General features: G+C 47.3%; 110 protein-coding genes, 3 tRNA genes, 1 other RNA gene and 1 pseudogene (2 of these 115 cut by a window edge). 42 read left to right on the top strand and 73 right to left on the bottom strand.

What is annotated here, in order from left to right:
* The 4 genes in view from scpB to R3E63_05480 are tightly spaced (at most 34 nt apart) and all read right to left on the bottom strand, a layout consistent with a single transcriptional unit that may run on beyond the window.
* A protein-coding gene (gene scpB, locus R3E63_05495) for an SMC-Scp complex subunit ScpB (GenBank protein MEZ5539404.1) crosses the window boundary here: on the bottom strand, positions 1-65 show its 5' end (the start). Its footprint begins 661 nt before the window's first position; the window shows 65 of its 726 coding nt (coding positions 1-65); the start codon lies at positions 63-65; the stop codon falls past the left edge of the window.
* A gap of 29 nt (positions 66-94) precedes the next feature.
* Positions 95-916, bottom strand: a complete 822-nt coding sequence (locus R3E63_05490; GenBank protein MEZ5539403.1) for a ScpA family protein — start codon at positions 914-916, stop codon at positions 95-97.
* A gap of 13 nt (positions 917-929) precedes the next feature.
* Entirely contained in the window at positions 930-2,327 is a 1,398-nt protein-coding gene (gene pyk / locus R3E63_05485) for a pyruvate kinase (protein ID MEZ5539402.1), read from the bottom strand.
* 34 nt (positions 2,328-2,361) lie between these two features.
* Entirely contained in the window at positions 2,362-5,220 is a 2,859-nt protein-coding gene (locus tag R3E63_05480) for an MASE1 domain-containing protein (GenBank protein MEZ5539401.1), read from the bottom strand.
* Positions 5,221-5,367: 147 nt separating this feature from the next.
* Between R3E63_05480 and R3E63_05475 the strand changes: the two genes are divergently transcribed.
* The 8 genes from R3E63_05475 (at position 5,368) to R3E63_05440 (ending at position 11,509) form a co-directional block, all read left to right on the top strand.
* Positions 5,368-6,174, top strand: coding sequence for an enoyl-CoA hydratase (locus R3E63_05475; protein MEZ5539400.1), 807 nt, complete (start codon positions 5,368-5,370; stop codon positions 6,172-6,174).
* A gap of 15 nt (positions 6,175-6,189) precedes the next feature.
* A complete protein-coding gene (ccmA, locus tag R3E63_05470; protein MEZ5539399.1) occupies positions 6,190-6,858 on the top strand; it encodes a cytochrome c biogenesis heme-transporting ATPase CcmA in 669 nt (222 codons plus the stop codon).
* Positions 6,855-7,523 carry a heme exporter protein CcmB gene (gene ccmB / locus R3E63_05465; GenBank protein MEZ5539398.1) on the top strand — a complete coding sequence of 223 codons (669 nt, stop codon included), beginning with the start codon at positions 6,855-6,857 and terminating at the stop codon, positions 7,521-7,523. The genes ccmA and ccmB overlap by 4 nt, the downstream gene beginning before the upstream one ends.
* A gap of 79 nt (positions 7,524-7,602) precedes the next feature.
* Entirely contained in the window at positions 7,603-8,361 is a 759-nt protein-coding gene (locus tag R3E63_05460) for a heme ABC transporter permease (GenBank protein MEZ5539397.1), read from the top strand.
* Complete coding sequence (gene ccmD, locus R3E63_05455; protein MEZ5539396.1) at positions 8,361-8,525, top strand: heme exporter protein CcmD; 165 nt, start codon at positions 8,361-8,363, stop codon at positions 8,523-8,525. The genes R3E63_05460 and ccmD overlap by 1 nt, the downstream gene beginning before the upstream one ends.
* Positions 8,526-8,531: 6 nt before the next feature.
* Positions 8,532-8,978 carry a cytochrome c maturation protein CcmE gene (gene ccmE, locus R3E63_05450; protein MEZ5539395.1) on the top strand — a complete coding sequence of 149 codons (447 nt, stop codon included), beginning with the start codon at positions 8,532-8,534 and terminating at the stop codon, positions 8,976-8,978.
* A 6-nt stretch (positions 8,979-8,984) separates the two neighbouring features.
* A complete protein-coding gene (locus R3E63_05445; protein ID MEZ5539394.1) occupies positions 8,985-10,988 on the top strand; it encodes a heme lyase CcmF/NrfE family subunit in 2,004 nt (667 codons plus the stop codon).
* Positions 10,985-11,509 carry a DsbE family thiol:disulfide interchange protein gene (locus tag R3E63_05440; protein MEZ5539393.1) on the top strand — a complete coding sequence of 175 codons (525 nt, stop codon included), beginning with the start codon at positions 10,985-10,987 and terminating at the stop codon, positions 11,507-11,509. Before R3E63_05445 ends, R3E63_05440 begins: the two co-directional genes overlap by 4 nt.
* Positions 11,510-11,512: 3 nt before the next feature.
* Here R3E63_05440 and R3E63_05435 read toward each other — a convergent pair whose 3' ends face one another.
* The 4 genes from R3E63_05435 to htpG all read right to left on the bottom strand — a co-directional run bounded on the left by R3E63_05435 (position 11,513) and on the right by htpG (position 16,871).
* Positions 11,513-12,955 carry an ATP-binding protein gene (locus R3E63_05435; protein MEZ5539392.1) on the bottom strand — a complete coding sequence of 481 codons (1,443 nt, stop codon included), beginning with the start codon at positions 12,953-12,955 and terminating at the stop codon, positions 11,513-11,515.
* A 44-nt stretch (positions 12,956-12,999) separates the two neighbouring features.
* On the bottom strand, positions 13,000-13,860 hold the full coding sequence (locus R3E63_05430) for an alpha/beta hydrolase (GenBank protein ID MEZ5539391.1): 861 nt from the start codon (positions 13,858-13,860) through the stop codon (positions 13,000-13,002).
* Positions 13,853-14,899 carry an NAD(P)H-dependent glycerol-3-phosphate dehydrogenase gene (locus tag R3E63_05425; GenBank protein ID MEZ5539390.1) on the bottom strand — a complete coding sequence of 349 codons (1,047 nt, stop codon included), beginning with the start codon at positions 14,897-14,899 and terminating at the stop codon, positions 13,853-13,855. Before R3E63_05425 ends, R3E63_05430 begins: the two co-directional genes overlap by 8 nt.
* A gap of 70 nt (positions 14,900-14,969) precedes the next feature.
* Positions 14,970-16,871, bottom strand: coding sequence for a molecular chaperone HtpG (gene htpG, locus R3E63_05420; protein MEZ5539389.1), 1,902 nt, complete (start codon positions 16,869-16,871; stop codon positions 14,970-14,972).
* Positions 16,872-16,930: 59 nt separating this feature from the next.
* Between htpG and R3E63_05415 the strand changes: the two genes are divergently transcribed.
* Complete coding sequence (locus R3E63_05415) at positions 16,931-18,643, top strand: hypothetical protein (GenBank protein MEZ5539388.1); 1,713 nt, start codon at positions 16,931-16,933, stop codon at positions 18,641-18,643.
* 8 nt (positions 18,644-18,651) lie between these two features.
* Here the strand turns inward: R3E63_05415 and murB are convergent, their stop codons facing one another.
* The 14 genes from murB to R3E63_05345 form a co-directional block, all read right to left on the bottom strand.
* Entirely contained in the window at positions 18,652-19,680 is a 1,029-nt protein-coding gene (gene murB / locus R3E63_05410; protein MEZ5539387.1) for a UDP-N-acetylmuramate dehydrogenase, read from the bottom strand.
* Positions 19,681-19,686: 6 nt separating this feature from the next.
* Positions 19,687-20,169 (bottom strand): low molecular weight protein-tyrosine-phosphatase, encoded by a 483-nt coding sequence (locus R3E63_05405; protein MEZ5539386.1) that lies wholly within the window; start codon positions 20,167-20,169, stop codon positions 19,687-19,689.
* Positions 20,170-20,172: 3 nt separating this feature from the next.
* Positions 20,173-20,934 carry a 3-deoxy-manno-octulosonate cytidylyltransferase gene (gene kdsB / locus R3E63_05400; GenBank protein MEZ5539385.1) on the bottom strand — a complete coding sequence of 254 codons (762 nt, stop codon included), beginning with the start codon at positions 20,932-20,934 and terminating at the stop codon, positions 20,173-20,175.
* A 4-nt stretch (positions 20,935-20,938) separates the two neighbouring features.
* On the bottom strand, positions 20,939-21,970 hold the full coding sequence (gene lpxK / locus R3E63_05395) for a tetraacyldisaccharide 4'-kinase (protein MEZ5539384.1): 1,032 nt from the start codon (positions 21,968-21,970) through the stop codon (positions 20,939-20,941).
* On the bottom strand, positions 21,954-22,379 hold the full coding sequence (locus tag R3E63_05390) for a biopolymer transporter ExbD (protein ID MEZ5539383.1): 426 nt from the start codon (positions 22,377-22,379) through the stop codon (positions 21,954-21,956). The genes lpxK and R3E63_05390 overlap by 17 nt, the downstream gene beginning before the upstream one ends.
* A gap of 8 nt (positions 22,380-22,387) precedes the next feature.
* Positions 22,388-23,029, bottom strand: coding sequence for a MotA/TolQ/ExbB proton channel family protein (locus R3E63_05385; protein MEZ5539382.1), 642 nt, complete (start codon positions 23,027-23,029; stop codon positions 22,388-22,390).
* A gap of 60 nt (positions 23,030-23,089) precedes the next feature.
* Positions 23,090-23,806: a DNA polymerase III subunit epsilon gene (gene dnaQ / locus R3E63_05380; protein MEZ5539381.1), complete on the bottom strand. Its 717-nt coding sequence runs from the start codon at positions 23,804-23,806 to the stop codon at positions 23,090-23,092.
* 15 nt (positions 23,807-23,821) lie between these two features.
* A complete protein-coding gene (gene rnhA / locus R3E63_05375; protein ID MEZ5539380.1) occupies positions 23,822-24,259 on the bottom strand; it encodes a ribonuclease HI in 438 nt (145 codons plus the stop codon).
* Positions 24,260-24,266: 7 nt separating this feature from the next.
* The gene (locus tag R3E63_05370; GenBank protein ID MEZ5539379.1) at positions 24,267-25,073 is read right to left on the bottom strand and encodes a methyltransferase domain-containing protein; all 807 of its coding nucleotides are present in this window, start codon (positions 25,071-25,073) and stop codon (positions 24,267-24,269) included.
* 27 nt (positions 25,074-25,100) lie between these two features.
* A complete protein-coding gene (locus R3E63_05365; GenBank protein MEZ5539378.1) occupies positions 25,101-25,736 on the bottom strand; it encodes a DedA family protein in 636 nt (211 codons plus the stop codon).
* Between the two features lie 42 nt (positions 25,737-25,778).
* Positions 25,779-25,855, bottom strand: a tRNA-Arg gene (locus R3E63_05360).
* An 18-nt stretch (positions 25,856-25,873) separates the two neighbouring features.
* Positions 25,874-27,466 (bottom strand): hypothetical protein, encoded by a 1,593-nt coding sequence (locus R3E63_05355; GenBank protein ID MEZ5539377.1) that lies wholly within the window; start codon positions 27,464-27,466, stop codon positions 25,874-25,876.
* Between the two features lie 191 nt (positions 27,467-27,657).
* Positions 27,658-28,104, bottom strand: coding sequence for a hypothetical protein (locus tag R3E63_05350; GenBank protein ID MEZ5539376.1), 447 nt, complete (start codon positions 28,102-28,104; stop codon positions 27,658-27,660).
* Positions 28,105-28,137: 33 nt separating this feature from the next.
* Entirely contained in the window at positions 28,138-28,383 is a 246-nt protein-coding gene (locus tag R3E63_05345) for a glutaredoxin family protein (protein ID MEZ5539375.1), read from the bottom strand.
* A 133-nt stretch (positions 28,384-28,516) separates the two neighbouring features.
* Here R3E63_05345 and R3E63_05340 point away from each other — a divergent pair, with 133 nt between their 5' ends.
* The 6 genes from R3E63_05340 to cobU all read left to right on the top strand — a co-directional run bounded on the left by R3E63_05340 (position 28,517) and on the right by cobU (position 34,130).
* Positions 28,517-29,296 carry a protein phosphatase 2C domain-containing protein gene (locus tag R3E63_05340; protein ID MEZ5539374.1) on the top strand — a complete coding sequence of 260 codons (780 nt, stop codon included), beginning with the start codon at positions 28,517-28,519 and terminating at the stop codon, positions 29,294-29,296.
* Positions 29,275-29,979 (top strand): hypothetical protein, encoded by a 705-nt coding sequence (locus R3E63_05335; GenBank protein ID MEZ5539373.1) that lies wholly within the window; start codon positions 29,275-29,277, stop codon positions 29,977-29,979. The genes R3E63_05340 and R3E63_05335 overlap by 22 nt, the downstream gene beginning before the upstream one ends.
* Positions 29,882-30,829, top strand: a complete 948-nt coding sequence (locus R3E63_05330) for a hypothetical protein (GenBank protein MEZ5539372.1) — start codon at positions 29,882-29,884, stop codon at positions 30,827-30,829. Before R3E63_05335 ends, R3E63_05330 begins: the two co-directional genes overlap by 98 nt.
* A 128-nt stretch (positions 30,830-30,957) precedes the next feature.
* The gene (gene ettA / locus R3E63_05325; GenBank protein ID MEZ5539371.1) at positions 30,958-32,619 is read left to right on the top strand and encodes an energy-dependent translational throttle protein EttA; all 1,662 of its coding nucleotides are present in this window, start codon (positions 30,958-30,960) and stop codon (positions 32,617-32,619) included.
* A complete protein-coding gene (locus R3E63_05320) occupies positions 32,619-33,491 on the top strand; it encodes an SGNH/GDSL hydrolase family protein (protein ID MEZ5539370.1) in 873 nt (290 codons plus the stop codon). The genes ettA and R3E63_05320 overlap by 1 nt, the downstream gene beginning before the upstream one ends.
* A gap of 129 nt (positions 33,492-33,620) precedes the next feature.
* Positions 33,621-34,130, top strand: a complete 510-nt coding sequence (gene cobU, locus R3E63_05315) for a bifunctional adenosylcobinamide kinase/adenosylcobinamide-phosphate guanylyltransferase (GenBank protein MEZ5539369.1) — start codon at positions 33,621-33,623, stop codon at positions 34,128-34,130.
* A gap of 4 nt (positions 34,131-34,134) precedes the next feature.
* Here cobU and R3E63_05310 read toward each other — a convergent pair whose 3' ends face one another.
* Positions 34,135-35,274, bottom strand: coding sequence for a trypsin-like peptidase domain-containing protein (locus tag R3E63_05310; GenBank protein ID MEZ5539368.1), 1,140 nt, complete (start codon positions 35,272-35,274; stop codon positions 34,135-34,137).
* Between the two features lie 100 nt (positions 35,275-35,374).
* Here R3E63_05310 and sat point away from each other — a divergent pair, with 100 nt between their 5' ends.
* Entirely contained in the window at positions 35,375-36,571 is a 1,197-nt protein-coding gene (sat, locus tag R3E63_05305; protein ID MEZ5539367.1) for a sulfate adenylyltransferase, read from the top strand.
* A 60-nt stretch (positions 36,572-36,631) separates the two neighbouring features.
* Positions 36,632-37,396 (top strand): TerC family protein, encoded by a 765-nt coding sequence (locus tag R3E63_05300; GenBank protein ID MEZ5539366.1) that lies wholly within the window; start codon positions 36,632-36,634, stop codon positions 37,394-37,396.
* Positions 37,397-37,477: 81 nt separating this feature from the next.
* On the opposite strand, the gene R3E63_05295 is transcribed toward R3E63_05300, so the two are convergent.
* Together R3E63_05295 and speE are read right to left on the bottom strand one after the other, a co-directional pair.
* On the bottom strand, positions 37,478-38,608 hold the full coding sequence (locus R3E63_05295) for a type III PLP-dependent enzyme (protein MEZ5539365.1): 1,131 nt from the start codon (positions 38,606-38,608) through the stop codon (positions 37,478-37,480).
* A 9-nt stretch (positions 38,609-38,617) separates the two neighbouring features.
* Positions 38,618-39,481: a polyamine aminopropyltransferase gene (gene speE / locus R3E63_05290; protein MEZ5539364.1), complete on the bottom strand. Its 864-nt coding sequence runs from the start codon at positions 39,479-39,481 to the stop codon at positions 38,618-38,620.
* Between the two features lie 197 nt (positions 39,482-39,678).
* On the opposite strand from speE, the gene ffs reads away from it, so the two are divergent.
* From ffs to R3E63_05275, 3 genes are all read left to right on the top strand, one after another.
* Positions 39,679-39,774, top strand: an RNA gene (ffs, locus tag R3E63_05285) — signal recognition particle sRNA small type.
* Positions 39,775-39,828: 54 nt separating this feature from the next.
* The gene (gene dnaX, locus R3E63_05280) at positions 39,829-41,544 is read left to right on the top strand and encodes a DNA polymerase III subunit gamma/tau (GenBank protein ID MEZ5539363.1); all 1,716 of its coding nucleotides are present in this window, start codon (positions 39,829-39,831) and stop codon (positions 41,542-41,544) included.
* Positions 41,545-41,574: 30 nt separating this feature from the next.
* Positions 41,575-41,901 carry a YbaB/EbfC family nucleoid-associated protein gene (locus R3E63_05275; GenBank protein ID MEZ5539362.1) on the top strand — a complete coding sequence of 109 codons (327 nt, stop codon included), beginning with the start codon at positions 41,575-41,577 and terminating at the stop codon, positions 41,899-41,901.
* Between the two features lie 7 nt (positions 41,902-41,908).
* On the opposite strand, the gene gorA is transcribed toward R3E63_05275, so the two are convergent.
* From gorA to R3E63_05245, 6 genes and pseudogenes are all read right to left on the bottom strand, one after another.
* A complete protein-coding gene (gorA, locus tag R3E63_05270; GenBank protein ID MEZ5539361.1) occupies positions 41,909-43,279 on the bottom strand; it encodes a glutathione-disulfide reductase in 1,371 nt (456 codons plus the stop codon).
* The gene (locus R3E63_05265; protein MEZ5539360.1) at positions 43,269-44,216 is read right to left on the bottom strand and encodes an NAD(P)-dependent oxidoreductase; all 948 of its coding nucleotides are present in this window, start codon (positions 44,214-44,216) and stop codon (positions 43,269-43,271) included. The genes gorA and R3E63_05265 overlap by 11 nt, the downstream gene beginning before the upstream one ends.
* A 104-nt stretch (positions 44,217-44,320) precedes the next feature.
* Positions 44,321-46,933 (bottom strand): annotated as a pseudogene (gene topA, locus R3E63_05260) (type I DNA topoisomerase).
* 111 nt (positions 46,934-47,044) lie between these two features.
* Positions 47,045-48,343, bottom strand: coding sequence for a HAMP domain-containing sensor histidine kinase (locus tag R3E63_05255; GenBank protein ID MEZ5539359.1), 1,299 nt, complete (start codon positions 48,341-48,343; stop codon positions 47,045-47,047).
* Between the two features lie 29 nt (positions 48,344-48,372).
* Positions 48,373-49,044, bottom strand: coding sequence for a response regulator transcription factor (locus tag R3E63_05250; GenBank protein ID MEZ5539358.1), 672 nt, complete (start codon positions 49,042-49,044; stop codon positions 48,373-48,375).
* Positions 49,045-49,064: 20 nt separating this feature from the next.
* Entirely contained in the window at positions 49,065-49,745 is a 681-nt protein-coding gene (locus R3E63_05245) for a lipopolysaccharide kinase InaA family protein (protein ID MEZ5539357.1), read from the bottom strand.
* A gap of 90 nt (positions 49,746-49,835) precedes the next feature.
* Here R3E63_05245 and R3E63_05240 point away from each other — a divergent pair, with 90 nt between their 5' ends.
* From R3E63_05240 to R3E63_05210, 7 genes are read left to right on the top strand one after another with little or no spacing between them, the layout of a single operon-like run.
* Complete coding sequence (locus R3E63_05240; GenBank protein MEZ5539356.1) at positions 49,836-50,291, top strand: NUDIX hydrolase; 456 nt, start codon at positions 49,836-49,838, stop codon at positions 50,289-50,291.
* A gap of 41 nt (positions 50,292-50,332) precedes the next feature.
* On the top strand, positions 50,333-51,433 hold the full coding sequence (mnmA, locus tag R3E63_05235) for a tRNA 2-thiouridine(34) synthase MnmA (GenBank protein ID MEZ5539355.1): 1,101 nt from the start codon (positions 50,333-50,335) through the stop codon (positions 51,431-51,433).
* A complete protein-coding gene (gene hflD, locus R3E63_05230) occupies positions 51,430-52,053 on the top strand; it encodes a high frequency lysogenization protein HflD (protein ID MEZ5539354.1) in 624 nt (207 codons plus the stop codon). The genes mnmA and hflD overlap by 4 nt, the downstream gene beginning before the upstream one ends.
* A 2-nt stretch (positions 52,054-52,055) precedes the next feature.
* Complete coding sequence (gene tusD, locus R3E63_05225) at positions 52,056-52,445, top strand: sulfurtransferase complex subunit TusD (protein ID MEZ5539353.1); 390 nt, start codon at positions 52,056-52,058, stop codon at positions 52,443-52,445.
* A gap of 4 nt (positions 52,446-52,449) precedes the next feature.
* A complete protein-coding gene (gene tusC / locus R3E63_05220; protein ID MEZ5539352.1) occupies positions 52,450-52,818 on the top strand; it encodes a sulfurtransferase complex subunit TusC in 369 nt (122 codons plus the stop codon).
* Positions 52,815-53,114, top strand: a complete 300-nt coding sequence (gene tusB, locus R3E63_05215) for a sulfurtransferase complex subunit TusB (GenBank protein MEZ5539351.1) — start codon at positions 52,815-52,817, stop codon at positions 53,112-53,114. The genes tusC and tusB overlap by 4 nt, the downstream gene beginning before the upstream one ends.
* Positions 53,111-53,425 (top strand): TusE/DsrC/DsvC family sulfur relay protein, encoded by a 315-nt coding sequence (locus tag R3E63_05210; GenBank protein MEZ5539350.1) that lies wholly within the window; start codon positions 53,111-53,113, stop codon positions 53,423-53,425. Before tusB ends, R3E63_05210 begins: the two co-directional genes overlap by 4 nt.
* 19 nt (positions 53,426-53,444) lie before the next feature.
* On the opposite strand, the gene R3E63_05205 is transcribed toward R3E63_05210, so the two are convergent.
* The 3 genes from R3E63_05205 to fadB are packed head-to-tail and all read right to left on the bottom strand — an operon-like array spanning position 53,445 to position 58,103.
* Positions 53,445-54,728 carry a hypothetical protein gene (locus tag R3E63_05205; protein ID MEZ5539349.1) on the bottom strand — a complete coding sequence of 428 codons (1,284 nt, stop codon included), beginning with the start codon at positions 54,726-54,728 and terminating at the stop codon, positions 53,445-53,447.
* 6 nt (positions 54,729-54,734) lie between these two features.
* Positions 54,735-55,937 (bottom strand): acetyl-CoA C-acyltransferase FadA, encoded by a 1,203-nt coding sequence (fadA, locus tag R3E63_05200; protein ID MEZ5539348.1) that lies wholly within the window; start codon positions 55,935-55,937, stop codon positions 54,735-54,737.
* Between the two features lie 15 nt (positions 55,938-55,952).
* Positions 55,953-58,103, bottom strand: a complete 2,151-nt coding sequence (fadB, locus tag R3E63_05195) for a fatty acid oxidation complex subunit alpha FadB (protein MEZ5539347.1) — start codon at positions 58,101-58,103, stop codon at positions 55,953-55,955.
* A 119-nt stretch (positions 58,104-58,222) separates the two neighbouring features.
* Between fadB and R3E63_05190 the strand changes: the two genes are divergently transcribed.
* A complete protein-coding gene (locus R3E63_05190; protein ID MEZ5539346.1) occupies positions 58,223-59,239 on the top strand; it encodes an SGNH/GDSL hydrolase family protein in 1,017 nt (338 codons plus the stop codon).
* On the opposite strand, the gene miaE is transcribed toward R3E63_05190, so the two are convergent.
* The 8 genes from miaE to alaS are packed head-to-tail and all read right to left on the bottom strand — an operon-like array spanning position 59,229 to position 69,068.
* Entirely contained in the window at positions 59,229-59,846 is a 618-nt protein-coding gene (gene miaE, locus R3E63_05185) for a tRNA isopentenyl-2-thiomethyl-A-37 hydroxylase MiaE (protein ID MEZ5539345.1), read from the bottom strand. The genes R3E63_05190 and miaE overlap by 11 nt on opposite strands.
* An 18-nt stretch (positions 59,847-59,864) precedes the next feature.
* Positions 59,865-60,317 carry a DUF1289 domain-containing protein gene (locus R3E63_05180; GenBank protein ID MEZ5539344.1) on the bottom strand — a complete coding sequence of 151 codons (453 nt, stop codon included), beginning with the start codon at positions 60,315-60,317 and terminating at the stop codon, positions 59,865-59,867.
* Between the two features lie 3 nt (positions 60,318-60,320).
* On the bottom strand, positions 60,321-61,604 hold the full coding sequence (gene serS / locus R3E63_05175; GenBank protein MEZ5539343.1) for a serine--tRNA ligase: 1,284 nt from the start codon (positions 61,602-61,604) through the stop codon (positions 60,321-60,323).
* A gap of 31 nt (positions 61,605-61,635) precedes the next feature.
* Positions 61,636-62,013 (bottom strand): fluoride efflux transporter CrcB, encoded by a 378-nt coding sequence (crcB, locus tag R3E63_05170; protein ID MEZ5539342.1) that lies wholly within the window; start codon positions 62,011-62,013, stop codon positions 61,636-61,638.
* Positions 62,010-63,368, bottom strand: coding sequence for a replication-associated recombination protein A (locus R3E63_05165; GenBank protein MEZ5539341.1), 1,359 nt, complete (start codon positions 63,366-63,368; stop codon positions 62,010-62,012). The genes crcB and R3E63_05165 overlap by 4 nt, the downstream gene beginning before the upstream one ends.
* Positions 63,368-63,994, bottom strand: a complete 627-nt coding sequence (gene lolA, locus R3E63_05160; GenBank protein ID MEZ5539340.1) for an outer membrane lipoprotein chaperone LolA — start codon at positions 63,992-63,994, stop codon at positions 63,368-63,370. Before lolA ends, R3E63_05165 begins: the two co-directional genes overlap by 1 nt.
* A gap of 2 nt (positions 63,995-63,996) precedes the next feature.
* The gene (locus R3E63_05155; protein MEZ5539339.1) at positions 63,997-66,426 is read right to left on the bottom strand and encodes a DNA translocase FtsK 4TM domain-containing protein; all 2,430 of its coding nucleotides are present in this window, start codon (positions 66,424-66,426) and stop codon (positions 63,997-63,999) included.
* A 2-nt stretch (positions 66,427-66,428) separates the two neighbouring features.
* Positions 66,429-69,068, bottom strand: a complete 2,640-nt coding sequence (gene alaS / locus R3E63_05150; GenBank protein ID MEZ5539338.1) for an alanine--tRNA ligase — start codon at positions 69,066-69,068, stop codon at positions 66,429-66,431.
* A gap of 158 nt (positions 69,069-69,226) precedes the next feature.
* Here alaS and R3E63_05145 point away from each other — a divergent pair, with 158 nt between their 5' ends.
* A complete protein-coding gene (locus tag R3E63_05145) occupies positions 69,227-69,754 on the top strand; it encodes a DUF3617 family protein (protein ID MEZ5539337.1) in 528 nt (175 codons plus the stop codon).
* Positions 69,755-69,784: 30 nt separating this feature from the next.
* Here R3E63_05145 and R3E63_05140 read toward each other — a convergent pair whose 3' ends face one another.
* From R3E63_05140 to R3E63_05125, 4 genes are read right to left on the bottom strand one after another with little or no spacing between them, the layout of a single operon-like run.
* Positions 69,785-70,510, bottom strand: coding sequence for a putative DNA-binding domain-containing protein (locus R3E63_05140; GenBank protein MEZ5539336.1), 726 nt, complete (start codon positions 70,508-70,510; stop codon positions 69,785-69,787).
* Positions 70,503-71,333 carry a DUF692 domain-containing protein gene (locus R3E63_05135; GenBank protein ID MEZ5539335.1) on the bottom strand — a complete coding sequence of 277 codons (831 nt, stop codon included), beginning with the start codon at positions 71,331-71,333 and terminating at the stop codon, positions 70,503-70,505. Before R3E63_05135 ends, R3E63_05140 begins: the two co-directional genes overlap by 8 nt.
* Positions 71,334-71,346: 13 nt before the next feature.
* The gene (locus R3E63_05130) at positions 71,347-71,667 is read right to left on the bottom strand and encodes a hypothetical protein (GenBank protein ID MEZ5539334.1); all 321 of its coding nucleotides are present in this window, start codon (positions 71,665-71,667) and stop codon (positions 71,347-71,349) included.
* Between the two features lie 35 nt (positions 71,668-71,702).
* Complete coding sequence (locus tag R3E63_05125) at positions 71,703-72,227, bottom strand: SRPBCC family protein (GenBank protein ID MEZ5539333.1); 525 nt, start codon at positions 72,225-72,227, stop codon at positions 71,703-71,705.
* A gap of 66 nt (positions 72,228-72,293) precedes the next feature.
* Here R3E63_05125 and R3E63_05120 point away from each other — a divergent pair, with 66 nt between their 5' ends.
* The 5 genes from R3E63_05120 (at position 72,294) to R3E63_05100 (ending at position 75,599) form a co-directional block, all read left to right on the top strand.
* On the top strand, positions 72,294-73,163 hold the full coding sequence (locus tag R3E63_05120; protein ID MEZ5539332.1) for an NAD(P)-dependent oxidoreductase: 870 nt from the start codon (positions 72,294-72,296) through the stop codon (positions 73,161-73,163).
* Positions 73,164-73,263: 100 nt separating this feature from the next.
* Entirely contained in the window at positions 73,264-73,743 is a 480-nt protein-coding gene (gene bfr, locus R3E63_05115; GenBank protein ID MEZ5539331.1) for a bacterioferritin, read from the top strand.
* Positions 73,740-74,219, top strand: a complete 480-nt coding sequence (bfr, locus tag R3E63_05110; GenBank protein ID MEZ5539330.1) for a bacterioferritin — start codon at positions 73,740-73,742, stop codon at positions 74,217-74,219. Before bfr (R3E63_05115) ends, bfr (R3E63_05110) begins: the two co-directional genes overlap by 4 nt.
* Entirely contained in the window at positions 74,200-74,487 is a 288-nt protein-coding gene (locus R3E63_05105; protein MEZ5539329.1) for a bacterioferritin-associated ferredoxin, read from the top strand. Before bfr (R3E63_05110) ends, R3E63_05105 begins: the two co-directional genes overlap by 20 nt.
* A gap of 14 nt (positions 74,488-74,501) precedes the next feature.
* On the top strand, positions 74,502-75,599 hold the full coding sequence (locus R3E63_05100) for an SGNH/GDSL hydrolase family protein (protein ID MEZ5539328.1): 1,098 nt from the start codon (positions 74,502-74,504) through the stop codon (positions 75,597-75,599).
* Here the strand turns inward: R3E63_05100 and pgaD are convergent.
* The 21 genes from pgaD to R3E63_04995 form a co-directional block, all read right to left on the bottom strand.
* On the bottom strand, positions 75,586-76,092 hold the full coding sequence (gene pgaD, locus R3E63_05095) for a poly-beta-1,6-N-acetyl-D-glucosamine biosynthesis protein PgaD (protein MEZ5539327.1): 507 nt from the start codon (positions 76,090-76,092) through the stop codon (positions 75,586-75,588). The genes R3E63_05100 and pgaD overlap by 14 nt on opposite strands.
* The gene (gene pgaC, locus R3E63_05090; protein ID MEZ5539326.1) at positions 76,050-77,315 is read right to left on the bottom strand and encodes a poly-beta-1,6-N-acetyl-D-glucosamine synthase; all 1,266 of its coding nucleotides are present in this window, start codon (positions 77,313-77,315) and stop codon (positions 76,050-76,052) included. The genes pgaD and pgaC overlap by 43 nt, the downstream gene beginning before the upstream one ends.
* A gap of 5 nt (positions 77,316-77,320) precedes the next feature.
* Complete coding sequence (pgaB, locus tag R3E63_05085) at positions 77,321-79,303, bottom strand: poly-beta-1,6-N-acetyl-D-glucosamine N-deacetylase PgaB (protein ID MEZ5539325.1); 1,983 nt, start codon at positions 79,301-79,303, stop codon at positions 77,321-77,323.
* Entirely contained in the window at positions 79,288-81,540 is a 2,253-nt protein-coding gene (gene pgaA, locus R3E63_05080; GenBank protein MEZ5539324.1) for a poly-beta-1,6 N-acetyl-D-glucosamine export porin PgaA, read from the bottom strand. Before pgaA ends, pgaB begins: the two co-directional genes overlap by 16 nt.
* Before the next feature lie 83 nt (positions 81,541-81,623).
* A complete protein-coding gene (rmuC, locus tag R3E63_05075; GenBank protein ID MEZ5539323.1) occupies positions 81,624-82,940 on the bottom strand; it encodes a DNA recombination protein RmuC in 1,317 nt (438 codons plus the stop codon).
* A gap of 71 nt (positions 82,941-83,011) precedes the next feature.
* Positions 83,012-83,088, bottom strand: a tRNA-Pro gene (locus tag R3E63_05070).
* Positions 83,089-83,101: 13 nt separating this feature from the next.
* Positions 83,102-83,482 carry a MerR family transcriptional regulator gene (locus tag R3E63_05065; protein MEZ5539322.1) on the bottom strand — a complete coding sequence of 127 codons (381 nt, stop codon included), beginning with the start codon at positions 83,480-83,482 and terminating at the stop codon, positions 83,102-83,104.
* Between the two features lie 43 nt (positions 83,483-83,525).
* Entirely contained in the window at positions 83,526-83,840 is a 315-nt protein-coding gene (gene ihfA / locus R3E63_05060) for an integration host factor subunit alpha (GenBank protein ID MEZ5539321.1), read from the bottom strand.
* Positions 83,841-83,842: 2 nt separating this feature from the next.
* Positions 83,843-86,227, bottom strand: coding sequence for a phenylalanine--tRNA ligase subunit beta (gene pheT, locus R3E63_05055; GenBank protein MEZ5539320.1), 2,385 nt, complete (start codon positions 86,225-86,227; stop codon positions 83,843-83,845).
* Between the two features lie 58 nt (positions 86,228-86,285).
* Positions 86,286-87,317: a phenylalanine--tRNA ligase subunit alpha gene (gene pheS, locus R3E63_05050; GenBank protein ID MEZ5539319.1), complete on the bottom strand. Its 1,032-nt coding sequence runs from the start codon at positions 87,315-87,317 to the stop codon at positions 86,286-86,288.
* An 87-nt stretch (positions 87,318-87,404) separates the two neighbouring features.
* Positions 87,405-87,764, bottom strand: coding sequence for a 50S ribosomal protein L20 (gene rplT / locus R3E63_05045; protein ID MEZ5539318.1), 360 nt, complete (start codon positions 87,762-87,764; stop codon positions 87,405-87,407).
* A gap of 13 nt (positions 87,765-87,777) precedes the next feature.
* Positions 87,778-87,972 carry a 50S ribosomal protein L35 gene (gene rpmI / locus R3E63_05040; protein MEZ5539317.1) on the bottom strand — a complete coding sequence of 65 codons (195 nt, stop codon included), beginning with the start codon at positions 87,970-87,972 and terminating at the stop codon, positions 87,778-87,780.
* A 75-nt stretch (positions 87,973-88,047) separates the two neighbouring features.
* Complete coding sequence (gene infC, locus R3E63_05035) at positions 88,048-88,602, bottom strand: translation initiation factor IF-3 (GenBank protein MEZ5539316.1); 555 nt, start codon at positions 88,600-88,602, stop codon at positions 88,048-88,050.
* 49 nt (positions 88,603-88,651) lie between these two features.
* Positions 88,652-90,568, bottom strand: coding sequence for a threonine--tRNA ligase (thrS, locus tag R3E63_05030; protein MEZ5539315.1), 1,917 nt, complete (start codon positions 90,566-90,568; stop codon positions 88,652-88,654).
* A gap of 107 nt (positions 90,569-90,675) precedes the next feature.
* A complete protein-coding gene (locus R3E63_05025) occupies positions 90,676-91,332 on the bottom strand; it encodes a DUF3617 domain-containing protein (protein ID MEZ5539314.1) in 657 nt (218 codons plus the stop codon).
* Positions 91,333-91,359: 27 nt separating this feature from the next.
* Entirely contained in the window at positions 91,360-92,067 is a 708-nt protein-coding gene (locus R3E63_05020) for a tetratricopeptide repeat protein (GenBank protein MEZ5539313.1), read from the bottom strand.
* The gene (locus R3E63_05015) at positions 92,040-92,765 is read right to left on the bottom strand and encodes a cytochrome c-type biogenesis protein (GenBank protein MEZ5539312.1); all 726 of its coding nucleotides are present in this window, start codon (positions 92,763-92,765) and stop codon (positions 92,040-92,042) included. Before R3E63_05015 ends, R3E63_05020 begins: the two co-directional genes overlap by 28 nt.
* Positions 92,766-92,814: 49 nt before the next feature.
* Complete coding sequence (locus tag R3E63_05010) at positions 92,815-94,359, bottom strand: aldehyde dehydrogenase family protein (protein MEZ5539311.1); 1,545 nt, start codon at positions 94,357-94,359, stop codon at positions 92,815-92,817.
* A 98-nt stretch (positions 94,360-94,457) separates the two neighbouring features.
* A complete protein-coding gene (locus tag R3E63_05005; protein MEZ5539310.1) occupies positions 94,458-95,432 on the bottom strand; it encodes an SGNH/GDSL hydrolase family protein in 975 nt (324 codons plus the stop codon).
* Between the two features lie 84 nt (positions 95,433-95,516).
* Positions 95,517-96,863, bottom strand: coding sequence for a glycosyltransferase family 39 protein (locus tag R3E63_05000; protein MEZ5539309.1), 1,347 nt, complete (start codon positions 96,861-96,863; stop codon positions 95,517-95,519).
* A gap of 215 nt (positions 96,864-97,078) precedes the next feature.
* A tRNA-His gene (locus R3E63_04995) sits at positions 97,079-97,154 on the bottom strand.
* 499 nt (positions 97,155-97,653) lie between these two features.
* Between R3E63_04995 and purB the strand changes: the two genes are divergently transcribed.
* The 3 genes from purB to R3E63_04980 are packed head-to-tail and all read left to right on the top strand — an operon-like array spanning position 97,654 to position 101,436.
* Complete coding sequence (gene purB / locus R3E63_04990; protein ID MEZ5539308.1) at positions 97,654-99,036, top strand: adenylosuccinate lyase; 1,383 nt, start codon at positions 97,654-97,656, stop codon at positions 99,034-99,036.
* A 32-nt stretch (positions 99,037-99,068) separates the two neighbouring features.
* Entirely contained in the window at positions 99,069-99,896 is an 828-nt protein-coding gene (locus R3E63_04985) for a 2OG-Fe(II) oxygenase (GenBank protein MEZ5539307.1), read from the top strand.
* Position 99,897: 1 nt separating this feature from the next.
* Entirely contained in the window at positions 99,898-101,436 is a 1,539-nt protein-coding gene (locus tag R3E63_04980; GenBank protein ID MEZ5539306.1) for a hypothetical protein, read from the top strand.
* A gap of 9 nt (positions 101,437-101,445) precedes the next feature.
* Here the strand turns inward: R3E63_04980 and dcd are convergent, their stop codons facing one another.
* Complete coding sequence (dcd, locus tag R3E63_04975; protein MEZ5539305.1) at positions 101,446-102,015, bottom strand: dCTP deaminase; 570 nt, start codon at positions 102,013-102,015, stop codon at positions 101,446-101,448.
* 116 nt (positions 102,016-102,131) lie between these two features.
* Between dcd and metG the strand changes: the two genes are divergently transcribed.
* Complete coding sequence (metG, locus tag R3E63_04970; protein ID MEZ5539304.1) at positions 102,132-104,165, top strand: methionine--tRNA ligase; 2,034 nt, start codon at positions 102,132-102,134, stop codon at positions 104,163-104,165.
* Positions 104,166-104,171: 6 nt separating this feature from the next.
* Here the strand turns inward: metG and R3E63_04965 are convergent, their stop codons facing one another.
* Positions 104,172-104,972, bottom strand: coding sequence for a hypothetical protein (locus tag R3E63_04965; GenBank protein ID MEZ5539303.1), 801 nt, complete (start codon positions 104,970-104,972; stop codon positions 104,172-104,174).
* Between the two features lie 85 nt (positions 104,973-105,057).
* Here R3E63_04965 and R3E63_04960 point away from each other — a divergent pair, with 85 nt between their 5' ends.
* Positions 105,058-106,431 (top strand): MATE family efflux transporter, encoded by a 1,374-nt coding sequence (locus tag R3E63_04960; GenBank protein ID MEZ5539302.1) that lies wholly within the window; start codon positions 105,058-105,060, stop codon positions 106,429-106,431.
* Between the two features lie 25 nt (positions 106,432-106,456).
* Here R3E63_04960 and R3E63_04955 read toward each other — a convergent pair whose 3' ends face one another.
* The gene (locus tag R3E63_04955) at positions 106,457-106,963 is read right to left on the bottom strand and encodes an N-acetyltransferase (GenBank protein ID MEZ5539301.1); all 507 of its coding nucleotides are present in this window, start codon (positions 106,961-106,963) and stop codon (positions 106,457-106,459) included.
* Between the two features lie 94 nt (positions 106,964-107,057).
* Here R3E63_04955 and mutS point away from each other — a divergent pair, with 94 nt between their 5' ends.
* Together mutS and R3E63_04945 are read left to right on the top strand one after the other, a co-directional pair.
* Positions 107,058-109,646: a DNA mismatch repair protein MutS gene (mutS, locus tag R3E63_04950; GenBank protein ID MEZ5539300.1), complete on the top strand. Its 2,589-nt coding sequence runs from the start codon at positions 107,058-107,060 to the stop codon at positions 109,644-109,646.
* Between the two features lie 105 nt (positions 109,647-109,751).
* Positions 109,752-110,075: a ferredoxin family protein gene (locus R3E63_04945; GenBank protein MEZ5539299.1), complete on the top strand. Its 324-nt coding sequence runs from the start codon at positions 109,752-109,754 to the stop codon at positions 110,073-110,075.
* 18 nt (positions 110,076-110,093) lie between these two features.
* On the opposite strand, the gene R3E63_04940 is transcribed toward R3E63_04945, so the two are convergent.
* Entirely contained in the window at positions 110,094-111,986 is a 1,893-nt protein-coding gene (locus R3E63_04940; GenBank protein ID MEZ5539298.1) for a sulfatase-like hydrolase/transferase, read from the bottom strand.
* Positions 111,987-112,007: 21 nt separating this feature from the next.
* Between R3E63_04940 and R3E63_04935 the strand changes: the two genes are divergently transcribed.
* Positions 112,008-113,753, top strand: a complete 1,746-nt coding sequence (locus R3E63_04935) for a hypothetical protein (protein ID MEZ5539297.1) — start codon at positions 112,008-112,010, stop codon at positions 113,751-113,753.
* Here the strand turns inward: R3E63_04935 and rlmD are convergent.
* Together rlmD and R3E63_04925 are read right to left on the bottom strand one after the other, a co-directional pair.
* A complete protein-coding gene (rlmD, locus tag R3E63_04930) occupies positions 113,750-115,096 on the bottom strand; it encodes a 23S rRNA (uracil(1939)-C(5))-methyltransferase RlmD (protein MEZ5539296.1) in 1,347 nt (448 codons plus the stop codon). The two genes, R3E63_04935 and rlmD, sit on opposite strands and share 4 nt — an antisense overlap.
* Before the next feature lie 75 nt (positions 115,097-115,171).
* Positions 115,172-115,343, bottom strand: partial view of a glyceraldehyde-3-phosphate dehydrogenase gene (locus R3E63_04925; protein ID MEZ5539295.1) — the end only. 1,289 nt of this gene lie beyond the right edge of the window; 172 of the gene's 1,461 nt are visible here — the last part of the coding sequence; its start codon lies beyond the right edge, outside the window; it ends in the stop codon at positions 115,172-115,174.

Raw genomic sequence — 115,343 nt, 5'->3', positions numbered from 1 at the left:
TCATTGCTGGCAAGCAACAAACCTTCCACAATTTTCTTAAGCTGTACTTTATCAAATTGACTCATATTTTTATCACTATTGTGAACAGCTGCTATCAACTCGTTTTTGCACGAACATGAATAGGGCCGTAGGTTTCTGTTTGCAAAAGCTCAATCAGTGATTCTTTGACTAATTCCATGACAGCAAGAAAAGTTACCACCACACCCAACTTGCCCTCTTTGAGAGTAAATAAGGTTACAAAAGGCATGAACTGGCCATCTTTTAATTTTTCTAAAACTTGCGACATTCGTTCACGCGTCGATAAACGCTCTCTCTCAACCTGATGGCTTTCAAACATATCGGCACGACGCAAAACTTCTGCTAAAGCAAGCAGCAGCTCTTTCATATCAACAGCGGGATCTGCACGGCGACTTTCGCGCTCTGGCGGCTCTGCGCCACCAATAAACACTTCGCGCCCCTCTCGCGGCAATGCATCCAAATCTTCAGCTGCTTGTTTGAATCGCTCGTACTCTTGCAAACGACGAATCAATTGCGCACGAGGATCCTCCTCGTCTTCTTCTGCTTCAGAAGAACGCGGCAACAAGACACGAGATTTAATTTCAGCCAACATAGCCGCCATGACCAAATATTCAGCCGCTAATTCAAACTGCATTGCATCCATTAGCTCAATGTACTGCATATACTGTCGAGTAATTTCAGCAACATTGATATCGAGAATATCTAAATTCTGTTTACGAATGAGATACAACAATAAATCTAAAGGTCCTTCAAAAGCCTCAAGAATAACTTCTAGCGCATCAGGCGGTATATAAAGGTCTTTGGGCAGCTCTGTAATACCTTTGCCATGCACAATTGCAAACGGCATCTCCGCTTGCTCTGGCGAAAGCTTCGTACTTACCGCTTCTTCCGTTGTCATAATTTTTTGCTACTCAAGGAACACTGCGAATCTGGATGGCATCCACGCCTAAACCAGAAATCACATCGGAAATAACAACCACTTTATCACCAGATTGAAAAGCATCATCGCGCTTCAAAATTTCAAACGCTGCCAGCAAGGTTTTTTCTGGATCACTTGAAAATGCCAATCGATGTGAAACCAAGGCACGGTTGAGGCTCATTTGTCTTCGTGTACGACTGTCATTGGTGAATGCATAAATTGTCGTTTTTGTTGGGCGACAATTGGTCACTAAATTTGCCATGATGCCGCGTCGAGTTATAACCACGATACCGCGTGCTTCCATATTTTCTGCCAATTGCACAGCAGAATGCGCCAGATGCTGTTTGTCCGTATCTTTTATCAAATTATCGCAAAGCCGCAACCCTGGAACTTTCTCTGTCGTTCGCGCAATGCGATCCATATATTCAACACAGCGAAGTGGATATTTCCCTACCGTCGTTTCGCCTGACAACATGATGCAATCGACTTCTTCCTCAATAGCATTGGCAACATCGGTTACCTCTGCGCGCGTTGGAATCGGATTCTCAATCATCGATTCCAATAAGTGTGTTGCAACAATAACCCGTTTGCCATGCTCCTGACACAAACGCACGATTTGACGCTGCACATTAGGCAAGTCTTCGATATTAATTTCTACACCGAGATCACCACGCGCTACCATCACACCATCAGCAGCAGCAACAATTTCCTCAATATTTTTTACACCTTCTTGATCTTCAATTTTAGCAATAATTTTAATTTTATCGGCTTTGCTACCAAGCAACTTGCGCAATTCGCGAATATCGTTCGCTTCACGCACAAAAGACAGCGCAATAAAGTCCACTTCTTGCTTCATGCCAAACAGAATGTCTTCACGGTCTTTGGTGGTAATCGCTGGCAAATTGACACGAATGCCAGGCAGGTTTACATGGCGACGACTTTTAAGACGACCACCATCCAATACTTTACAGCGCATCACGCGCCCTTGAACTTCTAAAACTTCTAAATTGATGATGCCGTTATCAACGGTAATTTTGTCACCGATTTTTACATCATTGATTAAATCGTGATAATTGATATTCAGCGAGGTAGATTCAACATCATCAGCACGCGCTGATACAGAAATAATATCGCCGCGCTTTAACTCTAGATCATTTTTTAGCGTGCCTGTTCTGATTTCAGGCCCTTGTGTATCTAACAACAATGGAATGGGATGCTGTAACTCTTTATTCAGTGTTTTGACAGCTTTAATGACCTTAGCGTGCGAATGGTGATCACCGTGGGACATATTGAGACGCACAACATTCATGCCCGCCTGTGCCATTTTTTTCAGCATTTCATACGATTCAGTGGCAGGGCCGATCGTGCAAATAATTTTGGTCTTTCTCACAGCAGAGATCTCGCTACATTCTTGGCGAGCTATTTTAGCCTTTCAGCTGCAACTGTTGGGTAATTCTTTCCAAAATTCGACTGAATTGGCGTATGGCAGATATGGCTAGCTGCTGCACCTCTAACTGCTGCGCTCCAATAATAGAGTCACTGATAGTCGTAAAACTTTTAATCCCTATTTTGCGTGCCGAACGCTGCATGGTGGTTACCACTTCCCGTACAGCGTCCACATCCTGCACTTCAACGGCGCGACGCAACTTACCGATTTCGCCCCAAGCATGCCGTACAAAGCGGCCGACTTCATCGATCGCTTTTACCGCATCACCGTCAAATGCATCCATCAGTACAGATATATCAACAGGCTTCTGGAGATTGCACGCCACCCATATTTCTATAGTTCTTATCATGATGTCTGGCTGCACCGGCTTGGCCAGAAAGTCATTCACGCCAGCAACAAAGCAACGCTCCATGCCGTCACCCCAGATATTTGCTGTCATAGCAATGATCAGCGTATCGCGCAGCTCCTCATCTGCACGAATCAGTCGAGTTGCCTCCAAGCCATCCATAACCGGCATCTGCAAATCCATTAGTACGCAATCAAAAGTTTGACCGCTCATTTTCTGGAGTGCTTCTTGGCCATTATTGGCAGTTACTACCTTCGCACCCGACATTTCCAGCAATTCTTGTACAACTTGCTGGTTGAAATGATCGTCTTCTACTAGCAACACACGAGTATCGTGCAGCCGCTGCTCCACAATATTTACCTCGGCCACCTCGCGTATTTCAGCGGTGGCTGGAGCATCTGCACGCGTCAGCCTCACAGTAAACCAAAAAGTACTGCCTTTCCCGCTCTGGCTGTCAAAACCAACATCGCCTCCCATCATGGCAGACAGGCGGCGGTTAATGGCCAAGCCCAACCCTGAGCCACCAAATTTCCTGCGCAACGACATATCCGCTTGTTGAAAAGCCGCGAACAATTTTTTCTGCAAGGCGGGTGTGATACCAATACCCTCGTCACTCACTTCAAAACGCAGCAATACATTAGCCACACTACTCGCCACGACCAATACTCTGATAGTGACATTACCTTTATCCGAGAACTTGATGGCATTGCTCACATAATTGGAAAGAATCTGCTTAATTCGCACAGCATCGCCGAGCAAATCCTTATCCAGTCTTTCATCCACATCTATTCGTATAGCAAGCTTCTTCGCTTCTATTTTTTCTTTGTGCAAATCAACAACAGAAGTAACGATATTTTGAAGATTGATGGGGGCAATATCGAGATGCAGCTTCCCTGATTCAAGTCGGGAAAAATCCAACACATCATCAACCAATTCCAACAACAGCCTACTAGATACTTGAATTTTTTCTAGATAGTCACGCTGCCGAGAATGCAACTCTGTCCCGAGAACCATTTTTGACATATTGATAATATTGCTGATTGGCGTGCGAATTTCATGGCTCATATTGGAGAGAAATTCTGTTTTTACCTGTGTTAATGCTTCCGCTTCTTTTTTTGCATTTTCCAATGCCTCTGTGCGTTCTGCGACACGCTGTTCCAACAAGACATTTGCCTCAAGCAATCTAGCTTCAGCTACCTTTTTGTCACTGATATCACTGTGCGTGCCCACCATCCGCAGAGGCTTTCCTTTTTTGTCATAACGCACAACCATTCCACGATCTAAAATCCATTTATAGTTTCCATCTTTACAGCGCACACGGTGTTCGTTTTCGTAAAAAGGCGTTCTCCCTTCAAGATGCTCATCAAAGTCAAATAACACTTGCCCCATATCATCGGGATGAACGATTTCTGACCAAGCCGCAGGTGTGGCGATAATACTGTCACCGTAGTAGTCATACATACGAATAAAAAATGGGGATAAATGCACTTTTTCTTGTGCCATATCCCAATCCCATACGCCGTTACCAGAGCCTTCCAAGGCAAAATTCCAACGCTCCTCACTCTCGCGCAACGCTTTTTCACTGCCGCGATTGGCGTACATAACCAAAGAAAGGCTCATGCCCACCATGGTGAGAACAACCATGTATACCCAGTAGTGAAGCAATGCCAAGCTTGCGTCTTCAGCAGCAAACACTTTCGAATGATCAAGAATACTGAGAATGCCCTGCACAGCAATCATCAGAATAATTAACAGCACACCGTGCCGACCTAGACGAATGGCGGCCCACATAACAAAAACAAACATCCAAAAAGGTTCTGCGTAACCAGAAAAAAAAGAATCAAACCACCCTAAGAAAATGATTTGTCCACTAAAAAAAGCCAAGACAACACACACGACACTACACAGCAGTGATCTCTTACTCCATTCAACTTCTGGTTTTTCTTTCCACACTAAAATCAAAGGTGCAAAAAGAATCATCCCTAATACATTGCCCTGCCACCAATACATCCATGACATAACCCAATTGCTGTCGGAAACATGGCCAAAAAATATCAAGCCACTCAAACTGATAGAGGCACTCACAGCGGCGGCAATCGCCGCTACTAACACCAAAAGATAGTAATCGCGTGTTTCTCTCAACTCAGATTGAATAGGAAAAACATGCGTCAACAATGCCCATGCGAGCAAAGCTTCCAAAGTATTAGCGCCAGTAATAATTAAAGAGGTGGGAATGTGGTGGCCAACACCATTGGTATAAGCAGCAATAAAAGCACCTAAAAAAATACCAGGCCAGTAATGCCAACCCCAAATCATCAGTGCCGCCAACGCAATACCGCTCGACGGCCAAAACAGCGCAATGATTTTATCGGTGGCAAAAAAATTGAGCACTAAATGCGCTGCTGCCCAGTAGCTCAACACCAAGACAATGGTGCGCAGGGTATAGGTCAACCCTGCAGAATAAACATTCCTGTCTAGCACTCCGTTCATGAGCACCCCAGCTTCCATAAATGGTCGATTAGATGGGTAGACAATACCGCGACGCAGACTTCTCTACAACATTCGTGTGATGCAACGCACACTGTCACGCTGTGGTGCAAACTTTTATCATAGACGCATCTTTTCTAGGAAATCTGTATGTCTGACTTTATTACGATTGAAAAAGACCGCCCCGGCATTGCGGTTATTCGCATGAACCGCCCTGAGCGCATGAATGCCATGGCGTTTGATGTGATGGTGCCACTCAAAGAAGCCTTAGAAGAAGTCAGTTTTGATAACAAAACGCGCGTGGTGATACTCACCGGTGTGGGCAATGGCTTTTGCTCGGGCGCAGACCTCAAAGACCCTGGCTATCTCTCTATCTTTGATGGATTAACCATGCCCGGCATTGCACGCCGCGCGATGAAGGTGTTGGACGATGTGATGCACGCCGTGCAAACCATGCACCAGCCCGTCATTTCTGCCATCAACGGTCCTGCCATTGGCGGTGGTTTTTGCCTGTCGATGATTACGGATATTCGTATTGCATCCAGCACAGCAATTTTCCGCGCAGCGGGTGTTAATAATGGGCTGACTTCTGCCGAATTGGGTTTGAGCTACACCTTGCCGCGCGCCATTGGTTCAACGCGCGCGTTTGAAATTATGTTGACGGGGCGCGATGTCAGCGCAGAAGAAGCAGAACGCATTGGCATTGTGAGCAAAGTGGTTGCACCAGAGCAGTTGATGGAAACCTGCTTTGCGACGGCCGAACAAATTTTGCAACACAGCCACCTCGGCGTGGAATTATCCAAACAAATGTTGTGGGCTGGCATGCAAGCGAGCAATTTGCACACACACATGAATCACGAAGGTCACGCGCAACTTTATGTGCGCATGACAACCAAAAACTTTGAGGAAGCAATCAAAGCGCGCAAAGAAAAACGCAAGCCAGATTTCAAAGATTAAAGCGCGTTTTCTGTCATGCTCGCTATTCAACAACTCTCTGCATCCATCGAACATCATCAATTATTTGATGATTTGCATTGCACGCTGCAAGCCGGTGAGTTGTTGTTAGTCACAGGCGAAAACGGCAGCGGAAAAACCAGCTTATTGCGTGTTTTAGCGGGCTTAAATCGCCAATACAGTGGCCAAGTGAGCTGGCAAGAAAAAGATATTCGCGAACATTGGCACGATTACGCTGCGCAGCTTTTGTATCTCGGTCATCAGCCTGCACTTAAATCGCAATTGTCTGCGCGTGAAAATCTCGCGTGGTATGCCAACTGTGTGCAAGCTGATACAGCACAAATTGAAACCGCGTTGAAAGCGCTGGGCATTGCACACAAAGCGCATCTTCCCTGCCACCGTTTATCTGCCGGTCAACAACGCCGCGTTGCGCTAGCGCGACTTTTTTTCAGCAATCATCCTTTATGGATTTTGGATGAACCTTTCACTGCACTCGACACACGCGGTTTTGCTCTGATTGCAGAACGCTTACAACAACATTGCGCAAACGGTGGCATTGCCGTGCTCACCACGCATCACGGCAGCGAACAATTAGGATTGATGCATCGCACACTCGCGCTCGGTGTTACATCGCAAAAAGCTACCTCACAAAAAATCACCTCGCAGCAAACAGCGGTGACGGCATGAGTGTGTTAATCGCCACAGCCAAACGCGAATGGCAACTCGCTTGGCGCAACTTGGCCGATGCCATCAATCCCGCCGCATTTTTTTTGATGGTGGTTGCGTTGATTCCACTGGGTATTAGTGCGGAATCCGCCAAGCTCGCCGCGATGGCGCCTGGTGTGCTGTGGGTCGCCGCCCTACTCGCTAGTTTGTTGTCTGCCGATATGTTGTTTCGTCGCGATTACGACGACGGCATGCTCGAACAATACTTGTTGCTGCCAGAGCATTTGTACGGCGTGGTATGGATCAAAATACTGGTGCATTGGCTGTTCACGGGCTTGCCCTTGGTCGTGTTGTCGCCTCTACTGGGCGGGATGCTGTCACTGCCTCTACAGGCAATGCCCATCACCATGCTCGCTCTCACGCTCGGCACTCTCAGCCTTTCACTGATTGGCGCCATCGGTGCGTCACTCACGGTGAGCTTACGGCGCGGCGGTTTGCTCATTGCCGTCATCGTGCTGCCGCTTTATATCCCCGTGTTGATTTTTGGCGCCAGCGCAACGGCACAAGCAGCACTCGGCTCAGCCGCTTGGGGACAAGTCGCCATCTTGGGCGCTTTTGCGGTGATGGCTTTAGTGCTGACACCTTTAGTCGTGATGGCGGGTCTGCGGATTGCGGTAGAGAGTTAACCTATACCCCTGTGGTATCCTTGCCGCGCTTTTTTTCACCCTGTTTTATTCATTCATTTGATTTCATTTCACCCAAAACATGCTTAAAACTTGGTTCCACCGCTGGGGATCACCCCCTTGGTTTTATCGCAGAAGTGGCCAACTTCTGCCATGGCTCAGTGCAGCAGCATTTATTTTGCTCGTAGTCGGCTGCGTGTGGGGATTGGCAATCGCGCCAGAAGATGCAAAACAAGGCAACAGCTATCGCATCATCTATATTCATGTGCCAGCAGCTTTTCTCGCATTAGCAGGTTACTACCTGATGGCGATAGCGGGCTGTGTTGGTTTGGTGTGGCGTATGAAGCTAGCGTTTTGGGCGCTGCGTGCCGCCGCACCGATTGGCGCAGCCATGACTTTCATAGCCCTCGTCACTGGCTCCATTTGGGGCAAACCCACATGGGGAACTTGGTGGGAATGGGATGCGCGCATCACCTCCATGCTGATTTTGTTTTTTCTCTATCTCGGCGTGATGGCATTGGCGAATGCGTATCAAAACAGTGAGAACGGTAATCGTGCTGCCAGCATTCTTACGCTCGTCGGCACTGTCAACATTCCTATTATTTATATGTCGGTGAAATGGTGGAACACGCTACATCAAGGTGCTTCGCTCAAATTAACTTCAGCGTCAACAATTGATCCTTCCATGCTGCAACCGTTGTGGGTGATGATTATTGGTTTTTACATGCTCTACGCTGTTCTGTTATTACTGAACTTACGCTGCGAAATTTTGTCGAACGAACGCAATAGCCGCTGGCTCGCTGATTTATTCAGCAAATCACCCATCACGGAAACACGCTAATGTATTTCGCAAGCATTCACGATTTGCTCACCATGCACGGTCACGGTTTTTATGTGTGGAGCGCTTATGGCATCAGCTTCTTTACTGTATTGGCTATGGTGTGGCATCCCATCAGCCGTCACGCACAATTGCGCAAGGAGATCGCGCAACAAATTTCGGAGTAATGCACCATGCATCCTGTGCGCAAACAACGCTTACTGATTGTGCTGGCCATTGTCATTGCTTCCTCTGTTGCTATCGGTCTGATTACTTTCGCGCTGCGCGAAAATATGAATTTATTTTTTACGCCTGCCGACATTGCTGCAGGTAAAGCGCCACTGGATCGCACCATTCGCCTTGGCGGTTTTGTCAATAAAGGCAGTGTGAAGCGCGATAGCAACAGCCTAGCTGTGCAGTTTGCTATTGGCGATGGCAATCACAGTATTCCTGTTATCTATACAGGCATCCTCCCTGATTTATTTGCCGAGGAACAAGCAGCTATTGCCAAAGGAAAATGGGATGGCACTACTTTCCATTCGACGGAAGTGCTCGCCAAACACGATGAAAATTACACACCACCAGAAATTCGCGACAGCATGAAAAAAATGGGCCCGAAACCCACTACGCACCCACAGTAGATCAATATGATTCCTGAACTCGGACTTTACTGCCTCATCCTCGCCTTCTCTATTAGCATCGTACAAGGCATTCTGCCGATGGCAGGCACCTACTTACGAGCGCAACACTGGATGCGCATGGCGGCGCCGTTAGCTATCACAAATTTTGTTTTACTCTCTGGCAGTTTTGCCGCCTTAACTTACTGCTTTATTACCGATGATTTTTCAGTGCAGTATGTTGCCAACAACTCCAATACGCTGCTGCCTGCGCATTACAAAATCAGTGCTGTATGGGGCGCGCACGAGGGCTCGCTACTACTTTGGTTGTTGATTCTCTGTTTTTGGTCCGCCATTTTTGCTCTATTTTCACGCCAACTACCTGTCGTACTTCGCGCTCGTATCATTAGTATATTAGGAATGATTACAACAGGATTTAGCGCTTTTACTTTATTTACTTCAAATCCATTTTCACGCAGCTTGCCTTTTATTCCCGCTGAAGGCAGCGACCTCAATCCATTACTGCAAGACTTTGGATTGGTTATTCATCCGCCCATGTTGTATTTCGGTTATGTTGGCTTTGCTATTCCATTTGCCTTTGCCATTGCCGCTTTATTAGAAAAAGGTGCCGCACAAAGTAGCTGCGTCAGTAATGAATGGACGCGCTGGGTAAGACCTTGGGCCAATACTGCGTGGGCTTTTCTTACCGTTGGTATTGCGCTCGGTAGTTGGTGGGCTTATTACGAATTGGGCTGGGGCGGCTGGTGGTTCTGGGATCCTGTTGAAAATGCTTCCTTTATGCCTTGGCTAGCAGGCACAGCTTTACTCCACTCATTGGCCGCCAGTGATAAACGACAATTATTTTCCAGCTGGACTTTGTTGCTCGCTATTTTTGCTTTTTCCTTGAGTTTGCTCGGTACTTTTTTAGTGCGCTCTGGCGTTCTCACCTCTGTACACGCCTTTGCCAGCGATCCTTCTCGCGGTTATTTTATTTTGGTGTTTTTAGCCATCGTCATTGGCTGCTCACTCACGCTGTTTGCGCTACGCGCTCCGACAACACCTTCATCCGGTTATCAGTTTTTTTCACGCGAAATGTTTGTACTGCTCAACAGCTGTTTAATGGCCATCATTCTGGCAACCGTTTGTTTAGGTACGCTATATCCGTTGATTGCTGACGCGATGGGATGGGGAAAGATTTCTGTCGGCCCACCTTACTTCGATAGTTTTTTTGTTCCTTTAATGTTTTGTGTATTGCTGCTGCTACCCGTAGGCGTGCAATTGCAGTGGCATGACAAATTTTCATTGACGCAATTGTTTATTTTATGGGCGAAAAAACCGCTGATTGCTTCGCTGGCTTTCACGCCCTTATTGGTGCTCGCCCTATCACTGCCTTTTTCAATTCAAACACTCCTGGCTACATGGCTTGGTTTATGGGTCATCATCAGCACACTGATGGATATTCGCCACAAGTTGCGCAACGCTCGTTCTCCATGGCAAGGCCTGCAATCGTTACGCGCCAGTTATTGGGGTATGTGCATTGCACATATCGGACTTGCAGTTAGCGTCATGGGAATTGCTTTCACTTCGCTGGCTAGCGAGCAAAAAGATCTCCGCTTGGCTCCAGGCCAATCTACCAATATGGCCGGATACCAATTCAATTTTGAATCAGTGGAACAAGCACAAGGCCCCAACTACACGGCAGAACATGCTGTGTTTCGGGTACTCGCTCCCAATGCGGAGCTGTACATCATGCGCCCTGAAAAACGCACTTATCTGGCATCCAATCAAGTGATGACAGAAGCAGCTATATGGCCTGGTTTCACGCGTGATATTTATGTTTCTATGGGCGAAGCGCTACAACCTGAATTGGGTAACGCCAGCGCATGGTCACTGCGTCTGCATGTAAAACCTGCTGTCCGATGGATTTGGCTTGGCGCTCTATTAATGGCACTCGGCGCAATTATCGCCGTACTCGATAAACGCTATAGTCACCGCAGCATCAGCAAATATTCCACAGAGAAAGCCTCCGCATGAACAAACGACTTGCGCTGTTTATTCCATTGCTCGGCTTTATTGTGCTGGGTATTTTTTTAATGCGCGGTTTAACGCTAGATCCAACTGAGATGCCTAGCGCGCTGATCAATAAGCCCTTCCCTACTTTTACGCTGCCATCTCTCAACACAGCTACTTCGCTGACTGAAAAAAATCTGCACGGACAAAAAAGCCTCGTTAATGTTTGGGCAACTTGGTGTGTCACTTGTCGTGTTGAGCATCCTTTTTTGATGAAGTTAGCCAAAGACAATATCGCTATTTATGGCATTAATTATAAAGACAGCAATGCTGCAGCGAAAGTTTGGCTAAATGAAAAAGGCAACCCGTACCGTGAAGTTATTGTGGATGCCGATGGGAAATTAGGCATTGATCTCGGTGTTTTTGGTGCGCCAGAAACTTATTTTGTCGATTCTAACGGAGTGATTCGCTATAAGCATGTTGGTGATTTAAACACCCAGAATTGGCAAGAAGAACTGCAAGCCGTTTGGGATAAATTGCCATAAAAATTACAAATCATTAACCGATGGCGCTAAGGTGAAATAAAAAGTAGCGCCTTGATCCACTTGCGCCTCTGCCCAAATTTCGCCATCGTGACGATGCACAATACGCGCAACCGTCGCCAAACCAACGCCTAACCCATGAAATTCATGATCACTGTGCAACCGCTGAAACGCACCAAATAACTTATCCACATAAGCCATATCAAAGCCTGCACCGTTGTCGCGTACAAAATACACCGTGTCACCACTTCGATCATGCACACCCAACTCCACCAAAGGCTTTTCCACCTTCCCTGTATACTTCCAAGCATTATTGAGCAGATTTTCCAATACAACCGTTAGAAGGTCGTTATCCCCACGCGCCAATAAATTATTGGGGCGGATAAATTTCACTTCTCTATTTGGATTGTTTGCACGCAAATCATCAACAATTTTATCGGCCAATTCCGTTAAATTGACCGTGGCATAGCGCATATCTTGTCGTGAAACACGCGAGAGATGCAGCAAACTATCAATCAATGTCCCCATACGCTGACTCGCGGCACGAATCCTCGCAATATAATTTTTAGCTGTTGTATCTAAGCGGTCATCACAATCTTCAAGCAATGCGGCACTAAAACCATCGACTGATCGCAACGGTGAACGCAAATCATGCGAAACAGAATAAGTAAAGGCTTCTAACTCTGTATTGATTGCGCGCAACTCACTGGTACGCTGCTGTACTTTTTCCTCCAAGTGTTCATTGGCGTGCAGCAAAGCACGGTTCTGCAATTCAATGGTATCCAACATGCCATTAAAAGCTTGAACCAACTGTCCCAACTCATCATGACGATCTGTGCGCGCGCGCAATGAATAATCTTTGAAGCGGTTGATGGTGTTAGCAATCTGCGCAAGCATCAAAAGTGGTGCAGAAATAAATGACTGTACTTTGCTTGATAGAACGATTGATATCATGCCAACGAGCATAACAATGAGTAACATCACTACACTGAATGCGATGAAACGATCATCCAGCGCCTCAAGCGATACGCGCAAATGTAACTGCCCTATTTTTTGAGAATCATCCCAAAGAACTGGCTGTATTAAATCCAAATAGCCATTCTGAAAACGAGAAATAAAATTTCCATCAGCTAAACATTCAACACCAGTAATAACGCTATCCATGTCCTCAGGTGGCTGATAGTAACCACGCAAATACATCGCAATAACTTGGCCGGATTCGTTTTTTATGCAAGCTGAATATAAAGAAGGGTCAATACCAAAACTTTGTAGATTTTTTCTTGCATCATAGACATCACCATACGCCACTGCATTAGCGCTGTGACTAGCAACCACACGCGCCAACAATGTCGCTTGATGAACCAAATTATCGCGATAGGCATAGCGGTCATACATAACAAAAGCAGAGCCAGCCATTAACAGCCCCAAAAAACTGATGGCACAAATCATCAGAATCAGCTGTTGTTTAACCGGTATGCTTTTGAGGCGTGAAATCACAGGCGTTGAAAGAATATGTTAAAGGTTTGCCCAAGTATGCTTTGCACCCCTTCCATGTGCAAATGATGGCCAGCCTCATGCACGGACCAATTGATTTGCGGCAGCGCGAGCAAGCTCTCTGCATAATCAGGGTATGCCTGCACCAAACCCTGCTGCGCCAGATGCAGTTCAGTTGGCACGGCAATCGCACGATGGCAGGCGCGCATCTGCTCTGGCGTTAGCATCATCATGGAAGGATGGCGCAGCCGTGCATCCATCCGCCACAGCCACTGCTCCTCTTCGTTTTGCACCGCATTGCGGCGCACCAAAACCTGCGCCGTCTCCTCGGATACAGGAAATCCATGACGCAATCGCTGCTGAGCCATAACATCCAAAGAAGGATACGCTCGTGACGATGGCTGCTTTTGCTGCGCGCGCAAGCTATGGGCAATTTGCGTGGGGGTTTGCGCAGCCTCACAGGTCTGTGGCCACAAGCCATCAATCAAACCAAGCGCCGTTACACGCTCAGGCATAGCAGAGGTCAACAGTGCGGCAATAATCCCACCGCGAGAATGCCCCAACAAACCAAAACGCTGCCAGCCTAATTGATCGGCAACCGAGAGAATTTCACGAAAATCATCCCAAATTAAATAACTGGCGTGCGCAGCGCGATGATCACTCCAACCATGCCCTGCCATATCCAATGCCACCAAATCGACATCAGGCATTTCAGGCGCGATAAGAGAAAAGCTGTCGCTGTTATCTAACCAGCCATGCAAAGCAAGAACAGGCATTGCGCCCTGATGCCAACGCTGTGCCGCTAGCTTCAATCCTAGTACGGAAAAAGAAATTTGCTCAGGGATTTCTGAGTTATGCATTATTTGATGCGGTGATATTGGCGCGATACTCCACATCACTGTTGTTATCGCTACCCATCAATGCGGCGCTGGCATCAGCGATACTTCTACCATTGAACAAAATATCATTCAACGCGCTAACTAAAGGCATATAAACGCCCAATTCATCTGCTTTTAATTTCACTAAGTGAATTGTGTTGATGCCTTCTGCCACTTGCCCTACTTCGGTAATGGCTTCTTGCAAGCTGCGCCCTTGACCAATCGCAAAACCAATACGGTAATTGCGCGAACGCGGTGAAGTACAAGTAACAATTAAATCACCCACACCGGCAAGACCAATAAAAGTCAGCGGGTCAGCACCGAGTTTTGCAGCAAATCGCCCCATTTCTGCCAAGCTGCGCGTGATCAGCATACTGATGGTGTTGTAACCCAAACCCAGTGCCGCCGCCATGCCACAAGCGATGGCATAACTGTTTTTTAATACACCGCCCAATTCAACACCATAAACATCGTTGTTGCTGTAAACACGAAAATACGGGCTACGCAAACAATCTTGCACTTGCTGACAAACGGCTGCATCACTGCTCGCTACCACTGTGCCCGTTAATTGTTTTTCTGCGATTTCTCCCGCCAAGTTTGGACCGCTCAAGACAGCAATGCGGTGCGTTGGAAGTTCTTGTTTCAGCACATCGCTCATCAACCAAAATCCTTGATGATTTTCTCCCGTTTCAATGCCTTTTGCCGTGCTAACCACTATTGCATTCGGCGGTAACAATGGACGCATCTGTTGCACAACAGAACGAAAAACTTTACTCGGCACAGAAACAAAAACAATCTCAGCGTCTTGCAAAGCCAATGTCATGTCGGCTGTTGCTTGCAAACTATTGTGCAAGATTAAGTTAGGAAGATAAGTTTTATTTTCGCGTGTAGTTTGTATAGCAGATGCTTTTTCTGCATCGCGCACCCACAACACGGTTTGAAAATCATTTTCTGCCAAGATATTGGCGATGGCGGTGCCGAAACTGCCACCGCCCATCACCACGATTTTCGATTTAGCCATTCTGTTTCGTCTTTTCTAGCATCAATTCAATCGTGCAAACGATAGCACAAATAACCAACGCCAAGACCTATTAAGCATTCAACAAGCGGTTGACTCGCGCAACAAATCCCGCAGGGTTTTCTAGCGTCAAGCCCGCCGACAACCGCGCTTCATCCAACAACACCAGCGCCAAATCTTCGAACCGTGCAGCATCACTCGTACCCGTCAAACGCTTCACCAACGCGTGCTTTTCGTTGAGTTCAAAAATTGGCTTTGCATCTGGAACAGCTTGCCCCGCCGCTTCCATCATGCGACGCATCTGCATACCCATATCTGCCTGACCCACCACAAGACAGGCAGGCGAATCCACCAAGCGCGTAGAAAAGCGTACCGACTCCACCTGTTCACTCAGCAAAGTTTTGATGCGTTCAAGCAAGGCATTATCCGCTGCCGATTCATCTTCGGCTTTTTTCTCGGGCTGTGGATCCTTCATTAAATGGCTAATATCCAAATCGCCACGCGCAACATCGGCAAACGCTTTGCCTGCGTATTCGCGGAAATAGCCCATCATCCATTCATCCAAACGATCGTGCATTAACAACACTTCCACATCGTTGGCACGGAATATTTCTAAGTGAGGGCTATTTTTGGCCGTGTCGTAATGATCAGAAACAATGTAATAAATCTGCGTCTGCCCTTCTTTCATGCGAGCAATGTAATCATCCAGTGATTGATCCTGCTCTTTTGATGAAGTGCTGCTTGCAAAACGCAGCAGCTTGCCGATGCGCTCGCGATTAGCGACATCTTCCACCATACCTTCTTTCAATACATTGCCAAAAGTTTTCCAGAATGCAGCATATTTTTCTTTGTCTTCTGCTAGCTTCTCCAGCATATCTAACACACGCTTGGTCAACGCTGACTTCATGCTTTCTACCGTGGCATCCTGTTGCAGAATTTCACGCGACACATTGAGAGACAAATCGTTTGAGTCCACTACGCCTTTCACAAAACGCAAATACAACGGTAAAAACTGTTCGGCATCATCCATGATGTAAGTGCGCTGTACATACAACTTCAATCCACGCGCAGCATCACGATGATAAAGATCAAAAGGTGCCTCAGTTGGGATATACAGCAAGCTGGTGTACTCTAACTTGCCTTCCACTTTATTGTGGCTCCACGCCAAAGGTTCAGCGTAATCGTGCGACACATGCTGATAAAAAGATTGGTATTCCTCATCAGAAATTTCATTCTTACTGCGCATCCACAGCGCGGTGGCACTGTTTACATTTTCCCACTCGCCAATTTCTTGCTCTTTGCCTTCTTCCGCTGGCGGCATGTATTGACGCATTTGCACAGGCACAGCAATGTGATCGGAATATTTACGCACGATGCTGCGCAGACGCCAATCATTCGCAAACTCTGCCGCATCTTCTTTGAGATGCAACACAATGCGTGTACCGCGCTCTGGCTTATCAATCGTTTCAACAGAGAAATCCGATTCACCAGATGATACCCAATGCACACCGTCTGCGGCTGATTGCCCTGCGCGGCGACTCAACACTTCCACTTTATCCGCAACGATAAAAGCCGAATAAAAACCGACACCAAACTGACCAATTAAATGCGAATCTTTTTTCTCATCGCCCGATAAATTGCGAATAAATTCTGCTGTGCCTGATTTAGCAATCGTGCCCAAATGCGAAACCGCTTCCTCGCGACTCATGCCAATACCATTATCATCAATGATGATGGTGCGTGCATCTTCATCCACACTGATACGAACCTTCAGCTCACCATCGTTTTCATAAAGGCTGCTATCCGCCAACGCGGCAAAGCGCAATTTGTCACAGGCATCCGACGCATTGGAAACCAACTCGCGCAAGAAAATTTCACGGTTGCTATATAACGAGTGGATCATCAATTGCAGGAGTTGTTTAGCCTCTGTTTGAAAGCCTAGGGTTTCAGCGGTAGGTTTATCAGCAACAGACATCGTAGAAATCTCCATAAAGCAGTTAGAATCGTGGGGAACATCTGCTAAATGGGGGTAAGGTGCTGTATTTCAAGGCGAATCGGGCGGAAGCCCTGATCAATATCATCGCTCTCGTTCTGTTTATTGCCTTTGTTATCGGCCAAGGGATTTTGGCATTTGAGCGCTCACCTTCCAGTGACGACGCGCTTTTTTTATCTGTCCCTAAAAATTGGCTTAACGACTACGGATGGGCCACCAGTTACAGCGAAAAAATCCCCTTCAATCCTGATTTCACCGGTCCCGCAGCCCTACTACTACCAGCAGCCCTCTTGATAAAAATTTTCGGCAATCAATGGTGGATAGGCGGCGTTACGGGCTGGGCAGTCAACCTCGTACTTTCTGCTTTATGTTTATGGCAGATTCGCCGCTATGGCAGAAACCCTGCCTTGATCATGCTCTGCTTGTGCGGCGGTATTGTCGCTGCGTTTGCACAAGATTTTTCATCGTTAATTGGCTATTACACCGGCAGCTTATTGTTTTTATTATCTGCCTGTGTGTCATTCAACAAATCTTACAGCATTAAAAATTGTGCATTGTTTCTAGGAATAGCGACCAGCATTAGTCTACTCATCAAGCCACTTCTATTACCCGCGTTTATCTGGTTGAACCTTGTTTTTTTATTGTCAGTTTTTATACAAGCTAAGAAACTATTGATCCTAATCGTTTTATTAGTCCTTCCGTCAATTTTTATTAGCAGCACATCCTTCTTATTGCAAAAAAATGCACTACAAGATTACTCAACAATCTACCAAGCAAACTATCAACAGTATAAACAAGACTTTATCCACCATCACGGCTCTGGTATTGGGCAATGGCTGCAAGCCGAAGAAAAACTTCCCTATCTGTTTCGCAATGCAAACAAGAATCTCTATTTTGTCGAAGAAGGTTTGGCAGAGTTCGGTATAAAGAATCCTTTTTTAGGCAACGAACCTGCTGACATCTATCATATTGTAGGCATACTTTATGTACTGGGATTGATAGCTATTTCCATCATCACTTTCAAGAAAATAATTCAATGCCGTGATGTATCACCTTTTACATGGCTGATCTTTTCAATCAATACCTGCATATTGATTTATATATTGTGGTTTGTGATATTCGCCATGGCGATGTCACCAGGGCATTTATATTTTCCTATGCAGTGGAGCCTGTGGTTATTGTTTGTATTGGCAGCGCAACTCCTTTCCACGCAATGTGCTTTCAAAAATACAGCGCTTACAAGTCTCGTTGTCTTATTATCCATTGGCGTAATAATGGAGCCAGCCACAAGAAAATCTGTATTTTTGTGGGATAACAACGCCGTACAAAAAACGGCGGGCTTAGATCAAGCTATCCAACACCTAACCAATACCCATGCCAGTCAATTAGCAGGTTGTGGCTACAACGGCTACCCCCGCCATATTGAATACCGCTTGCCAACATCGCAAAACTTTGCTGATTGCTTAGATTTAATAGAAGATCATGTCATTAGGGTTGGGGAACACTACCAATGGAAGTCTCCACTGGCATTTACTTTAGTGCTTTCCTTGCAAACTCTGAGTTTTGATCCAGCCGTTGCACCCATTAGTGCAGCCTGTATGAATAATGTTCTTTATAGAAACCGCGACATTCTTATTTTTCAGTGCAGTTTTGAAGACTTGAAAACCATCAATCTTGACGCACTCATGCCAAAAATTGATGCCACACATCAATGGTATAAGACTCGATTAAGCAACACTGCAACACCCAAGTAACACCCAAGCTATATAACCAGTGGTTCATATTCCAGCGTTATGCCAAAGACTTTCAATACATCAGCAGCAATTGCATCTGCCAACGCCAAAATTTCTTTTCCATTGGCATTGGAACGATTGACCAAAACTAAAGCCTGCTTTTCATGCACACAGGCAGCACCTATGCAACGCCCTTTCCAGCCTAGCTGATCAATCAACCACCCTGCTGCAATTTTGAATTTTCCCTGCTCGCCTGCATAAAAAATCACATGGGGAAATTGCTCTCGCAAACGCACAAAGTGCTCAGGCGATACCTGTGGATTCTTAAAGAAGCTTCCAGCATTAGGAAGGCGCGTTGGATCGGGTAAGCGAGAACGACGGACTTCGCAAACAGCATCTTTAATCATTACAGCACTAAGCAGACCACGCTCCAATTCAACGGGATGATGCTCAGCCAAGTATTCTCGCAATGCCGCATAGTGGCAGTGGATATTCGCTGTTTTATTCAATCGAAATAATACGGATGTAATCACTGTTTTTTGAAATAGCTCGCCTTTAAATACACTATGACGATAAGAAAATTGGCAGGCGGTATTATCCAATTCAAAACTTTCGCCACTATCGATATAAACACCACGCACAGCCTCAATAAAATCAGCCACTTCAATACCGTAGGCGCCAATATTTTGTACGGGAGCCGCACCAACCATACCAGGAATCAACGCCAAATTTTCCAAACCATACCAATATGAGGCAATGGAGCTTTCAACCCAGTCATGCCAACGCATACCAGCACCAACGCTGACATGCACGCACGCTTCATCTTCGTATTCAACTTTGATTGTTTCATCACGAAAACGCAAAACCATACCATCATAATCTTGCGTTAAAACAATATTGCTCCCCTCGCCCAACGGCAATACGGATAATTTCCTTTCTCGCGCCAGCGCTAATGCCGCCTGCAATTCTTCTATGTTTTTAGTTTCGCAGAATAGCGCTGCACGCGCATGCAAAGACAAAGTATTGTACGGCTGTAGTTCAACAGACTCACGCAACACAAGCAATCATCCTTGTAAGCGCGCTGAAACAATATGTTTCAGCAAGCCATCAGCGGCATCTTCAACCAAGTCTAAAACCAGTTCAAAACTTTCCGCGCCATCGTTATAGGGATCAGGCACTTGTGTGTACTGACGCTGCTTGCTGAAATCCATAAACAACCCTAAATGTCCTACAAAATCTTTCGGCTGAATGGCACGCAAGTTGCTCAAATTGATTCTGTCCATCGGCAAAATAAAATCGAAATGTAAAAAATCATTTTTTGTCACTTGGCGAGAAACTTGCGCGCTTAAGTCATAACCACGCGTTGCCGCCGCACGAATAGTTCTTGGATCAGGAGGGTTCCCCACATGAAATGCGGCTGTTGCAGCAGAATCCACCAAAATATTTTTAGTCAAACCCGCTTGCTGTACGCGTTGCTCAAAAACGCCGTGCGCAGTTGGAGAGCGGCATATATTGCCTAAGCAAACGAACAATACTTTAACTGTCATGCATTACCCCTGCGCTGCAATGTATCGACGAACGATATCAAGATCATGCGGCGTATCAACACCCGCAGGAATACTCACACAAGATTCAGCCACTTGAATAATGGAACCTTGATGCAAAGCGCGTAGCTGTTCTAATTTTTCAGTGTTCTCCAACAAGCAGGAATCCCACTGCACATAGCGATGTAAAAAGCCTGCGCGATAAGCATACAAACCAATATGCCGATACCCCCAGACCGTTTTTCCGTCCGCAGAGACTAATGGCTGCCCTTCACGCGGCCATGGAATCGGCGCGCGACTAAAATACAAAGCTTGTTGCGCTGCATTACTCACCACTTTTACAGCATTCGGGTCACGAAATTGCGCTTCGTCGGTAATGGCTTCACACAGAGTTGCCATATCGGCTTGCGTATTTTTTAGCAGTAATGCAGCGACTTGATCAATAACTGCTGACGGAATTAATGGTTCATCGCCTTGCACATTGACCACCACTTGCTCATCGGGCCAGCCGCGCTGTTTTGCCACTTCTTGTAAGCGATCAGTACCCGATGGGTGATCGACGCGCGTCATCACAACTCTGGCTCCAAACTTTTCTGCTGCTTCCGCAATGCGAGAATCATCCGTTGCTATCAACACTTCACTGGCACCGCTTTGTTTGGCGCGTTGCCAAACATGCTCAATCATCGGCTTGCCTGCAATATCTATCAAAGGCTTACCCGGCAAGCGCGTTGAGGCAAATCGCGCAGGAATAACAACCACAAAACTCATTACATCACCCTACATAATTACTGTGTACTTGAGAGGCTTTGTGCCAAACAGTATCAACCCACTCATCTGATAACGACATAGCCACACGCAATGCATACCAATTCTCTTTAGCAAACCCCATACATTTCACTGCGTCTTTTTCTGTCATCAATACTGGAAGATTGTCATCAAACTGAAAATCTCGTTCTGAAAAAATATGATGATCAGAAAAAGCATGCTCGATAACTGAAAACCCTATCGATGTTAAGGTAGAAAAAAATTTTGATGGATTACCTATACCTGCCACTGCATGTACAACTGTATTTTTAGCGAGAAACTCCAAAGGGAAAATATTGCCAGACGCAACCGCTACCCAATGCTGAGGCGTTAAATTGACAGATAAAATATTTTTTGCGTTAGGTAAAGCATTAGAAGAATTTGCCAGACCATTCACAACAACAAAATCAACAGACTGTAGACGCGATGCAGGCTCACGCAACGGCCCTGCTGGCAAAAAAAATCCATTACCCACCCCGCGTTGCGCATCGACCACAACAATTTCAACATCACGCGGCAGTGCGTAATGCTGCAAGCCATCGTCAGACAAAATGACTTCCACTTTATGCGCAGACAATAAGTGCTTTGCGGCTGCAACACGATCACGACCAACAACCACAGGGCATTCTGTCGTGCGTGCAATCAATAAAGGTTCATCACCCACACTAATAGCATCGTCATTAACCGACACAAGCCGTGTGCACTCTGCAAAGTTACCGCCGTACCCACGGCTCACAATACCAACGCGCTTTCCGCGTTTAGTAAATGCTTGCGCCAAAGCACATAACAACGGGGTTTTTCCTGTACCACCGACAGAGATATTACCAACGACAATAATAGGCACTGGTAGATGTGATTGTTTTTTAATAAGTAACTGTTTACGAATAAATGTAACAATAAAAAAAGCTAACGACAGCGGAAGTAATAGAAATATCACCGGCCAGTAATATTTTTTTTGATCGTACCAAATACGATCAAAGAGTTTACTGAGCGTTTTCATCACGCCTAGTCGTAATGCTTAAGCGAGAAAATCCTAATTGCCCAGCCACATCCATTGCCGTCACCACGGCTTGATGTTGCGCTTTTGCATCTGCAGAAAGAATCACGGGGATATCCGTGCGATCTCCCGCCGCCTCGTGCAATGCTTTGCGTAAAGTTTCAGGCTTGTTATCCACCAATGCACGGCCATTGACTGTAAAGTTTCCGTCTTCAGCCACAATCAATTCAACCGTATCAGGTTGACGCTGCTGACCCGATGGGTCTTCCGCAGTTGGCAAATCTAATTTTAATTCAGCGTTGTGAGTAAAACGGCTAGACACCATAAAGAAAATAAGCAACACCAACAGGATATCGATAAACGGCACGACATTAATGTAATCGTCTTGCCTATCTCGTTTGCGAATCTTCACAAAAACTCTCAATGCTCAGCGTTAGATTTTTCGCCTTTGACCTTACGATCAGAATACAAGGCATCGACTAATTTCATGGCGTCTTGCTGAATATTAATCATGTAGCCATCCACTACCCGGTAGAAATAGCGGCTCGCCAATGAAGCAGGAATAGCAACAATCAATCCTGTAGCTGTCGCTATTAGTGCCTCAGAAATACCACCCGCCAACGCACCTGGATTTCCTGTACCACCTTCCAGCATGATTGCAGAAAATATTTTGATCGTACCAATAACTGTACCTAACAGCCCCATTAGCGGCGCAATATTCGCCATGGCACTCAAAGCACTGAGGTAACGTTCTAAATCATGTTGCACGCGACTCGCAGCTACTTCCATGCTTTCAATCATGACTGCGCGGCTATGGCGCGTATTACTCAAACCCGCTGCCAACACTTGGCCCAACGGAGAAGAATCGTGAACCGCTTTAATTTTTTTACTATCAACCTGCCCGTGTTGTAACCAATCCCAAATTTTGGTGAGTAATGCAGCAGGGATAATTTTTTGTGCGTTCAGCGTCCAATAGCGCTCCGCCGTGATAGCAACAACGGCAATCGACATCAGCAGCAAGGGCACCATCATCCAACCGCCCGCCAATACAATCTCGTACACGCCCTACCTCTTTATTTGAACTGTTCAAAACCGCGCAACTTTATCACATAGCCTAGTGGCTCACGCATCCCACAAACTGCTTCCAGCCTTCTTACGCAACACCGTGAGATAAGCTTCATGCTCCTGCAACTCACTCTCCGTTGCAGGCTGCACCATTAGCTGAGCTGCTAGAGCGGCGTCTACTCGGCTGATAGCGATATCTCGCGCTAGTGCAGTCGACAAACCACCCTCACCTTGCGAACTACCGAGTAGGCTCGTCTGCCCACCGGTCATGGCCAAATAAACATCCGCTAGGATTTCTGCGTCCAACAAAGCGCCATGCAGCTCGCGGTGCGAATTGTCTACATCGTAGCGTTTACACAGCGCATCCAAGCTATTGCGCTGCCCTGGGTGGCGCTCTTTTGCCATCGCCAAGGTATCGGTAATTTTGCAGCGCGCAGCAAGAGAAAATTCTGTGCCATAGATTTTCTGCAACTCGCTATTCAAAAATCCCACATCGAATGCTGCGTTGTGAATGACTAACTCCGCACCATCTACATAGCTAAGAAAAGATTCTGCTATTTGATTAAACAACGGCTTATCTGAAAGAAATTCAGTCGTTAATCCGTGGACATTCAATGCTTCAGGCTCACTGTCCCGCTCAGGATTGATGTATTGATGAAAATTGTTGTTCGTGAGCTTTCTGCCAATCACCTCGACACAACCAATCTCAATAACACGATTGCCCTGCGCGGGATCAAGCCCTGTTGTTTCTGTATCCAAAACAATTTGACGCATCATGTTTACACCTCACTACGCCAGCATTTCATCAATGGCTTGATTGGCCAGTGCATCACAGCGTTCATTTTCAGCGTGGCCGCTATGCCCTTTCACCCAGTGCCACGCCACCGTATGTTTGAGCGCAGCCGCATCAAGTCGTTGCCACAAATCTTGGTTTTTTACTAGCTTTCTATCACTGGTGCGCCAGCCATTTTTTTTCCAATTAGCCATCCAACTGCTTACGCCTTGGCGCACATATTGTGAATCAGTTGTTAAATCCACAATACACGAATCCTTTAAGGCCTCTAATGCCGCGATAGCCGCCATCAATTCCATGCGATTATTCGTCGTTAAACTTTCTGCACCATACATTTCTTTTTCATTATCGCCATAACGCAATACTGCACCCCAGCCACCAGGCCCTGGATTTCCGCGACACGCACCATCAGTAAAAATTTCAACTTTTTTCATAAACTCTTCAGACATTATTTTTTGGATTGACCGCAGCCGAAGGAGAAACAGTAGACGGACGAACAGTCGGAGTGACTGGCACTGGCGACAAAGCACTCAAAGGATTCAGCGACCGCTTCTCTTTTTCTAACAGCAACGGTCTAACACCCACCACTGTTTTGCGCGCCAACACACAATAAACACTACCCCACGGCAGCTTGGATTTACTTCCCCAGCGCTCAAGCCACTGCAAATGGCTTCTAGCTGCCTCACCTAATTGCGGCGGCACATAAACCGTATGCGTCGACTCCACAATTTCAAAATTCAACAGCGTTAACCAGTCATGCAGGCGATGCACACTCAAACTATTGTGTGCCGCTACTGTATTGAGAGGGCTCCAGCGCTTTTGTAGTGCATGTTGCACGCCGAGTGTACTGCAACGCTGAAAACCAAAAATCAGCACGCTACCGTAAGGCATTAATACTCGAGCAGTTTCACGCAATAACTGATGCGGTGTATCACTGTAATCCAAGCTGTGGTGTAGCACTGCCACATCCACACTTTCATTCTCGATGGGCAATGCGTATGCGTGGCAACGCGCTGCAATGTTTGGCGAAGCCGAAGCTGCTTCGCTCAGAGAAAAACAATGATGGATGGGGCTCGCTTCTACTAAAGGCAAGGACGGGCAAACCCCTAGCGTCATCAAGTGATAACCGAATAAATGTGGTAGGTGTCGATCCAATAACGCTTTTTCTGCGCGCCAAATATTTTGGCCGACACTACCTGCGTACCACTGCTGTAGCGCAGAAAATTGAGCATCCGCACGGCTTAACATGACAGCCTCAGCGATAAAATCGCACGCTCAATTGGTTTTCCCAAATTTTGCTTTCAATACCTCAACAGCAATAGGAATAAGTGATACAGCGATGACACCGAGTATCACCAGTTCAAAATTCTTTTTAACGATTTCCATATCGCCAAAGAAAACACCAGCACCCACGCAAATTGGTACCCACAACAAAGAACCGATAGAACTAAAAGCGATATAACGCGGATAAGGCATTTTGCCAACGCCAGCTACGAACGGCGCAAAAGTACGAACAATCGGCACAAAGCGCGCAATGATCACCGCACGCGAACCGTATTTGTTATAAAACTGCTCAGTGCGCTCCAAATGTTTGCGATTAAAGAAGATGGAGTCTTCGAAGCGAAAAACACGCGGCCCCAAAGTTCTTCCCACCCAATAATTGACATTATCTCCACAAAACGCGGCGACCATAATGATGGCACCACACAACCACGGATCCAGTTTCCCTGTCGATGCTGCCAAAGCGCCCACTGCAAACAGCAGTGAATCACCAGGTAGAAATGGCGTAACAACTAACCCCGTCTCTGCGAATACAATCAAAAACAAAATGGCGTAAACCCATACGCCGTACAGCTCAATCATCGTCGCCAAGTGATCATTGATATGCAAAATAAAATCTATCGGGTTCATTGCTCTACTCCTTATTGATTCGACTATTTATTCATTGTTATGTGGTCCGCCCGAGACGATTTGAACGTCCGACCTGCCCCTTAGGAGGGGGCCGCTCTATCCAGCTGAGCTACGGGCGGTGAAAACTTTCATTCAAATTAATGGGCAATCTTTTTTTCTCGTTGAAACGCAAACGCCAACAAAACACACAGCAAGCACCATAAGAGCAGCTGGTAATTGGACAACAGAGAATTGGCTATCAAAGGCAGTTGTTCTTGCAGCGTAGGATGCATGGTTATGAAATCTTCACCCTTCAACATCGCCTTCACCTCACCCCACAGACAAGCCAGCGCTGCTGCAGGCAGCAACAATCTTGCATGAATATTCCATGTAAAAACTGCGCTCGCACTTTGCGGAATCGTTGCAATGCAACGACGCGATAACCATAGCCCAACGGCCAGCACCACTGGCAGACAATACAGTGCAACGGGGATATCCATGTAACGACCGGATGTCGAAAACATTACCGCAAAACCCATGGCACCCAAACCGTACAGTGCAAAACCGCGACGCACCCACGCAACAGAATCTGATGACAGTTGTTTTGCTAATAACGAACGCAACCACTGCACGCCACCGATAGCAAACAGCAATGAAAAACCTACCAAAACATAACCCCACAACTGCGCAAAAGGTTCTGCCCATATTTGCAGTAACAAGCGATACCAAAACGCCACATCGGCATCGGAAATCCAGTGTTTATCCGCAACAAAAAAGAGCAAGTGCTGAGAAAACCATGTCAGTGAAGATGGTGCAACTGACAAACGAATACTTTTATAGATTGCCAACACCAAAGCCGCTGCAAATAATTGGCTCCACCCACTCAATAACAAAGTGTGTCGCACGGTGCGCGCATAAGGCACCAGCAACAGCGCAAGCAATAATCCAACGAGCAAAGATGCACCTGCACGCAGCATTGCATCATCCAATGGAACCACATCACCCGTTAATGGATATTTCATTGCGCGCGATGCGTCAAATAATCCCCAACGCGCACCCACTGTGCCTTCTAATTGCGCTTTCCAAGATTGGTCAAACGCCTCAACTACGTTGTAATCAAAATCATATTGTTTAGCCAAATGTGGTAACGAACGCACAAACTCTGCTGCCGTTAATAGGTCAGCATGGGCGGGGCCACGGCTACGCCCTTCTGTTGGCCAACCTGTTTCACCCACCAAAATAGGCTTGCCGGGAAAACGCTGTTTAATTTTTTCGATGATGACCAACATATGTTGTTGTGCATCATGCAGCGAAACCGGTTCATCTTCCCAATACGGCAAAATATGAATGGTGATGTAGTCCACATGATCTGCGACTTGCGGGTTTTTCAGCCAAAACGCCCACACATCGGCGTAAGAAACAGGCTGCTTAATAGCAGAACGCACTTGATCAATGTAGGCGATCAACTCATCTGGTTTGAGATCACGGCGCAATAAAACTTCATTACCCACGATCACTCGCTTCACTGCTTGCGGGTAATGATTTGCCGTCTCGATCAACACCTGCACTTCTTTGTCGTTATCCGCTTTTTCTCTCCCCAGCCATGCGCTGTGCGTCAAGGTGAAGCCGTGTTTTTCTGCCAAAGCAGGAACAACTTCCATACCATCTCGCGCGGTATAAGTACGAACGCCACTGAATACGCCTTTTAATCGCACCAAATCTGCTTCAATTTGTTCTTGTGACGGAAACACTTTCTTTAAAGGAGATTGCCCATCATAAAACGGGGCAAAGGAAGCGCTTTTTAACGGTTCACCCCACTCACTTTCTATACTTCTTGGGTAGATTGCGGTATACCAAACTAGCGCGGCCAAAATGCAGACGAAAAAACCAGTAAAAATCTTTGCTGCCGAAGAAACATGACTACTCATTACCACTATCGCTCTCAACTCGTTACTACATCAAAATTTTTGCGCAATACATCCAAAGCTTGCGCAATTTTATTTACATCGTCCAACTCACCACATTCCTGCCATAGCAAGCCCATGCCGACAGCATTGCATTCTAAAAGAGCCCAGCTGTTTGGGAAGTTTTGCTGAAAGGAATATAGGCACTTTTGAGCCAAATCAGGTACTTCTCCGGCAATACCATGCGTATTACCTTCGACATCCAACCAAATTGCCCAGTGTTTTTTTGGCTGATCACTAACCGGCCAAGGAAAGTAATACATAAAGCCTGATTCAGGCAATAAACGCGACTGATATCCACTGTTGCGCTTCGTCCAAAATCGCACAGCCAAGCCGGCCTGCGTCGCTGCCTGTCGCATCAGCTGGAGTTTTTTATCACGCGGTGATGGCTGTAAGCGCGCTAGCCGCGAAATAATAAAAAGCACTGCAAATGCCAAAATAACCCAGCGCCACATTGCTCAATGACTCTGCACAGTTTTGTCGCTGCAAAGGAAAGCATAGAGCTGTGTAGTATCGAACGGCCAATTGAGTAACTGACCTGTATCTACATCTTCCAAAACAGGGATGGTCAATGAGAAACGCGCCAACAGCACATCGTCCTCGGCTATATCGGCCAGTTCGACTTGCCAACCTTGTGCCACAAACGGCAATAACAGCTGCTCTGCCACCTCACAGAGATGACAGCCTAGTGTGCCGTAAAGGATGAGTGAGCGCGATGTGAGTGATGGACTGACCAAGGAAATCGTCTCTCTGGAAAGCAACCGGAGAACGCCCGGCCAAACTATAATGGCCGACGATTTTAATAGATCGACCCCTTAAAGACGAACAGGATACCGCATGGCGGTCTGGAAAGATTTTGCCCTCACCCACACGGGCAATGTGCGCAACAATAACGAAGACGCTTTCGCCTGCCATCCCGAATTGGGGCTATGGCTGGTGGCCGATGGTATGGGCGGCCATGAAGCAGGCGAAGTCGCCAGTGCAATTGCAATCGAAACGATCGTTGAGCAAGTGCGCCAAGGGCGCGATCTGACGGATGCCATTTTGGCAGCCCACCACAATATCTTGAGCAGCAGCCACACCGAACGCGGCGCTAAAGGCATGGGCACAACCGTTGTCGCCTTGCAAACACAAGGGGCGCGCTACCGTGTGGCATGGGTCGGCGATAGTCGCGCTTATCTCTGGACAAAAACTAGCGAGAACACCGGCATCCTCGAACAACTCACCACCGATCACTCTTATGTACAAATGTTGGTCGCTGCTGGCACCATTTCTATGCAAGAAGCACTCAGTCACAAAGATAAAAATGTCATCACGCAATGTTTAGGCTCCATGGATAACGAACAAATTCGTGTCGATACCGTGGAACGCGAATGGCAAGCCAATCAATGGATTTTATTGTGCAGCGACGGTTTGTCTGATGAATTGTCTTTTGAGAAAATCAGTGCACGACTGAATTCACAGCACGATATTGAAACAGCTGCGCGCGAATTACTGGATGAAACACTTGCGCAAGGCGGTCGCGATAACGCGACAATTGTGTTGGTCGGCAAAAACCAAACAGCTTCCCACAAACTCCTTGACCGTTTTCATCAATGGCTAAGCAGCAAACATTGACAAAAAATCTTGGCACTTATCCAAACGATTTTTTTGCATTGGCAATAGGCGTCGTACTTTTTGCTTTTGCTTCTAGCTACTGGAATTTTGCAACCAGTGTTGATGATGCTCATATCACTTTTTTTGCAGCACACTCCCTAGCCAACTATGGTGAAATCCTAAACTACAACTTTGAAAGGGTTGAGCAAAGTTCATCATTACTGCATACATTACTAACAGCGCTCTTTGCGCGTTTTAGCAATATGAGTGCTGCGCTAGTGGGATTTTTTATACCATTACTATTTGGTTGGCTATGCATACCGTTACTGTGGCTTATTGCTCGCCAACAACAGCTTACATTATCCGTTTTACTCTGCGTTACCACCCCATTGGTGTACTGGACATATGCAGGTTTAGAAACGGGAATCTGTGCAGCGCTCTTACTGTTATATGTGTATTGCCTATCAACCCATCATCTATGGCTGACAGCTTTATTTGGCTTCACCGTACAGTTAGTGCGGCCAGAAATGCCCATTTTCATTCCCTTACTTACAATCACCACAGTGATTGTAAGCCAGCAAAGAAGGAATACGCTGGCGGATTGGCATGTCAGCTATCAGCGTAATGACTGCATTAATTATTTTTTGTTTTCGCTGGGTATATTTTGGCGATATCTTTCCGCAACCTGTAGCAGCAAAATCTAACGGAATATCTATTGCTACTATAAAAAACGGATTTCTCTATCTTACGCAAGGTTTTCATGGAATGAATCTAATGATGGGAGTAGCAAGCATCCTTGCCACTGCTCATCTACTTTGGCGAAGCTATAAACATAAAGAAACTTCGCTTATTGCTACAGCTGCAATTACTAGCAGCGGCTATCTCATCTTTATTATCTTGGCTGGCGGAGACTGGATGCCAGAACAGCGTCTCATTGCAGCATTAACCCCTATTCATGCTCTACTGGTAACTAGATACATTTCATTATTAGCACCCAATCCAATTGTTTTTCGGCTGCTTTTGGTAGGGATTTGTATAACTCAGTTGCTTCACAACCAACGAGAAAGCAGCTCTCACCTTGACTATTCTTCTAATAAATTGGATCAACACACACTCAATCAATATACATTCTCTGAAAAAAACTCACCCGACAACCGAGCCAATATCAGCACCATAGAAAGCCTAATTCCAATTATCAAAGAAATAAAAATACAGCAAAATGAAAAAATCCAAATTCTTAGTGGTCAAATGGGTATGGTGGCCTACCACCTCGCTACACAATTTCCCAACCAGCTACACTTCACTGATCGCAATGGGCTGATTGAGCGAAGTTTGACGGAGTGCTCTCTCACTCGCTCACAACCAAGAGTCCCACAAGGAATTGAGGGGCTGGCCACTATTTTCTTCGTCAAGAAAAAAGTAGAACTAAAGAAAACTTGCAACATAAACCCACCAGATATTATTTTTGATCTTTGGTGGCATAACAAAGTCGATGCAACACGATTACTTATGGCCAAACACGGATATACAACTATCAATGTTGCTACAATGTAGCCACTGTTGGATCAACTAATACTTCTGAATGAAAAGTACCTGCCCTATATAAACAACACACAAGCACCGTAATATTTTTAGCCCTTTGTACAGCTACCTCCTATTAATTTTAACCTTGGATTTTCTACATGGCTCAATATGTTTTCACTATGAATCGCCTCGGTAAAGTCGTACCACCGAAGCGTGAAATTCTCAAAGATATTTCACTGTCATTTTTCCCAGGCGCAAAAATTGGCGTACTAGGCTTAAACGGTTCCGGCAAATCGACTTTGTTAAAAATTATGGCAGGCATTGATACCGATTTCATCGGTGAAGCGCGTCCGATGAGTAATCTAAAAATTGGTTATCTACCACAAGAGCCACAGTTAGATGCCAACAAAGATGTGCGCGGCAATGTGGAAGAAGGCTTAGCAGAACCACTCAATGCCTTAAAAGGTTTGGATGCTGTTTACGCGGCTTACGCCGAAGAAAATGCTGACTTTGATGCGCTGGCAAAAAAACAAGCCGAGTTTGAAGACATTATTCAGGCGTGGGATGCACACAGCATCGAACACAAACTGGAAGTCGCTGCCGATGCGCTGCGCCTACCGCCGTGGGATGCTGATGTCACCAAACTCTCTGGCGGTGAACGCCGCCGCGTGGCGCTGTGTCGTTTACTGATGTCGCGCCCTGATATGTTGCTGCTCGATGAACCGACTAACCACTTGGATGCAGAATCTGTCGCATGGCTGGAACATTTTCTGGTGGAATTTCCGGGTACGGTGGTTGCGATCACGCACGACCGTTACTTCCTCGACAATGCAGCGGGTTGGATTTTGGAACTCGATCGCGGCCACGGCATCCCGTATGAAGGCAATTACACTTCTTGGTTGGAACAAAAAGAAGCGCGTTTGAAACAAGAAGAGCGCACTGAAGCAGCGCGTCAAAAAACTATCGAACGCGAATTGGAATGGGTGCGTCAAAACCCCAAAGGTCGTCACGCAAAAAACAAAGCACGTCTCGCACGCTTTGACGAATTGAATTCGCAAGAATATCAAGCGCGCAATGAAACCAATGAAATTTACATTCCACCCGGCCCGCGTTTAGGCGATAAAGTATTAGAGCTGGATCGTGTCACCAAATCGTTCGGTGATCGCGTGCTGGTTGATGATCTTTCTTTTGCAGTTCCGAAAGGCGCCATCGTCGGCATCATCGGCCCCAACGGTGCAGGCAAATCGACCCTGTTCCGCATGATCACCGGTCAAGAGAAACCGGACCAAGGCAGCATCACGCTGGGTGACACGGTAAAACTCGCCTATGTTGAGCAATCGCGTGAAAAATTGGATGCCAACAAAACCGTTTGGGAAGCAGTATCTGACGGACTCGACATCATCAAAATTGGCAACTATGAAGTGCCTTCACGCGCTTACTTAGGTCGCTTTAATTTCAAAGGCTCTGATCAACAAAAACGCGTTGGCGAATTGTCTGGTGGTGAACGCGGTCGTCTGCAATTGGCCTGTACACTGAAAGAAGGCGGCAACTTTTTGCTGCTCGACGAACCGTCAAACGACCTCGATGTAGAAACGCTGCGCGCCTTGGAAGAAGCACTGCAAAACTTCCCCGGCTGCGCGATGGTGATTTCGCACGATCGCTGGTTTCTTGATCGCGTTTGCACACACATTCTCGCTTTTGAAGGTGAAAGCAGCGCCGTGTTCTTTGAAGGTACTTACACCGAATACGAAGCCGATCACAAAGCGCGCATGGGCGATCAACAACCCACGCGCATGAAATACAAGCGGCTGCGAGAATAATGCTCCGCCGCTTTAAAAAAACTGCTTACTGGCTCTTATTCCTGCCGCTATCCACAATTCTGTTACTTGAATTGGTGTTGCAGGCAGGAAGTTCTTTAAATCAGCATTTTTTGCACAAAAATATAGCCAATACTTGGCTCACACAAAACCTTCGCATTGTCACAATGGGGGATTCCAATACTTACGGGCTTTATCTTGATAAGGAAGACTCCTACCCGAAGCAACTGGAGACAATTTGGAACACCACCCACAAAAATAAAGCCATTGAAGTAATTAACCTTGGCTATCCTGGTACCAATTCTTCTCGACTTGTTGCCAATTTCGAAGAGGCAATTAAACAATTTCAACCAGATATTGTTCTTGTGATGATAGGCACAAACGATAGTTGGACGACACCAATTGCAAGTGCAGAGTCACGGCTTATCGAACAAAATGCCTTTCAACCAATACAACGGATCAAACTGTATTCTCGAATTTATAAACTTTACTGCCTGCTCTCAAGAGAACCCTTCCAAGGCGATGCGTTAGCGGCAATTACTACATCTGACCCTAAACAAACTGAAACAGCCAAAGGACAACCCGCCACTATCAACTACAAAAATATAAAACTTGATTTCTCGATGAGCTTTCGTCCACAGAGCATGCATTTTGATGTAGAAGTAGAAATGCAGAAAAACATGGAAAAACTTATCCAATATGGCGAGAACCATAACATTAAAGTTTTCCTAGTAACCTATGCGGCCAATAAGGGTTACTACAAGCAGGCCAATAAAGTTACTATAAGAACCGCACAGGCAATCAATGCCATTACCTCACCTCACCTCACCTCACCTTATCGATACCATTGCAACATTCAAGAATCTTCAGCCTGAGAAAGACAAAGGAAATATTTATTTTTTTCCAGATCTTCACACGACTGCACAAGGCAACCAAATTTTGGCTACAGAAATCATGAAACAACTTGAAACAAAACTAAATACATCTTCAGAAGAAACTAAGCCATGAAACACCTCATCCTCGGCGGTGCGCGCTCTGGTAAAAGTCACTTTGCAGAAACAACTGGACTGGCAACTAACAAAAAGTTGGTTTACATCGCCACCTCTGAAGCTTTAGATGGAGAAATGCAAGCACGCATTCACCATCACCAAACTTCGCGGGATGCGCGCTGGTTTACGGTTGAAGAGCCGTTACAACTCGCTGCCACACTGCGACAACACGCAGCAAAAGACACATGCATACTTGTCGATTGTTTAACGCTGTGGCTAACCAATATTTTGCTGGCAGGCAACGAAGTTTTTATACGCGAGCGAGCAAGTTTTTTAAGCACGCTACCGCAACTAGCAGGTGATATTTTTTTGGTGAGCAACGAAGTGGGCATGGGCATAGTGCCGATGGATCCACTTACACGGCGTTTTGTCGATGAAGCTGGTCGACTCCATCAAGAATTAGCCAAACAATGCGATGCGGTGACGATGGTCATCGCTGGCTTACCACTGGCGCTGAAATCTTAAAAAGTTATCCACCTGGGCGAATACCGATAGTCAGTGATACTTCGCCTTTCTGGCCTGAGCGCAAAAAACTTACCGTAATTTTTTCACCTGGCTGCGCGTTGGTGATGCGCTTCATGCCTGCGCGCGTAGTAGTTGCAGGCACGCCATCAAAATGCGTGATGATGTCGCCGGGCTGTAAGCCAGCCGCCGCTCCAGGACCGTCGCGAAATACACTGCGCACCAACATGCCCTGCCCTGGCTCCAAACCCAAACTGCGCGATGCAAATGCATTTAATGCCTGCGATTCCACACCGATCCAACCGCGAATCACATGGCCATACTGAATAATATCGTTCAGCACTTTTTGTGCCGTATCAGCGGGGATTGCGTAACCAATGCCGACTGAGCCACCCGTTGGGCTTTGGATTGCGGTATTGATGCCGACCAATTTCCCTGTTGTATCGACCAAAGCGCCACCAGAGTTTCCTTGATTGATAGCTGCATCCGTTTGCAAATAATTTTCTTGGATATTCAATTCCAAACCGTAACGCGCAGCTGCAGAAATAATGCCCTGCGTGACGGTTTGCCCTACGCCTAAAGGATTGCCAATCGCCAGCACCACATCACCGATACGCATATGTTGTGCGTCACCAAAGCGAATCGCTGTTAAATCCGGTAATTGAATTTTCAAAACAGCTAAATCCGTTTCTTGATCAACACCGACTAATTTAGCTTGTGCATCACGGCCATCATGCAAGCTTACTAAAATCTGATAAGCACCAGCGATGACATGATGATTCGTCAACACATAACCGTCTGTGCTAACAATCACACCCGAACCGAGTGAGCCTTCAACACGCTCCTGAGGTGTGATGTACTGCTGACCAAATGCATCACCTTCCACAGCAAGCCGCCGCACATATTTGCGCGTATAAATATTCACCACGGCAGGCATAGCAATTTCAGCTGCATCGGCGTAAGAAGCCGAGCCAGCAACAGCCACAGTATTACTACGGAATTGTGTCGCACTGCCCTGTATATTGGTGACAGATGTTTCTAGCGTCTGAATTTTTTGGTGCTGCAGATAAAGCAATGCCACCACCAAACCGCACAGTGTTGGCACAGCAATATCTTTTATCAAAATCTCTCGCATTCGCTTCGTCACATAACACCTTACGAGCTCTGACCGGCGCGGCGATTGTAGCTATAATGTCGCACCGCGAAAACTCGCACTCGCCTGCTCTTTCCACACAGGAGGATTCATCATGATCAAGCCACACGGTGCCGATGCACTCCAACCTCGCTATGTTGCCGATGCCAACGAACGCGCCAAGTTAACTGCAGAAGCAGAGCAACTGCCGTCTGTGTTAATTAGCTCTGCTGCAGCAGGCAATGCAGTGATGATGGGCGCAGGTTATTTCACACCGCTCACTGGCTATATGAATCTGGCAGACAGTCTTTCGGTGGCAGAAAAACTGCACACCACCAGCGGCTTGTTTTGGCCGATTCCAATTGTGAATATTTTGAAAGATGTGTCTGCGATTAAAAACGCAAAACGCATCGCTTTGCGCGATCCGAATGTGGAAGGCAATCCTGTGATTGCAGTGATGGATGTTGCTGCTATTGAAGAAGCGAGTGATGAACAAATGCAGTTCATGGCGCAACATATTTTTAGCACACTGGATGACAAACACCCAGGCGTTACCACATTCCTCAATTCAGGTCGTTTCTTGGTTTCTGGTTCTATCCAAGTATTGAACTACAGTTATTTTCCACACGATTTTCCTGATACTTTCCGCACTGCTACGGAAATCCGTGAAGAAATTTCCAAGCGCGGTTGGAAAAAAGTGGTGGCGTTTCAAACACGCAACCCGATGCACCGTGCGCACGAAGAACTGTGCCGCATGGCGCAAGAAAGATTGCAAGCCGATGGCATCGTCATTCACATGCTGCTCGGCAAATTAAAAGCGGGCGATATTCCTGCCAGCGTGCGTGATGCCTGCATCCGCAAAATGGTTGACGAATATTTTCCACCCAATACCGTGATGATTGCCGGCTACGGTTTTGACATGATGTATGCAGGTCCTCGTGAAGCGGTATTGCACGCGATCTTCCGTCAAAACATGGGCGCTAGTTATCTAATCGTCGGTCGCGATCACGCCGGTGTTGGCAGCTATTACGGACCTTTTGATTCGCAAATTATTTTTGAAGAAAAAGTACCTGCTGGTGCATTACAAATCCAAATCTTTGGCGCGGACAACACTGCGTTCTCTAAAAAATTGAATCGTGTGGTGATGATGCGCGAAGCAGAAGGTCACACCGAAGAAGATTTCATTGTGCTCTCCGGCACTAAAGTGCGCCAAATGCTTGGCCAAGGTATTGCACCGCCTCCTGAGTTTTCACGCCCAGAAGTTGCCAAAATCTTGATGGAATACTATCAGGCTATGGATAACCAAAAGTAATTCACCCAAACAACCGCCAACGAACAACCATACAACGAGCAACACGAGACCACGCCTATGATGGAACTTCTCACCGACCCGCAAGCTTGGATGGCGTTTATCACGCTAACCACCCTCGAACTGGTACTCGGTATCGACAACATTATTTTCATTTCTATTTTGGTAGAAAAACTGCCGAAAGAAAAAAGAGAATTTGCTCGTCGTCTTGGTCTGTTTTTGGCGATGTTCATGCGTATCGCACTGCTGATGACGCTGGCGTGGATTGCCAATATGACAACACCTCTATTTACCGTTATGGAGCATGGTGTTTCAGGTCGCGACATCATTCTGATTGCTGGTGGTTTATTCCTTATCTGGAAAAGCACACAAGAAGTCCATCAGTTGCTGGAAGGTGTTGAAGGCCACGCAACGCACGCTGTACGCGCCAATTTTTTTGCCATCATCACGCAAATCATTATTATCGATTTGGTTTTCTCGCTGGATTCCATCATCACCGCCGTTGGCATGAGTAACCAAATTCCAGTTATGGTATCTGCCGTGGTTGCCTCTGTGGGTTTGATGATTGCTTTTGCTGGTTTTATTGGCAGATTTATTGAAGATCACCCTACCATCAAAATGCTCGCACTGGGTTTCTTGCTCGTCGTCGGTGTTGTATTAGTAGCTGACGGTACAGGTCACCATGTACCCAAAGGTTATATCTACTTTGCCATGGCATTCTCGATTCTTGTCGAAGCACTGAATATTCGCCTGCGTGCAAAAGCGCACAAGCCAGTTGATCTGCGTGAATCTTATGCCAATACGGATCATGACACGCCTGCTCATTAAATAATGAGAAGTTAGTGCCACCAAAAAAGCCGCAGTGAATGCGGCTTTTTTATTGCGTAATTTTTACTACGAAAGATAAAGTTAGTTCGGTTCGTTCAGTACAACAATACGCGGCACAGGCAACGAATTAAAAGTGGAAGCAGTAGCTGCTGTGTAAGCACCCATCATGCGACCTATCAACAAATCTCCCACCGCTAACTCTGGCAATTCCAGTGCTTCTTCGATGACATCGATGCTGTCGCAAGTCGGTCCAACCACGGCAGACGGCATTGTTTTCCCCGAACGAAAAACATGCAGCGGATAACGCGCATGATCATAAATACGACCACTGAACATACCGTATACGCCATCATCTAAGTAATACCAAGGCTGATCACCGCGCAGTGCTTTTCCCACCACCGTTGTTACTGCGGCTGCCGCAGGTGCAATTAAATAGCGACCAGGCTCTGCAATCACTTCCACATGCTCAGGCAATTTTTTCAGTGCTTCACGAATTGGCGCACAAAAGGCAGCAATATCGATATCACCACCATTGTCGTAATCGACAGGAAAACCACCGCCAATATCCAAAATACGAATCGGCACTTCGTATTCGCTGATTAATTTTGTGCAAGCTTCAATCGCCGCTACATGCGTGCTGGGCGATGTCGATTGCGAGCCAACATGAAACGACAAACCTTTGACATGCAAGCCCAAAGCTTTCGCTTCTTTCAACATGGCTGGCACTTCTTCGGGTGAACAGCCAAATTTTTTCGACAAATCGACGGCACAATCAGGGCTGCGAAATGCCACACGCAGCAACAAACCTACACGATGCGCGTACTGGCGAAACTTAGCAATTTCAACGAGATTATCGACCACAAAAGTACTGCAACCGAAACGCAGCGCATCGCGAATATCTTTATCTTTTTTAATGGGATGCGTGTGAATCGTGTTGCGCGGATTCACTTTTTGCTTGCGCAGTAAATTGATTTCACCCGTTGAAGCAATATCAAAACCCGCACCCAATTGATTCAGCGTATTGACTATCGCCGCGTGCGGAAACGCCTTCACCGCATAGAACAAACCAACATTCGGCAGCGCAGCTTTTAATTGCTGATATTGGTCGGCCAACTTCGCGCAGTCGAGCAACAGCAACGGCGAACCGTACTGCTCGACCATAACGCGCATCTTGGTTTCATCGAACAAAATATCCGAAAACAAGTTGGCCATTGCCGCACATCAACCGTTATCAGTTTTGCCAACCGCTTCTAACACATACTGCGGCAGTGCAAACGAAGCAACATGAATGTCTGGATTGTAATAACGCGTTTTAATACCAGACGCTTTGAAGCGCTCGCGAATCGTATTGGCATCCACATGACGCAGCGATTTATCGTCGCTAGACCACGCAAAAGTCATCACGCCGCCCACATAAGTAGGCACTGCAGCGGTGTAGAAATGCACATCACCAAAAGTTAGTGCCATGCGTTGCGCCGTGGTTTTCACTTCGTCCAGCTGCATAAAGACCACGCCGTTTTGCGTAACCATGATGCCGCCATCGTTCAAGCAGCGTTTGCAATCACTGTAGAACTGGCTGGTAAACAACACTTCGCCAGGACCGATAGGGTCGGTGGAATCGGAAATAATGATGTCAAATTTTTCTTGGCAATTCGCCACAAAACGGCAGCCATCATCAATCACGATATTGGCGCGCGGGTCGTCATACGCACCTGCGGAATGGTTCGGCAGATATTCGATCGCCATATCAATAACGGCTTTATCAATTTCTACTTGCGTCACATGTTCGATGCTGCTGTGACGACACACTTCACGCAAAATACCGCCATCGCCACCGCCGATAATCAGCACGCGTTTTGCCTTACCGTGCGCAAGAATCGGCACATGCGTCAACATTTCGTGATAGATAAATTCGTCTTTTTCGGTGGTTTGCACCACGCCGTCCAACACCATCACGCGACCAAACAGCGCGTTGTGAAAAATCATCAACTGCTGGTGTCCCGTATCAAACTCGAAATAAACCTTGTCAATGTCGTGGCGTTGTCCCCAAGCATCGTACAGTGTTTCATTCCAGGTCTTAGTCATGGCTTTGCTTCTCTCCGCAGTGTGGTGGGTAAAAGAATGACCGCCAGCCTATCGAGCAAGCCGGCATACAGGTTTATGGTACAAGGAAGCGCGCGATTATGGAGCGGTTTGCAGGATTTGCAAGCGTGAATTGGCGAACCATCGCCTTGCATCACTCTGCCCTCACCCGCATAATGCGCCCGCTTTCATGGTGGCCCTGTCGGTTCCTCGCAATGAACAGCTGTAAACCCCGCCAGGCCCGGAAGGGAGCAACGGTAGCAGCCCGTTTGTGTGCCGAGGCTCGGCTGGCAGGGACACCACCCTCTTCCCTTATACTAGCCATCCCTTTCTTTACGCACTGATTGGTCATGAGCTACCAAGTTCTCGCCCGCAAATGGCGACCGCAACATTTCAAAGACATGGCTGGTCAAACGCATGTGCTGCAAGCACTGATCAATGCGTTGGATCACAACCGTCTGCACCACGCTTATTTGTTTACAGGCACACGCGGTGTGGGCAAAACCACCATCGCGCGCATACTCGCCAAATGCCTCAACTGTGAAACGGGCATCAGCTCACAACCTTGCGGTCAATGCGCCGCCTGCCGCGAAATTACTGAAGGCCGCTTTGTTGATTTGATTGAAATTGACGCCGCTTCGCGCACCAAAGTCGAAGACACGCGTGAGATTCTCGACAATGTGCAATACCTCCCTGCACGCGGTCGTTTCAAAGTGTATTTGATCGACGAAGTGCACATGCTCTCCACCAGCAGTTTTAATGCACTGTTAAAAACATTGGAAGAACCGCCTGCACATGTAAAGTTTTTGCTCGCGACAACTGATCCACACAAACTACCTGTGACGGTTCTTTCTCGCTGTTTGCAATTCAATCTGAAAAATTTATTGCCAGAAAAAATTGTCGAGCACTTAAAAAATATTCTCGACAAAGAAATGATTCCGCACGAAGACCCTGCTTTATGGTTGTTAGCACGAGCAGCTGACGGCTCTATGCGCGATGCACTCTCCCTCACCGATCAAGCAATCGCATTTGGTGGCGAAAAAATTGCTGAACTCGGCGTGCGCGACATGCTGGGCACGATGGATCGCCGTTTGATTCATCCGATGTTGGATGCACTGATCGCTAACGATGCGCCTGCGTTATTAGCTGCCATTGCGCAACTTGCTGAACAAAACCCTGACTACAGCGGCGCGCTGGATGAATTGTTGTCACTGCTACATCGTATTGCTGTTGTGCAAGCCGCGCCTTCCGTTTTGGATCAATATCCGGATGAGCGCGAGCGTTTGCAGCAGTTGACCAACAGCATGACAGCAGAAGATGTGCAGCTGTATTACCAAATTGGTTTGAACGGTCAGCGCGATTTGTCGTTAGCGCCAGATATGCGTTCCGGTTTTGAGATGGCGTTGCTGCGTATGTTGGCGTTTCGCCCACAAGGCTCAGCAACGAGCAACGAGAAAAAAAAAACTGAACCCAAGTCCAACGCCAACACCAACGCAAATCCAGTAAACACCAATACAGCAAACACAAATGCAGTAAACGCGAGCGCAGTAAACAGCAGCGCCGCTATTCGCGCTGCACAACAACCCACACCGCTAACACTCACACCCTCTACACCGACCTCAACAACTGCACCACAACCCGCTGTTACTGCGCAAAATCATGCAGCAACACTAAACACGCAAGATTGGCCTTCGTTGTGGCAAAGGCTGCCTCTGGCGGGCATTGTGCGCAATACTGCTGCTCACTGCTGTTTAGATCGCACCGAAGGCTCGCGTTATTACTTCACACTGGACAGCGCACAAGCCAATTTATTTGACGCTTCTCATGCCACGCGTTTATCTGAAGCTCTAGGGGTGTTTCTCGGCAGTGCGTGTGAAGCCATCATCACAACCGGCACTACGGCAAATATGACACCGCATCGTTTGCAGCAGCAGAAAAAAGCACAACTGCAACAAGAGGCAGAAGAAAGTTTTCGCAACGATCCTAATGTCATGGCGCTGTTGCAACAATTTGATGCACACATCGTTGAAGGTTCTATTGAACCCTTTCAACGCTCTATTCACTAATATTTATCTCTCTTAATTTGGAGTATCCCCATGAAACTGGGCAACATGAATGAACTGATGAAACAAGCACAGGCGATGCAAGAAAAAATGCAACGCATGCAGGAAGATGTCGCCAAAATGGAAGTGATCGGCGAATCAGGCGCAGGCTTGATCAAAGTCACCATGAACGGTCGCCACGATGTGCGCAGCGTCAATATCGACAGCAGCTTAATGACTGAAGACAAAGAAATTTTAGAAGATTTAATCGCCGCAGCGATCAATGATGCTGTGCGAAAAATTGAGCACAACTCACAAGAGCAGATGCAGAAAGTGACTGGTGGCCTGCAAATGCCACCAGGTTTCAAAATGCCTTTTTAATCATTTTTTAATGGGATGCACGCGGCAGAGGCGTTCGCAAAGTCACAAACTCTTCTGCTGCGGTTGGATGAATACCAATCGTCGCATCGAATTGCTTTTTTGTAGCTCCTACTTGTAAAGCCACTGCAAACCCTTGCATCACCTCGCCTGCTTCTGCGCCCACCATGTGCACGCCCAACACACGACCCGTTGAACGCTGCACAATCAACTTCATCATCATGCGCTCGCTGCTGCCGCTGACGGTATGTTTTAACGGACGAAAATCGGTGCGGAAAATTTCGACATCATGCACGCCGTAACGCGATTCTGCTTCCTGCTGCGTTATCCCCACAGAAGCGACTTCTGGTGATGAAAATACTGCACTCGGCACCAGAGAATAATCAATGCGCTCTCGCATTCGGCTGCCAAACCAGTAATCCACCAGCCACATCGCTTCCGCTGTGGCGACCGGCGTTAACTCTTTGTGCCCAACCAAATCACCCACGGCAAAAATAGAAGGCACACTAGTAGCAAAGTGTTCATCCACAACAACATGCCCTGATCGTGAACACTGAATAGCGACCGCCTCTAAACCGAGCTGTGCAGTTGCCGGCTTTCTACCGGTGGCAAACAACACGCAATCCGTTTTGAGTACAGAGCCGCTGCTGCAATGCACTTGTAATTCATCTGCTATTTTTTCAATGGATACGATGTTGTCATTCCATTGAAACGCCATACCTTGCTTTTCCATTTCTTGCTGCAAGAAATGGCTGATATCCGCATCAAAGTTTTTTAATACTTTGTCGCCGCGATGCAACAAAGTCGTTTGACTGCCCATCGCATGCAAAATACCCGCTAACTCCACCGCGATATAACCGCCACCGACAACAATGGTACGCTCAGGACGATGGGGCAGCGAAAAAAAGTCATCGGAAGTAATCGCGTGTTCGATACCCGCAATATCTGGCTTCCACGGATAACCGCCCGTTGCCAATAAAATTCTTTCTGCTGATATTTTCTTATCACCGACAGTCACATGATGCGCGTCGAACAATTGCGCCACGCCTTCAAACAATTCCACGCCTGCGTTCTGCAGCATATTTTTGTAGATACCGTTGAGTCTTTGCACTTCAGCGGCGACATTGCGCGTGAGAACAGACCAATCATGCGATGGTTTTACTTCTGACCAACCAAAACCAATGGCTTCATGCGTTTGTGTAGGCAATTGCGCGGCGTAGTGAAATAATTTTTTAGGGATACAACCGACATTGACGCAAGTGCCGCCGAGGTATTGCTTTTCGACCAACGCAACGCGTTTTCCTGTGGCCGCCGACATTCTCGCTGCGCGCACACCGCCAGAACCACCACCAATCACTAACAAATCGTAATCATGTTGCATCGAACTGTGCCCCATTTTGATCAATTACACCAGGTACAACTTCAAAAGCTATATTGACTGCCTGTAAGCGCATCAACAAGCCTGACATTTCGCGCAATGACAAAGGATCACCAGGCACCAAATAAACGATAGATTCACCTCGCTGCACACCATCACGCAACACAGTAAAAACATCGTCACTCGTTTGCAAATTGATCTGGTATGCATCACGACGCGCCAACTGGCTGATTACCGCATTGACACCTGCGGCAGACACTACGCAATCGCAAGATTGCAAATAGCGCAGCGCTTTGAAGGTCAATAAATCAGGATCACCTGTGCCACTACCCACCACCGCCACACGACCTTGCGCGTACTGATGTTGTTCAAAATAGTGCAGCTGCTCCGCGATACTTTCTGAGAGTTGCGCGCAATCATCGCCACCGGCATCCACTAAATAGCGCTGTAAACTGTGATTCCAAAAACGCATGCGCTGTTTAGCATCGGTAATTTTTGTAAACACTTGTTTACGCAAGGTGCTCACTTGCAAAGCTAAATCACCTAAAGAGGCTGGCAGCAACGCTTCGATTCGCGCACGCAACAGCCGCGCCAACACGGGCGCATGGCCATTGCTCGTCACCGCAACGGTAATGACACCGCGTTCGACAATCGAAGGAAAAATAAAAGTACACAATGCTGGCGTATCAACCACATTGACGGGAATTTGCCGCGCTTGGGCGGCTTCAAAAACGCGCTGATTCAAAGCCTCGTCTGCACTAGCGGCGACTACCAGCATCACACCATCTAAACACGCTTCCAAAAATTGCGATTCAGTAATCGCAACAATATGTGCCTGTGCTTTTTCCAACAAGCGTCGTTTGCGCGCAGCGACTTCACCACTACCTACCAACAAACAGCGTTTGCCTTGGATATTCAAAAATACTGGCAAGGTTTGCATAAGGCCTCGCGGGGTGATTATTTTTTGCGCGCTACCGTTTTTTTTGCAGCTGTTTTTTGGGTTGATGTTTTTCTGCGTGGAGCACTGTCATCATCGCCCGCTCCGCGACTTTCCACCCAGCGACCGTTGACATAAACCGCGCGCCACCCTGTCGGCTTGCCATCAATTTCGCTCTGCACATACTGCTCTTTGCTTTTGCGGCTAAAGCGCACAATGGCAGGATTGCCCTCTGGATCTTTCTGCGGCGCAGAAAATAAAAATTCGTATTTCGGGTCAATTTCATCGCGATGTGGAATCAATTCCGAGACCAAAGGCGCGCGCGTCTCGCGGTACTTAGGAAACTGGCTCGCTGCCAAGAACAGACCAGACGCACCATCGCGCAGCAAATAAAAATCATCCACTTTTAAGCAGCGCAACTCTTCCATTTTCACCACATCCATTTTTGGTGGAGCGGCTTCGCCGTTGCGCAGTAATTTACGCGTATTTTTACAGGCGCTATTGGTACAGCCAAAATATTTGCCGAAGCGACCTGTTTTCAACTGCATATCGGAGCCGCACTTGTCGCACTCCAACAGCGGGCCGTCATAGCCTTTTAATTTGAATTGACCCGCTTCAATCTCGTAGCCATCACAATCAGGATTATTGCCACAAATATGCAATTTTCGTTTTTCATCCAGCAAATAGGCATCCATCGCCGCATTACATTTTTTGCAGCGATGTTTGTGACGCAACTGTTGCACTTCGGCATCATCGTCTTCGGCAATTTCATCACCCGTCACCAAATTAATCGTCGATTTACAACGCTCTTTTGGTGGCAATGCGTAGCCTGAGCAGCCGAGAAATACGCCTGTGCTGCCGGTACGGATCTGCATATTGCGACTACAAGTTGGACATTTAATATCGGTTTCTGTGGGATCGTTGGCGCGCATACCGTCCTTATCACCGTGTGCGCGCGCCAATTTTTGACGAAAATCGCCATAGAAATTATCGAGCACAGCGGTCCAACCTTTATGCCCTTCCGCCACATCGTCCAGCGACTCTTCCAAGTTCGCAGTAAAGCTGTAATCCATCAAATCACTGAAAGATTCGGTTAACCGTTCTGTCACGATGTCGCCCATTTTTTCAGCGAACAGACGACGTTTTTCCAGTTTTACATAGCCGCGATCTTGAATCGTCGAAATAATGGCAGCATAAGTGGATGGGCGACCAATACCGCGTTTTTCCAACTCTTTCACCAAACTCGCTTCGGTGAATCGCGCAGGCGGGCTGGTGAAATGCTGCGTAGGATCCAGTTTTTTCAACGTCAAACTGTCGCCCACTTTCATATCTGGCAGGATGTTGTCTTCCTCACCGTCTTTTTTATTCATCTGCGGCAACACTTTGGTGTAGCCATCAAACAACATCACACGGCCGCGCGCACGCAATTCAAACTCACCCGCTTTTACATCAACACGCGTGCTGGTGTATTGCGCAGGCATCATCTGACACGCCACAAATTGCTGCCAAATCAGTGTATAAAGTCTTTCCGCATCGCGCTCCACACCGGATAAATTATTCGGCTGCAAACGCACATCAGACGGACGAATCGCTTCGTGCGCTTCTTGCGCGCCCGATTTACTGGCGTAAAAATTTGGTTTGCTCGGCAAATATTTTTCACCGTATTGCTTGCCGATAAAATCGCGACAAGCGTGCACAGCATCCATCGACAAATTGGTCGAATCGGTACGCATATAAGTGATGTAGCCCGCTTCATACAAGCGCTGCGCCAACATCATGGTTTTTTTCACGCTAAAACCTAAGCGCGAACTAGCGGCTTGTTGCAGCGTAGAAGTAATAAACGGCGCAGAGGGTTTGGACTGTGTGGGCTTATCTTCACGCGCAGCCACTTGGTAATTGGATTTTTGCAGCGCAGCCACAGCCGCTTGCGCTTGCTGCTCGCTGACTGGACGAAAATTGGCATCGCCCTGCTTCATCACTTCAAAAACAACGGTGCTGCCCGCTGGCGTATTCAAATCCGCGTGAATTTGCCAAAACTCCTCTGGCACAAACGCACGAATTTCACGCTCGCGTTCCACCACCAAACGCACTGCCACCGATTGCACACGCCCTGCTGACAAGCCGCGTGCCACTTTCGCCCACAACAGCGGCGACACCATAAAGCCAACCACGCGATCTAAAAAACGACGCGCTTGTTGTGCGTTGACGCGATTGATATCCAATTGACCGGGTTGTGCAAACGCTTCTTGAATCGCTTTTTTGGTGATTTCGTTAAACACCACACGGCGGTATTTGTCTTTATCGCCACCGATCGCTTCACTCAAGTGCCAAGCAATCGCCTCTCCTTCGCGATCCAAGTCCGTTGCGAGATAGATGGTGTCGGCTTGCTTTGCCAGCTTGCGCAATTCATCCACCACTTTTTCTTTGCCGGGCAGAATTTCGTACTGCGCTTTCCAACCGTTTTCAGGGTCTACACCCATACGCGTGACCAACTGCGCTTGTGCTTTTTGTTCACGATGCGCCGCTTTTTCTTCAGCCGACATCTTGCGTGTTTTTGCCGCTTGCTCGGCGCGCGCCTTAGCATCAACTTCTTTGCCGCCGCCTGTCGGTAAATCACGGATATGACCGATGGATGACTTCACCACAAAGTCGTTGCCTAGATATTTGTTGATGGTCTTGGCCTTCGCCGGAGATTCCACAATAACGAGAGATTTGCCCATATAAGCCTACGCTGGTGTCGCGCTGCGACTGAGATACCCATTGAGGGTGCGACTATATAAGAAGGAAGACTAGGCTGGTCAAGCTAAAAAACACTTTTGTACAAAAAACGATCAGCAGAGGCGGACTTCAAAGCAGTTACCGCCATCCAACAAGGGATACAAACGGATATCCCAGCCCTGATGCTCGCAGATGCGCCGCACCAAGGACAAACCCAAGCCCAAGCCTTCACCGCGCGCCGCTGCGCCACGCACAAAGGGCTGAAAAATGGCTTCTTTGCTGCCTTCATCAATTGTCTTGCCCGAATCCTCCACTCGGAAACCTTCTCGCGTGAGAACGATCCGCACAAAGCCGCTATCGGTGTAATGCACGGCATTGCGTATCAGATTAGACATCACGGCTCGCAGTAACGCCGTATTGAAACGCTGCTCCTCTAGCGAAGCAGGAAGAGCAGATTCAATGATCAACGATAGCGCCAACTGTTTGTTATCCGCCAATGATTGCCACTGCTCTTGCTGCTCCTGCGCCATCGCCCCCAAAGTGACACGGCTGACCGAGGTGTCCACTTCCAATTGGTTGCGCGCCAACTGCAGAAAGGTATGCACCAAATCGCGCATTTCCTGTGCCGCTCGCTGAATGCGCGCCAGCTGATTTTTTTGCTTCTCACCGAGCTGTGGCGATGCTTGCAGCAATTCAGATGCTGTTGTGATAACCGTCAATGGCGTACGCAACTCGTGACTGACATCGCTGGTGAAAAACCGTTCGCGTTGCAGAGCGTGATGAACTTTCTCTAATACATCATCAAACGCCGCTGCCAACTGCCCTACCTCATCATTGGCAAAATCATTAGCTAGTGGCAGCTCTTCTGGCGCTTTTTTCTCACGGCCGCGTACTTGTGTTGCCAATAAAATAACCGGCGACATGATGCGCCGCGCCAAAAAATAACCCAACACCCATGCAGCAACAACACTCAATAAAAAGCCGGCAAGAATAATGAGATACAAAGCATGCTCTCGCCTTTCCAAATTAGTTTGGTCGCGCAAAAATAAAAACTTTTCATCGCCCTGCTCATACACCAAGGCGTGATAAGCCTGCCCTTCACGAAACACTTCATGGAACCCAGATCTCAATCCTTTCAACCACTCTGGCGGCGTACTGTAATCTTCTGCTTGATTGATTTTTTCATGGTAGAAGTTAGAGCCTGGCAACAAACCTAATTCACGCCCTTCGCTGTAGCGCGCCATCGCCAAAGTCAAATCATCGTGCAGCGTGTTGCTCAGTAATTGTTTTTCAACCACCTGAACGACAACGACAATACCGACAGAAAATAAGGCACTGATAACTGCCGCCATCAATACAAAAGCCAGCATAATGCGGCGCGATAACTTTTGATTTTTTTTCAATCCCTGCACAACGAAAACTCTTTTTATTGTTTTGAAACTTAGTCTTTCTGTGCAGACAAGCGAAAGCCGATGCCGTGTACGGTGTGCAATAACGGAGTCTCAAACGGCTTATCAATCAATTGGCGCAACTGATGGATATGGCTGCGCAAGCTATCGCTATCGGGGCAATCATCACCCCAAACAGCCGCTTCCAATTGTTCGCGGCGCACAACGGATGGACTGCGTTGCATCAACACTTCCAACAATTTCAAACCGATCGGGTGCATTTTTATGTGCTTGCCCGCACGCGTCACTTCCAGCGAATCCAAATCAAACGAGAGATCCTCTACAGCGAGCAACCGACTCGCACCGTGCGTGCGGCGCAACACCGCTTCTATGCGCGCCGCCAGTTCCGACAACTCAAAAGGCTTCACCAAATAGTCGTCGGCTCCCGCAGAAAAACCTTCTAAACGATCATCCAGTGTGTCGCGCGCTGTCAACATAATCACAGGCAAATTGTTGCGCGCTTCACGCAAGCGTTTGCACAGCGTAAAGCCATCCATACCTGGCATCATCACATCAAAAACAGCGAGATCAAATGGTTCTGTAGCGGCTAGATGCAAGCCCGTCATGCCATCTTGCGCACAATCGACGGTGTAACCTTTTAACTCCAAATAATCAGCCAAGTTGGCCAGAATATCGCGATTATCTTCAACCAATAAAATGCGCACACATCACCTCAATATTTTTTTCACATATTTGCGCTATTGTGACCACTCAACAAAACTTGCCATTCCTGCTCACTCCACAGTTTGCGACTGTGACGATACAGCTGATCAAGATCACGCCGCGCCGCATGACCCTTGATGCACTTGCGGCGCGCTTTTTCCAAATCCAATAACGCTACTTCAGGTGTGCTTTCTACACTACCGGCTGTCAAAAAAATGTGTTTTGGATATAAACAAGTGTGCTGCCACTGTTTACCGTGCATCACACCCAGCACACGACCCAATTTCTGCAAGAGCTTTTGATGTTGCGTCTCGCCGATGCGCTCTTTGCCACCCACACGATACCAAGCCTCTAAATCGACATAACCATCCAGCGCTTTGGTCACTAAAATAGCCTGCCAATCGCCATCCACTTTACGCGCTTCAGCAAACACAATTTCAGGTGTTTTGATGCCAAGCTTCTGCAGAGCGTCTGTCGCAAATTTTTCCCGCATCACCGTTGGTAAACCAAATGGATAGCGCAAGCTACGAAACAAATGATTACGCTGGCGTTTGATATACAACATACCCAACGACGGCGTAGTAATGCGCTCAACGCCACTCTCACCATCGCGCCGCACATTGGCAGGCTCAACCGATTCACCACGCACGCGCCACCAATCATCAAAACTCATCGGCAACGCCATTTCTGAAACATTACTCACCGCTGTATCTTTCCTAATTCACCACGCGCAGCGATTATAGCGACATCATCTAAAATCAACCCACACCTTACACAGAAGTAGAGATCACAGATGGAATGGGCACCGCATGTCACTGTCGCCACCGTTATTGAGCAAGATGGCAAGTATCTGCTCGTGCATGAGTGGGACAAATTTCTGCAACGCATGGTCTACAACCAGCCTGCGGGGCACTGGGACGAAGGCGAAACGCTACTCGATGCCGCCATACGCGAAACACGCGAGGAAACGGCTTGGGCAGTGACTATTGATAGCTGGCTAGGCCTGTACACCTACACCGCCTCATCTAATGGCATTACCTATGTGCGCGTCGCCTTTACCGGCCAAACCACTGAATTTCTCGCGACCGCGTTGGATGAAGGCATAGAAAATGCGGTGTGGATGGATTACGAAACCCTGCTAGCGAAAGAAGCCAACGCCGAATTGCGCAGCCCGCTAGTGAAACAAGTGATCGACGACTACCGCAGCGGCATCCGCCTGCCACTTTCCGCGCTCTACCATCACAGCTAGGCACTTTTGGCGGGTGTAGCGCTCTCCTTTAGAATAGCGGGATGAATACATCCACCAAAGTCATCGTCGGTATGTCCGGCGGTGTTGATTCCTCCGTCACGGCACTCCTACTGCAACAGCAGGGCTACGCTGTGGAAGGCTTGTTCATGAAGAACTGGGATGAGGACGACGGCAGCGAATACTGCACCGCCAAAGCGGACCTCGCCGATGCACAAGCCGTTGCCGATAAGTTAGGCATTCATCTACATACCGCCAATTTTGCCAACGAATACTGGGACAATGTGTTTGAACATTTTCTCGAAGAATATCGCGCAGGACGCACACCCAATCCAGACATCCTCTGCAATCGCGAAATCAAATTCAAAGTGTTTTTGGATTACGCGCAACTGTTAGGCGCAGATAAAATTGCCACTGGGCACTACTGCCGCACTAAAACGGAAAACCAGCGCACACAATTACTCAAAGGCTTCGATCCTGCCAAAGATCAAAGCTATTTTCTGCACGCCATCACAGAAGCCGCATTAGCAAAAACTTTATTTCCGATTGGTAATCTTGAAAAAACTGCTGTGCGACAACTCGCCGAACAACATGGCCTTGCTACCGCCAAGAAAAAAGATTCCACCGGCATTTGTTTTATCGGTGAGCGGCGCTTCAAAGACTTTCTTGAACAATATCTGCCCGCGCAACCGGGTGATATTCAAACGGTCGATAACAAAATAATCGGCAAACACACGGGCTTGATGTATTACACCATCGGTCAACGCCAAGGTTTAGGCATAGGCGGCGTGAAAGACACACCAGAAGAACCTTGGTATGTGGTGGATAAAAATCTTGCAACCAATACGCTAATTGTTGCGCAAGGTGAACACCCTGCCCTGTATGCACCTGCGTTGGAATGTTCACAACTGCATTGGATTGGCGGCGCAGCGCCTTCACCATCCACCTCACTACATTGCAAAATTCGCTATCGTCAGCAAGATCAAGCCTGTAGCTTCACACAGCTAACTAACGGCAATGCGCGTGTTGATTTTACAGAAGCACAACGTGCGATCACGCCAGGACAGTCCATTGTTTTTTACGACGGTGATATTTGCTTGGGCGGCGGCATCATCGAGAAAAAACTTACTTCGGAGTACGCATGAGCAACACACTGGTTATGAATCAAACACTGGCTCTGGCCGGCATCGCACAAGCTGCTGCACTGGTGAGCCAATTAGCGCGTAACGGCAGCGCAGATGCTCAAGCCATGCAATGCGCGGTACACAGTATTTTGAAACTCGATGCAGATGACACAGAAAGCATTTTTATTGATCGCCAGCATCTCACACTCGGATTAAAAACGGTGCGTGAAGCCTTTGAGCGCGACACCAACAGTAATGCAGAAACGCTGCGCTACTGTGCCAGTATGTTGCACCTACAAAAACAGTTAATGCGCGATGAAAACATGCTCTCCACACTGCGCGGCAGGCTGCAACAAGTGCAAAGACAGATTGAACTGCAAGGCAATGAAGTGAGCAGCCAAGTGTATTCCAGCATTGCCGGTTTGTATTCCGACACGCTCAGCACTTTTAATTTTCGCGTGCAAGTCAACGGCAAACCCGATTTATTAAAGCAAGACAGTATCGCCAATCAAATTCGCACTGCGCTGCTCAGCGGCGTGCGCTCCGCTATTTTGTGGCGACAACTAGGTGGCTCGCGTTTGGATTTTATTTTTCGTCGAAAAGCGATTTATAACGCCACACTGGCACTGCTTGAGGCGTAAGCGTGAAATTTGCACTGCTCATTACCGCATCTGCCAGCAACAGCGAAGCGCCTGCAACTGCGCTACGCTTTGCTACAGCTGCGCTAAACAGTGGGCATTCCATTTACCGCATTTTCTTTTTTCGTGACGGCGTACAAAACGCCAATACTTATGCCATTGCACCGCAGGATGAACGCAATATTCCAGAAGCGTGGCAGCAGTTTTGCCTTGCACACAATATCGACGCGACAACTTGCGTTTCTGCTGCGCTCAAGCGCGGCATCGTTGACGAAAAAGAGAGTCAACGCTGGAAGAAAATAGGAAGCAATGCCTCGGCACAAATCCCCATTGGCGGCTTAGGCTTGCTGACCGACGCCATCATCAATAGCGATCGCCTGATTACTTTTGGGTAGAGCCATGCAGCCATCACAAAAAACCATTCTCTTTGTGTTGCAGCGCTCACCCTATGGCAGCACCGCTACGCAAGAAACACTGGATGCAGCATTGGCAGCCGCAGCATTTGAACAAAATGTGCAACTACTTTTTAGTGGTGATGGCGTTTGGTCGCTACTACCAGATCAACACAGCGAACTCATCGACAGAAAAAACATCGAGAAACTTTTGCACGCTCTGGAGTATTACAACATCCATTCTGTTTATGTCGATCAACAATCTTTAGATGAACGACAACTCACAGCGCAGCAGCTGTCCATCACAGTAACGCCATTGCAGGCAGAGCAGATCCCAGCAATATTCCAGCACGCAGACTGTGTGGTGGCGCTATGAATTCACTGCACACCTTGAATGTTTCTGCACGAGAAAACACTGACCTTATTGCTCGCTTGCTGCGCAGCACTGCACAAGGCGACAGCATTCTGCTGATTGAAAACGGGGTTTACAACCTCACAGACAACCACTTTCTGCAAGCTGCATCACAAGCCAAAGTCAGCCTGTTTTATTTGGAAAGAGACGCGCAAGCACGCGGCCTGCATTCGCATAGCGATAAAGCACAAAAAGCCACTGATGATGATTTTGTTGCTATGAGCTGCCAGCATAAAAAAGTGATTAGCTGGTTTGTATGAGTGCGCCCGCTTGCGATGAAGAAGGCTATTTACTGAATCTAGCTGATTGGAATGAAGCCGTTGCCAATACACTGGCTGAACAATCAAACATCGCTCTCACCACCGCACACTGGGAAGTGATTCACGCACTGCGAAGCTTTTATCAGCAATTTGGACTTTCACCGGCGATGCGCCCGCTCTGCAAATATCTAAAAGCCACGCTAGGTGCAGAAAAATCGAGCAGCATTTATCTTCTACAGCTATTCCCAGGAAGCCCAGCAAAACTCGCGGCTAAAATTGCTGGTTTGCCAAAACCTGATAACTGTATTTAATTTTTTTTTATTCTTCGATTTATAGCGGTCGTGCCAACAGAACTGTCGCCGCGTTAGAAGATGCATTTTTTAATAACACACTGTCCAAACAAGCTGGAATCAAACACGCTTTCTCAGCGCTCAATACAGATCCAGCGCAATCCACACTACCCACTACGGTCATCGCTAAGACATAACTGCCTGCTGTTTCACAGCGATACTCAGCATGCGCAGCAAGCACTAAACGCTGCACGATAAAATCTTCAAACTGAACAATTTGCTCTAACAGCACACCGTCTTTATCCAATAACAAAGGAAAAGACTGATCGGGCGGTGTTTCTAGCTGAGCAATTTGTAATGCTGCATCAGTATCCCAATGTGCTTGGGTCAACACTTTCTGCGCAAAAGAGAGAATTTTTCTTTCGTAAACGGGCGTTTGAAACTCGACCGTGCGCACACCGTGTTGCAAGGCATGCGGCGTGCGCAAGGGGACAGCCAATACATCGCCCTCTCGCAAGTTGCGCAAGGCGGTAAAACTCTCCATTGTTTTACGCAGAGTAGCTTCTTGTATTTGCATCTCTACAGAAATCTGCGCAAGCCATGACTGTAGTTGCCCTGCGCTCACAGGCGCATTCAAGGCAATGCCATCTCGTTCACGCATGACATCTAACTGAGCATCTATTTCTCGACGAATTTTTGCGTACTCACTCACAGACTGCTTATACGCTGCCAAAAACGCATCGTCACTGGAATACAGTTGGCGTTTTTCTGCAGAAAAACCGTAACGAATTGCACCTACGCCATCCGGCCACGCTTTTTTATCCACATGCGTGACGATATACACTTCGCGTTTTTTTTCATGCAATTCAAAATACAAATCGCCAAAGACCTCGTCGGGTAATGGATCAAGAATTTTCAATAAATTAATCTGTTCTTGATTCCCCAACACACTCTGGCGCGACAAAGCCAGCAACCAAGACAGCGGTGTTGAGCCGCTTGCACTGACCACCGACGCAACGCCGCGTTCCTCAATTCCCGTATACCAAATTTCCTGACCCCAAGGTTTAGGAATAAAAACGGGCTGCAAATGTAACGGGCGCGAAAAATCTAAAACAGCAATCTGCAATGCCGACGCAATGTCTTCTAAAGTTTTTTCTTGTGCAAGCAAAGCCTGCAACGCATCACACTGATCCGTGACACATGCGCGCTGCAAATTATCCTGATCGGAAAACTCACAAGCAGCCATCAATGCCAACACTGGCTTATTGGGCAGGTAATCCTGAACAAACGACAGTGCCAGTGTTTTTATTGATGGTTTTTGCATGAAAATTTAGCGCGGCAGACGCTCAATGATGGTAGAAATACCCTGCCCCAAACCGATACACATGGTCGCTAAACCGATTGTGGCATTGCGCTGCTCCAACATATTCAACAAAGTGCCGGTAATGCGTGAACCGGAGCAGCCCAGCGGATGCCCCAAGGCAATCGCACCACCATTCACATTCACTTTGCTATCAAAAGACTCGGACAAACCCAAGCCTTTCAACACGGCCAGCGATTGCGCAGCGAATGCCTCGTTCAATTCAATGTATTCCATATCGTTGATGGTCAAACCGGCTTGCTTGAGTGCGCGCTCCGTTGCAGGCACAGGGCCGTAACCCATGATGGAAGGGTCCACACCGGCAACGGCCATACTCAAAATACGCGCACGCGGTTTCAAACCCAATTGCTGCGCTTTTTCTGCCGACATTACCAACATGGTTGATGCGCCATCAGTGATTTGCGAAGCCGTCGCCGCTGTGACCGTACCGCCTTTTGGATTAAACGCTGGTTTTAATTTTGCTAGCGATTCCATCGTGGTGTCTGGACGAATGGTTTCATCTTGCGTCAGCAAAATTTTTGCACCGCGCCCGTCATGCCCTTCGATGGCGATAATTTCTTTATCAAAATTACCCGATTCTCTCGCTGCATTCGCGCGCGCATGCGAACGCACAGCAAACGCATCTTGTTGCTCACGGGAAATATTGTGAAGAATGGCAAGATACTCTGCCGTCAAACCCATCATGCCTGCCGCTTTTGCTAATTTTTTACTGGCTTGCGGATTCGGCTCTAAACCGTAATCCATCGGCACATGCCCCATGTGTTCAACACCACCGATGAGAAAAATATCGCCGTAGCCACTTTGAATATTGCTTGCAGCAATATGCAGAGCCGACATAGATGAACCGCACAATCGGTTGATGGTTTGCGCAGGCACCGTAAACGGAATACGCGTGACCATACTGATCATACGCCCCACATTCCACCCCTGTTCTTTGGTTTGATTGACGCAACCCCAAATCACATCGTCGATGGTCGCAGGATCTAATTGTGGATTGCGATCCAATAATTTATTCACCAATTCGGCAGAAATATTGTCGCCGCGACGAAAACGAAACGAACCATCTTTAGAACGCGCCATCGGCGTGCGCGCAAAATCAACAATCACTGCATCACGAGGATTCAATGCACTGCCAGCTTTTACTGAAGTCATAATACGAATCTCCTATTACGCAAAATATTTTTGTTGATTGGCTGCCATGGCGCGCTGACTGACTGTCGGTTCATACAATTTACCCAGCGCAGAATAACGATCCGCCATTTCAACAAATGCCTGCATGCCAATTGCATCCATCCAACGGCAAACGCCGCCGCGAAATACAGGGAAGCCTAAACCGTAGATCAATGCCATATCGGCTTCGACCGCACTCTCTACAATTTTCTCATCCAAGCAGCGCGCCATTTCCGTACACATAGGCACCATCATGCGCGCGATAATTTCTTCATCAGAAAACACTTTTCGCTCCGCCACTTCCGGCGCTAACAGTGCATACACTTCTTCTTTTGCCACTTTTACCGGCTTACCTTTTTTATCTTTTTCGTGATTGTAAAAACCGACGCCATTTTTTTGACCGAGGCGTTTGTTGTCATACATGATTTCCAGCGCTGTTTTGAAGTTAGGCTTCATACGATCAGGAAAACCATCCGCCAACACATGCGCTGCGTGAACACAGGTATCAATACCCACCACATCGCACAAGAAAGCAGGGCCCATCGGCCAGCCCCATTTTTCCATCACGCTATCAATCTGTTGAAAATCCGCGCCATCTTTGACCAACTGCACAAAACCTGCGAAATAAGGAAACAGTACACGGTTGACCAAAAAGCCAGGGCAATCATTCACTACGATCGCTTTTTTGCCCATGGTATTGGCGTAAGCCACCGTGCGCGCCACCGCATCATCCGATGTTTTCTTACCGCGAATCACTTCTACCAAGGGCATGGCATGCACAGGATTAAAAAAGTGCATGCCGCAAAAGTTTTGTGGGCGCTGCAAACTTTCTGCTAACAAAGAAATTGAAATCGTGGAGGTATTGGAAGCAACAATCGCATCATCGTCCAAATATTTTTCTACTTCCGACAAAACCGATTGTTTGACTTTGACATTTTCAACGACTGCTTCAACCACGATATCCACTTGCTTCACAGGCTCGTAAGACAAAGTCGGTACAATGCGATTCAAAGTATCGCCCATCACCGCAGGTTTCATGCGTCCTTTTTCGACTTGTTTGGTCAGCAATTTATTCGCTTCTGCCAAACCCAAATCGATGCCGTGTTGTGCAATATCTTTCATCACCACCGGCACACCTTTGTAGGCTGATTGATACGCGATGCCGCCACCCATGATGCCCGCACCGAGAACGGCTGCATGTGTAACCGGTTTAGATGCTTTCTTCTCCCAAGTCTTGGCTGTTTTAGCCAATGCTTGATCATTCAGAAAAATACCGATCAATGCTTGTGCTTGCGGCGTGAGCGCCACACTAAGAAACGCATCCGTTTCTACTTTGACTGCTTCATCACGCGACATTCTTGCCGCTTTTTCCATCGCATTCACCGCCGCCATCGGCGCCGGAAAGTTTTTGCCCGCTTGCGCAGCAACCACCGCTTTACCGGTGGTGAATGCCATCATCAATTCGAGATCGCTCAAAGGCAGCGCGCTGTTTTTTTCTTGGCGACGCTCGGCGTAATTAAATGTTCCGGTCGCAGCTTGTGCGCACAAATCAAACGCAGCATCGCGCAAAATATCCGCAGACACAACGGCATCCACTGCACCCACTTCCAGTGCATGCGCAGGTTTTTGTTCCGCGCCTCCGGCAATCCATTCAATCGCATGATCAACGCCCAACACACGCGGCAGACGCACTGTGCCGCCGAAACCAGGAATGATGCCGAGTTTTGTTTCTGGCAAACCCACGCGCGCCGCATCACTCATCACACGAAAATCGCAAGCCAAACACACTTCCCAGCCACCGCCCAAGGCGTAGCCATTGATTGCAACCACTGTGGGAAATGGCAGCGATTCCAATTCGCTGAAAATATCATTGGCGCGAGACAGATACGCAGCAATGGCTTCGTTACCGCGCGAAAACACCCCGTTAAATTCGGTGATATCGGCACCCACAATAAACACGGATTTGGCACTGGTCAGCACCAAGCCCTTTACACCTGAGGCTTTGCGCAGAGCAGCCAGTGCAGCAGCCAGCTCATCCAAAGTGGCGACATTAAATTTATTGATGGATTCGCCGGTTAAATCAAACTGCAACTCGGCGAAGCCGTCCGCCTGCTGTGATACTTTGATGGCGTTGCCTTGGTAAATCATGTTCTGTTCCTCTTTCAGGGCGCGATACAAGATGTGGCGCGTGACGCTCAAGCATTCGCAGGTTTTCACACGCCAGAAACACTGTTACAGTCTAGCGGAATACGCCTTTATTAGCATTGATGACTGTGCGCTCTTTTCTTATCAATCTCAGCATTACACTCTTATCCCTGCTGTTCACAGCCATCTTTGCTGAGTACAGCATTCGCGCGCTGCAATCTTTCGGCTATCTCTCTGTTTTTAACCAAAAAACCATGGATAAAGGCGATACGCCTAACAAACGCTTCAATGCAAAACTTATCCGCAGTAGCAACCCTGTGTTATTCATGGAGTTCGATCGCAAAGACCCAAATATCAACAGTGCAGGCTTTCGCGGTGCTGACTTTCCAGCACATAAAACAACTGGTGTGACACGCATCGCCATCCTCGGTGATTCCGTTGCTTACGGCTACAGCGTGCCTTTAGAACAAACCTTTGCGCGTTTAGTGGAAAAACAACTCAATGCTGATGGCTATCCTGCAGAAGTATTAAATTTCGCCGTTAACGGATACAGCACTGTCGCTGAATTAGAGCTCTACAAAACACGCGTGCATGAATACAAGCCAGACATTGTGTTGCTCGCCTATGTTTTGAATGACCCCATTCCATCGGCTTTTGTCGTGAAAAGTGTCGGCAGTGCAAAACAGCAAGCATCATCCTTCCAAACACTCGCTAAACACTCACAATTAGGCGCTTGGATTTTTTTGCAATGGAAAAGTATTACTCAACGATTTGATCAGAAAAATAATTACCAAAGCATCTATGCTAACCCAAACTTATGGAATGCAACGACACAGGCTCTGGGCGATTTAAAAACAATGACTCAGGAAGATGGCGCAAAGTTTGCCACCGTCGTTTTCCCATTGCTGCTTGATTTCAACAATTACCCCATGCGAGATATACATCAACAGGTAAATAGCACTTTACAAACTAATGGCATCACGCATATTGATTTGCTCAATGACTTCAGCACACATCCTTACGAGTCATTGCGCCCTCACCCAAAAGACGACACGCATCCCAATGCTATCGGGCATGCTATTGCAGCAGAAAAAATTACAGCAATGCTGGAAAAAGATTTTATGCCGCCTAAGCAGTGAGCTGCGGCACACCACTGTGAAAACGAAAATGTGGATCCGGAGACTCAATCAACAGTCGCTCTTGCTGCAGAAAGAAATCAACACGCTGACCAATATCATCAGTCGCTATTTTTCTCGCCAGCGTCAAATAATCTTGAAAATGGCGCGACTCTGACTGCAATAGCGAGAGGTAAAATTTTTGCAGTGCAGCATCCAAGTGTGGCGCAAGCGCAGCAAATCGCTCACATGAACGCGCCTCAATAATCGCGCCGAGAATCAGCGTATCGACCAACCTATCTGGGTCTCGTTTATGCACATGCTCATGCAAACTCGCTGCATAACGCGATGCAGTGGTCGTGACATAGGCTATGCCGCGCTTTTTCATGATGGCAGCCACTTGCTCAAAATGACGCAGCTCCTCTCGCGCCAAGCGCGACAACTTCTGCAACAACTCATATTGATCCGTATGGCGATACATTAAACCAAGCGCCGTGGAAGCTGCTTTCTTTTCACAATTGGCGTGATCAATCAGCAACAATTCCTGTTCGCATAACGCGCGATCAATCCACGCCTGCGGTGTTCGACAATGCAAAAAATCTGTAATGGGAGTGATATCAACTGTGGCCATAACAATTACATTTTAAAATTACAAAGCCGCGTGTTTGAAATAGCGCTCATAGTGCGCGCAAGACAATTCATAAAATTCTTTTTCGATGAGATCGCGCAACTCACGCAGAGACGTCCCCTGCGCCTGTTGAGAAAGCGTTAAACCATATTGCCCAGGTTCATCAATCTGACTAGAGCCTGCCTTTAACAACTCAACTACCCAGCTGGCTGGTGCACGCGCAGGATCAAACCCGATTTGTTGCATTTGTAGCTGATGACGCAATACTTCCTTATCTTCAACAATCAACCAACGCGCAACAATCATTTCCAATAGCTGATCAATGCGCTGCAAAACGGCGCGTCGTTCAGCTTGCGAGTAAGCATTCCACGCAATGACTTCGTGCGAGAAACGCTTGCACCCTCGGCAGACCGTGTCGCCTATGCCGGTTGAACACACGCCAATACAAGGCGTTTTAACAGGCGCATGGGTCATCAACTAGTCTTTGCTGATAGCAGTCAAGCCGCCCAAGTACGGACGCAATACTTCTGGCACAGTGATCGAGCCATTTTCGTTTTGAAAATTCTCAATCAAGGCCACCAGTGTGCGGCCCACCGCCAAACCCGAACCATTCAGTGTGTGCAGCAATTCTGGTTTTTTGGTTTCCGGATTGCGCCAACGCGCTTGCAAACGGCGCGCTTGGAAATCTTTGAAATTACTGCACGATGAAATTTCACGGTAAGTGTTTTGTGCTGGCAACCACACTTCGATGTCGTAAGTTTTCGCGCTGGAGAAACCCATATCACCGCCACACAGCGTAATCGTGCGATAAGGCAATTCCAGCAGCTGCAAAATCTTTTCCGCATCTCTCGTTAAACTTTCTAGCGCAGCCATGGAATCTTGCGGGCGCACCATTTGTACTAGCTCTACTTTTTCAAATTGATGCTGACGAATCATGCCGCGCGTATCGCGACCGTAACTGCCTGCCTCGCTGCGAAAACAGGGTGTATGGCACACCAATTTCAGCGGCAATTCTTTATCTTCCAAAATACTGTCGCGCACGATATTCGTGACAGGTACTTCTGCCGTAGGAATCAAATAGTAATTTTGTTCGCCAGACAGCTTGAACAAATCTTCTTCAAACTTTGGTAACTGACCTGTGCCGCGCAAAGAATCCGCATTGACCATGTAAGGCGCATAAACTTCTTGATAGCCGTGCTGCTGCGTGTGTGTATCCAACATAAATTGAATCAAAGCGCGATGTAAACGCGCTAGACCATTCTTCATCACCACAAAACGCGATCCGGTAATTTTTGCCGCTCCTTCAAAGTCCAGCATTCCCAAAGATTCACCCAAATCCACATGATCGCGCGCCGTGTAAGCGAACGACTTAGGCGCTCCCCACTTTCTCACTTCAACATTGTCATTCTCGTCTTTGCCCGCTGGCACACTATCGTCCGGCATGTTGGGCACTAGCAACAGAAAGTTTTCTAACTCCGTTTGTACTTGCTTTAACTCAGCTTGCATGGCGTTTAATTCATCACCCATGCCATTCACTTTCGCCATCAAAGCGTTGACATCTTCGCCTGACGCTTTGGCTTTACCAATGCTCTTGGACAACTCATTTTTTTCTGCTTGTAGGTTTTCTGAGTTTGTTTGCAGCGTTTTTCTGCGATTTTCTAAACTCTCAAAAACTGAGGCGTCCAAAGCGTAACCGTTGCGCTTCGTTAATGCCGCCACTACGGCAGCCATTTCAGTACGCAGTAATCGTGAATCCAACATAACTATCTCTCAGAAAAAATATCAAAAAAAATTATAACCATTGACGAACCAGCATCATGCCTAATGCCGTTGCCGCAAAGCACAACACGGTAGTCAATGCCACATAACTGCCTGCCAATAACCACTGCCCTGCCTGCATTAAACGCACACAATCAACAGAAAAAGCAGAGTAAGTCGTAAAGCCGCCTAACACGCCAACAATCAATAAATGTTGCGGCGCAACACTGAGCCACTGCTTGTCATGCACCATCGCAAACGCCACACCCGCTAACAGTGATCCTAAAACATTGACCGACAAAATTACCCAAGGAAAAACGGTGTGACGAGTGAAATCTGCAAACAACATCATAAAGGCATAACGCGCCAAAGCGCCTAAACCACCACCTAATGCAACCCATGCGGCATTCACGCTGCACCTCCATTCTTTCCATACCGCTGCCATGCACTTTGTTGATTCGTTTGAATCAGATAATGCAATTTTTCTCGAATTTTCTGTTCCAAACCGCGAGTTGTCGGCTCGTAGAAGACCGTATCTTTCAGTTCGGGTGGAAAATAATTATCACCACTTACAAACGCGTCTGGATGATCGTGCGCGTAACGATACTCCGCGCCATAACCCAAATCTTTCATCAAATGCGTTGGCGCGTTGCGGATATGCAAAGGCACATCGTACGCTGGCGCTTCTGCAACCAATTTCCGCGCCTGATTAAACGCGCGATACACCGCATTGCTTTTCGGTGCGCACGCCATGTAAATCACCGCCTGCGCTAAAGTCAGCTCCGATTCTGGGCTGCCCAAACGCTCAACCACTTGCCACGCATTCAACGCAATTTCTAACGCGCGCGGATCGGCATTGCCTATATCTTCGCTCGCCATGCGCACCACGCGGCGCGCGACATACAGTGGATCGCAACCACCATCCAACATACGCAAACACCAATACAGAGCCGCATCAGGTGACGAGCCGCGCACCGCTTTGTGCAGTGCAGAAATTTGATCGTGAAAAATCTCACCACCCTTATCAAAACGATGGATATTGCCTTGCAAGATCTGCGCAAGCACTTGCTCAGTAATGTGCGAATTACCATCTGCTTGTGTTTCAGTAAGATCTGCCGACATTTCCAGCAGATTCAACGCCATGCGCGCATCACCTTGTGCGGCACGCACCATGATTTGCAGAGCATCATCTTCTATCTTGATATTTTTTTTCAGCAACACTTCGTCATGCTGCAAAGCATTATTAATGACTTGACGCAAATCGCTTTCATTCAATGCCTGCAACACATAAACACGGCAGCGCGACAACAGCGCATTATTCAATTCAAAGGAAGGATTTTCTGTCGTGGCACCCACAAAAACTACAGTGCCATCTTCAATGTAGGGCAAAAAAGCATCTTGTTGCGATTTATTAAAGCGATGTACCTCATCCACAAAAAGCAGCGTGCGTTTTTGCCATTGGTCACGCATATTGCGCGCTTCTTCCATCGCCGCACGAATTTCTTTCACACCAGAAAAAACAGCGGAGATGGCAATGAAGTGTGCCTGCACATGGGCTGCCAGCAATCGCGCCAAGGTGGTTTTACCGACACCAGGAGGGCCCCAAAAAATCATGGAATGTAGATGGCCTTTCTCGATCACTTCACGCAGCGCTTTTCCCTGCGCCAACAAATGTGATTGCCCAACATAGTGATCCAACACTTGCGGCCTTTGGCGTGCAGCCAAAGGTTGAGCAGCGTGAATATCTTTGTCGAACAAATCAGCCATTACTGTGCTTTTGTTTGTAAAACTTCAACGCCAGCAGGTGGCACAAAATGAAACAGATCACTTACCAATGAAGGATTGACCGTTACTTGACTAAACGAAATGGTGGTTTTTTGCTGCATAGCATCTTGAATCGTCATGCTGGCAGGCACAGAGTTTTCAAACACTAAATCCAAGGACAAGAACAAATCGCGTTGCTGTTTGGGCAGCAGGCGGAAGCCTTGCACTACACCGTTGATTTTTTCAACCGTAAATTGCTGGCTGATCGCCACCGCATTGCCAGCAAATAACATCGCTGGTGTTTTGCTGTAATTTTCTTCAAAAGGCTTGACCGCGACTTGCTGCAAGTCTGGGTCGTACACCCACAGCGTTTTACCATCCGTCATGATTTCTTGCGGGAACGGATCAGATGTTTTCCAATAAAACTGATTGGGCTCTTTGGCTTTCAATTCACCTTTATTCTGCTGCTGCACTTCACCTTTGGCGTTAACCACTTCCTGCACAAAATCAGCCTGAATACCTTTGACTGGCTCCAATAATGCAAGCAAGTCTTGCAGCGCATCGGCTTGCGCTGTTTGTAAAAGTGAGAATGCGCTCATAAGAAAAACAAGCGAGATAACTTTCTTCATACCTACCTCATGGAAAGATTTTGCGCTAAAACTTCGCGGCTGCCATTGCTATTCATAGCACTGACTACGCCAGCTGCCTCCATCGCTTCGACCAAACGCGCAGCGCGGTTGTAACCAATTTGAAATTTGCGTTGTACGGCAGAAATAGAAGCTCTGCGGGTTTCTAAAACAAAGGCGACTGCTTTGTCATACAACACATCACCTTCAGGATCGCCGCCCTCACCGCTTTCTTCATCACCACTGGAAAAGCCAGGCACAAAAACGCCTGTCTGTTCTTGCATGATTTCTTCCAAATAATTCGGTTCACCACGGTGTTTCCAGTCTTCAACAACTGCATGCACTTCGTGATCATCCACAAACGCACCGTGCACACGAATAGGCACAGGGCTGCCCGGTGGCAAATACAACATATCACCGTGACCGAGCAATTGTTCTGCGCCGCCCTGATCAATAATCGTGCGCGAATCAATTTTGGATGACACTTGAAACGCAATACGCGTTGGAATATTCGCTTTGATCAAACCGGTAATCACATCCACCGATGGACGCTGTGTTGCCAACACCAAATGAATGCCCGCTGCACGCGCTTTTTGTGCGATACGCGCAATCAATTGCTCTACTTTTTTACCGACAATCATCATCATGTCGGCAAATTCATCAATCACGATAACGATGTACGGCAATTTATCTAAGTTCGGTGCCGTTTGTTGATCGACCGGCTCAAACGCCATCGGATCAGGTCGCCACACAGGATCAGCAATCGTTTCACCTGCCGCTTTCGCATCCAGTATTTTTTTGTTGTAGCCCGCAAGATTGCGCACGCCGAGCGCTGCCATCAATTTATAACGGCGTTCCATTTCACCCACGGACCAACGCAATGCATTCGCAGCATCTTTCATGTCGGTCACAACGGGTGTTAGCAAATGCGGAATGCCTTCATAAACAGAAAGTTCCAACATTTTTGGATCGACCAAAATCAAACGCACTTCGTCGGGGCCTGCTTTGAACAGCAAGCTCATCAGCATGGTATTCACACCGACGGATTTACCTGAACCCGTTGTACCCGCCACCAACAAGTGCGGCATTTTGGCGAGATCGGCCATCACCGGCATGCCGGCAATGTCGTGACCAAGTGCCAGCGTGAGTGGGCTTTTGGAATCATCGTACGCTTGCGAAGCTAATACATCGCCCAGGCGAACAATTTCGCGCTGCTCGTTCGGCACTTCAATACCGACATAAGATTTGCCTGGGATGACTTCGACTACGCGCACACTAATTACCGCGAGTGAACGCGCTAAATCTTTTGCTAATCCAGAAATACGGCTCGCTTTGATGCCTGCAGCCGGTTGAATTTCAAAACGCGTGATCACAGGCCCCGGCTGCACAGAAACCACTTCAGCACTGACACCAAAATCCATTAATTTAATTTCCAGCAAACGCGACATCGCTTCTAGCGATTCTTGCGAATAGCCACGCTTATCTGCGGCTTGTGCGCGATCGAGCAATAACAACGCGGGCAATTCACCCGCTGTTGCATCATCAGAAAATAAACGCACTTGTTTTTCACGCGCCACGCGTTTACTCGGTTGTACTTTTTCCACCAACACAGGTGGCTCCACAATGACCGGCGCAGGTGTTTTGCGTTTTTCCATACGCAAGCGGTGTGCGTCCATCGTGCGTTGTCTTTCTTCACGCGCATCATCTGCGCTGCGTTTTTCTGAACGCTCGCGCTGCACATCCAATACCGATTGACGCGAATGACCAATCAGAGACAGCGTTATGCGTCCCACTTCATCCATCAACCACAGCCACGATAAATCCGTAAAAATAGTAAACCCAAAAAGAAAAAGAATACTTAACAGCGATGTTGATCCCAGTAAACCTAGCGTTTCTTCCGCAGGTTTAGCAAGACTTTGGCCAACTAAACCACCACTAGAAAACGGCAATTCGCTGGTTATCTGTGTAGGCCATTGCAAAGTCGCAATGCTCGTTCCCGCTACCATAACTAGCAGCAAACCAATCAAGCGCAATGCCAACATGGTAGGATCCAATGGTTCTAAGCGGTGGCGTTTTTGAATACGCAACACGCTGTACACCGTCAACACAATGGGTAGTAAATACGCCAAGCGACCAAACACTGAAAATAGAACATCTGCCAGCCACGCACCGAAATACCCACCTAAATTGTGAATAGTGCCACTTTGGAAATCACCTAAGGATGCGGTGCTCGACCAACCTGGATCTGCGCTGTTGTAAGTCAACAAAGCCACAAACACAAAAAGAATAAAACACGCAAGCAAGAGCAAACCAATTTCACGCACACCGCGCGCTAAAGCAAGGTTGGCACGCGAAGGCGGAGCAGGCACGCGCACAGACGCTTCCAACGGTAATACGCGTTGACGAGTAGCCATTTTATTTGCAGGTCTTGCCATGATTAACGCTGGCCTACCCAATTTTCTAATGCAGATAAAGCATTCGGCACACCTGCCACATCCGTGCCGCCGCCTTGCGCCATGTCTGCACGACCGCCACCTTTACCACCCACTAAGGGCGCTAAATCGCGAATGATGTCACCTGCTTTAAAACGCGTTGTTAAATCCGCTGTAACACCAGCAATCAGCGTTGCTTTGCCATCTTCTGTGGCTGCCAACAAAATTACCGCCGACTTCAATTTATCTTTCATCTGATCCAAAGTAGCACGCAAGGCATTGATGTCAGCACCATCTAATTGTGCTGACAATACTTTTACGCCATTGATGTCTTTCGCTTGTGTACTGAGATCGCTGCTGCCACCACTCGCCAATTTCATTTTCAATTGAGCCAACTGTTTTTCTAGCTGACGATTGATATCAACCAACGATTGCACTTTGTCTGTAAAACCAGCGCGATTGGTTTTTAACACCGCACACGCATCATCAATTTCTGCTTCCACTGCATCAAAACGAGCCAACGCACCTCTACCCGTTACAGCTTCAATGCGCCGCACACCCGATGCAACGCCCGCTTCTGAAACAATACGAAACAAACCAATATCACCCGTGCGTTTGGCGTGCGTACCGCCACACAATTCAACTGAGAAAGGATGCCCTTCAGAAAACCCTGCGCCCATCGTCAAAATACGCACCGTATCGCCGTATTTCTCACCGAACAACATCATCGCACCTTTGGCTTTAGCGGTTTCCATATCACCAACAGTTGTTTCAACAGCCGTGTTACGACGAATTTCATCATTCACCAAAGCTTCTATCGTTTGCAACTGCTCATCATTCAATGCTTCTGGATGTGAGAAATCAAAGCGCAAGCGCTGATCATCCACCAACGAGCCTTTTTGTTGCACATGCGCACCCAACACTTTGCGTAACGCCGCGTGCAATAAATGCGTGGCCGAGTGATTGGATGCTGTTGCCAAACGCGCATCAACAGCAACATTGGCGTACAGCGTATCACCCAATTTTGCATAGCCTTGTGTCATCGTGACATGGTGCAAAATTGCTCCGCCACTTTTAGTGACATTATTCACATCCAAACGCGCAAACTGCGTGTAGAGAAAACCAGCATCACCCACTTGCCCGCCTGCTTCGGCATAAAAAGGCGTGCTATCTAAAACCACAATGCCTTCATCGCCCTCACGCAGTGCGTCAATTTGCTCACCAGCACGGTAAAGTGCAACCACCTTCCCAGAGCCTTTAACGGATTCATAACCCGTGAATTTTGTATTCACATTCACTTTAATCAGCGTGTTGTAATCCAGCTCAAACTTACCAGCTTCCTGTGAGCGTTTACGCTGCTTTTCCATCGCTTGCTCAAAACCCGCTTCATCAATCGTTAAATCGCGTTCGCGTGCAATATCAGCTGTGAGATCCATGGGGAAACCGTAAGTATCGTACAGCTTGAACACGACATCGCCAGGCACAACCGTGCCTTGCAGCCCCGCCAAATCCTGCTCAAGAATTTTCAAGCCATTATCGAGTGTGCGAGCGAATTGTTCTTCTTCTGTGCGTAGTGTTTTTTCAATATGTGCTTGCTGTTTTTTCAGATCAGGATAGGCCTCGCCCATCTCTTGCACTAAAGCTGCCACCATTTTGTAGAAGAACACATCTTGCGCACCCAATTTATTGCCATGTCGCACAGCGCGGCGAATGATGCGACGCAACACATAACCGCGCCCCTCATTAGAAGGTGTCACACCATCAGCAATCAAAAAAGAACAAGAACGAATATGATCTGCTAACACTTTGAGCGAGGCTTGACCTTCATTATTGCAACCAACAGCACTCGCCGCAGACGCTAATAGCATTTGAAACAAATCAATTTCGTAGTTGCTGTGCACATGCTGCATTACCGCTGAAATGCGCTCCAAGCCCATGCCCGTATCCACACTTGGCGCAGGTAACGGATGCAAAACACCATCTGCTGTGCGATTAAATTGCATAAAAACATTGTTCCAAATTTCAATGTAGCGATCACCGTCTTCTTCTGGCGAGCCAGGCAAGCCACCCCAAATATGTTCGCCGTGATCGTAAAAAATTTCCGTACACGGACCACAAGGGCCGGTATCACCCATCGCCCAAAAATTGTCGGAAGCGTAAGGCGCACCTTTGTTATCGCCGATACGAATAATACGCTCGGCTGGAATACCAATATTTTGATGCCAAATATCAAATGCCTCATCATCAGTGGCATAAATGGTGACCCACAATTTTTCTTGTGGAATAAACAACCATTTAGGCGATGTTAAAAATTCCCACGCAAACTGAATGGCATCTTGCTTGAAGTAATCACCAAAACTGAAGTTGCCCAACATCTCAAAAAAAGTGTGATGGCGTGCGGTATAGCCAACATTTTCCAAATCATTGTGCTTGCCGCCAGCACGCACACATTTCTGTGAAGTCACCGCACGGGTGTAGGTGCGTTTATCCAAGCCGAGGAAGCAATCTTTGAATTGATTCATCCCCGCATTGGTAAATAGCAAAGTGGGATCTTCATGCGGAACCAACGAGCTGCTCGCCACCACGGCGTGCCCTTTGCTGGCAAAAAAATCAAGGAAGGCTTGGCGAATTTGTGCGCTTTTCATCACTGTAGGTAACCACGAGTAAATACAGACAAAAGTTCAGGTGATTATACACGCCCACCTCGCATCCCCCCATCAATGGCAGCCGACCGAAAGACCACTTCAATCAGCTGGCAGAAAAGGTATGATCAACGGGTTCATTCTGCATACCATCTTCTGCCATGAAAAATACAGCGTTGCCTATCATTCTCTACCTCTTGCTAAGTTCAATCACCGCTGCTGGCTGGGCGGCGGAACCAGTAGCTCCGCGTACCGGTTTATGGCAGGTAGACAGCCAAGTGTTTTTGTTTGATCGCCAAGTGCCGAACCTCAGCAAACTCGTAGGGATGGGGCCACAAAAACTACAAACGCATATCAACAGAATGCTGCAACAAAACCACGCGCGCGTAAGCAGTGATGGCACCGCGCAGTTATGCGTGAATACACAGCAAATTGCGAGCGGCAATTTCGTCAACGATCAAGGTAGCGGCTGCAATGTGAGCCGTGGAAAACGCGTGAACAATGTCTTGATCTTTCAGATTCAGTGCTCCGCCCCCAGCGGTTCAGGGCTAACCGTTGTGCGTCTACTGGATGATAGGCATTGGCAAGCCACTACAGAGCTAATTCTTACTATTCGCAGTATCGCGCAAAAAATCGATGTGAAAAGTAATGGAGTTTGGCTAGATGAGCAGTGCCCTGCTGGGCTATAAAGAAAAACAGCAATAGTTGCACCACTGCAATTAAACAAGCAAAACACCCAAACCCTGTAACTGTGCAATAGTTTGCTGCAGATGCTTTAACAGCACATCTGGTTTCTCTGGCTGCATTTCTTGCAACAATTGTGTGTTTACCACATCCATATTGATAAATGTATCATCCATTAATAACTGCAATAGACGAAAAGTAGCTGGATTCGATTCCACAAACTTCACTTCATCATCTTGATTGCAATACATCAACAAACACACAGGTATAGCCTCTACCTGCTGCGGCAAAAAATCTTTACCGATACGATGCACAGGATAGTGATACGACAGTACCCAACAACGCGGCGACAGCACAGGTTTATCACCCACTCGCATGGGCATTTCTGCATCATCCGCTGTGTGGCGCAGCGCAATTTCACTCCACTCGTAATACGCCAATTCAGCAAGAAAGGGAAAAACGCCTACATTATCGCTCTCGTTGAGCAGATACTCGGCAAACTCGCCCGCTATCCACGGAAACAACGGCGTTTCACAATGATGCTCAGTATAAAAATCTCGTACCAAGGCTTGCCACTGAGCGTCATTCAAAATACTGCGCATAACGGGAAAAGTGTTCGCTAATAAATTGGCGATATTATTAAAAAATAAATCACGATAAATCTGCAAACGCCTTTCCTCTACACCTTGCGGCGCAGGAAATTTTGCAGGGTTGCGTAGATGATTAGCAAACTGCAACTGCTGCTCACGCAATTCAGCCATTGCCTTGCACCGATTGCTGAATAGCCTGTATTTGCTGCACTTCCTTCAACAAATCCACAAAAGGCGGGAAGTTGAAATCACGCTCCAATACTGTTGGTTTTATGCCATGTTGCCGATAGGTATATGCCAGCAACTCCCACACTGGGTCACAAACAGGCGCAGCATGTGTATCAATGCGCAAATCCTCGGCTTGCGTGTAATGCCCCGCCACATGCAAGTAAGCCACGCGCTCTGTAGGTATTGCGCGAATAAAATCTTGTGCGTTGTAGTGATGGTTAATGCTGTTGACATAAACATTGTTAACATCCAGCAACAAATCACAGTCTGCTTCAACCAAAATTGCACTGATAAAATCTATTTCTGACAACACTTGATACGGCGCGGCATAGTAAGAAACATTTTCGATGGCGATGCGGCGCTCTAACCGCTCTTGCACCTCACGAATACGCTGCGTAGTGTTTTTAATGGCTTCTTCTGTGAAAGGAATTGGCATCAAATCGTACAAATGCCCTTCTGCACTGCAAAAACTCAAATGCTCGCTGTAGACATGAACGCGATGCGTATCTAAGAATATTTTGAGTTCTGCGATGAAATCCACATCCAATGGATCGGTTCCGCCGAGAGAAAGCGATAAACCGTGCGCCAACATGGGATAACGCGCGGATAATTCGTGTAATTGTTTGAGCGGCTTACCTGCCGTGTGAATCCAGTTATCGGGCGTAACTTCAAGAAAATCAACCGCAGCATTCATCTGCTGCAAATCATTCAACAATGCCCGCCGGATACCTAAACCCGCACCCGCTACGGGCATTGCATGAATCATGAGGATGAACCGATTAGTCCATCATACCTTCGCCGCATTTTCCTTCACCACATTTGCCCTCTGCGGCTGCTTTTTCACTGTGACCAGGGATGACATCGTCTTTCTTGCCATCTTTGTTATCGCACTGTTTTTCATCTTTCTTGTCAGTGCACGACTTTTCATCTTTTTTATCGCCACCCGACTGATGCTCTGCCGGATGATCAAAGTTATAACCTGACACTAATTCGGTATTGCTAAACGGATTGCTTGCCGCATTTACGAAAGGCGCGGCAACAAAGCCTGCCATTGTTACTGCAGCCAATAAAGTTGTTTTGTTGATGAGTGTTTTTTTCATAGCAATTCTCCAAGTGAAAAATAGATGTCGATCAATCAAGGGAAAGGTTTGGCGTTCTTTTTATCTTCAGCGCGCAAACGCACCAAATCTTCTTTCGATGGCTTTTTACCTGTTTCGTAAAAATACGCCATCGACAAAGCGACATCGCGGATATTGCCGCGAATCAAATTACCAATGAACAAACTGTGCAGCAAACTACCAAAAAAGCCCATGCCCATTTCATAAGTCATGGTGCAAGTGAGTTTGCAGGATTTCTCATCCACTTTATCAATACGGTAAGTAAAGTTAGCCGCACCAAACGGTTTAGCTGGTTTGCTGCCGTTGTGTAAACGAATCACAAAACCGCGTCCTTCGTTCCATTCCGTTACCGTTTCATCCAAGGCTTGTTGAGGACCAGAAACACGACGGCTCGCACCCACACCCTCTTTCTGCGCGGTGGTGATCACGCATTTGGTGATATTCGGCACATAGTTGTGTGCCAGCGATAAATCTTTCAATTTTTCCCACGCTTTCTCGGCAGGAATTTTGGCCGTGACGTTATAGACAGCAATGTGACCCATGTGTGGTTTTCCTGTTGGTGGATACGGTTCAGAATGCGCGATTCTACCCCATTGCGAGGCGCACTCATGACACTGACGATAGGATGGATCGGGCTCGGCACCATGGGCGGCCCTATGGCTGGGCATCTCGTACAAGCTGGCTACAAAGTGCAGGCATACAACCGCAACGCCGAACGCGCAGCACTTTGGCAGCAGCAACACGGACAAACTTGCGTCACTTCGATTGCTGAAGCCGTTAACGGCGCAGATATCGTGTTCTCCTGCGTCGGCAATGACGATGATTTACGCGAAGTGACAAGCATTACTTTCCCGTATATGCAACCGAAAGCGATTTGGGTGGATCACAGCACCACTTCGGCTCGCGTTGCGCGCGAGCTGTATGTACTCGCCGCACAGCAAGGGCTGCATTTCATTGACGCACCCATTTCCGGCGGGCAAGCCGGCGCGAAAAAAGGTCAGTTGGCAGTGATGGCTGGCGGCGACGCAGCCGCCTTCACGCGCATCGAACCCGTCATTGCCGCCTACAGCAAACGCGCCAAGCGCATTGGTGACGCAGGCGCTGGGCAGCTCACCAAAATGGTCAACCAAATTTGCTTTACCGGCGTGGTGGCCGGCTTGGCTGAAGGCTTATTTTTTGCCGAGAGTGCAGGCTTGGATACTGATGCCGTTTTGGAAGTTATTTCGCAAGGCGCAGCGCAATCTTGGCAGATGGATAACCGTGCTCACACCATGTTGCGTGGCGAATACGACTTTGGTTTTGCAGTGGATTGGGTGAGAAAAGATTTAGAAATCGCTCTTGCCGCTGCGAAAGATTTTCATTGCGAATTGCAAGGCGTTGAACAAATCAATCAGTACTACAAAGAACTACAAAACATGGGGCATAACCGCAGCGATGCATCTGTACTCATTGAACGATTACGCCAGCAAAAAACTTGACTTTAATTCGTATAAGAACGATAAATACTCTATAAATATCAAAGGGATATGATAATACGATTCATTCCCATTCCTACGCAGTATATAAAGGAGAAAAGTTATGAAAGGCGACAAAAAAATTATCGACATTTTGAATAAGTTATTGACTGGCGAATTAACCGCCGTTGATCAATATTTAATTCATGGCGAAATGTATGCAGACTTTGGCTTGAAAAAACTCGCTGAAAAAAGCCTGCATGAATCAGACCATGAAAAACAGCACGCAAAGGCAATCATTCAAAGAATTTTATTTTTAGAGGGAAAACCGGATCTTTCTAAGCGCGATTCACTCAATGTAGGAAAATCTGTACAAGAGATGATCAAGTCTGACCTCGCCTTGGAATACCATGTAGTGGACTCATTAAAAAAGGCTATCGTTGCCAGTGAGGCAGCACAGGATTTTGTCACGCGCGAAATGCTACTGCTGCAACTGGATGACACAGAAATGGATCACGCCTACTGGCTTGAACAACAACTCCGTTTGATTGACATGATCGGCTTGCAAAACTATCAGCAATCGCAGATGGGAGACGCCCCATGAAAGGTGATAAAAAAGTTATCGACGCGCTAAATAAAGTTTTAAAAAATGAGCTGACGGCTATCAACCAGTATTTTTTGCACGCACGTATGCTGCGCAACTGGGGCTTGGAAAAACTCAATGATCGCGCCTACAAACAGTCCATCCGAGTAATGAAAGAAGCTGACAAGCTGATTGAACGCATTCTCTTTCTGGAAGGCCTACCCAACCTACAAAACTTGGGCAAGCTACTGATCGGTGAGAACCCTCTGGAGTGTTTAGCGGGCGATCTCAAATACGAGCGCGATGCCATGCGCCCTCTGCTGGTGGAATCCATCACGCTCTGCGAGGAGCAGCAGGATTTTGTCAGCCGAGAGCTACTGGAAGATCTGCTGGAGCACTGTGAAGAAGCCATTGATTGGCTAGAAACCCAGCACAGCCTGATCGAGCAAGTGGGTACACCCAACTACCTGCAAAGCTATGTTGAAAGCTCTGATTAAAAGGCACTTGACAGCTCAGCCAATGCGAACGAGAATAAATCTCATTGATATTTGTGAGATTGCATTTATGTATGTTTGCGTCTGCAAGGCTGTCACTGAAAAGCAAATCCATGCCGCCGTTCAGGCCGGTGCCCGCACAATGAAAGACTTGCGTGAGCAACTGGGTGTCGGCGCAGACTGTGGCAGCTGCGGTAGTTGCGCTAAGCAGTACCTGCGTGAAGCGCGAAGTGAAGCCGTTCAAATGGCTAGCTTCTACGCTGCGGCCTAACAACTGGGCCACGGATGGCTCAAAAACCTCTCCCTCTCGCCAAAAATCTAGGCTTTCCTCGCTCACTACTGGGCAACCTGTTTTTATTTTGTATTTCTCTCATATTCAGCCTTGCTGCAGCAGAATGGGCTGTGCGTACATGGCTGCCCAGCCCTGATTACGGTGTAGGCAAACGCCCCGCTCTACGCAATGGGCTCTTTATGTATGACGCAGAACTCGGTTGGAAAGGCACACCTAACGCGCGGTCGCCGTATATCTCCAAAGATTTTATTGTTCATGTCACACACGATGAACACGCTTTTCGCAACCAAACACCAACTTTCATTCCCAATAAGCGCAATATTTTATTACTGGGCGACTCTTACGGCTGGGGATGGGGTGTTGAAGACAACGAAACCGCTACATCTGTTTTCAATCAACAAAACCCAAATGCCAATATCTACAACTTAAGTGTGCCGGGCTACGGCACTGACCAAGAACTGTTAACACTGCAACGCTTTAGCAAACAACACCCAGACAAGCATTACGATGATGTTGTACTTTTGCTGTATTACAACGATTTTGAAGACAATATCGCCACAGAAAGGTACAGCTATCCAAAACCGATGTTTCAGCAAGATAAAGACAATCAATTACAGCTGACCAATGTACCCGTGCCCTATGCCATACCAGAAGCTGTTTCTATTACTGAACCACCGCCCGCACAAACATGGTTACAAAAAAGCCAGCTTCTGAATTTCATGCTCGACAAACTTGCTCGTATTATTTTTGCGCCATCACACACGAATACAAATCTCATACCAGAAAAGCCAACTGAAACAGAGGAGTATTCTGTAGAAATTACAAAAAAATTACTGCAAGCCATACAAACATTCTGCCAGGATAGAAAAATACGCTTCCATGTTGTTTTTTTAATGACTATAAATACCGATGACAAACCAGCCGCACTCATCAATACCTTAGCTACACAGCTCGAAAAAAAGAAAATTAGCCACTCTTTTTATTACAGCAAAAACTTTCCACGCACTGACCTTTGGTTAGATACCCACTACACACCTTATGGCCAGAAACTACTCGCAGAACATATTAGCAGTGCCATTAAGTTGGACTAGCTGCTGACTTAAAGCTTGCCAATGACTCTTGAGTAACACCCGATATGTAGCCATCATCACCAAACGCAACGACCATCTGACGATACTCGCGCCACTGCTCTACATCTTGTGGTTGCACTCTGCAATACAGCGAATGTTCAAGCAATGATGTATCTGGAACTCTTTGTCGCCTATCTTTTTTACGAAAGCGTAGCCTGTTTACTACCGCCCACAGAAGAAAAATGCCATCAATCAAACAAATAATCATTAAATATTCCAACGCCACCTTACCAAAAGCGCCATACCCCCCCAAATCAAACATATGGCGATAGAAAGCGTAGCCTTGAAACAACCAAGCCAAAAGACTAAATACCGGCTGCCACAAGTACAGCAGTACCAACCAAAAAAATAGCGTGATACTGACTTCTGCAAAACGGTCTTTCAAACGCAAGACAGAAGGAGAATCAATGATCAGTTGTCGAGGCTCTGTAACCCGCGATCTGGACTCGTCCATACGGCTCGCTTACCTTTCTTCTTAAAAAATGCTTTAGGGAAACCGCAAACGGTAGTGACAACATTGAGCATCCAATACGCCAACGGATACCACACCATCCAATAATAATTTTTCATGATACCTCTCTCATACCGAGAATCGATAATCATGCTGACCAGAAACTGCAAAAGACAGGTACAGCCAAGAATGACACCCGTCCACCCTGGCAGCAATGTACGGATATAAAGGTAATCCGGTAGCTCGACAAATTTTCCAGCTATCCACAATAAAGCGATTGCAACCAATGTGTAACTCCACAAGACACTGACGATATATTCCAGTGCCACAAACCACATTCTGCGTTTTTTCCAATGTAACATCTTAGGTAAATAGCGCGACCACACTTCCGCACCACCTTGCGCCCAACGCGTGCGCTGACGAAACAATCCTTTCAAAGTTTCCGGCATTAAAATCCAACACAACGCGTTGGGCTCGTAACGCACATCCCAATGCGCCAACTGCAAACGCCAACTGACATCAATGTCTTCCGTAATCATATCGGTACTCCAATATCCAATGCGCTGTAGTGCCGCTTTGCGAAAAGCCACCACCACACCAGATACCGTAAACACTCGCCCGTAAATGCGTTGCGCACGCTTAATCAAACCAATAATGCAAGAAAACTCGCCCACCTGAATTTTTCCCAGCAAAGAGGAGCGATTGCGAATACGCGGATTACCCGTGACTGCTCCTACCCGTGGAGAGTCAACAAAATGCGACATCAACCAATGCAACGCCTGTCGATCTAATAAGGCATCACCATCAATACACACTAAATACTCACTATCTGTCATTAGCGCGGCAGTATTTAATCCCATTGCTTTGCCTTGATTGGTGGCGAGGTGAATTACACGCAACTTATCGTGCAACTTTACTTGCTCATCCAAAAGCGCGCCCGTGTTATCGGTACTGCCATCATTGATCGCAATCACATCGTAGTTGGGATAATCCAAATCCAATAAAAAACTCAGCGTTTCAACCACTAAATCGCCTTCGTTATGACATGGCAACATCACCGTCACTTTAGGATAAAAATCTAATGGCTCTGGATGACGCCAATCATCACCGTCGTGCTTTTCCCAATGCAGACGATAGTAAATACCGCCAAACATCCACAAGTAAGCCATCAACAATGGGTACATAAAGGTGAATGCCAACAGAAAATCGACGATGCGCTCAAACATAACCACTACCGCCGTTCATAGGGATAGTCTTGCAACGACAATGCTTTGAACACAGTATCAAAGTCTGGAATGTTGGCGTGAAAATCATCCGGATACCATGCAAAGTTTAGATAGCCTTCTCGCGACCATAATTTTACTTGCTGCGAAAAATTCCGATTATTGATAGCTTCCCCTGTACGCCAATCACGCGCTTGCAATTCAACAACAAAACGATTTTTCTGTGCCGGCGATAGATATTCGAGTTTCTTAATCAGATTTTTTGTCCACTGTTCAGGATCTTCAGCTTTCTCCATCCAAGGCATCGCCATCAAAGCGACATAATCATATTTAAGCAATGCCGTTTCCATACTTTGCGCAAACCAATCTACACTTTGTGGATTCAACGCCGTTTCTGCATAGAAATTACGCGCAGTGCGAATTTCAGGCCGATACACTTTGACTGCTTCAGCCAAATCCTGTGTAAAGGCATCCAGTGCCTGAACTTTCAAATAGGTGAAGCGTTTGCGCTGAATCGCATCATCTTTCCACTGTGCATAATTATTTAATTGCACACCGCGTTGTGAAAACCACTGTACCGCTTGAGGATGAAAATCCTCATCTGTATCGATAATGGCATCATCGTGAAACAAAACCCCTTGAAAGTTAGCATGTGCTGCTAAGTCACTGTACAAATCCAAAATACGCTGGCGCGCTAATGGGTCAAATAAAGACAAGCGCTGATAAGCAGAGTCCGGAGCTACTGGTACCCCTTGCTCACACCACTGCCGGATACCGTGTATACGATAGAAATCTTTACCAAAGTCAAAGGCCAGTACAGGCATCCACGCATACACATCGACACCTGCACGCGTTTTTAATTGCCAAGCAACGCGATTAAATAAATCCGCCCGCACAGGTAAATGGCGGTTGGGAAAATAAACTGCACTGGCATTACCGTCACCATCCGGATCCGCAAATGCCTGCAAATACACAGTAGAAATATGTAACTTCTGAATACGATTTAATAATTTATCTAAATTACTATTCAGCCGCACAGGATCTGCATCGTAAACATAATCTAAATCCACATGCGCAGCCCGCACAGGTGAAACAGGCATACGATAAGGTTTTAGCATTTCCTTAAAATCTGACAGCGATGGATTGGAAGCCAACATATGGCGCTCAATGCGACCACTCGCTGATATACGGTTTCGGATAGGCTCTCGTCCTAATGTAAAGAACCAACGAAACCCCGCTGCCCTTGCTGCATTCTCTGCAGGAATATTCCATGCACCATAAGGCCAAACCATGACTCTCGGTGCTACACCCGTCAACTTTTGTAATTGTTTACTGCTGCGCTGTGCATCCTGAAAAATACGCTGATACGCTTGTTGTTCCGTTTCATAGCGTTGGTGTTTGGCATCATACAAACGCGTGACCATCGCCGGCTCTTCATTACCTTGTGGATTAGCCAAAATGCCTCTGTGCGAATCGTAACTATGCGAGGCAAATTCAATCAATCCACTGGCCTGCATCTCGCGTATTTCCGCAGCTGACAGCCCTTTTTTTATGTAGGCACTCCCTGCACTACCTTGTGCAGTGCGATTTTCGGTTAAGTCCAGCCAACGCCCTACCACAGCCATCACTGCGGGATAACCGTACAACTTCAACAGAGGAAAAACACGCGTATAAAAACTTTCATATCCATCATCAAAACTCAGTAAAACTGCTTTAGATGGTAATGATTTTTTACCGAGGCGCGCGTCCTCCAATTGGTTTACCGATACCGGTGTGTAACCATTTTGGCGCAACCACTCAAACTGTTCTGCTAATTGCTTACTACTGACAGCAACAGTATCTGCATCTAAATGCCCATCGACATCATCGCGCACATCGTGATAACACAAAGTAATTAACTCATCGGCCAATGCAGATGGCAACAAAACAATATTTTGCAGAAGTAAACAAATAATTGTGAAAATATAACGATGGATCATTCGAAGCGCCATGTGAAACCTCCGAATGCTGTGCTGCGCAACTCTTCATCACCATCATAAGGATGGTAATTAAGCCCTACCCCATAAAACCATTCCAAAGTTTTATCTCGCTTCCAATTGTGACGATAAAGAATTTGTGCCGTTGGATCGGTTCCAAAATCTTGTTGCGTATAAGTTCCTATACCCATTAACAAGGTGTGACGAAACTCAAAATCATAATGGCGTTTAATAATTCCCTGATACTCTGCCGCAATACCAATATCCAGATCGCTGCTAGGATTGAAATAAATGGTGTTATTTTCAGAATTAGTTGATGTGTAAACTGACTCTAGCAATGCCCACTGATGATGTGGGTTACTCCACACTACTTGATAACCTTGAGCACCTAACATCCAACGTTGATTTCCGTCAGAAAAATCCACATAAGTTAAACCTGCACGGTAATACTCACCTTCATCCACTTGATAACGCACACCCGTTTCTACTGAGTGCGCTTTTATACCTGCGTTATACGCACGAACTGGCAGTTGCGAACTAAAAGTTTCCAATCCACCATTGACTGACCAGTTGTCATCTAACTGCCATTCGGTTGTCAGTGTTAAACCCAAATCTGCATCGGATGCGTAACTGCGATTGACTTCCGCTGTATTGCGATAAGCAACTTCATTCATCTGATCGCGCTGTTCAGCTCCTACGCCGTAACGATCAATCTGCCCTTTCCCTTCTTCAAAAGTTCCGGTGCTTGATGTTGTATGAAAAAAAGCTCGATATTGATAATCGATAGGCTTGGAATACCACCACACCTCCGCTTCAAAATCGCGGCTACCGTTTGCACCTGTATTTTTACCGTTGCCATTAGAGCCATGGCTACTGACTTGACTATGCCCCAATGAAAAATCCATCGAAAGCTCCTGCATATTATGAATAGCCCAATCTTCTTTCAGATTTTCACTGGATTTAAGGTCTGGGTACTTACTCACCAAACGCTGCGTAATTTTTTCTGCTTCTGGGAAATCGTAGAGCGCCATTCGACTGCCAATAATGCCTGACCAAGCACTGTAAGAATCTGGTGTAATTTGCAAAGCATCACGCTGCCACCGCTCAGCTTCTCTGGGCGATCCGCGCAATTGATAAATCTGCCCAACCGCAGATCGCAAATCTGCATTAAGTGGTGCTCGCTCTTGATAAACCCCTATCTCAGTTTGTGCATCATCTAATTGGTTTCCCCACGCCTTCAGCATGATGCTGTTGTAGTCTGCATTCTGCCTATCCCAATTTTTTCCCACCACACGATCAGACTTTCCATACAACCAAGGTTTCTCATCGACAATCAGTACATCGATTGTTTTCCTTGCACCATCAAAATTCTCACTTTCTAACTGCGCATAAAAATACAAAGTTCTAGCGTTTGCATCCGTTGTTTTTTTATCTATCAAAGGTTGTAAAACTTCTATAGCGCGATCAGGCTTTTCAAGGTACAAAGCAGATTGCGCCACTGCAACGCGAATATCATCACGAATAATAGTGCGTTCTACTACCAAGACATCGAACTCATCCAGTACTTGTTGATGTCTTGCATCCAACTCCCACACCAACAATCTATCCATACGCGCTTGCTGCATGGCTGCAACGCGCTCAGGAAACTGTTCGTATAAAAGTTTAATCACTCTATCGCAGCGACGAATTGCTTCATGAATATTTTTTTTGCGAAGGCTTTGATCTGGCTCTGGCATTCCTGCTAGACGAACAGCATAAGCAGCGCTATCGGAATACAAACGCAGCCAGCCTTCCTTATTGATAGCATCAGGATAAACACGTGCCAAAGCCACCGCTTTATCTGGCACACCAATCGTATCTGCCGTCTGAATATAGTTTTGCATAGCCACTGTGCTGCGAGGATTCATTCGCAACGCATTGTCATAGTCAGTCAGACTATCGAAAAAAAGCGACTGGCGATCATGCCAGTAGGCTTTGGTTAACCAATAGCTCTCGCTCTCACCAAAACGCAATAAGTATTGATGAAGATTTTTTTCTGCTTCTAGGAATTTCTTTTGATCAATCAGTACTGTCGTCAAATCAAGCAGTAAAGGTGCAAAATTTGGCTGCGCTGCTAATGCTTGACGAAACAATTTCTCTGATTGTTCAAAACGCCCAGCATGGCGCGCTTCACCCGCTTGATCTCGCAAGCTAGCAGCTAACACCACTGGTACGAATAAGCAGCAGAAACAGAAGAGAGCGATCTTCCGCATGTCTATATTCCTTTTGACGAAGCCGCCATTTTGTTGGATAGATTAGAGGTAGCAACCTAATTCACCGCTTTCCAACGCCCACTTTAATCCACTCTATTTGGAGGGTTACTCTGGGCGCTGTGTGTATCAATCTCTAGTTCAGCCTTTTCCACAAAATAACTCGGCAACTCGGCTTTGATAGCAGGCGCCAACTCTTTGAAGTCATTCACCTGTTTCACCAAGCTCCCTCTACCGCTCACCAACTGCCCCTCGGCAGTGTTATACGCTTCTGTTGCAGTATCCAATCCTCGCTTAACTTTTTCAAAACTATCCAAAAAACTCTTCAACTTTTTGAATACAGCATCCGCTTTATTGGCCAAAGCGACCGTGTGCTTGTTTTGATCTTCAAATCGCCACAACTGACGCACGATATTAAGACTGGTCAATAATGTGGTTGGTGTAGCCACCAAAATATTATTTTCAATCGCCATTTGAAAAAGCTGTTCATCCGCTTTTAATGCTTCGACAAAAGCGGATTCAATCGGTACAAACATAAACACCATATCGGGCGAGTTGAGCCCATTCAGCTTGTAGTACTCTTTATTCGATAATTCTTTAATACGATCTCGCACTGCTTGCACATGCTCTTTCAAAGCTGCAGCACGCTCCACTTCTTCCTCTGCATTCACAAAACGCACATAAGCATTCAGTGAGACTTTTGAATCAATGATGAGGTGCTTATCCTGTGGCAAAAACACCACCGCATCCGGACGCTTTCTTCCCTCCTCGCCAGTGACACTGACTTCACGCTGATAATCTTTACCCAGCTGTAAACCCGAGCGATCCAGCACATTTTCCAGCACCAACTCACCCCAATTACCTTGCAGTTTTTTTTGCCCGCGCAATGCAGTAGATAGCTCGTGTGCTTCTAGTGTAATTTTTTGATTCAATTCTTTGAGATGCTCTAACTCTTTTTTCAACTCACCCTGCTGCGTAGTTTCTCGGTGATGAATTTCCTGCACTTCTTTTTTGAAGTTATCGATGGATTGCTGGAAAGGTGACAACACTGCATTCAGCGTGATCTTGCTACTATCCTGCAAGGATTTTGATTTTGCTTCCAAAATCTCATTCGACAGCACTTTGAAATGCTCAGCCAAACTATTTTTTTGCTGCTCAAAATTAACTAGCTCACGCGCATGGCTCGCCGCACGCTCTTCCTGCTGCGCTTTTAATTTCTCATAACGCAGCTCCGCTTCTGCGCATTGTTTATTTGCTAATTCAAGTTTTAATTGAAGTTCTGTACTTTCATTTTTGGCTCGTTTTTCACCACGCAGCATGGCAATAAAAAAACCAATCACACCACTCATCGCAGCCACTGTCGCGCAAATAACCACGATGTCGATAGTCCACGCATTAGGCATAACAACTCCCACTAATTGTTCTCTTAAGCAAAACAAAAAAGCCGCTGGTTTCCCAAGCGGCTTTTCTCAATTGGTCGGGACGAGAGGATTTGAACCTCCGACCACTTGACCCCCAGTCAAGTGCGCTACCAAGCTGCGCTACGCCCCGAAATTCTTTTACGCTATTTCTGTGCTTGCGCTTGCTGAGCGAGTACGGCGAGCAAATCTTCTAACTCGGTAATCATTTCACGAACCAGCGTACGGAAGCGCTCGGCACTTTCATCCACAATTGTGCCTTCATCCGTCAAACGCTGACGCGCGCCGCCGATCGTAAAGCCGTGTTCATAAAGCAGTGAACGGATTTGGCGAATAGTCATCACTTCTTGACGCTGGTAGTAACGGCGATTGCCGCGACGCTTCACCGGCTTGAGTTGTGGGAACTCCTGCTCCCAATAACGCAACACATGCGGTTTTACATCACAGAGTTCGCTCACTTCCCCAATCGTAAAATAACGCTTTCCGGGGATAGGTGGTAACTCATCGTTATTGCCGGGTTCCAGCATCATGAAAATTCGTATCCTGTGCTAACTGTTCCAACCGATCCGCTTACTCGGCTTGATCGGCTTCGCCCTCAAAGGCTTCCACGCGTGCTTTCAATTTTTGACCAGGTCGAAAAGTGACAACACGACGCGCTGTAATGGGTATCTCTTCACCGGTTTTTGGATTGCGACCGGGGCGCTGGCTTTTATCGCGCAAATCAAAATTTCCGAAGCCAGACAATTTTACATTTTTGTTCTGCGCTAATGAAGAGCGAATCTCTTCAAAAAACACTTCAACAATTTCTTTTGCTTCACGCTTATTGAGGCCTAACTCCTCAAACAACTTTTCAGCAAGATCAGCTTTGGTTAGCGCTTCGGACATCGTTAATTCCTGAGTGTGGCTCCGTATTGTTGGCTTAAAGCAGCCAAAACAGCATCCACGCATTCAACAATTTCGTTCTCGTTAAGGGTGCGCGAAGCCAACTGAAAGGTCAAGCCCAAAGCGACACTTTTTCTATTAGATTCAATATGTTCGCCAACATATACATCAAACACCTTGAGGTTTGTTAACCACTCGCCCGCAGCCTGACGCACTGACGCACAGAGATCAGCCACCGGCAAATTGCGATCGACCACCAACGCCAAATCGCGACGCACGGCAGGAAAACGAGAAACAGGAACAAACGCCGGTGTGCGACCTAACAACAACGCCTCACGCTCGATCTCAAACACCAACACTGTGCTGGGGATATCCAACTTGCGCTGCAACTCTGGATGCAACGCACCGATGATGCCCACGACCTTACCGCGATCCAAAATAGCTGCCGTTTGCCCCGGATGCAGCGCAGGATGCTCCGAGCGTACAAACGAAAAATCGCCCGCTCGACCTGTACGCGCCAACAGTGCTTCCAAATCACCTTTGAGGTCGAAAAAATCCACCTTGGCAGATGCCTGCCCCTCCCAAGACTCTGGCGTTCGAGTGCCGTACAACAGCGCCGCCATCATTGGTTGCTGCTGAACCGCGCCATCTTCCAAGCGGAAGCGCAGACCAGATTCAAAGAAACGCGCACGACTTTGTTGTCTGTTCAGGTTGTATTGCAGTGTGCTCACCAAGCTCGGAATCAAGCTGGCGCGCATGACCGACAAATCCGCCGAAATCGGGTTTTGTAAGCTCACACCAGCCTGCTGCGGCTCAAACAAGCCGTGCAGTTCGGGAGAGATAAACGAATAACTGATGACTTCCTGATAGCCGCGCGCCACCAAAACAGAAGCAGGCGTTCCAGCTTCGAGCTTAGTCTCCGGCACGCCCACCAAATCCATATCGGCACGCACCGCGCACGAAGGCAAACGGTTGTAGCCATACACACGCGCCACTTCCTCGATCAAGTCTTGCTCTATAGCAATGTCATAACGCCAGCTCGGCGGCTGAATGGTCCACCCCTCAGCATCAACAACTGGAGTAAAACCCAGTCGCTCGAAAATAGCTGTTACCTCATTTTCAGGCAAATCCAACCCTAAGTATTGAGCCAATAAACCGCGCGTCAATCGAACAGGCTTGCGTTGCGGCAGATGATCTTCAGAAACCACTTGAACTACGGGGCCAGCTTCACCACCCACAATTTCAAGCAGTAATTTTGCTGCTAATTCAATAGCTTGCGACTGAATGTTAAAGTCAACTCCTCGTTCAAAACGGTGCGAGGCATCGGTGTGCATGCCGTAATTACGCGCCTTTCCTGCCATCGACACCGGATTAAACCAAGCGCTTTCCAGCCAAATATTACGCGTCGCAGGAGAAACCGCGCTCTCAGCGCCACCCATGATGCCCGCCATCGCCAAAGACTTGCTCGCATCCGCAATCACCAAGGTGTCCGGCTTCAGCTCAACCGTTTGGCCATCCAATAGCACAAGGGATTCCCCCTTCTGCGCCAAGCGCACATCGATCTCACCATCCAAGCAATCGAGGTCAAAAGCGTGCATAGGCTGGCCAAGTTCCAACAGCACATAGTTAGTAACATCAACCACAGGATCGATACTACGCACACCGGCGCGGCGCAGGCGCTCCGCCATCCACAGTGGAGTAACGCTACCCGTGTTGATATTGCGAATGACCCTGCCGACATAACGGGCGCAGTGTTCGGGCGACTTCAAATTAACGCTAGTTCTAGCATCAACTTTAGCTTCTATTTCGTTGATTTTAAATGATTTTATACTTGATCCAGTCAGTGCAGCCACTTCACGCGCCAAGCCAACCATACCTAAACAGTCGCCGCGATTCGGCGTTAAATCCACTTCGACCACACTATCATCTAACTGGAGGTAATCTCGAATACACACACCTACTGGCGCATCCGCAGGCAGCTCCCACAGGCCATCACTCGCTTCCGCCAACCCCAACTCTTGCTCGGCACACAACATGCCGAAAGACTCTACACCGCGCAGTTTTGCCTGCTTGATTTTGATGCTAGGCAGTTCAGCGCCCAGTGTGGCAAAGGGAATCTTCAACCCTAAACGCGCATTGGCAGCACCGCAAACCACCTGCTTGGCTTCACCGTCAGGATGGCCAGCCACTTGGCAGACGCGTAACTTATCCGCGTCAGGATGCTGTGCAATCGCAACAATTTCTCCCACCACCACGCCAGAAAACGGCGGAGCGACAGATGTTACAGCATCAACTTCCAAACCCGCCATGGTGATCGTGTCCGCCAACTGCTGGGCAGACAGCCCTGCACACGCCACGTGATCTTCAAGCCATTTTTTATTAAATTTCATAGAGTTACATCACTATTATCAGGTAACTTATATCATTAAGTTGATAACTTAACTTTTATTACTGGAATTGACTCAAAAACCTAGAATCATTCTCAAAAAACATGCGTAAGTCATTGACTCCATAGCGAAGCATGGCCAATCGCTCCACACCCATGCCGAAAGCTAGCCCTGTGTATTCTTGAGCATCCATACCCACTTGCGAAAACACCGCTGGATGCACCATGCCGCAACCCATGACCTCCAACCAGCCGGTTTGCTTACAAATACGGCAGCCTTTACCGCGACAGTGCGTGCACTGCATATCCACTTCGGCCGAAGGCTCAGTAAACGGGAAGTAAGACGGGCGAAAACGCACAGCTAAATTCGTCTCAAAGAAAGCCTTCAAAAATTGGTCGATCATGCCTTTCAGGTCGGCAAAGCTCACGCCTTTATCCACCAAAAGCCCTTCCACTTGGTGAAACATTGGCGTGTGGGTCAAATCAGAATCACAGCGATAAACTCGCCCTGGGCAAAGGACTCGAATAGGCAGCGACTGCTTCTCAGCGATAAAACGCTCCATCACACGAATTTGTACCGGCGAGGTGTGCGTGCGCAGCACGGTGTTGTCGCCGACATAAAACGTGTCGTGCATGGCGCGTGCGGGATGGTGATCGGGAATATTCAGCGCGCCAAAGTTGTGAAAGTCGTCTTCGATTTCTGGCCCTTCAACCAACTCAAATCCCACGCGCGCAAAAATATCGCGGATGCGCGCAATGGTGCGCGTCACAGGATGCAGCGAGCCCACTGTTTCATTGCGGCCATCCAACGAGACATCAATGGTTTCGCGCGCTAGCTGTGCAGAAATCGCGGCGGAAGCCAAGACACTTTGCTTGGCATCAATTTGCGTTTGAATCGCTTCTTTGACGACATTGATTTTTGCACCGGCTGCTGGACGCTCTTCAGCCGACAACTGCCCTAAATTTTTTAACAATGCTGTCAGTGCGCCTTTTTTACCCAAATAATTGACGCGCACTTCATCAAGCGCGCGCTCGCTATCGGCAGCAGCAATGGCTTGTTGCGCTTCTTCGGACAATGTTTGCAAATGATCCATGCGATTCACATTCAAAAAGAAATCAAGATTTGAATACAAAACGACCCGCAAAAGCGGGCCGTTTCGAGCTTACTGGCAAAACCAAAATTAAGCAGCCAGTGCAGCTTTGGCCTTCTCAACTAATGCAGCAAAAGCTGGCTTGTCGTGAACAGCGATATCCGCCATAACGCGACGATCCAATTCGATACCCGCTTTTTTCAAGCCGGCAATAAATTGGCTGTAGCTAATGCCTTCTGCACGAGCTTGCGCATTGATACGCACGATCCACAGTGAGCGAAAATCACGCTTTTTAACGCGACGGTCGCGGAATGCATATTGACCTGCTTTAGTGACAGCTTGCTTGGCAACGCGATAAACGCGCGAACGAGCACCGCTATAACCTTTAGCGAGTTTGAGAGTTTTCTTGTGACGAGCATGTGCGGTAACACCGCGTTTTACGCGTGGCATAGTTCAATTCTCCTCACAGATTACGCATCATTTTATCGACTAACACCACATCAGACTTGTGAACCAAATCTGTGCCGCGCAATTGACGCTTACGCTTGGTAGTCATTTTGGTGAGGATGTGGCTCTTGTTCGCATGCTTGCGCTTGTAACCGGCCGCTGTTTTCTTGAAGCGCTTAGACGCTCCGCTGTGTACCTTAATTTTAGGCATGGTCTAACTCCGCATTGGAACACTTGTCTACAACGACAGCGGTGCTCGGGTTAATGATAAAAATAAGTCTGCGACTTATTTCTTCTTTTTGGGTCCCAGAACCATCGTCAGTTGTCGCCCTTCCATTTTTGGAAATTGCTCAACCGAACCATAGTCCGCCAAGTCGGCTTCGATGCGTTTCAGCATCTCCATGCCCAACTCTTGGTGAGCCATTTCACGACCGCGATAACGCAGCGTGATTTTGGCTTTGTCCCCGTCTTCCAAGAAACGCATCAGGTTGCGTAGTTTTACCTGATAGTCTCCGTCTTCCGTCCCTGGTCGAAACTTAATTTCTTTAATCTGTACACGATGCTGCTTTTTCTTTTGCTCAGCTTTCTGTTTTTTCTGCTCGAACAAAAACTTGCCGTAATCCATGATCTTGCAAACAGGTGGCACCGCATCGGGAGAAATCTCCACCAAATCCTGCTCTGCTTCTTCTGCTGCAGCCAATGCTTCACGCAAACTGACAACACCGACTTGCGATCCATCTGCGCCAATTAAGCGCACTTCTCTTGCACGAATTTCATCATTGATGCGCTGTTTGTTAGCGTTCGCCGCAGCGCGATCTTTATTCTCAACTGGCTGATTAATAATGCTTTCTCCGTTTACCTATGACTAAATCCAGCAGCGTGGCGTTTTATCAACGCACACGACCGCGCTGAAGCACTTCGGATTGCAGCAGGTCACGCAGCTGTTCCCAGCTCATCGTGCCCAGTTCCGCTCCGTTGCGTGCTCGCACGGCCACCGTTTGGGTTTCAGATTCCTTGTCTCCCACAACAAGCAGGAAAGGAATCTTCTGGATCGTATGCTCGCGGATTTTAAAGCCTACCTTCTCGTTTCTCAAGTCTGCTTGCGCGCGAAGCCCATGATTTTCAAGATATTCTGCCAATTTCGTAGCGTATTCGGCCTGTCGATCCGTAATATTCATGATCACAGCTTGAACCGGCGCTAGCCACACAGGGAACGCACCTTCGTATTGCTCGATCAAAATACCGATAAAGCGCTCCAGAGAACCCAAAATGGCGCGATGCAACATCACCGGCGTCTGACGCTGGCTGTGCTCGTCCACATACTCGGCATCCAAACGGCCGGGCATGTTGAAGTCCACCTGCACGGTGCCGCACTGCCACATACGACCAATACAGTCTTTGAGCGTGAACTCAATCTTAGGACCATAAAACGCGCCTTCGCCCGGCTGCAGATCAAACGGTAGGCCTTTGGCATTTAGCGCATCCGCTAAAGCAGCTTCAGCTTTATCCCAGATTTCGTCCGAACCGACGCGCTCTTCAGGGCGAGTCGATAACTTGATGATGACTTCATCAAAGCCAAAATCTTGATAGACCGAATACAGCAGATCAATAAAGCTCGCGACTTCAGGCTGAATCTGTTCTTCCGTACAAAAAATATGCGCATCGTCTTGCGTAAAGCCGCGTACACGCATGATGCCGTGCAGCGCACCTGATGGCTCGTTGCGGTGACAAGAACCAAACTCCGCCATACGCAAAGGCAATTCACGATAGCTGTGCAAAGCGGCGTTATAGATTTGCACATGACACGGACAATTCATCGGCTTGATCGCATAGTCGCGCGCTTCCGATTCCGTGATAAACATATTTTGCGAATATTTACCCCAGTGACCAGAGCGCTCCCACAGCGACAAATCGACCACTTGCGGCGTTTTGACTTCTTGATAACCCGCTTTGCGCAAACGCTCGCGAATATAGTTTTCAATCTCTTTATAGACGATCCAACCGTTGTTGTGCCAGAACACCATGCCCGGCGCTTCTTCTTGCATGTGAAACAAATCAAGACGCTTCGCTAATTTACGATGATCGCGTTTTTCTGCTTCTTCTATGCGCGTTAAATACGCTTGCAAATCTTTTTTGTTTAGCCACGCCGTGCCATAAATACGCTGTAATTGCGCGTTTTTGCTATCACCGCGCCAGTACGCACCCGCCACTTTCATTACCTTGAAAGCTTTCAAACGCCCCGTAGACGGCACATGCGGGCCGCGACACAAATCCATCCACTCGCCTTGCTGATAAAGTGAAATTTCTTCAGCAGCCGGCAAATCATTGATGATTTCAACTTTGTATTGCTCGCCCATCGCAGCAAAAGTTTTCACGGCTTCGTCGCGACTCATCACGATACGCTGCACAGAAAAATCAGCAGCAGCCAGTTCTTCCATCTTTTTTTCGATGGTGATGAGATCGTCCGGTGTGAATGCACGCTCTGCTGCAAAATCGTAATAAAAACCGTCGTCAATAACAGGGCCGATAGTGACTTGCGTGCCTGGAAATAAATTTTGCACAGCCATCGCCAACAAATGCGCTGTGGAGTGACGAATAATTTCCAGTGCGTCTGGATCTTTTTCCGTGACGATAGCTAACGCAACATCTTGTTCGATGCGATATGAAGTATCGACCAATTTGCCATCCACACGACCGGCTAAAGCAGCTTTAGCAAGACCTGCACCAATGGATGCGGCTACATCAGCAACGGTGACGGCTTGATCGAAAGTGCGTTGACTTCCATCGGGAAGCGTAACAATAGGCATGATATTTTCCAGCGGACTTACACAATTCAATGTGTAAGGTGAGTAAGAGGAGCGCGATTTTAGGAGAGCGCTGCAGCAGTGACAAGCCGAGCCAGCCCGACCAACACTTACTCTCCGCCGCTATCACCTTCTTGTAACGCCTGGATAGCCGCGCGACGAAGCTCTTGTTCCTGTTGCTTGCGCAATTGCTTCTGTTTCTGTTTTTCTGCTTCATCAACCTGCTTCATGGCACTGCAGTCAGCAGAAATCCAACGCGCCTTGGCTTCGTTGTCCACTTTATGCGTCGAACCCTGCTCCTCGATGGTCATTTTGGTCACGGAAGTCCACGCCTCTGAATTGATGCGTGTAATGGTTGTCTCTCCCTGCCCTTTAGGTTTGCTGCACTGCATGGTTACATGCGTACGATTACCCTCGCGCTGAATATTGCTAAATTGGCAGCGACTGTTTGCGTCATTCTCCTGCGCTTGCTTGGCCAATTGCTCTGCCGTGATACAGGTTTGCATCGGCTTGCCCGAGACCAAGCGAGAGGCCTTTTTGCTCATCATGGCTTCTACTTGCGCACGCATTTCCGGCGGCACACTTTCCAGCATCTTGCTCAAATCGGGCAACTCCTGCCCATCCACCACCGATTTTTGTTGAATCTCCCACAGTCCTGGCTTCACATCTTTCACAAGGCTTTTCAGCATGTCCTGTGTGCTGTCCGCCTGAACAGTAGCGACTAGCGAGAGCAAACTCACAGCCAAATAAATCGATTTCAATTTCATTGTGATATCCCTTTACCAATCAACAAGTTATTGAGTAATTTTTTGTGCAATCGTCACGCGCAGTTCAGTGGGAAGCGCGTTCTTTTGCAATGTATCACTGACACCCTCCCAATCACCCGCCACCGGCATAGGCTGGCCGCTGTGGGATAGACGAGCAACCACCTCAAAGGCATTGATAGCAGACCAATCCATCTGCCCTTTCATCGGCGAGGTGGCGGTATCCAGCACAACGGCTTTTGCCAAGGCATCCACCGTAGTTTTAACAGCGGCCAAGGGCATACGCGGCCCTTCTTTTGCTCGCAGTAAAACAAAGACGACATCATCCGGCTGGGCGTTTGCCTCTGGCGCGATACTGACCTGCACACGCAACTGCATATCCGACGATGTGGCGGCAGGAATGCCACCCAATGTACGCGCTTTTTCTACACCTTCTGCAATCGCGGCTGCTTGCGGCGTACCTTGCGGGATAGACGCCAGCAGGCGCTGCCACAAATCTACGGCTCGCGCGTAATCTTTTTGCTCAAAAGCCCCCATGCCCAGCAAGCCCAATGCCGTCACATTGTGCGGATTGGATACCAATGCGCGCTGCAATAACGCCTGCGCGTCATCAGCCAGCACGCGATCATTTTTTAGGAAAAGTGTTTGCGCATATTCCGCGAGAAACTTGTCCTGCTCAGGAAAGGCAGTAACCAACTTTTGATAATCAGCTATTGAACGATCCCAATCACCTGACATCGATAACAACCGCGCTCGCATGTAGATAAAACCATCATCGTCAGGATGATCTTCCAACCAAGCATCCAATTCCGTGATGAGGTTTTTTGCTGGTGCTCTTGTTCTTCAGCTGACAACTGCTGCGAAAAAACAGCCTGCCCTAACTCCGTAATTTGCAAAGCACGCACAGAACCCACATGCTTATAAAGCAATAATGAACCAATAGCCACCGCAACCAAAATCAACAATGAAACAAAGTTCACCCATCGACCAGCAAATATTTTCTGATCAGCATCATTTACAACAGACTCTGATAACGCGCTTTGTTCAACAACGACCGCCTCACCACGCCGAGAGAACCACAGCAACAACATCACGATTAAAATTAAAGAAATAGGAGCTGCCCATAAAAAAACTGTCGTCAGCTGCATGCGCGGCTTATACAACACAAAATCACCGTAACGCTCACGCATAAAATCAATGATTTCGTTTTCAGATTTTCCCGCTAATAGCTGCTGATAAAGTTCCTTGCGTAAATCAGCAGCGATCTGCGAATCTGAATCTGCCAAGTTTTGATTTTGACACTTAGGGCATCGCAACTCTTCCGTTAGCTTTTGATAAAGGTTGCGCTGCTCTTCACTTTTGAACTCATAAGCATCAATTGAGGCTTGTAATGTACTGCAACAAAGCAACAGCAGGCACATCAGAAAATATCGCATAAAACCTCAAACTTACTCAAGAAATAAAGAACAGCGCCATCACAATTACTTAGTTGCGAAACAGAAAACGACCAACAGGATTTTTCCACATAAAGTTCATTAATTTTTTCATTTGATCTAATTTTTTCTGATCGTGAGGATAGCCGGTATCCATGCCGCCATAACGACCGACGATAATAGGCATCGCCTGAGAATAACCACGCAAACCGTTAGCGCCGTTCACCGTGCCGACACCGCTTTCTTTTACACCGCCAAATGGCGCACAAGCCACACCGTACATCATGCCGATATCGTTAACTGCCATAGAACCAGTTTCCACACGCTTAGCAATTTCTAAGCCTTTTTTCTCGTCTTTTGTCCACACACTACCGTGTAATCCAAAAACTGATTTATTGGCTTTTTCAATAGCTTCATCCAGCGTTTCAAATTTAACGATAGGCAAAATAGGACCAAAAGTTTCTTGTGCCATGACATCAAAATCTTCCTGCACATCCACCATGACGGTGGCTTCGTAATACAAACCTTGCAGGTCAGGATTGCGGCGGCCACCAGCAAGAATTTTAGCACCGCGTTTTTTAGCGTCTTCCACATGCGCTTCCATGATGGCGAGCTGGCGATCCCAAAACACTGCACCTAAATCTTCATTAACGCCGTGTTTTTGTCCTTGACGAATGGCTTTAGCCATTTCTGTCGCGCGACGCACAAATTCATCGTAAATGGGCGCTTGTACATAGATACGCTCGACACCACAGCAGAAATGCCCAGTGTTGACGCAACCACCCCACACCGCGCCATGAACGGCTTTATCAATATCTGCATCGGCGAGAACGATCATGGCATCTTTGCCACCTAATTCTAGTGTTACAGGAATCAAACGCTCTGCACACACTGCCGCAATTTTTTTACCGGTATTCACTGAGCCTGTGAAAGAAATTTTATTGACATCAGCGCGTGTTAAATCGGAACCGGTTTGGCCGTCGCCCATCAACACTTGCACAACGCCATCAGGAATGCCCGCTTTTTGACACAACTCTTCAAACAGTTTTGCGGAATACGGTGTAACTTCCGAGCCTTTAATGACAACCGCATTGCCTGCCAGAATTGCCTGCACACCAGGGTTGGCTGTTAATACAAACGGCCCATTCCAAGGTGTGATAACACCCACTACACCCAACGGCTTATAAATCAGATGCACTTTTTTCATCAAGCCCATGATGCCAGGAGCGCGCATCACTTCATCACGCAAAGTTTTTTTGGCTTGTTTGCACCAATAAGTAATGAAATCACAAACGGCATAGACTTCAAAAGTCAGAGCATCTTGCAGCGGCTTACCCGTCTCACGAATAACCACTTCAACCACACGATCTTGCTCTTCCAAAATAACATCGCGCAGTTTTAATAAATGTTGCACGCGCTCATCAATAGATTTTGCGCCCCACGCTTTTTGTGCTGCACGCGCTTTGGCGACAGCTGCATGCACATCAGCTTCAGAAGCACACACCAGCTCGCCAATACTTTCTAAATTCGCGGGGTTTTTCAGTGCTAAACGGCGGCGGCCATCAGTACCTTCAGCAATGCGTTCAAAAATAGCCATGTGAAATCCTCAAAAGTTAGAAGTTATTGGGTTTGGATACAGGGGGTAAGCAGATATTTACTGCGCCGGATACTACCTGCTTGCCCGAAGCAAACCAATTAGCGGGACATCGTATCAGCAGGTAATAAGCCCTGCCGTTGAAGGTGCTGCCAAATAAATCGTGCAGAAACCTTGTTACCCAGCGAGGTATGGTGTGGGTCACTTTCCATCGTTAAAGGAAATTCCATTGTACTCTGGTAATCGTCCAACAAAGAAACGATGGGGTACGGCTTGCTCGGCGCTACTTCAGCGAAGTAACGGAAAGGCTCTAGCGACCAAACTCCCAAACGCGTGTATTCAGTTGATGTGTCCTTGAGTGTTTCTGTTTTGCTGTACTGCACCGAACGCGGCATGATGAAAGCCACAAATTTTGTATGCAGCTCATCCGTCACATAGCGATGCGTTTCATCTAAATTGCGCGTCAACTCATCCAGATACGGGCGCGTTTCACTCAGCGAACGCTCCATTGGAAAATAGCGCTGCCACGGCGTTCCCCATAAAGGCTTAGTAAACCAATCCGCCTTTACAACCTCCCTACCCCATTTTCCCAAGATCAATGAAGTGACGGGAATCCAATGTGCAATCTTGAAAAAACCTTTTTGCTCTTCTGCGCGACGATAAAAAGTGTCATCCCAAAAATCGGTCATATCGACCACTTCAATCACCAAATCTGGCTTATATTTTTTGCCAATTTCTTTTAATAAACGCAAAGACAAATACGGTGATGACGATATCCAGCCAAAATTAAAAATACGCACATTGGTATAGCCTGCTTTATGCGCCAATTCTTCCAAGCGATACGGCAGCGTATCTTGCCTTCCTAGCCACATGCCGTAAACAAACGAATCACCTAACACGACGATATTAAAATCTTCATCTTTAACATCACTAGGTTCGATTGCCGAGCGGATATTGTCCGAGTTAAGATCCGAATACTGCTCTTGCGTCATGCGGTGATCAGGATTGCTGACAATATTAATGGATGACCACCATTTGCCAAAAATTAAAGGACCTGCAATTTCCAAGCAAGCCACAGCAAATCCGAGTAGTAAGCATAAAAATAATACCGAAAAAGCAAGCCACTTTAATGGGGAGCGTTTTTGATTCACAAGCTGTTCCTAAGGATGTTCTACAGTGCGTTGGTAATAACGATAGGCGACAGGAAGCTGATTTATCTGCAATTGGTTATACGGCAGAAAAGACAATGGAAGTTCACGATACGCTACTTGCTTAAACTCCTCCACTTCCAATGCTTGCGTCAGCAGTGCCATTTCTGGAACCTTCAATTCTGGAACACGCACAATGACAGAAGCATCAACACCGTGCAGCGAATTGACGCCCATCATAATATTCAATGGAATCATCTTATCTGCACGATACTGTTTAAGGAGGTCAACCTCTTCTTTAGCAATCATCTGTTTATTACGAGCAAGCCCACTGAATAGTTCTTGATCAATTTGCCACGATAAACCCAGCATCCACACTAAACTCAAAGCCACGCATAAAGACATACCAAGCCTTGCAAAACCCTGAGACATTTTGGATATCAGTGTTGAAGCTCCCACACCAAACAAAACTGCCCACAGGGGCAAAAGATGGCTTAAGTTGCGCTCAAAGAATACGCCTTGCATCGAAAAAATCATCCAATACAAAACAGAAATTAGAGCAACCAACCCTGAGAATAGCTTAACCTTACGACTCACACCTATAAATAAAGTTGAGAAAATAATAATAAAAATAGGCAGTGTAAAAAATACCAAACTGTACTCAAGTATTGAATATAAAGATGGAAAAATTGACTTTACCCCACCATTTTCTATTGGCACACCTGCATACTGATTGCGCAACAACGCCACACCATGCAAAAAGCCCGATACATCGCTCAAAATGTATGGTGCAGAGATAGCAACACCCAACAGAATTCCTACTGGCCATAACAATAAAACGACCGACCGTTTCAACACCAAGCAGCTAGCGACAAAAGCCAAGCCAACCATGGGCAAAAAACTAAACTTACAGGCAAAGGCTACTCCCCAGACAATCGACTCCAAGGCTGTAATGGATAGCTTTTTTTCTGTGCAATTTTTTAGCGAGAGCCAACTGGCAACAGCTACCAGCAAAATAACAAACGATTCCGGTCTTGCGTAATGCGCATCCACCACTGCTTGTGGTGCGATCACTAAAAAGGTGGCTGAAAAAATCGCGGCTTGATTGTTGAGTAATTTCCGCGCGATGGCATATACCAGCAGCACAGCTAACAACTGACACAACAGCGAAAAAAAGCGATACATCACTAGCGCAGGAGCATCATCCACCCCCAAGCCGCGACAAAGAGACTGAAAGGTATGCAAAGCCGTGTGATAACTGGAAAAATTGTATTGCTTGAGTTTATAAAACCCACCAGCAAAATCACCACGCCAATCTGCGTGTTCCCAATTCGTGTCTAGCGTTCCGCTATCCTGCATGTGCTGCACAACTGCTTTTGGAATCAGCTCATCGGCAAAATAGGTGCGCGGATACACATCCCAACGCAACACCACCGCCAACAGCAATAAAGCAGCTAACGCGATCAGTGAATAGCGTGATGAAAAGAGAGAGGAAGTCACAGCATCGCTTGGTATCCGAAGGTGCTGCAATCTAGCAAATCAACTAACAAGCCGCCAGATAAAGCGGCATAGAATGGGGTGGCTGACGGGGCTCGAACCCGCGACAACAGGAATCACAATCCTGGACTCTACCAACTGAGCTACAGCCACCACGACTGTTTTCACAATGCCTTACAAGACTCGCGAAAAGGCGGGCGCATTATAGAGTTTGACGCTGTAAATGCCAGCCTTGAGGTGTAATCTGCCAAAAATATACGCAACCTTGTTATGAATAGCAGTCGAATTACTCCCACCCTTCCAATGCCCAACGCTATCCACAATATCTGTGGATAAATCTGTGCATCTCTATCTCAAAACTGACCGTGCCCATAGTAAATCTGGCTTGCCTCTTAAATTGCTCAAAAAACAGACATAATACAAAAAACCTTATAATTCAAATAGATACATAGAATTCATCAGAAACAACTTGATTATACACAGCCATCTTGAGGTTTTTACTTAGTTGCTACGCAAAATGTGCATAACCATGTAAGTCACCATTAACTGTGGAACATGGGTTCTCGAAACGAAGCGTTTCACAAATACGCTATTGCCTCCTCTTGCTTCAGTTACAATGCGCGACTTCCTTTCGTTACCGCTGGAAACATCCATGAGTCAGAACACGCTCCCACTCTCCTCCCTCACCGCAATCACCCCGATTGATGGGCGCTACGGCAATAAAGTGGAAAGCCTGCGAGCAATTTTTAGTGAATATGGCCTGATTCGCGCTCGTGTATTGGTTGAAGTGCGCTGGCTGCAGCAGCTCGCCCAACATCCTCTGATTGATGAATTGCCTGCGTTCTCCAGTACAGCAGACGCGCAGTTGGAACGCATTCTGAGCGAATTCAGCCCCGCGCAGGCTGAAACCATCAAACAAACCGAGCGCACCACCAATCACGATGTCAAAGCGGTGGAATACTTCATCAAAGCGCAGATGAAAGGCAACGCGGAGCTAGAAGCTGCCAGTGAATTCGTACATTTCGCTTGCACTTCGGAAGACATCAACAACTTGTCACACGCGCTGATGCTGCGTGACGGCTTGCAGCAATCTTTACTGCCCTTGGCCGACAACATCATCAGCAAATTAACAGCGCTCAGTCACGACATGGCTGCCATCCCGATGCTGGCACGCACGCACGGACAAACCGCGTCGCCGACAACCGTAGGCAAAGAACTGGCGAATGTGGTGGCGAGATTGCAACGACAACGCACACAAATTGCCGCCGTGCCATTGCTCGGAAAAATCAACGGCGCAGTGGGCAACTACAACGCGCATTTATCTGCTTATCCCAATATTGATTGGCAAGCCAATGCGCAAACTTTTGTCGAATCATTAGGGCTGACTTGGAATCCTTACACCACACAAATCGAACCGCACGATTACATGGCGGAATTGTTCGATGCCATCAGTCGTTTCAATACGATTTTGATTGATCTCGACCGCGATATTTGGGGTTACATTTCTCTCGGTTATTTCAAACAAAAAGTCGTTGCCGGTGAAGTCGGTTCTTCCACCATGCCGCACAAAGTGAACCCCATTGATTTTGAAAACTCCGAAGGCAATCTCGGTTTGGCTAACGCGATGTTTGGACATCTCGCCAACAAATTGCCGGTCTCGCGTTGGCAGCGCGACCTCACCGATTCCACGGTGTTGCGCAACATGGGCGTCGGTTTTGCTTACAGCGCCATCGCTTACGAAGCCACACTGAAAGGTTTAGGAAAACTTGAACTGAATCAACAACGCTTGAGTGATGATTTAGACAATAGCTGGGAAGTGTTGGCAGAGCCGATTCAAACTGTCATGCGCCGTTATGGTGTAGAAGAACCCTATGAAAAATTAAAGGCGCTCACGCGCGGGCAAACGATGAACCGTGAAGTGTTGCAGCAATTTATTGATACGCTGGAAATTCCTGCTGAGGCAAAATCAGCTTTGAAAGCACTGACGCCTGCCAGCTATATCGGCAACGCAGTGCAGCAGGCAAACGCTATTTAATTGTAGCATTCACAGGAGCGTCACGCGTGAAAATGATTCCAGCGTTCTATCTCGACCACGACCAGATGCAGGCGTTGGCGTTGCAGCACGCGGAATCATTCAAAAGTGCCAAACCGTTTCGGCACTGTTATATCGACAATTTTTTACCTGACGATATTGCGCATTTATTAGCTGACGAATACCCCAGCCCCACGGATATTCCGTGGGAGCGCGGAGGTGATCGTGCCACACTGCAGACCATGCACAAACTCGGTCACTCCAACGAGCAGCAATTCCCGCCGTTTATTCGTCATGTGATGCACGAATTTAACAGTTCCACTTTTATCCGTTTTATGACCACACTGACAGGTCAAGCGGGTTTGATTGTTGACCCGCATTATCGTGGCTGCGGACTGCACTCCACAGGACGCGGCGGCAAGTTGATGATACACGCGGATAAATCACGCCATCCCAATAAAAAAGTGGATCAAATTTTTAACATGATCTACTTCCTCAATCGCGACTGGCAGGAGGATTGGGGGGGGCATTTAGAACTGTGGGATAAAAACCTCACGCAATGCGAAGTCAAAATTGCCCCTGTTTTTAACCGTGCTGCTTTTTTTCTCACTGGCACCAATACTTATCACGGACATCCACATCCCTTGGAGTGCCCTGAAGACTGCCGTCGCAACTCACTGGCGGTTTACTACTATCTCATCGAAAGACCACAATCTGAAAATTACCAAGGTTGGCGCAATTTTGTCGATTGGATGCCAACTACAGAAGACGAGAAATCTCGCCCACAACGCGAAAGCCAACCGCAAGTTTTTCGCTTTGAAGGCAAAGACTTAAATATCCCTGACTACAAAAAGCCCAAATAAAATGCTGTTGACCGTTTCGCGTAGTGCCGCTTGGCTAATCGCCACCTCTCTACTGCTGGCAGCGGGCGTCACATTTTTCTTTTCTCTCAATCACCCAATCTCTGCTGATTTAGCCATGCTGCATTACAGCGCATGGGTTATTAACGAAAAAAACTTTGTTCTCTACCGCGATATTTTTGACATCAATTTTCCCGCACCGTATTTATTTCACAGCTTGCTGGGAAAACTGATTGGCTATGAAGCCGCACCGCTGCGCTGGGTAGATTTCGTTCTTATGAGCACACTGGGCTGGGCGAGTTGGCGCATTATTTCTCCATTCTCCAAGCCCGCTGCTGTTACAGGCTTCAGTTTGTTTTGCCTCTTGTATTGGGCGCAAGGTGGCGAGTTTGCACTGGAGCGCGATGTATTAGCGTTAGTGCCTGCCGTTATTGCCTTTGCACTTGCCAGCAATAAAAAAACCTCTCTCTTAATTTGTGTATTGATTGGCTACTTTGCCGCCCTAGCATGCAGCATGAAGCCGAATAGTGTTGTGATTGTTCCTGTTTTGTTATGGATGCTCTACCGATCAAACAGCATCACAATGAACAAAAAAACTTCTACACTCGTAGTGTGTTTATGCAGCATGGCAAGCGTATCCCTTATCCCTTTTATTTGGGTGAGCGCAAACAACGGGCTGCGCAGTTTTTTTGATATCTACCAACACTACATGCCGATTTATGCCAATAGCCGCTACGACTTATGGCACTACGAAAACAGCACAGAACGCTGGATGACCCTGCTCACGCAATACCTAAGGTTTGCTGGCATATCCCTACTGCTGTCACTACCGGGGCTAGTGTGGGCGTGGCTACAAAATACACAGAATACAGAAGCACGGCAGCACATCCTGCAACTCGCCGCCATGACTTTTTCTTTTACTTTTTACGAAGCCATTGCAGGAAAGTTTTGGTTTAACCATATGTTTCCCTCGGCGTACTGGAGCTTTTTGTGCCTGTCACTTTTGTTGATAACGCCTAGTACGAATGCCGCAGCTTGGAAAAAATATTTAGCCATTATTTTTTTGGTACCTTGCGCTGCTCTAGGGTGGCTTTTAAGCAAGACCACCGTACCAACCATGCAGCAGGCACACATAAAAGAACAACAAACACCTAATAGTTGGCGTGCAAAACAAGTCGCTAATTTCTTATTGACTCACCCCATCAAGCCCGAAGAAACAGTACAGGTGCTGGATATGGCTGGCGATGGACAGGCAGCGCTGCTCATGGCCAGAGCCACTTCTGCGACCAAGTTTTTGATAGATGTGCCGCTATGGATGGAACCAGATTCTGAATCCATAAAGAAATTACGCGCGGAATTTGTTGCAGAGTTACAACAAAAAAATCCTACCTACATCGTTTATTTTGAGCAGTTTTTACACCCAGGCGGCGGCAATCGCTTAAAGGAATTTAAGCCGCTGTATCAGTGGATCACACAAAACTATGCGATCGTTGAACAGCGCGAAGCGGCTTATATTATTTTTCAGCGCAAAGCAGATCAGTAATTTTATGGCTTACGCCTTGGGCAAAGTCACACCGCGCTGACCTTGATATTTTCCACCGCGATCTTTGTAAGACACATCACACACTTCGTCAGATTCAAAAAACAACATCTGCGCCACGCCTTCATTGGCGTAGATTTTTGCCGGCAGATTGGTGGTGTTAGAAAACTCCAGCGTGACATGCCCTTCCCACTCCGGCTCTAACGGTGTGACATTCACGATAATGCCGCAACGCGCATAAGTGGATTTGCCCAAACAAATCGTCAGCACATTGCGTGGGATGCGGAAATACTCCACGGTGCGCGCCAATGCAAAAGAGTTCGGTGGAATGATGCAAATATCGCTCTTAATATCGACAAAACTTTTTTCGTTAAAGTGTTTAGGATCCACTGTAGCAGAATGCACATTGGTGAAAATCTTGAATTCATCCGAGCAGCGCACATCGTAGCCATAGCTCGATGTACCGTAAGAAATCACGCGACGACCCGGCTCAGGCTCACGCACTTGCCCCGCTTCGAACGGCTCAATCATGCCGTGTTCCAAAGCCATGCGTCTGATCCACTTATCTGCCTTGATAGCCATAAATTCAACCTGTGTCTGTGTGCAAAACCGCGCCATTCTAGCAGACAAGCTCGAAAATCCCGCGCTAAACCGCTATAGTTTTGCGCTGTCCTTTACCGTGTATCGCTCACCTTTCCATGACCTCAGCTCGCAAAATTCTCGTCACCAGCGCCCTCCCTTATGCCAACGGCTCACTGCATTTAGGGCATTTGCTGGAAACTATCCAAACCGACATCTGGGTGCGCTTTCAAAAAGCGCGCGAGCAGCACTGCATTTATGTGTGCGCCGATGACACACACGGCACAGCCATCATGCTCAAAGCCGAGCAATTGGGCGTCACACCAGAACAGTTGATTGCTGATGTGCGCCGTGAACACGAGCAAGACTTTCAAGGCTTTTTAATCGGTTTTGATCAGTACTACTCCACGCACTCTGAAGAAAATCGCCACTACAGCGAACTGATTTATCAACGTGTTCACGATTTATCGCTCATCAAAACACGCGCTATTACGCAAGCATTTGACCCCGAAAAAAATCTTTTCTTAGCCGATCGCTATATCAAAGGCAGCTGCCCAAAGTGTAAAGCTGAAGACCAATATGGCGACAACTGTGAAGCCTGTGGCGCAACTTATGCGCCGATGGATATGATCAATCCTGTTTCTGTCATTTCAGGTGCAACACCGATTGCCAAAGAATCCGAACATTACTTTTTTGATTTACCTGCCTGCGCAGATTTTCTAAAACAGTGGACGCGTGCTGGTCATTTACAAGAAGAAGTCGCCAACAAAATGGCAGAGTGGTTGGATGCAGGCTTACAGCCTTGGGATATTTCTCGCGACGCACCTTATTTTGGTTTTGAAATCCCCAATGCGCCTGGGAAATTCTTTTATGTATGGCTGGATGCACCAATTGGCTACATGGCGAGTTTCCAGCATTTCTGCGATAAAAATAACATCGACTTTCAAGAATACTGGAAGCAGGATTCTTCCACCGAGTTGTATCACTTTATCGGCAAAGACATCATCAACTTTCATGCACTATTTTGGCCTGCGCTGTTACACAACTCAGGCTTCCGCACGCCGACACAAATTTTTGCACACGGCTTTTTAACAGTTGATGGCAAAAAAATGTCCAAATCACGCGGCACTTTTATTCGCGCACAAAGTTATTTAAAGCATTTACAGCCTGAATATTTGCGCTACTACTTCGCCGCAAAGTTAGGTGATGGCGTTGACGACATTGATCTCAACCTCAGCGACTTTGTGCAACGCGTGAATGCTGACCTCGTTGGAAAACTGGTCAATATCGCTAGCCGCTGCGCAGGCTTTATCACCAAAGCGGGCGGCACACTGTCTTCACATCTCGATGCACCCGAGCTCTGGCAGCGCACAGTGGATAGCAGCGCACGCATTGCTGCACTGTATGAAAAACGCCAGTTTGGTCACGCCATGCGTGAAATTATGGCACTGGCAGACGAAGCCAACCAATACATCAATGACAAAGCCCCTTGGGTACTCGCGAAAGAAGGCCACCTATTTGCTGCGCTCGACGTTTGCAGCATGGGACTAAACCTGTTCCGCGTACTAATGATTTATTTGCAGCCTGTTTTGCCAGCCACAGCACAAAAAGCAGCGGCCTTTCTCCATGACGATTTAACTTGGAGCGACAACATTCAACCGCTGTTAAATCACAGCATTTCTGCATTTGAACCGATGATGCAGCGCGTGGATAGCAAACAAATTGACGCCATGCTTGCGGAAGAAACACCAGCAGTAGCGATTCCTACGAAACAAGAAAAGCCCAGCAAGAAAAACACTGCCATCGCCAATGATGACAGCATTGCCCCCACTATAGAATTTAATGATTTTGCAAAAATTGATTTGCGTGTTGCCAAAATCATTGACGCTCAGCATGTCGAAGGCGCCGATAAGTTATTACAACTGACTTTGGATATCGGCAACGAACAGCGCAATGTTTTTGCTGGCATTAAATCAGCTTACCAACCAGAACAATTGGTCGGTCGCCTCACCGTGATGATTGCCAATCTTGCGCCGCGCAAAATGAAGTTCGGCATGTCGGAAGGCATGGTGATTGCCGCAGGTCCTGGTGGACAGGATATTTTCTTACTAACGCCAGACAGTGGCGCTCAAGTCGGCATGCGCATCAAGTAATACAAACTAGCGTATCCGGCTAGCACTGACGCGTTCAAATAAAGCAATGGTTTGCGCTATCCACGGCGCAGACCACCCTCCCATCCACAAATGCTCTGCCGTCATTGTTGCCATTTTTTTGAGATAGTCATGCACTAACTGCGCCAATTTTTCTGACGAAAAATTACCCTGCAACCCGCGATCTAGAGATACACTGGAACACGGGCTTTTATTGCTCGCCGTCAACACCGCATCCAACTGCATCACATGACCCATCGTAGCCAAAGTTTTTTCTGCCGCAGCGTGCTGCACCACGCGATCGATATTTTTAAGATGATTTAACCAAACACTGCTAACTGCATAGTTATTGGTCATGCAACGGCCGTTCAAACCCCAAATAAAAACGGGATGTTCTTGCTGCGGACTACCAATGTTCATGGAGCGCCACAATAATGCAGCATGATCATCAACAGATTGCCCCCCCAATACAGCAGCAATCTCTGGATCCATCCAGTCATCATCATCCAAAAAAACATAAAAGCCTTTTTTATCAGGGATATTGTTGTAGTTTTTAAAATGAATAAACTGCGCATCAGACTGAGCAATATTTTTTTGCGCGATCTCTTTTAACGCCGCTCGCGTTTGAAAATAGCTCAACGAAAAAGTCGCATCCCAAAGTTGCATAAGCTGGAAAACATAATCATCCGGCTTACCCCACAAACGACAGAACGCTGCAGATGGTTCTCGAAAGGCATCCGTAGTCATCGCAGACCAATCGAGCGTTTGTCGCTGCACAACAATGACTGACTTTTCTGCTGTTTGATGCAAGGAAAACACTCCTGTTGAAATACCCTAGGGTAAGCCGCCAACACACGGGCTATCATAACGGCTAACTTGCATCACACTCGCGATCATGACCTCATCTGCACGACAAATCCTTCAAGAATGGCGCACACTGGCAACGCTCGGCGGCCCCATTCTCATTACACAAATAGCGCAAATGGCGAATGGCGTGATCGATACCGTGATGGCCGGTCATTACAGCGCACAAGATTTAGCCGGTGTTGCCATCGGCAACAGTTTTTGGATGCCTGTTTTCTTGTTTTTTATCGGCATCTTGACCGCATTGCAACCGACTATTTCTATGCATCGCGGCGCACAGGCCATGCACAAAATTGCGCCTGTAACATGGCAAGGTATTTACATCGCACTCTGCTCTGCTGGATTGATGGTCGTCCTGCTCTGGCACACACAACCCGCATTGCAGGCATTAAATCTTGAATCGCACACCGCCAGCATTACGCAAGGTTATCTACGCGGATTTTTGTGGGGCGTACCCGCCATGTTGCTTATTGTTGCGATGCGCGGTTTTACCGATGGCTTAGGTCATACCAAAGTCATCATGGGCGTTTCACTACTGTCCACGCTGATTAACTTGCCGCTGAACTACATTTTTATTTACGGAAAATTGGGCATACCCGCGATGGGTGGCATCGGTTGCGGTTGGGCGACAGCACTTGCCAATACCATCGCTCTGTTTGTTTTATTGATTTATTTGTATCGCAGCAAAACTTTCAGCCAGATTTCATTTCTGAAAAATTTTCACAAACCTAATTTTGCAGAAATCAAAAAACTGCTGCGCTTAGGCATCCCCATTGGATCCACTTTATTTTTCGAAGTCAGCATGTTTACTGTGATTGCACTGTTTCTTGCACCGCTAGGACCTATTGTTGTTGCAGGACATCAACTGGTGCTCAATTTTGTTTCACTGATGTTTATGGTGCCACTGAGTTTAGGCATGGCATTGACACTGCGCGTCAGTTTTTTAGTCGGGCAAGGTGAAGCGCAAAAAGCACATTTATTGGCGCGTTACACGCTACTGCTCGCTTTGTGCATCGCCATGTTTTATGTGCCACTACTGTTATTCGGCACACATCTTATTGCTGCCGCCTACACCAAGGACGCCGCTGTAATTGCTGTCGCTGTGCAACTGCTAAAACTTGCGGCGATTTTTCAGGTAGCAGATGTTTTGCAAGTTGCTGCCATTAGCGGTTTGCGCGGCTTTCACGATACACGCATCCCCATGCTGATTATTTTGTTGTCTTTTTGGGGCATCGCCATGCCACTGGGCTACACGCTCACCTTCACCGATGCATTAGTACCCGCTATGGGCGCAGCGGGGTTTTGGTTGGCGTTGATTGCAGGTTTGGTTTCAGCATGCGTTTTGTTATTGATTCGGTTGTTTAGGTTTCGACCTATAAATTTGCAACACCAAATTACTCAATAAACTCTACATTCGCTGTCAATACAAATTAGCTAACAGCATTAAACCCATCGTGATAAGTGACAACGCCAACAGGAAAATCACCTGCCATCAGTAACGCTTGAAAATACTCCGGCGGTACATCCGGCAATACCAATCGAGAATCTGCTGCAAACCCAAAACGATGATAGTAATTAGGATCGCCGAGTAGCACGCAGCCTTGTGCATTTTTCTGGCGCAATGCATCCAATGCTGCATGCATAAGTTTTGAACCAACACCTTGTTTTTGATACTCCGGCAAAACAGAGATAGGACCCAACCCAAACCATCGCTCACTGCCATCAGAAATCTCAACGGGCGACACAGCCACATGACCGATAACTTTTCCATAACTCTCTGCCACTTTTGAAACAGTCAGCACACCAGCATTGCGAAGCGCGGTGACAACAAATTGCTCTGTATGACTGGCGTGCTCTGCATGAAGAAAAGTAGCGGCGGTTACATCCGTGATTGCCGGAATATCTGCCTCTCTTTCATCTCTAATAATTATGTTCATCAAAAGCCTTCTCAGGTTTGCTCTATGTTTGCGCTATGGCTACGCCAGATTCCCCCCCTATAATTGCGCATTCCACCCTTCAGACGCACTCAGCATGGCCGCCCCAGACACCGACAACACGCTGCACACGCCCATGATGCAGCAGTACCTCGCCATCAAGGCGCAGCACCCGCATGAGTTGGTGTTTTATCGCATGGGCGATTTTTATGAATTATTTTTTGATGATGCAAAAAAAGCGGCGCGATTATTGGATGTCACGCTGACAGCGCGTGGAAAATCTGGCGGCAATCCCATTCCAATGGCGGGCGTGCCTTTTCACGCTGTCGATAATTATTTAGCGCGTTTGGTGCGTTTGGGCGAATCGGTTGCCATCGTTGAACAAATTGGCGACCCAGCCACCAGTAAAGGCCCTGTTGAACGCCAAGTTGCGCGCATCGTTACACCAGGCACAGTGAGCGACGAATTGTTGCTCGATGAAACGCGTGACAATTTATTGGTTGCTCTTTTTCATGCCGACAATCGCACCGGCATCGCTGCTTTGGATATCACCAGTGGTCGTTTCACTGTGCAAGAAGTGGATCATCTCGAAGCGTTGCTCAGTGAAATCCAGCGGCTCAATCCTGCGGAATTATTGATTCAAGATGATGTGACTTTTTCTGATGCCATTACGCGCCGCGCTGGACTACGAAAACTAGCACCATGGGAATTTCATTTTGATACTGCGCAACGCTTGCTAACGCAGCAATTTTCTACGCACGATCTCGCTGGTTTTGGCTGCGCAGATATGACGCTCGCCATTTGTGCGGCGGGCTGCTTGATCAGTTATGTCAAACAAACACAACGCGCTGCCCTGCCACATATTCACGCGCTGTCTGTAGAACGGCGCGGTGAAGCGGTAGAAATGGATGCCGCCACGCGGCGCAATCTTGAACTGGATATCAATATTTCCGGCACACAAGAACATACACTCTTTTCTGTGTTGAATACTTGCAGCACGGCGATGGGCGCGCGCTTACTCAAACGCTGGCTGCATCGGCCACTCGCGCGCTACGACGCTCTGAGCTTGCGGCAAAATCGCGTCGCCGCATTACTAAAAAATTATCATTACGAACCGCTGCGCGACACTTTAAAAGAAGTGGGTGATGTAGAACGCATACTCTCGCGTGTTGCTCTGCGCTCTGCACGCCCGCGCGATTTGACGCGGCTGGCGCAATCACTCGCCTGCTTTCCTGCACTGCGCGCACAACTGCATAACGGTGAAACCGCACTAATAGAACTGACGGAAAGTATTAAAGAGTTTCCCGATACCGTTGCACTGCTGCAACGCGCCCTCGTAGAAAACCCACCCATGGTGATTCGCGAAGGCGGTGTTATCGCTGAAGGTTATGACGCGGAATTGGATGAACTGCGCGCCATCAGTGAAAATGCTGGCGATTATTTAGTGCAACTCGAATTGCGCGAACGCGAACAAAGTGGATTACCAAATCTGAAAGTCGGTTACAACCGCGTGTCTGGTTATTACATCGAATTACCCACCGCACAATCAAAACAAGCACCAGAGCATTACATTCGTCGCCAAACCTTAAAAAATGCCGAACGCTACATCACACCCGAATTAAAACAGTTTGAAGACAAAGCACTCTCCTCAAAAAGCCGTTCGCTGGCGCGCGAAAAACAACTCTACGAAGCATTGCTTGATCGACTCAATGAAGATTTATTGGCGATGCAAACCACTGCGCAAGTCGTCGCGGAGTTGGATGTTTTGACTTCACTGGCTGAACGCGCTGAAGCATTGCACTGGTGTCAGCCGTCACTGTCACTGCAAGCAGGCATTGAAATTATTGAAGGTCGTCACCCTGTTGTGGAGCAAGTGGTACAGCAACAAGGCGAGGCGTTTGTGCCAAACGATTTAACGCTGGATGAACAGCAACGCATGTTGATCATCACCGGCCCTAACATGGGCGGTAAATCCACTTACATGCGTCAAACCGCGCTGATTGTTTTGCTAGCACACATCGGCAGTTTTGTGCCCGCTGCACGCGCAACGATTTGTTTGGTGGATCGCATTTTTACGCGTATCGGTGCATCCGATGATCTTGCATCTGGTCGTTCCACTTTTATGGTGGAGATGACAGAAACTGCCAATATTTTGCACAACGCCACACCCAAAAGTTTGGTATTAATGGATGAAATTGGTCGTGGCACTAGCACTTTTGATGGTCTCTCACTGGCTTGGGCTTGCGCACACTTTTTAGCCGAGCGTGTGCGTGCTTTTACACTGTTCGCCACCCATTATTTTGAATTGACCACACTGCCTGACGAGTGCAGTGGCGTATCGAATGCACACTTAGACGCCAGCGAGCATCAAGACAACATCGTTTTTCTGCACAAAGTGCAACGAGGTGCGGCAAGCAAATCCTACGGCTTGCAGGTGGCTAAACTGGCAGGCATTCCTCGTGAGGTGCTGGCTGCTGCCAAAGACAAATTGCAGGTTTTGGAAACAGGCAGCACGCCCCTTGCGCCATCCTCACCCTCGCCTTCAACCATTGCGCCGCGCCAACCCGATCTTTTTGCCCCACCACTGCCGCGCTGCGTTGAGACACTCAAAGGCATCAACCCAGACGATTTGACGCCTAAGCTGGCGTTGGAACTACTTTATCGACTGAAATCCGAGCTAAATTAGCCAGATTTCTTAGCGATTTCAGCCATTTATCGTAGGTTATCTACAGGGCAAGATGAGTAAAATGTCGCCCCGAACTTTCCTTCCCTAGTATTTGAGGACATTGCAATGGCCTTTGTTGTTGGCGAAAACTGCATCAACTGTAAACACACTGACTGCGTGGAAGTGTGCCCGGTAGACTGCTTTTACGAAGGCCCTAACTTCCTCGTTATCCACCCTGATGAATGTATCGACTGCGCCCTGTGCGAACCCGAGTGCCCGGTGAATGCGATCTACTCAGAAGATGAACTGCCAGCCGACCAAGCCGCGTTTATCGAACTGAACGGTGAATTGGCTAAACAATGGCCAAACATCACTGAAATGAAACCCGCCCTGCCAGACGCTGAAGAGTGGAATGGCAAGCCAGGCAAATTGGCGCTGCTGCAACGCTAAGTTAACGCCGCGCTCAAATCACTGGATCTGAGCGCACAAGGCTTTTTTCAGTTTTATTTCATCTAAAAAGTACGGCCACTCACCAATTTGATTGGCGCGATGATAAAAAATAGCCGCTGACATTTTTCCTTGCCAGCGGCTTTTTTGTGCCGCTGAAACACCTAACCAAGTGGGTTCGCTGGTTTTTACATCCGCTAACGAATCAATTTGCCACTCTGTGCGCGCTTGTTCTTTGCCATCAATCGACAACAACAATTTAGTGGGATTTATCGTTTTGCTGATATTGGTATAGCGATCGTACAAATCAGCATTTAATCCCAACAAAGTACAAGACGATTCATCGCTTGATGATAAATCGTACGGCACTTCCCAGTGATGCCCGTACATATCCATTTTGATTTTTTTCTGCGCTGGATCATAACGCAGCAACCAAGCTCCTGATTGCTCCGCAATGACTTGTTCCGTTTTTTCTGTGGCATCCACTGTCAGCGCGACATAAAAATCCCATTCCTTCAATGGCGTACGCAAAAAATCATTTTCAGTAATTTTTCGACTGCCATCTGTCTGCAATGCTTGTTTCACCTGCGTTTGCGAAACTGCATCTAGCCACTGTACAAATTGCTGTTTCATCTGAGCAATTTTTCTGAAAGATAGCCAGCGCCGTTCCGTTTCATTTTGTGTGGATCGATCACCAATTTTCCACCATTCCTCAGATTGCATGAGGCGAAATGTCCACCCTTCTGCTATGCCCCACTGTTTATCGGCAGATAATATGGAGCTACTACCGCGTGACATCCAGAACAATGGACGATCAATAATTTGCTTAATACTGTTTACCGCTTTGAAATCAACACCATCCGTTGCAAAAGGCAAAGGTCTACCTAAACGCGCAGCTAGCGTAGGAAAAATATCTTCAATCGTGATGGCGCGTTCGTCCAAAGACTTCGGCAACACCTTACCTTTATCCACCCAAAACATTGGCGTGCGTACAGCGCCTTCGCTGTAATGCGCTTTCCCACCTGCAAAACCACCATTACTGCCCGTGCGTTTTTCTGGCGCACCGTTATCACTGAGAAAAATAATGATGGTGTTGTCACGCTGCTCTGATTTATCTAAAGCTGCCAATAACTCAGCGACATTGCTATCCAAATGACGCAACATAGCTTGATATTTTTCATCATCGGATAAATGTTGATCCGCAACTTCTGGCGGTGGATAAAGTGGTCCATGCACCAGTGGTGTGGCATACAACATAAACCATGGTTTTGCTGTTTGTTTTAAGTCGATAATTTGATTACTCGCGTATTGCGTCAAAATATCTGGCAAATAACCTGAATACTGTTGCCATGTTCCGCGCTCATTTTGCAGCAAAGGATTTTCGTACACAGGAGCACGCACAACAGGCCGACCGTTTTGATCCGGCCCTTGTAAAAACCACTGATTGAGATAGCCAAAAAAAGAATCAAAACCTTGCGCCCACGGCATAGCATCTGCATTCACTTCGCCGATATGCCACTTGCCAACTAAATGTGTGCTGTAGCCCATATCGCGCAGCCACTCAGGCATAGTCACCACTTCCGGCGAAATACCTCTCGCTACCGGATGAAACCCCAAGCGCGCAGAAGCCTGCCCTGTGAGCAACGCAGCGCGACTAGCAGAACAAGTGCTGTCTGTATAAAAACGACTGAAGCGCATGCCCTGTGCTGCTAGCGCATTAATGCTAGGCGTATCTACAGCAGCTGCTGGTGTAAAACTGCGCAAATCACCCACGCCTAAATCGTCAGCCACAATCACTAACACATTGGGCGGTAACACATTGGACAGTGCGGTAGAATCTGCCAACGCAGGTTTTGCAATTAGCATCATCGCGCAAACAATCATCAACCATGTATTGCCACGGCAAAATTTCATCACTATTACCAAGTGCCTTGAATGAATAGCAACATTGAACGCAATCAGCAAAGCAAAAGCAATCGCACGCTGAATGCAATTGCCACCCTCTATCTGCTGATCACAATTACGGTCACAGCTTTCTCTCTTTATTTAACTTATATCCTGCAATGGCAAGGACCATTTCGCGATTTGTGGGAATTTGTCGATGACATTGAGCGGCAATTTGCTGGTCATTGGTCGATGGAATACTTATTGGATGCCTACGGCGGCGCACACAGAATTTTCATCCCAAAACTATTATTTTTTGCTGATTATTATTGGTTTAACGGCCGCAATGATTTAACCATCGCTGTTGCATTGCTGTGCCAATTATTCTATGGCTTCATCATTTGGAAAGCTGTGCAATCCAACAAAGCGTTTCAGGCTAGTGAAAAAGCCATTGTGTTGTGCTTATTTGCACTGGCTTTATTTAGTACTACACAAGTCAGTAATTTTTTGTATGCCATGGATGTGCAATGGTATATGTCCAATGCACTAGGTCTGCTCAGTTTATATTTTTTGGCGTTTAGTGGGCAGTCCTTCTGGCGCTGGTCGCCCGTTATTATTATTGGCATTGCCGCCGCTCTCTGCAATTTCACCGGTTTAATGCCTATTGTTGTCGCCATTATTACGCTTTTATTGCATCGCCAACGCACAATAAAGCATCACGCCATTCTGGTTGTTTTATTTGCCATCAGCTTCCTTTATGTACACAACGGAAAAAATTCCAGCAATATCGTTATCAGCTCACTGCAACACAGCAATAACATCCAACTATCACTCACCATTATCTTAAAGACACTCAAAGATATGGCAATCTATATTCCACGCTATTTATCTAGCCCTCTGTCACGCGAATGGCCGATTACAGGATATGGGTTGGCGTTAACAGGAATTAGCGCAACCTTGTATTACTGGTTTTTGTTTTACCGTAAAAACCACTCACTCAGTGCATGGCAAAAACTCTGCCTCTATATCTCTAGCTGCATCATCATTAGCGCAATTTTTACCGCGTTTGGACGCGTGATTTATCCCAACTCCGCTATTGCTGAACGCTACCAAACATTGGTGCTGCCTTGGCTGCCTGCGCTTTTTGGCATGCTATGGCCACACTGGCGCAATTCTCAGAGTCGTAATTTACTGCTAATAATATGGGCGATCGTATTTTTTTGTTATTTGCTGCCTGTACAAACTGTCAGCGCAAAAAACATGGTGATACAAAGCAGCCGCGTTAATTTATCGCACACTGCCGCACGAGCGGGTGTACTAGAAATGCCTTATGTACGGGCGACACTATCACATCCTCTGATAAAAAATAACATTAACTCTGTTAAAGAAAATGATACTTTTTTACGCAGTCATGCACTGGGGTATTTCCAACAACTTCCGCAATATGCATTGGGCAAAGCGGTTTCAGTACCAACAGGCACAACAAATTGCATCGGCACTACAACGCACAGCATTAATACAGAAGTGCAGGCTTGGATATTCGAAGGTCAATTAATGACGCCAGAAAATATTGCCGTCACCGACATTTTAGTCACGCAAAACCACACCATAAAAGGACTGGGCACACTGATTGGCTCTGACAATTCTTTCTTGCCGAAAACTTTACAGCCCGCAGAGCAAAGTCAATTTCGTGCATTTGCCAACATCAATAATCTCAACACGAATGAACCTATTCTTTTACTGGGCATAAAAAATAGCACAATCCTCTGCCAATACACCCTCTCACCCCGAAGTTAACGCTTGAGTTTTTTTAACGCCTTCTTCTGATTACTCTGAGGTTGTTTGTTTTTCTTTGAAACAGGAGAAAAAACAGCCAATGTTTCAATGTGCGAGGTTTGTGGAAACATATCTAGCATTCGCACAGAAGCCAAGGAAAACCCTCTACTCGCTAAAATATCAGCATCACGCACCAGCGTGGCTGGATTACAAGAGACATACACAATTCTCTCTACACCCTCTAAATTTACATAACGACAAAAGGTTTGTGCGCCATCTCGTGGCGGATCCAATAAAATTTTATTGACTTGCAGATAGCTTTTTTCACAGCTTTTTTGATTATCTAAATTACAGCGCACCCAATCAATATTGTTTAAGCCTTGTGATGTCGATTGCAGCTGTGCGCGCTCAACCATCGCTTCGCTAACCTCCAAAGCAGCTATACGCTCCACTTTTTTAGCCAGTGGCAGCGTGAAATTTCCCAGGCCACAAAACGCTTCTAATACTTTGTCGCTCAATGTTGGCTGCAAGGTTTTGATAACCTCATCTACCAACAAAGTGTTTACCGCTGCATTGGCCTGTAAAAAATCGCCAGGCACACAGGAAATATTTGCTCCCAATAAAGCGTTACGAACAACCAAGTTTTGATTTTTGCCGCAGAAATACTGAATGGAGTTTTTATCATCTTGCTGCACATAAACGGTAACTGCGTACTCAGCCGCTAGCCGCTGTAATAACATTTGGTCTTTCTCTTTCACAGCAGAAACCGTGCGCAGCAGTATACCGATACCGTTATCTGCTGCTAATAATTCGATATGCCCCAACTGTCTAGGCTGCGACCACTGCGATAAACACTCGCGCAAAGCGGGTAATAGTTTTTGTAACGCCGGCACCAAAACGGCGCAATGATTGATTTCAACAATCGCCTTGCTATGGCGCTGACGAAAACCCACGGCTAAATATTTGCGATCACTCGACCACTGGCAAGCAATACGCGCCCGACGGCGATATGACCACGACTCGGCAAATAACGGCTCTAGCCATTGGGCTTGAGCAAAACCTGCGATACGCGACAACTGCTCTTTCAATACTTGCTGTTTGCTGAGCAGTTGCGTGGCGTAATCCATGTGCTGTAAATCGCAACCGCCGCACTGCTGTGCGCATTCACAAGCTGGTGTGATGCGCTCAGTTGACGCATGAATAATTTCGGCGAGATCCGCTTCTACGCGATGACTGTATCTCTCTCGCTCGCGCACAGACACTTGCTCACCCGGTAGCGCACCATCCACCAGCCACGCCACACCATCCACACGCGCCACGCCGCGCAAATCATGAGATAAATGATCAATGGTTAAAGTTTTCACGCAACATCTCTCTCGTCTTTTTTAGCGACAAAAAAGCCCGCAGTTGCGGGCTTCTTCCGTCCAAGCAATAAAAAATTATTCCTTGGGATATACGCGGTAGTTAACACCCGCCAATCGTTCCAACACACGATGCACTTGGCAAGAATAACCAAACTCGTTGTCGTACCACAGGTACATCACAGCATGATTGCCTTTCACAATCGTCGCTTTTGCATCAAAGATACAGGCGTGACGCGAACCCACGAAG

The organism is Pseudomonadales bacterium (assembly GCA_041395665.1).
In the GTDB taxonomy this organism is placed as follows: domain Bacteria; phylum Pseudomonadota; class Gammaproteobacteria; order Pseudomonadales; family UBA7239; genus UBA7239.
The sequence above is the reverse complement of the archived record's forward strand: the minus strand, read 5'-3'. Positions and strand labels throughout refer to the sequence as shown.

Excerpts from the sequence above, each read along its gene's own strand:
- htpG (MEZ5539389.1), bottom strand. The coding sequence starts at position 16,871 with ATGTCTGTTGCTGATAAACCTACCGCTGAAACCCTAGGCTTTCAAACA.
- R3E63_05205 (MEZ5539349.1), bottom strand. The coding sequence starts at position 54,728 with ATGCAAAAACCATCAATAAAAACACTGGCACTGTCGTTTGTTCAGGAT.
- ccmA (MEZ5539399.1), top strand. The coding sequence starts at position 6,190 with ATGCTCGCTATTCAACAACTCTCTGCATCCATCGAACATCATCAATTA.
- R3E63_05020 (MEZ5539313.1), bottom strand. The coding sequence starts at position 92,067 with ATGTCAGGTGATTGGGATCGTTCAATAGCTGATTATCAAAAGTTGGTT.
- R3E63_05480 (MEZ5539401.1), bottom strand. The coding sequence starts at position 5,220 with ATGAACGGAGTGCTAGACAGGAATGTTTATTCTGCAGGGTTGACCTAT.
- R3E63_05135 (MEZ5539335.1), bottom strand. The coding sequence starts at position 71,333 with ATGATTCATGCAATGCCCGTAGCGGGTGCGGGTTTAGGTATCCGGCGG.
- R3E63_05010 (MEZ5539311.1), bottom strand. The coding sequence starts at position 94,359 with ATGGCTATTTTTGAACGCATTGCTGAAGGTACTGATGGCCGCCGCCGT.
- R3E63_05370 (MEZ5539379.1), bottom strand. The coding sequence starts at position 25,073 with ATGTTAAGCCGTGCGGATGCTCAATTTTCTGCGCTACAGCAGTGGTAC.
- pheT (MEZ5539320.1), bottom strand. The coding sequence starts at position 86,227 with ATGAAATTTAATAAAAAATGGCTTGAAGATCACGTGGCGTGTGCAGGG.
- mnmA (MEZ5539355.1), top strand. The coding sequence starts at position 50,333 with ATGAATACATCCACCAAAGTCATCGTCGGTATGTCCGGCGGTGTTGAT.
- R3E63_05365 (MEZ5539378.1), bottom strand. The coding sequence starts at position 25,736 with ATGAACCCGATAGATTTTATTTTGCATATCAATGATCACTTGGCGACG.
- R3E63_05120 (MEZ5539332.1), top strand. The coding sequence starts at position 72,294 with ATGACACTGACGATAGGATGGATCGGGCTCGGCACCATGGGCGGCCCT.
- pheS (MEZ5539319.1), bottom strand. The coding sequence starts at position 87,317 with ATGGATCATTTGCAAACATTGTCCGAAGAAGCGCAACAAGCCATTGCT.
- mutS (MEZ5539300.1), top strand. The coding sequence starts at position 107,058 with ATGGCCGCCCCAGACACCGACAACACGCTGCACACGCCCATGATGCAG.
- R3E63_05460 (MEZ5539397.1), top strand. The coding sequence starts at position 7,603 with ATGCTTAAAACTTGGTTCCACCGCTGGGGATCACCCCCTTGGTTTTAT.
- R3E63_05105 (MEZ5539329.1), top strand. The coding sequence starts at position 74,200 with ATGTTGAAAGCTCTGATTAAAAGGCACTTGACAGCTCAGCCAATGCGA.
- miaE (MEZ5539345.1), bottom strand. The coding sequence starts at position 59,846 with ATGGCCACAGTTGATATCACTCCCATTACAGATTTTTTGCATTGTCGA.
- alaS (MEZ5539338.1), bottom strand. The coding sequence starts at position 69,068 with ATGAAAAGCGCACAAATTCGCCAAGCCTTCCTTGATTTTTTTGCCAGC.
- fadB (MEZ5539347.1), bottom strand. The coding sequence starts at position 58,103 with ATGATTTACCAAGGCAACGCCATCAAAGTATCACAGCAGGCGGACGGC.
- R3E63_04935 (MEZ5539297.1), top strand. The coding sequence starts at position 112,008 with ATGAATAGCAACATTGAACGCAATCAGCAAAGCAAAAGCAATCGCACG.
- sat (MEZ5539367.1), top strand. The coding sequence starts at position 35,375 with ATGATCAAGCCACACGGTGCCGATGCACTCCAACCTCGCTATGTTGCC.
- R3E63_05405 (MEZ5539386.1), bottom strand. The coding sequence starts at position 20,169 with ATGACAGTTAAAGTATTGTTCGTTTGCTTAGGCAATATATGCCGCTCT.
- R3E63_05430 (MEZ5539391.1), bottom strand. The coding sequence starts at position 13,860 with ATGCATAACTCAGAAATCCCTGAGCAAATTTCTTTTTCCGTACTAGGA.
- gorA (MEZ5539361.1), bottom strand. The coding sequence starts at position 43,279 with ATGCAACATGATTACGATTTGTTAGTGATTGGTGGTGGTTCTGGCGGT.
- pgaA (MEZ5539324.1), bottom strand. The coding sequence starts at position 81,540 with ATGCGGAAGATCGCTCTCTTCTGTTTCTGCTGCTTATTCGTACCAGTG.
- R3E63_05295 (MEZ5539365.1), bottom strand. The coding sequence starts at position 38,608 with ATGGCCAACTTGTTTTCGGATATTTTGTTCGATGAAACCAAGATGCGC.
- R3E63_05100 (MEZ5539328.1), top strand. The coding sequence starts at position 74,502 with ATGGCTCAAAAACCTCTCCCTCTCGCCAAAAATCTAGGCTTTCCTCGC.
- R3E63_04985 (MEZ5539307.1), top strand. The coding sequence starts at position 99,069 with ATGATTCCAGCGTTCTATCTCGACCACGACCAGATGCAGGCGTTGGCG.
- R3E63_05190 (MEZ5539346.1), top strand. The coding sequence starts at position 58,223 with ATGACTGTGCGCTCTTTTCTTATCAATCTCAGCATTACACTCTTATCC.
- pgaB (MEZ5539325.1), bottom strand. The coding sequence starts at position 79,303 with ATGGCGCTTCGAATGATCCATCGTTATATTTTCACAATTATTTGTTTA.
- dnaQ (MEZ5539381.1), bottom strand. The coding sequence starts at position 23,806 with ATGCGTCAAATTGTTTTGGATACAGAAACAACAGGGCTTGATCCCGCG.
- R3E63_05340 (MEZ5539374.1), top strand. The coding sequence starts at position 28,517 with ATGGCGGTCTGGAAAGATTTTGCCCTCACCCACACGGGCAATGTGCGC.
- R3E63_05000 (MEZ5539309.1), bottom strand. The coding sequence starts at position 96,863 with ATGCAGGATAGCGGAACGCTAGACACGAATTGGGAACACGCAGATTGG.
- ccmE (MEZ5539395.1), top strand. The coding sequence starts at position 8,532 with ATGCATCCTGTGCGCAAACAACGCTTACTGATTGTGCTGGCCATTGTC.
- R3E63_05140 (MEZ5539336.1), bottom strand. The coding sequence starts at position 70,510 with ATGGCTGAATTGCGTGAGCAGCAGTTGCAGTTTGCTAATCATCTACGC.
- ihfA (MEZ5539321.1), bottom strand. The coding sequence starts at position 83,840 with ATGTCCGAAGCGCTAACCAAAGCTGATCTTGCTGAAAAGTTGTTTGAG.
- R3E63_05165 (MEZ5539341.1), bottom strand. The coding sequence starts at position 63,368 with ATGGCTGATTTGTTCGACAAAGATATTCACGCTGCTCAACCTTTGGCT.
- R3E63_05210 (MEZ5539350.1), top strand. The coding sequence starts at position 53,111 with ATGAGTGCGCCCGCTTGCGATGAAGAAGGCTATTTACTGAATCTAGCT.
- R3E63_05490 (MEZ5539403.1), bottom strand. The coding sequence starts at position 916 with ATGACAACGGAAGAAGCGGTAAGTACGAAGCTTTCGCCAGAGCAAGCG.
- R3E63_05145 (MEZ5539337.1), top strand. The coding sequence starts at position 69,227 with ATGAAAAATACAGCGTTGCCTATCATTCTCTACCTCTTGCTAAGTTCA.
- pgaD (MEZ5539327.1), bottom strand. The coding sequence starts at position 76,092 with ATGGACGAGTCCAGATCGCGGGTTACAGAGCCTCGACAACTGATCATT.
- tusB (MEZ5539351.1), top strand. The coding sequence starts at position 52,815 with ATGAATTCACTGCACACCTTGAATGTTTCTGCACGAGAAAACACTGAC.
- purB (MEZ5539308.1), top strand. The coding sequence starts at position 97,654 with ATGAGTCAGAACACGCTCCCACTCTCCTCCCTCACCGCAATCACCCCG.
- hflD (MEZ5539354.1), top strand. The coding sequence starts at position 51,430 with ATGAGCAACACACTGGTTATGAATCAAACACTGGCTCTGGCCGGCATC.
- R3E63_04980 (MEZ5539306.1), top strand. The coding sequence starts at position 99,898 with ATGCTGTTGACCGTTTCGCGTAGTGCCGCTTGGCTAATCGCCACCTCT.
- dcd (MEZ5539305.1), bottom strand. The coding sequence starts at position 102,015 with ATGGCTATCAAGGCAGATAAGTGGATCAGACGCATGGCTTTGGAACAC.
- ccmD (MEZ5539396.1), top strand. The coding sequence starts at position 8,361 with ATGTATTTCGCAAGCATTCACGATTTGCTCACCATGCACGGTCACGGT.
- speE (MEZ5539364.1), bottom strand. The coding sequence starts at position 39,481 with ATGACTAAGACCTGGAATGAAACACTGTACGATGCTTGGGGACAACGC.
- R3E63_05300 (MEZ5539366.1), top strand. The coding sequence starts at position 36,632 with ATGGAACTTCTCACCGACCCGCAAGCTTGGATGGCGTTTATCACGCTA.
- R3E63_04940 (MEZ5539298.1), bottom strand. The coding sequence starts at position 111,986 with ATGAAATTTTGCCGTGGCAATACATGGTTGATGATTGTTTGCGCGATG.
- bfr (MEZ5539331.1), top strand. The coding sequence starts at position 73,264 with ATGAAAGGCGACAAAAAAATTATCGACATTTTGAATAAGTTATTGACT.
- R3E63_05425 (MEZ5539390.1), bottom strand. The coding sequence starts at position 14,899 with ATGGCTAAATCGAAAATCGTGGTGATGGGCGGTGGCAGTTTCGGCACC.
- R3E63_05130 (MEZ5539334.1), bottom strand. The coding sequence starts at position 71,667 with ATGAAAAAAACACTCATCAACAAAACAACTTTATTGGCTGCAGTAACA.
- R3E63_05275 (MEZ5539362.1), top strand. The coding sequence starts at position 41,575 with ATGAAACTGGGCAACATGAATGAACTGATGAAACAAGCACAGGCGATG.
- ccmB (MEZ5539398.1), top strand. The coding sequence starts at position 6,855 with ATGAGTGTGTTAATCGCCACAGCCAAACGCGAATGGCAACTCGCTTGG.
- R3E63_05435 (MEZ5539392.1), bottom strand. The coding sequence starts at position 12,955 with ATGATTTGTGCCATCAGTTTTTTGGGGCTGTTAATGGCTGGCTCTGCT.
- metG (MEZ5539304.1), top strand. The coding sequence starts at position 102,132 with ATGACCTCAGCTCGCAAAATTCTCGTCACCAGCGCCCTCCCTTATGCC.
- R3E63_05155 (MEZ5539339.1), bottom strand. The coding sequence starts at position 66,426 with ATGGCAAGACCTGCAAATAAAATGGCTACTCGTCAACGCGTATTACCG.
- R3E63_05330 (MEZ5539372.1), top strand. The coding sequence starts at position 29,882 with ATGTCAGCTATCAGCGTAATGACTGCATTAATTATTTTTTGTTTTCGC.
- cobU (MEZ5539369.1), top strand. The coding sequence starts at position 33,621 with ATGAAACACCTCATCCTCGGCGGTGCGCGCTCTGGTAAAAGTCACTTT.
- rplT (MEZ5539318.1), bottom strand. The coding sequence starts at position 87,764 with ATGCCACGCGTAAAACGCGGTGTTACCGCACATGCTCGTCACAAGAAA.
- tusC (MEZ5539352.1), top strand. The coding sequence starts at position 52,450 with ATGCAGCCATCACAAAAAACCATTCTCTTTGTGTTGCAGCGCTCACCC.
- R3E63_05440 (MEZ5539393.1), top strand. The coding sequence starts at position 10,985 with ATGAACAAACGACTTGCGCTGTTTATTCCATTGCTCGGCTTTATTGTG.
- R3E63_04960 (MEZ5539302.1), top strand. The coding sequence starts at position 105,058 with ATGACCTCATCTGCACGACAAATCCTTCAAGAATGGCGCACACTGGCA.
- R3E63_05025 (MEZ5539314.1), bottom strand. The coding sequence starts at position 91,332 with ATGAAATTGAAATCGATTTATTTGGCTGTGAGTTTGCTCTCGCTAGTC.
- kdsB (MEZ5539385.1), bottom strand. The coding sequence starts at position 20,934 with ATGAGTTTTGTGGTTGTTATTCCTGCGCGATTTGCCTCAACGCGCTTG.
- R3E63_05015 (MEZ5539312.1), bottom strand. The coding sequence starts at position 92,765 with ATGCGATATTTTCTGATGTGCCTGCTGTTGCTTTGTTGCAGTACATTA.
- fadA (MEZ5539348.1), bottom strand. The coding sequence starts at position 55,937 with ATGACTTCAGTAAAAGCTGGCAGTGCATTGAATCCTCGTGATGCAGTG.
- thrS (MEZ5539315.1), bottom strand. The coding sequence starts at position 90,568 with ATGCCTATTGTTACGCTTCCCGATGGAAGTCAACGCACTTTCGATCAA.
- bfr (MEZ5539330.1), top strand. The coding sequence starts at position 73,740 with ATGAAAGGTGATAAAAAAGTTATCGACGCGCTAAATAAAGTTTTAAAA.
- R3E63_04955 (MEZ5539301.1), bottom strand. The coding sequence starts at position 106,963 with ATGAACATAATTATTAGAGATGAAAGAGAGGCAGATATTCCGGCAATC.
- R3E63_04945 (MEZ5539299.1), top strand. The coding sequence starts at position 109,752 with ATGGCCTTTGTTGTTGGCGAAAACTGCATCAACTGTAAACACACTGAC.
- R3E63_05125 (MEZ5539333.1), bottom strand. The coding sequence starts at position 72,227 with ATGGGTCACATTGCTGTCTATAACGTCACGGCCAAAATTCCTGCCGAG.
- ettA (MEZ5539371.1), top strand. The coding sequence starts at position 30,958 with ATGGCTCAATATGTTTTCACTATGAATCGCCTCGGTAAAGTCGTACCA.
- dnaX (MEZ5539363.1), top strand. The coding sequence starts at position 39,829 with ATGAGCTACCAAGTTCTCGCCCGCAAATGGCGACCGCAACATTTCAAA.
- R3E63_05065 (MEZ5539322.1), bottom strand. The coding sequence starts at position 83,482 with ATGCTGGAACCCGGCAATAACGATGAGTTACCACCTATCCCCGGAAAG.
- rmuC (MEZ5539323.1), bottom strand. The coding sequence starts at position 82,940 with ATGCCTAATGCGTGGACTATCGACATCGTGGTTATTTGCGCGACAGTG.
- lolA (MEZ5539340.1), bottom strand. The coding sequence starts at position 63,994 with ATGAAGAAAGTTATCTCGCTTGTTTTTCTTATGAGCGCATTCTCACTT.
- R3E63_05240 (MEZ5539356.1), top strand. The coding sequence starts at position 49,836 with ATGGAATGGGCACCGCATGTCACTGTCGCCACCGTTATTGAGCAAGAT.
- lpxK (MEZ5539384.1), bottom strand. The coding sequence starts at position 21,970 with ATGAAAACGCTCAGTAAACTCTTTGATCGTATTTGGTACGATCAAAAA.
- serS (MEZ5539343.1), bottom strand. The coding sequence starts at position 61,604 with ATGTTGGATTCACGATTACTGCGTACTGAAATGGCTGCCGTAGTGGCG.
- R3E63_05475 (MEZ5539400.1), top strand. The coding sequence starts at position 5,368 with ATGTCTGACTTTATTACGATTGAAAAAGACCGCCCCGGCATTGCGGTT.
- rpmI (MEZ5539317.1), bottom strand. The coding sequence starts at position 87,972 with ATGCCTAAAATTAAGGTACACAGCGGAGCGTCTAAGCGCTTCAAGAAA.
- pgaC (MEZ5539326.1), bottom strand. The coding sequence starts at position 77,315 with ATGTTTGAGCGCATCGTCGATTTTCTGTTGGCATTCACCTTTATGTAC.
- R3E63_05445 (MEZ5539394.1), top strand. The coding sequence starts at position 8,985 with ATGATTCCTGAACTCGGACTTTACTGCCTCATCCTCGCCTTCTCTATT.
- R3E63_05320 (MEZ5539370.1), top strand. The coding sequence starts at position 32,619 with ATGCTCCGCCGCTTTAAAAAAACTGCTTACTGGCTCTTATTCCTGCCG.
- rnhA (MEZ5539380.1), bottom strand. The coding sequence starts at position 24,259 with ATGAAAAAAGTTGAAATTTTTACTGATGGTGCGTGTCGCGGAAATCCA.
- R3E63_05265 (MEZ5539360.1), bottom strand. The coding sequence starts at position 44,216 with ATGCAAACCTTGCCAGTATTTTTGAATATCCAAGGCAAACGCTGTTTG.
- R3E63_05180 (MEZ5539344.1), bottom strand. The coding sequence starts at position 60,317 with ATGACCCATGCGCCTGTTAAAACGCCTTGTATTGGCGTGTGTTCAACC.
- R3E63_05335 (MEZ5539373.1), top strand. The coding sequence starts at position 29,275 with ATGGCTAAGCAGCAAACATTGACAAAAAATCTTGGCACTTATCCAAAC.